This window comes from Pseudomonas sp. NPDC088444 (assembly GCF_044900175.1).
In the GTDB taxonomy this organism is placed as follows: Bacteria; Pseudomonadota; Gammaproteobacteria; order Pseudomonadales; family Pseudomonadaceae; genus Aquipseudomonas.
Window position 1 is genome coordinate 540338 of record NZ_JBJDNK010000001.1, and the last position, 115343, is coordinate 655680.

Genomic DNA, 115343 nt, shown 5'->3' on the forward strand with positions numbered 1-115343 from the left:
AAGATCACCGCGACCACCAGAAAGATGACGACCGGCATCGCGCCCTGCCCGATGGCCGTGTACGAATCATTGAGCATACTCACCGGCTGGCCGCCCGTGTAGTAACGCGCCAGGCCACGGGCCGACACCATCATGCCCAGCGTCGCGATGAAGGGAGGAATCCCGGTGATGGCGATGATGCTGCCGTTGATCGCCCCTGCGAGCAACCCGACGCCCAACCCCGCGATGACCGGTATCCACACCGGCAAATCGGTCAGCGAGGGGAACACCGCTCGGGTGTAATCCGACGACTGCGCGAGGCTGGCAGCAATCATGGCGGTCAGCGCCAGCACAGAACCCGAAGACAGGTCGATCCCCGTGGTGATGATCACTTGCGTCACACCGATGGCGATCAGACCGATGATCGACACCTGCAAAATCATCAGCACCAGACGCTGGGAGTTCAGCAGAAAGCTCTGGTCACGCACGACCCAGCCAAAAATCTCGAAGATCAGGCCGATACCGATCAGCACCAGAAAGATGCTCAGTTCCGTCGGCATCCGCCGTTTGTGCCGGGTCGATGCCGCAGCGGGTTTGTTGTTGTCCAGAATCGCGTTCATCTTCATACGTGCCTCTTATTCTTGTTCCGACCCTGCTTCCTGTCGGAAGGCCAGGCCGTTGGCAAGCGGATCATCAGTGAATCGAATTGCCCGACGCCAGGTGCATGACGCGTTCCTGCGTCGCGTCGGCCCGGTCGAGGGTGCCCATCATTTCGCCTTCGTGCATGACCATGACCCGGTCGCTCATGCCCAATACTTCTGGCAACTCCGACGAAATCATGATCACCGCCATGCCTTCGCTGGCCAGCAGAGAAATCAAGCGGTAAATCTCCGCCTTGGCGCCGACGTCAATACCCCGGGTCGGCTCGTCGAGAATCAGGATGCGCGGGTTGGTCATCAGCCAGCGGGCAATCAGGGCTTTCTGCTGATTACCGCCTGAGAGCGTGTCGATGCATTGCTCCAGCGACGGCGTCTTGACCCGCAGTTTCTTGCACATGTCCTCGCACAACGCGCGCAACGCTTTCTGATGCACGAAGCCTTTGCCGACGTAATGTGGCAGCACGGCCATTTCCATGTTTTCCAACACCGACAGACACGGAAACAGGCCCGTCAGCTTGCGGTCCTCAGTCAGCAGCGCGAAGCCTTTTTCGATGGCGAAGTGCGGATCGACCACGTTGATCGGTGCGCCGTCCAGACGAATCTCGCCCCGAGTGCACGGCGTAATCCCGAAAATGGTTTCGGCCACGTTGGTGCGGCCCGAGCCCATCAGCCCGGCGATGCCCAACACCTCCCCAGCGTGCAGATCGAACGACACGTCCTTGAAAACCCCGTCCAGCGTCAGGTCGCGTACCGACAGCAACAGATCGCCAATCGGCGAGGTGCGCTCCGGAAACAACTGGGTCAGCTCACGCCCCACCATCATCGAGATCAGGCTGTCGCCGTCCATGCTGTCGGCGCGTTGAAGGCCAATGTAGGACCCGTCGCGAAACACCGCCACTTCGTCGGCGATGGCGAACACTTCGTTCATTTTATGCGTGATGTAGATGATGCCCTTACCCTGCGCACGCAGGTCGGCGATGATCGAAAACAGGTGGGCCACTTCTTTCTCGGTAATGGCCGAGGTCGGTTCGTCCATGATCAGCACATCGGAGTCGTAGGACACCGCTTTGGCGATCTCGACCATCTGCCGTTCGGCAATGCTCAGATTGCCCACGTGCTCTTCGGGATCGAGGTCGATGCGCAGACGGTCCAGCAATTCCTGGGTGCAGCGATGCATGGCGCGGTGATCGACCATGTGCAGCCCGTTGAGCTGCTCGCGGCCGATCCAGATGTTCTCGGCGATGCTCATGTGCGGCATCAGGTTGAGTTCCTGGTGAATCATCGCGATGCCCGATTGCAGCGCCGACAGCGGGGTGTCGAACACCACCGGTTTGCCGCGCAGGCGAATCTCGCCGGTGTCAGGCTGGTAAATGCCCGCGATGATCTTCATCAAGGTGGACTTGCCCGCCCCGTTCTCGCCCATCAGCGCCAGCACGCTGCCAGGCCGTACGCGCAGTTCTACATTGTCCAGCGCGACCACGCCCGGAAAGCCTTTGCTGATGTTGGTAATTTCCAGCAGGTAGGGATTCTCGGCAGCGGTCGCAGCGCGATCAGGCGGGGTGTCAGATACGGTGGCGGTTGTCGCAGTAGCGGAAGCGAACATGGTCACAGGCTCCTCAAGTGACGCGGCGGCAGAGACGTGCTCTGCAACCGGTCAGTTGTCGTGATGTGAACGTTATTTGAAGGTGCTGACGTTGTCCGGCGTGATCAGCTTGAAAGGAATCACGATGGCCTGCTGAGGCAGCGCTTCCTTCTTGGCCATCTTCACAGCCGCATCGATGGAGCCTTCGCCCTGCCCTTTGGCGTCCTGGAATACTGAAACGGTCAGATCGCCCTTCTTCACTGCCGCCAGGCCATCCGGCGTGCCGTCGACACCCGCTACCAGCACGTCGCCCGACTTTTTGCCTGCCTGTTTCAACGCCATGGACGCGCCAATGGCCATTTCGTCGTTGTTGGACAGCACCGCGCTGAAGTCACGCCCCTGGGTCAGCCAGTTGTTGGTGATGTCCATGCCTTTCTGCCGACCCCAGGCGCCTTCCTGTTCTTCGGCGATTTTGATATCGGGGTATTTTTTCAGCACCTCTTTGACACCTTCGGTGCGGTCACGGGTGGAGTTGTTCGACAGCTCGCCCAGCAGAATCACCACACTGCCCTTGCCACCGAGTTTGTCGGCGATGTACTGCGCCTGAAGGCGTCCTGCTTCCTTGTCGTCGGAGGTCACCGAGGCAACGCCTGCGGGCAGTTTCGGATCATCCGGACGGCGGTTGACGTAGACCAGCGGAATGCCTGCAGCGGTGGCGGCTTTGGTGATGCGGGCCGTGGCAGCAGTGTCCACAGGGTTGACGATCAGGGCGTCGACTTTCTTGCCGATCAGCTCTTGAATCTGGTCGAGCTGTTTGTTGACGTCGTTGCGAGCATCGACGTACTGCAAGTCGACATCCCCCATGTCCTTGGCCTTCTTGCTCATGTCTTCGCGCATGTAGGTCAGGTAGGTGTCGTCGAATTGCGACATGGCCACACCGATTTTCAGGTCAGCGGCCAGTGTGGCGCCGCTGCCGAGCATCAGGGCCAGTGCCAGAGAGGTAAAACGGGCTTTGGTGTTCATGAACGGTCTTTCTCCAAATTCTTGTTGTTGTAGTGAATTGGCTAACGACTGCAAGTGTTCAAAGGCTGGTGTGTTGACTGGAAAACTGTGGGCTGGGGAAATGGGCCACCGACGCGCCCGCTGAACCGCAGACCATCACGCCACGGCTCTCGACGCACAGCACGCGGGCAGCGATTTCCAGGAAGCGATCAGGGGTCAGACGCGACAAGGCGCGGGTGGGAGCAAGCAGAGAACGTGATGCGGAACGGCAAACCTTGGCGGCTTTGTTGAAAATGTTCATCGACGGTACCTGTCTTTTTGGCTTTCTTGTTTTTTGTTTCGTTCGCCAGACTCGGTGTCGGAAAGGTCCGACAGCAGGTCTGGACGTCGAGCATCGGCAACCTGAAAACGACTCTATTGGAAAATAATTTCTACTTCAACAAATTTTAGAATTTATTTCTATTTTGATTGTTTCTCCGCGCATTGCCACTTATAAACAGACGGATCACAGTCCTGAGGTAGCGAATTCATTCGCTCCCACAATTTAAATCGCTGGTGTGCCTGCTAGATCTCGATCACCCGGCCCTCTAACGCGCTGGTTCGTGCCGCATCCAGCACTCTGGCCGAGGCCACCGCATCCCGCGCATCCACGGGATTTGGCCCCTGATTCATCACCGCGGCCTGCCACTGGCGATAGAACTGCGGCCAACAGCCACGCTCGGACGGTACACGCTCGCGATGCTCACCCTGTTCGAACCAGCCCCAACGCCGATGCTCCTCAACGCCCCAGCGCTCGCCTTCTGATTTGGGCGAGAGTCCGGCCAGCGCCTGGGCTTCCTGGCCATCGAGGCCTTCAACGGTATAGCAGCCCTTTGCACCATTGACCCGAAACCGTGGTCCTTGAGCGTTTTGCAGGCAATTGCCCCACAGGTGCGAGGTGACACCGCTGGCATGAATCAGCGACACAAAAAAGCCGTGATCGACCTTCTGTTCAGGCGTGGCAAATTCCAGTTCGGCGTACACCCGCTTCACCGGGCCGAACAGCAACAGCGCCTGATCCACCAGGTGGCTGCCCAGATCGAGAAGAATCCCGCCGCCGCTTTCCTTGCCCACCGACGAGGGCGAGTAGCGCTCGACCCGGGACTCGAACCGCGTGATGTCGCCCAGCACACCCTGCTCGATCAGTTTGCGCACGGTGAGGAAATCCGAGTCCCAGCGGCGGTTCTGGTACACGCCCAGCAGCACGCCTCTGCTTTCGGCGGCGTCCACCAGCGCTTGGGCGTCCTGGGCGCTGGGGGCGAAAGGTTTGTCGCTGACTACGGGCACGCCCAGTTCGATGGCTTCAAGGATCAGCGAGCGGCGGGAGGCCAGCGGCGTGGAGATCACCACCGCGTCGACGCCTGCGGCCACCATATCAGCCAGGGTGTCGAAGGCCGGGACTTTGGGGTAGTCCTGATGCAGTTGCTGGCGACGTTCGGTGGAGGCTGTCACCACCCCGGCAAACGTCGCGCCCGCAAGGCTGGCCAGCAACGGCGCATGAAAGAAGCGCCCGCCTTTGCCGTAGCCGATGAGTCCGATTTTCATAAACAGTCCTTTACCCATACGCGACTCCCACAACGAATCGCGTTTACCAATGCCGTTCGGTTTCATGCAGAAGTGCGCAAGTCAGTACTTGCGGGCCCTGGCCAACATCGCCACCTGCCGCTGATACGCCTCAGCCGTCTTCTCGCTGGTCGACACCTCGGCCACACCCACACGCCACCACGACAGGTAGCCGTGAATCATGGTTTTGGGCAGCACCTTGATGTCGATCAGCGTCGACACGGTTTGCTTGCGCGCATCGGCCAGCGCCGCTTCCAGCTCTTCGACGGTTTTCACCTTGTAGGTCTTGCAGCCATAGGCTGCCGCGCTCATGGCGAAATCCACCGGCACAAACTCGCCGTCCAGCAAGCCGGTTTCGGGATTGCGATAGCGAAACTCGGTGCCAAAGCTGCCCATGCCGTTGCCCATCTGCAGGTTGTTGATGCAACCAAACGCCATGTTGTCCAGCAGCACCACATTGATCTTGCGTCGCTCCTGAATCGAGGTGGCCAGCTCCGAGTGCAGCATCATGTAGGAGCCGTCGCCGACCAGCGCGTAGACCTCACGCTCAGGCGCGGCCATCTTCGCGCCCAGGGCAGCGTTCACTTCGTAACCCATGCACGAATAACCGTACTCGACGTGGTAGCTGTCCACACTGGTGCTGCGCCAGGCACGCTGCAAATCGCCGGGCAGGCTGCCCGCGGCGGCGACGATCACCGCGTCTTGCGGCAATTGCTGATTGAGCAAACCCAGCACGCGACTTTGGGTCAGGCACGAACCGGTCATCTCGATGAAGTCACGCAGCACTTGTGGGTCCAGATGACCGGGGACTTCAGGCTCGAAATCCTGAGTCTGATACTCGACGGCATACAGACGATCCACCTCGGCATCCAGCGCCGCACGAGCCTGGCGAGGCGCATCGCCCCATTGCGCGCGATAGTCACCCAACCCGTCCGCCAATTCCTGCAACGCCAATTGCGCATCGGCCAGCACTTGCACGCCATCGAGTTTCTGCACGTCGAACGCGCCGACGTTGAGGTTGAGGAATTGCACGTCCGGGTTCTGGAACAGTGATTTGGAACCGGTGGTGAAGTCGCTGTAGCGAGTGCCGACGCCGATGATCAAGTCGGCCTCGCGCGCCAGCGTATTGGCCGCCAGCGAGCCGGTTTCGCCGACCCCGCCCATGTTCAGCGGGTGGGCCGAGACAATGGCGCTCTTGCCCGCCTGGGTTTCGCTGAACGGGATGCCGAAGCGCTCTGCGAAGGCTTGCAGTTGCGCCGCCGCGCCGGAATAACGTACGCCGCCGCCACAGATCAGCAACGGTTTGCGTTTACCTTTGAGCAGGGTCAGCGCGTCGTTCAACATCGCTTTGGTCGGCGGGCGACGGTCGATGCGGTGCACGCGCTTTTGCAGGAACGAATCGGGGTAGTCGTAAGCCTCGCCTTGCACGTCTTGCGGCAAGGCCAGGGTGACCGCGCCGGTTTCGGCCGGGTCGGTGAGCACGCGCATGGCGTTCAGCGCGGCGCTCATCAATTGCTCGGGGCGGTTGACCCGGTCCCAGTATTTGCTCACCGCCTTGAAGGCATCGTTGGTGCTGATGCTCAGGTCGTGGGATTGTTCGATCTGTTGCAGCACCGGGTCCGGCTGGCGGGTCGCGTAGACATCACCCGGCAGCAGCAACAACGGGATGCGGTTGGCGGACGCCGTGGCTGCGGCAGTGATCATGTTCGCCGCGCCCGGTCCCACCGATGAGGTGCAGGCGTAAATCTTGCGCCGCAGGTGCTGCTTGGCGAAGCCCATGGCGGCGTGGCACATGCCCTGCTCGTTGCGGCCCTGATGCACGATCAGCTCGCCGCTGTCCTGTTCCAGCGCCTGGCCCAGCCCCAAAACGTTGCCGTGGCCAAAAATGGTGAACACTCCGGCGACGAATTTGCTCTGCACGCCGTCGACTTCGACGTACTGGTTATCGAGAAACTTCACCAAAGCCTGGGCCATGGTCAATCGTGTCGTGGTCATGCTTGCACCTTGTTGTTATTGGAGGTGTCCTGAATCGGTGAGGCTCATTGTGGGAGCCGGCCTGCTGGCGAATGATCGTTCCCACGCGGAGGGTGGGAACGATCATATTTCAACAGGGAGATCGCATTACTTCGCCGTCGGCATGCTGAACTCCGCACCTTTCGTGATGCTGTCCGGCCAGCGCTGCATCACACTCTTGTAGCGGCTGTAGAACCGCAGCCCTTCATCGCCATACGCATGGTGATCGCCAAACAACGAGCGCTTCCAGCCGCCGAACGAATGCCAGGCCATCGGCACCGGAATCGGCACGTTGATGCCAACCATGCCCACCTTGATGTTGCGCGCGAAGGCGCGGGCAATACCGCCGTCGCTGGTGAAGCAGGACACGCCATTGCCGAACTCATGGGCGTTGATCAGCGCCACAGCCGCAGCAAAATCTGACACGTGGACGATGCCCAGCACCGGGCCGAAAATCTCTTCTTTATAAATGGTCATGTCAGTGGTGACGTCATCGAACAGCGTCGCGCCAACAAAGAAACCACCCTCGGCGCCCGGTACTTTGAAGTTGCGACCATCGACGATCAGCTTCGCGCCCTCTTTGACGCCCTGATCGATATAACCCTCAACCTTGGCCTTGTGCACCGCCGTCACCAGCGGCCCCATGTCCGAGTCCTTGTTCATGCCGTTGCCGACTTTCAGCGAGTCGATGCGCGGTAGCAGTTTGTCGATGAGTTTCTGGCCCACATCGCCCACCACCACGGCGATGGAAATCGCCATGCAGCGCTCGCCTGCCGAACCGTAAGCCGCGCCGATCAAAGCGTCGGCGGCCTGATCCAGATCCGCATCCGGCATGACGATCATGTGGTTCTTCGCCCCGCCCAATGCCTGAACACGCTTACCGGCTGCGGTGCCTTGCTGGTAGATGTATTCGGCAATCGGCGTCGAACCAACGAAAGAAATCGCCTCGATGCCGGGGTGTTGCAGCAGTGCATCCACCGCCACTTTGTCGCCTTGTACGACGTTGAACACGCCGTCCGGGAGACCGGCCTGTTTCAGCAGACGGGCCATCAGCAATGACGCCGAAGGGTCGCGCTCGGACGGCTTGAGGATGAAGCAGTTACCGGTGACCAGCGCCATGGGAATCATCCACAGCGGCACCATGACCGGGAAGTTGAACGGCGTGACGCCTGCGCACACGCCTAATGGCTGACGCAGGTTCCAGTTGTCGATGCCGCCACCAATGTTGTCGCTGTAATCGCTTTTCAACAGGCTCGGGGCACCGCAAGCGAACTCGACGATTTCGATGCCACGCACCACTTCGCCCTTGGCGTCGGAAAACACCTTGCCGTGTTCGCGGCAGATGATTTCGGCCAGTTCATCATGGTGTTGGTCGAGCAGTTCCTTGAACTTGAACATCACCCGTGCGCGACGCAGCGACGATTGATCGGCCCACGCCGGAAAGGCGGCCTGCGCGGCGGCCACAGCCTCGTCGATGGTTTTCAGTTCGGCCAGCGCAACCCGGGCCTGCACGGCACCGGTCGCCGGGTTGAAAACATCGCTGAAACGCTCGGCGGCGTCCTGTACCTGGCCGTTGATGTAATGGCCGATGATCGGGGTGTAGCTCATGTTCAGTTCCTTCAAATGGGTTACGCCTCTGTGGGAGCCGGCTTGCTGGCGAATACGGAGTGTCAGCCAACTCATCTATGACTGACCCACCGCATTCGCCAGCAAACCGGCTCCCACAGGATTGAGCGCTGGATTCGGGTTTAGAGATCCAACAACCACTCATGCTGCGGGTCGTTGTGGAATTGCCAGACGCGTTTCGGCCCGGCCATGACATTCAGGTAATAGGACTCGTAGCCGTAGGGCACGCTGACCGGGTGGTACCCCTTGGGCACGGTCACCAGATCGTTGTTTTCCACCGCCATGGCCTGATCGATGCTGCGATCGTCCGTGTAGACCCGCTGAAAGATGAAGCCCTGCGGCGGGTTGATCTGGTGGTAATAGGTCTCTTCGAGAAAGCTCTCGTGCGGCAGGTCATCCTTGTCGTGTTTGTGCGGCGGGTAGCTGGACGAATGCCCGGACGGTGTGCGCACTTCCACCACCAGCAACGAATGAGCGGGCTCGGAGTCCGGCAGGATGTCGCAAACGTAACGGGTGTTCGCCGCCTTGCCGCGCACGCTGCGTTTCATGGTTTCGGGTTTGATCAGGCGTGCGGGCAAGTCTTTCGAGGCATCGCCTGGCGCTGCGCAGACTGCGATTTGCACCGCACTCAGCGCTGTGACCTGGGCCTGACTATTGGGCGGCAGGTACACCGCGAATGGTGATTTGTCTTCGAACACCGATTGCCGGTCGCCGATGTTTTCCCAGTTGAACGCGCCCTGCCCCGGCGCTTCGCCGCTGACACTGACGCGACCACTGAGCAACACCAGGCACAGCTCCTTGTCCCCCGCATTGACCGGCAGACGCTCGCCGACGGTCAACCGGTGGGCCGAAAAGCCCACGTATTCCAACACCCCTTCGTCCAACGCCACGACATCGCGGCCCTCGGCTTTGCTTTTGACCAGGAGGTTCATGTTCACAGGCTCCTTTGTGAAGGGTTCGCTTCTTGCGCGGCAGCCAGCAGATTGCGCAATGTGTCATAGCCCTTTTTGGCGTAAACATAGCTCGGCGCCACAGCCGGATCCTGCTCGGCCTCGACCACCAGCCAGCCTTCATAGCGCGCTTGCATCAACACGTCCAGCAACGCGGCGAAATCGATGTCGCCATCGCCCGGCACGGTGAAGGTGCCATTGACGATGCAATCCGGGAAGCTCCACAGGTTGTTGCGCGCCAGTTGCACCACCGGTTTGCGCACGTCTTTGAAATGCACGTGGCAGACGCGGTCGATGTGTTTGCGCAGCACTTGCAACGGGTCACCGCCGCCCATGTAACAGTGGCCCGAATCGAACAGCAGGCCCACTTCGCTGCCGGTCAGGGCCATCAGTTTGTCGATGTCGTCCGGGGCCTCGACGTAAGCGCCCATGTGGTGGTGGTAGGCCAGACGCACGCCTTGAGACAGAGTAAAGCGCGCCAGCTCCGTGAGCTTGTCGGCGTATTCCTGCCAGGCGCTGTCGCTGTGAAAACGCGGACGCTCGACCAAGCGAATGCGCTGGCCCTGAATCGAGTCGGCCACCTCGCCGTAGACCAGCACCTTGGCGCCGTTGTGTTTGAGCAGTTCGACATGGCTGGCAATGGCGTCAATCTCTTCGGCCACGGAACGTTGGGCCAGACGGCTGGAATACCAGCCCGAGACCAGTGCCAGATCGTAAGGTTTGAGCACATCGGCCACGCCTTTGGCGTCTTTGGGAAACTTGCCGTTGAGTTCGAAACCTTCGTAACCGATGTCCTTGCCTTCACTGAGCGCTGTGCTCAGCGGGGTTTCGCCGCCCAGCGCGGGCAGGTCGTCGTTGCTCCAGGAAATCGGGTTGATGCCAATTCGGATTGCGGAAGCGGGCATGGCTGCACCTTTCTTGTTCTTTTCTCTAAAGGGTCGTGACTAACGATAAACAGGCCTGATTCAAGCGCGGGCGTCACGCCAGGACTCGATCAGAAACTCAAACGTGCTTTTCACCCGACTGACTAATCCAGCATCGTCGATTTCGCCTTCCAGCCAGGCACGGCTCGGTTCATGGAAAATCGTGCGCCCGACCGCGAACCCACGGCAGGTCGTGCTTTTGCCTGCTTCGCGGAATCCCGCAGCCAAGGTCTCGGCCGGAGCGTTAAGGCCCAACAGCACCACGCCACGGCAGTACGGGTCACGATCCTGAATCAGCGCGTCGAGTTTTTCCCATACCTCGGCGGGCTGGGTTTCGATCTTCCACCACGCCGGGTAAATCCCGAGGTTGTACAGGCGTTTCAGCGAGCGGTAGATCACGTCCGGGTGAGTCGAGGGATGATCTTTCGGCGGAATGACTTCCAGCAGCAATTCATGGCCGCTGGCCTGAGACGCCTGATACAGCCCCATCAATTGCGCCTCCTGCTCCAGACGCAGCATCGGCTCGTCGTCCGGGTGGTATTGCACCAGGCACTTGATGATCTGTTCTTTCGGCCAGGCCACCAGATTGCTGCCAATGGAGCGGCCGTGCTCGAACGCCAACGGACGCGAACCCTGCACTTCCACAGGACGGGCGATCCACCAGTCCCGTCCGGTGGCTGCGTTGAGCGCGTCCTGACCAAAGCGCTGATCGGCCAGCAACCCCACGTCCGCCTCGATGCCACGTTTTGCCAGATCCGCTTCGACCCGCTCTACTGCCTGAATGAACAGTTGCTTGAGCTGAGGAATGCAGGCCAGATCGCGACCGGCCTTCTGCGCCAGCTCTACCAGCTGCCCGCGATGATCGAAGGCAAAAATGAACAACTGTTTCCAGTCCTTGCGCGACACGCTGACCTGATGCAGCCGTTGCAACGTCACGTCCTGATCGGGCCGGGTAATCGGCACCGGGCTGCTGAACAAGTAATCCAGCTCGGCCAGGGTCGGCATGGCCGGGGCGCACGCGTGACGCGACACCACCAGACCGCCGCAGGCATTGGCCAACTGGCAGCAGCGCTCGTCACTTTCGTCATTGAGCCAGCCTTTGAGAAATCCCGACATGAAGGCATCGCCCGCGCCCAGCACATTCAACACTTCGACCCGCACGCCGGGGTAGATCGCGCCGTCTTCGAGGCGTGCCGGAATGGCACCATGCATTACTGTGCAACCTTGCGGGCCGAGTTTGACCACCAGCGTCGCAGCGGTCAGCTCGCGGACCTTGCGCAAGGCGCTGAGCAGGTCGGTCGAACCGCCTGCGATGAGAAATTCTTCTTCGGTGCCGACGATCAGGTCGAAGCGCGGCAGGATGCGTTGCACGTGCTGGCTGACGCCCTGGTCAGCCACAAAACGGGTTTCTCCGTCGGCCTTGCCGGTGAGGCCCCAAAGCACTGGGCGGTAATCGATGTCCAGTACGCGTTTGACGTTGTGCTTCTCGGCATACTCCAGCGCCTGGCTGCTGGCCTTGAACACTTGATCGGTGGAGAAATGGGTGCCAGTGATCAGCAGCGCCTTGCTTGAGGCAATCTGCGCTTCGTCGATGTCTTCGGCGTTCAGCGCCATGTCGGCACAGTCTTCCCGGTAGAACACCAGCGGGAAGGTTTCGCGGTCCTTGATGCCCAGCAGCACCATGGCGGTCAGGCGCTCGGCATCGACCTTGATCCCGCTGACATCACAGCCTTCGCGAGCCAGGGACTCTGTGAGGAAACGGCCCATGTGGTCATTGCCGACGCGGGTCAGCATGGCCGACTTCACGCCCAGCCGGGCGGTGCCAAAAGCGATGTTGGCGGACGACCCGCCCAGGTATTTGGCGAAACTGCTGACATCTTCGAGCCGCGCCCCTACCTGCTGCGCATAAAGATCGACGCCCAGGCGTCCGAGACACACGACGTCCAAGGGACGTCCACTGGCAAAACGAGTCTGGCCCATGCTGGCTCCTCTTATTTTTATAAGCCTAGGCTTTCGAGAAGCCCTGTTCGTGGATGCAGACTAGAACGCTCCGCGCGCAGGATCAACGATTTTTTCTAATTTATTTTCATGTGGAACTTTTTTTCTATTTTTAGCAATTGGGGGCATATCGTGCTAAACAGAAGCGATCAAGGCACGATCCACGCTAAACTCTGCGCGCAGTTGAGCGCGGCCCCCAATTGTGGGAGCGAATTTTTCGCGAGACGACGTACCAACCGACACATAACTAGCGCCTGGGCAGGCCTTTCGCGAATGAATTCGCTCCCACAGGGACCCTGCTGAACCGGCCATCCGCGCTTCACTTGAACGAGTCAGAGGATTCACCTGCATGTCCAACACCGATCAGCCGTCTTTGCCCGACACCGACGACAGCACCGCGTCGCCCATCGCCGCGCCGGAAACGGCCGAAGCCCTGCTCAAGCTGATCACCACCGAATACGAAAGCCTGCCGCGCCAGCTCAAGCGCATCGCCAGCTACATGAGCCAGCAGAGCGACCGAATCATGGTCGACCGCATCAGCGACATCGCCCGCGAATGCGAAGTGCACCCATCGGCCATCGTGCGTTTTTCCCAGCGCTTCGGTTTCAGCGGCTTCAGCGAAATGCAGGCGCTATTCCGCGAGGCCTACACCCACAAAGCCACACCGGTACAAAACTACCAGCAGCGCATTCGCAGCATGATCGCCAACAAGTCGCAGAAAGCCAGTGGCGGCGATCTGGCGCGTGAATGCGTGAACGCCACGTTGTCGGGGCTTGAGCGGCTGGCACTGGAATTGGATGACGAGGCGTTCGAAAAGGCCGTCGACCTGGTCGTCAACGCGGACAACATCTATGTGGTGGGCGTGCGCCGCTCGTTCGCCGTCGCCGACTATCTGGTTTACAACCTGCAGCACACCAACAAGCGCATTCACCTGATTTCGGGGCTGGGCGGCAGTTATCGCGAGCAGATGCGCAGCGTGCGCGCCAATGATCTGGTGATCGCCATCAGCTTCACGCCCTACGGCAAGGAAACCCAGCACTGCCTGCGCATCGCCCAGCATCATCAGGCCAAGACGTTGATCATTACCGACAGCAACCTCTCCCCGCTGGCCAAGCGCGCCAATGCGGTGTTGTTGGTCAATGAGGGCAGCTCGTTCGCCTTCCGCTCGCTCAGCGCCACGCTGTGTCTGTGTCAAGCGCTGTTCATTGCCGTGGCGTACCGATTGGAACTGAAAGTGGATGAGATTGCGGAACAGGTGGGCTTCGAGGACTAGTCATACGGGGTTGAGAGGCTTTTTCTGAAAACCTTGTACAAAACCGACGAGCTGTACAACACAATGTGTAGCTTTTTGATATCACCTTTGTGATGATCTCTGCACTGCAGACGGAATCGCAGCCGGGCATCAAAATACTTGCCCTAGAGGCCATGGAACGGGATCCCTTTGTCGTTTCATTTGCCTGGGCCGCCATCATGTTTTTCGACTCGTCCAAGAACAAAGTCATTCAGGACCTGCAACTGACCGTCTCCCATCAGGCCAGCTTGCTGGAAGCCATCAGCCGTTCCATGGCGAGCATCGAGTTCGACCTCAATGGCGTCGTGCTCAGTGCCAACGACAATTTCTTCAAGACCATGCGCTATCGCCCCGAACAGGTGATCGGCAAGGAACATCGCACCTTCTGCACGCCTGAATACGCGCGCAGTAACGACTACACGCAACTCTGGTCACGCTTGCGCAACGGCGAATTCGTTTCCGCGACCTTTCAACGGGTCGCGGGCGACGGCAGCACCGTGTGGCTGGAAGCCAGCTACAACCCGGTACGCGACGCCAGCGGCAAGGTGGTGAAGGTCGTCAAATATGCCACCGACGTCACGGCCAAGTTGCAGGCAGAGAGCGAAACCCGCAACAAGTTGCAGGCCATCGACCGGGCCATGGCCGTCATCGAATTCGATCTGGACGGTCGCATCATTGCGGCCAACGACAATCTGTTGCGCCTGTTGGGTTACAGCCGTCAGGAATTGCTGGGCAAGCACCACAAGCTGCTTTGCCCTGCCGATTTGACCAGCGGCAGTGACTATCAGGATTTCTGGCGGCGCCTGAACAAAGGTGAATTTTTCAGCGGCCAGTTCAAGCGCGTGGGCAAGCACGGCCAGACCCTCTGGCTGGAGGCGTCCTATAACCCGGTGTACGACGCCTGCGGCAAACTGAGCAAAGTGGTGAAATTCGCCTCCGACGTCACCGCGCGCATCGAGAAGCACGAGCAGGATGCCCACAGCGCCGCGCAGGCGTATCACATCTCGGTGCAGACGCAGAAAGTCGCCGAACAAGGCACTCAGGTGATCCAGCAAGCGGCCAGCGAAATGCGTCAGATTTCACGCAATATCGACGATTCGTCACGAATCATCGGCCAACTGGGCGAGCGCTCGGAGCAGATAACCGCCATCGTCAACACCATCCACAGCATTGCCGACCAGACCAACCTGCTCGCGCTCAACGCCGCCATCGAAGCGGCCCGTGCCGGGGATCAGGGCCGGGGTTTCGCCGTGGTGGCCGATGAGGTGCGGCAACTGGCCGGACGCACCAGCCGCTCGACCCAGGAAATTTCCGAGATGATCCAGTTGATCCAGACCGAAACCCGCCAGGCCATCGTCAGCATGGACAACACCCGCACCAACGCGGTGAAAGGTGTGGATCTGGCGGATCAGGCGGGGTCGGCGATCGTTCAGATCAGCAACGGGACCAACGATGCAGTGGATGCGGTAAGGGTGTTTGCGGGACGGGATTGATCAGAAGCCTTCGGGCCGCACCACTATCTTTGTGGGAGCCGGCTTGCTGGCGAATGCAGTGCATCAGTGACGAATACGTTTATGACACACCGCTTTCGCCACCAAGGCGGCTCCCACATTGGTCCAGCGTGTAGGCAGCTCAGCCCGCCTTACGCGCCTCATTTTGCAGGCGCATCGCCTTGGCGCGTTTTTCCAGTACGAGATAAACGATCACGGCCAGCAGCAGCGGGATCAAAAAGTAAATCACCCGATACCCGATCAGCGCCGCCAGCAACTGACCCTTGCTGAACTGATGCTGCATCAAGGTGATGAACACCGTCTCCAGCACCCCCAGCCCCGCCGGGATGTGGGCGATGACGCCAGCGATGCTGCTGATCAGCAGGATGCCCAGCACTGCGGGATAAGATGCTTTTTCCGGCAACAGCACATAGATCAACAGTGCCATCAGCCCCCAGTTCAGGGCGCCCAACAAGGCCTGGCGCAACGCTTGATTCAACGACGGCAGCACCAGCTTCTGCTGACGAATGGTCCAGGTCCGGCGTGTTGAAAAACGGCAGGCGAGGAAATACCCAAAGCACACCACCAGCAGTACGACGCCGATCAGTTGCAGTGTGGTGTCGCCGATTTTCCAGCCCTCCGGCAGGTCGATGAACCCGCCCGCGAACACGAACCCCGCCAGCAGCATGTAGCCCAGCCAGTTGGTGATCAGACTCAAACTGAGAATCCGGGTGATGGTCGGCACGTCCAGCCCCAGTCGCGAATACAACCGATATCGCAGGGCAATGCCGCCGACCCAGGAACTCAGGTTGAGATTGAAGGCGTAGCAGACGAAGGTCACGGGCACGATCTGCTTCACCGACAGTTTGTGCGCAGTGTAACGCCGGGCCAGCACATCGAATCCGCAGTAGGTCAGGTAACTGCCCGTCGCCACCAGAAAACCCAGCGCAAGGGTGCTGGGCTTGTACGACTCCAGTGCATGCGTCACCTCGTTCCAATCCAGATTCTTCACCAGCATGAACAACAGCACCGGCACAGCAATGAAAAAGAACAAGGTAAACAGCCGTTTGGCCCAGGTCAGCCAGACCCTGCGCTGCGTGGGTGCTGACGCGGAGCGTTGATGAGAGGACACGTGAGACGCACTCATAGCGACTTCTCCTGATCCGCCGACAGTTGGCCTTTGAGCGCCTGTGCTTCGGGCAGCACCTCCGGGGGGCGCACCGGTTTCAGACGCGGCCCATGCACGGGAAACAGCCCGGCAATGGCCGGAAAGTGGCGCAGGAAGTGAAAACTGAGAAAGATCATCGGCGCCCGCCACCACTGCCCTTTCGCCAAGCCCTTGAGATTGACCTGCTTGCTGTGGGCCGCCGCCAACTCCTGCAAATGATCGTGCAATTGCTGATTCAGCGCGCGATCACGTATGAACAGGTTGGCTTCCAGATTCAGCGCCAGGCTCAGCGGATCAAGGTTGCTGGACCCCACCGTCGACCACTCCTGATCGATCAGCGCGACCTTGCCGTGCAGCGCGCGCTGCTTGTATTCGTGAATCACCACACCCTCGCGCAGCAGCCACGTGTAGGTCAGGCGCGAACACATGCGCACGAACGGCATGTCCGGCTGGCCCTGCAAAATCAGCGTGACCTTTACGCCCCTTCGCGCAGCATTGCGCAGTTCCCGCAGGAACCGATAGCTGGGAAAGAAATAGGCATTGGCGATGGTGATGCGCTGATGAGCGCTGCGCATGGCCAGCAAATACTGCTCTTCGATGTCAGTGGTGTGGCGTCGGTTGTCACGCTCGGCGAGCAGCATTCGAGCGCTCCCCGCGTGGCGCGTGATCACATCAAGGGGTTTGAACGAGGTCCGCAGCATCGGGCCGAGCATGTTCAGGGTCGAGCGGTAGATGTCCGCAACAATCGGTCCGCGCACCAGCACGGCGTAGTCTTGCTTGGCGGTGATGCCCGTGTCGGCCATGTGATCGACGCTGTAATTGATCCCGCCCATGAAAGCCAATTCCCCGTCGATGACCACCACTTTGCGGTGCAGGCGACGAAACAGGTTGGTGCGCATGCCCATGAATTTGGGGCGCGGGTCGAACAGCTGAATTTGCACCCCTGCCGAGATCATTTCCTGGACGAACGCGGTGCTCAAATCGCTGGTGCCGTAGTCGTCCACCGTGATCACCACGCGCACACCCCGGCTCGCTGCTTCGATCACCGCCCGTTGCAACCCCTCGCCCACCCGGTCTTCGAAAATGATGAACGTTTCAATCAACACCTCTTGCCGTGCCGCGCGGATACATTCGAATACCTTGCTGAAAAAGTCTTCGCCGTTGATCAGCAATTCCACCGAATTGCCGTCCTGCCAGACACCGCAGCGATCGCTGAAGGCCTTCATAACGTCACCTCCACCGCCAGCGGCGCATGATCGGACAGGTGCGACCAAGGTCGATTGGACAACACCTTGGGCGCCACGGCCCTGGCGTTGCGCACGTAAATTCGGTCCAGTCGCAGCAGGGGGAAGCGCGCCGGAAAACTCTTGGCCGGTGCGCCGAACGCGTCGACAAACACCTCGCGCAATCCGGTCGCCCCCAGCACATCGTCTGCTTTGAGGCGCCAGTCGTTGAAGTCCCCGGCGATGATCACAGGCGCGTCAGACGGCAGGGTCATGACCCGATCCGCCAGCAACGCCAATTGTTGCTGGCGATGCACCTCCTTGAGGCCAAGGTGCACGCAAATCACATGAACTTCGCCAAAACGTGGCACATCCAGCACACAATGCAGCAAACCGCGCTGTTCAGTGCCCAGAATCGAAATGTCGAGGTTTTCGTGGCGCACGATGGGGTATTTCGACAGCAGCGCATTGCCGTGATGGCCATGGGGATAGACAGCATTGCGCCCATAGGCAAAGTCGTTCCACATGCTGTCGGCGAGGAATTCATACTGCGAAATCGTGGGCCAGCCCTTCACGCGCCGGGCGTGGTTCTGATGCTCGCCGTGAACTTCCTGCAAAAACACCACGTCTGCGGAAACACTGCGAACCGCATCACGCAGTTCGGGCAGGATGAAACGGCGGTTGAGAAAACCGAAGCCCATGTGCATGTTCATGGTCAGCACATGCAGGGTGATCTCTGCCGACGCTGTCTGCCGTCGTCCCGCGACGTCGTTGGGGGTCAGAACCTGAGTCAATGCGTTGCTCCTCGCTGATCGCAGAGCGGCCGCGCCGTGGTGCCGTGCCGGAAATCGCTCATGAACAGCCTCTCTGTGCTCCCGTCATGGCCGATGCCATGACCGCTCGGGACAAGAGATATGAAGCTTGAGGTCCGGACAGGTTCCCGCTTTTTTGGGTTGGCGTGCTACACGTGCGACCGAGGGTGCACGAGCGTCAATTGAAACTGCCCGTTGAACGCCTGGCCTTTTCCCTTGCCCACAGACGTTCATCTGACACCAGCGCCGTCGTCCGTTTTTCGAGGTGTCGAGAAACAGCCAGTCACAATCCGGCGTCGCACAGGCCTTCAGGCGTAGCCGGTCAGGTGAGGTCAGAAGCGTTGCGGCCCTGAACGTTCATGGACACCTCCTTCTTGATTCAGCCCCCCGCTGCCGTGGCCTGATGAATGATGAAATCGGCACGCAGCGGGTCATAGACTCGTTTGAAATCGCCGTAGCTGCTGTCCACGACGAACCCGGCCAGCGCCAACTCTTCACGCAACACGCCCGGCAAAATGGGGAAAACACTCAAGGAGTGCCGAACACCGTCGGCAAAGGTGTAAACGAATTCGCACAGCGACGGGCTCAGTTCTCCCAACGTCACGCTGGCGGTCTTGCCACAGGAGTCATACCGCCCCGACGACGAGAAGTACCCGGCCAGAATCGCCTGAAAATTGCGCTGATCGATCAGCAGCATCCCGCCGGGTCGAAGCAACTGCCCAAACCGTTGGAGCACCTCGACACGTTCGCTTTGCTGAAACAGATGACAGAGTGAACTGCCCAGACAGAGCACTGCGTCGAAGGCGCCCAGCCGTTGCGGGTCCAGATCACGCCAGTCCTGGCAAATGATCGGGATGTCCAGCCCCCGACTGGCAAAGTTGGCCTTGGCCCGGCGCACCATGGTCGGGCTGCCGTCACAGGCGGTCACGTCGAATCCGGCACGACGCAATTGCACGGCGTGAAAGCCACTGCCGGTGGACGCATCGAACACCCGGCAAGCCCCCGTGCGCAATAACAGGTCCGTGAAAAATGCCCCCTCGCTCTCTGCGCGCTTGTTCCAGTCGATCAGTTCATCCCAGCGGCTGACAAAGTCCGCGCTGTATTGCCGGACGTAATCCTGATCGGGGCGCTCACCCGAAGCGACGATCAACGGCGTGCTGTCGGATAGCATGGTGGCTCACTCCCTGTTGGCGGATGGCATCGGCGAAGGCCTGGTATTTGCGCCCCAATTCAGAGGCACGGTCGGCGACCTCCTGTACTTTCATGGTGGCCATGGAGAACCCCATCAGTTGCTCCATGACGTCCATCTGCTGGCGCGCGAACACGACCGTGCCGTCCGCCAGAATGCTTTGAATACCGTCCTGACGCTGACCCGCCTCGTTGATGGCGATGGCCTCCTCGCGGCGCAATCCGTAAGGCAACCCCAAGAGCACCTGCCCCATACCCACCTTCACCGGGTAGCCACCGGGCAAGCCATGGGGGCCGGGCGCATGAACGTGGACTTCTTCGTTGGCGAACAGATTCTCCAATACCGAGACCGCGGACATCGCCGTCAGGTATTGACCATCGACGCCTCCCAGACGCCGGAAGTGATCGGCAACACTGCCAAAAATCTCGTCGGCATTGAACTCGTCGCTGCACTCCTGCCCGTCGATCCAGTACGACAGATCGAAGGGCACTTGAGGCGGCAGGCCGTAACGCGGCACAACGTGACTGAAATGATGCTGCCCGACCAGTTTCACGCACACCCGCAGCGGTTCACAGCGGGCCAGACGTGCAATCGCGCAACGGGTGGCCGGCACCAGATTGGCGATATTGCCAACCCCCACGTCCGGGGCCATGCCGACTTTGAACAGCACAGCATTCACGGCATCAGGGAACGCGGCATTGACTACCAGGGCTTTCGGGCAGGCCCGTTTGACTGCGCGCATCAGGGCATACGCGGGGGCCAGATGCATGGGCAGCCAAGGGCCGAGCTGAGCCTGATCAAGCGCGTCGAAGGCTTCCTTGGGCAGTTGCGTGATCACTCGCCAGGATTGCAGCGTCGCACAGTTGAGGATGATGTCGGGCTTGATCCGCGCCAGCGTCTCGGCGTTGCGTTCGATCCGGGATTCGACCAGGTCCATTTCCCAGCACTCGATCCGGGCGGGCACATTTTGTTGCAGCGCGCCCAGTCTGACCAGGTTGCACAGGCGCAAGGTGTGCTCCCGATGACGGCTGGCGACATGAAACTCGAACTGATTGCGAGGGACCAGGATTTGCAGAATCTGCAGGCACAGATTACCGCCGCCCACGATAAGCAGCTTTTTCCGTTGCATGACACTTCTCCGTGTTGTCGATGTGACGACCAATGCCGTTAACGGGGATAAGCACCGTTATCCACCGGGACGACTTTTCCGGTCAGATGCCGACTCTGGTCAGACAACAGGAACATGATCACGTCGGCCACGCCTTTGGGCTCTATGGGGTCATCGATAATCTCCTGCCGCTCATACGCTTTGCGGCGATGTTCGGGAGTTCGGTCGTGAATGAACGTGTCTCGTACCAATGTAGGGGACACCGCGTTGACGCGAACCCGCGGGGCGAAATTCCAGGCATTGGCCTTGGTCAGTCCAATCACTCCGGCCTTGGTTGCGCCGTACAGCGCGTCTATGCTGGGTGCTGCGTTCCGCTGCCCGATACCCGCTACGCCTGGCCTTCCATTGATCAGGGCATGCAGCTTCCCAGCGCATCGCTTGAGGCAAAAATTCCAGCTGCAAGTGATCACACAATTGGCGCACGGTTTCTTCCGGGCGACTGGCCAGATCATCGCCATTGACGACGCAGGGGGCTTTTCCGGTGAGTGGGGTGACCCGACAGAAGATTTCGTAAAACGCTTGGTGACCAACGGCCTCTGCGCAAACTCCGCGAAATCGCCCCGCTCGATAAAGCCCCGCTCAAACGCCGCCGAGCACGAACGGTCATGCATCCGCAACGCAACCATGCGATTCATGACCAGTGCCCCATGGACAGCGGGCTTTGAGCCCTGACGCTTGGCGCACGGCTACGCGAGCCACAGCTTTTGACGAAGGCGGACAAGCGCTCCAGCCCCTCGCGTGCATCATGCGCGGCCTGGACGAACGCCGGATGGCGAGCGAAATCGAACGGGGCCAGATCCCCTTCGAAGTACGCTTGGTTGAAGTACGGAATCGCCATCAGTCGATTCAATACGCGGCTGGGCAGTTGCACCCAATCGGACGCCGGGACCACGGGATGCCGCTGTTGGTGGCGGCGTACGATGAATTCGATGATCGAGGGCGTCAGGGTGTACAGGGTCGTGTCCGCCCCCGTGCGCTGAAGGTGCCAGCAATGCTCGCGCCCACGCACATCGATGTCGGTTTTCAAACTGCACAACAGCAGCCGAGCCGGCGTTTGCCAACGGCGCATCAGAGCCTGAATGGCCTGGTAGACCGCCAGCTCCGCCCAGCGTCGATCCGTTGCCGTCAGGCACAAGCGCCGTTGCTGCGCCTGACGCTCGAACTCGGCCTCATTGCCCAGCCTGCCGATCATGAAACTGATGACATAACGGGCACGGTCGGTGTCCACACCCAGCACCTGAGCACGCAATCGACCGTTGTGGATGGCTTTCAGACAAGCCGCCGCCTGGGAAACCGTGAAACAGAACGTGTTGTTCACCGAGCAGCCGTGCGCAACCAACGATTCAATGGCCTGGTAACCCTGCTCGCTGCCAGGCACCTTGACCATGACATTCGGCGCCAGACCTGCCAGATGCAAACCACGGGTGACAATGGCTTCGGTGCTCACTCGCTCCGTGCGATCCACCTGCGCTGACAGCCAGCCACGCGCGCCTTGAGAAGCTTCCCACAAGGGGTATAACAACCTGGCGCTTTCAACGATGACGCGGTCATGCACACAACGCACCGCTTCGTCATCCGACATATCCGCCGCAAGATGATTGATCACCTCCTGCGATGGTCGAGGATTTCTCAGCACTTCCTGAGCAATTGATCGCGGACTGGTGGTGGCACCGCTTATACCAAAACGACTTTCACTGAACGTGTCGGGTAACAGACTTTCAATACAATCGAAGGCATCCGGGTATTTGACAATCAGTGTTTGCTTGAATGATTCATAACTCAGGGGCGCTGCATCCCACCAGACTTCAGAGTCCACATTTTTATGTTTCAACAGGCGAGCGAATCCGGGGACATCCATGGGCAGAGTCCTTTGCGCAGTCATCGATGAAAACAAACGAAGGTTGTGGGCAAACCGGGCAAAAGGCCAGTCCAATCAGACTGATAGTCAGCAGCTCTGAACCATCGGGGGTAAAGATGGATCCGTACGGATAACCTGTCAAACGCGTTTTAATGGATTCCTCATCACCAATCCTCATAACGCTATGCACTTTAATAATTAAAAAAACAAATACCCTCAACGTCGGTTTTCATATTCATATGAGGCTCTTCGAATGAAGGAGCCCTAAAAAAACAACACACGGCCATGAATAAACTTCCTCGTTTAAGTGTTTAAACGTTTTTCATGCGCCGACGCGATCGTTCAAACAATGAATAGCGACAATTCATAATGATCGCCAGGTAATAGAAGAGGCGAGCCACCGGCGTAATACTGTTGGGCGGCACGTAAATTGAAGGGTTGAACGTGGGGGGTTATTGAGTTCCGTCGAAACCTGCGACGATCATCGTGTTCATAACGCAAAGCCCCGTCCGAACGGGGCATGAAAAATCAAAAACCAAGGAGCCTGACCGTGAGTACACCGTTGAATACCGAACGCTTCAGCTACAGAGCCCGATGGCTGCACTGGGTGATGGCCATTCTGATCGTGTTGGCGTATGGACTGATCCTCAGCCGAAGCCAGTTCGCTCGGGGCACTGATTTACGAACCTTTGTGGTGCAGAGTCACTTCTGGGTGGGAATCGTGGTGCTGGTCATGGCCTTTTTCCGTGTTGCAGAGCGGCGTCGGCATTCCCCACCCGCCATTACCCCACCGCTGCAAGGAGCGTTGCATCTGGCGGCGAATCTTTCGCACTACGCGCTGTATGCCTTCCTGTTCGCCCAACCGCTGCTGGGCCTGTTCACCGTACTGCTGGAGCGTGGCGCCCTGCCCGTTCCGCTGACTTCCCTGAGCATCCCCGCACCGTTCGCGATTTCCAAGGACACCGCCGAAACCCTGGAACACTTCCATGTGTTACTGGGTACGATCTTCTATTACGTCATCGGGCTGCATGTGGTGGCCGCGGTCTGGCATCACTTTGTGCGCAAGGACAATACCGTACGGCGCATGGTCTAGCCCTTGACTTGGCCGCCGGCTTTGGCTTCGTCGAGCAACTGCTTGATCACGTGTTCCTGGGTGTCGTAGTTGCCTTCGCCAAAGTGGGTGTAACGAATCTGGCCCTGCGCATCGATGAGGTAATGCGCAGGCCAGTATTGATTGCCGAACGCACGCCAGATCGCATAGTCGTTGTCGATGGCAATCGGGTAATTGAGCCCCAGCTTCTCCACATTCTTGCGCACGTTGTCGATGACCCGCTCATACGGGTATTCCGGGGTGTGCACACCGATCACCACCAGACCGTCTTTCTCGTACTTCTTCGCCCAGGCGTTAACGTAGGGAATGCTGTGCTGGCAGTTGATGCAGTCAAACGTCCAGAAGTCCACCAGCACGACCTTTCCCTTCAATGACGCGTTGCTCAGGGCCGGCGAGTTCAGCCACTCGACAGCGCCGGACAACGAAGGCATCTCGCCTTTGACGCTGACATCCGGGGCCGTCGCAGCCTTGACGCTGTCCACCAGATAGTCGATGACCTTCGGCACCCCGCTCAGCAGGCCTTGCTCTACCGCCGCAGCCCCTTGGGATGAGGTGCCCGCCAGCAGCGCACTCTGCGCCCCGCTGCCGATCAACACGGCGACACCCAGCGCTGCCCCCCCGGCGATTCTGCGCAACCAGGCGGTGACCGGCAGCGACAGTTTCATCCGGGCCACCAGCCCGCGCCCGGCAAAGATCAAGGCACCCAGTGACACGGCACTGCCCAGGCCGTAGGCCAACAACAGCAGGCTGGTCTGTGCGCTCGGCCCTTGCAACATGGCGCTGGTCAGGATGATCCCCAGAATGGGACCGGCGCATGGCGCCCACAGCAACCCCGTAGCGATACCGATCAGCAGCGAGCCCGACGGGCCGGACAGGCGACGGGTCGCCGGGTCCAGTCGGTTGCCCAGCGTCACCACTGGCCACATCAGCCACTGGCCGAGCCGTGCCGAGAGTAGCGACAGGGCAAACAGCACCAGCACCACCAGCGCGATGTCACGCCCTACGCCGTTGGCGGTGACGACCCAGTCGCTGCTGACCACTGCCAGGCTGGACACCAGTGCGAACGTCAGGACCAGGCCCGCCAGCGTCCACAGCACCGAAGCGACCGAACGATCAGCGCGGGCGAACAGAAACGGAACCACCGGAAGGATGCAGGGGCTTAAGATCGTGACGATCCCGCCCAGAAAAGCGATCAGAAACATGGTGCTACCTGCTGGTCGGAACGGGGCGGCATCGGTGTGCAGCACCCCGTGAAAAAGGAGGAATGAATCAGTTGTCGTGGCAGCCGCCAGAGAAGCTCTGGTAGTTGAGCACGCGGGTCTGGTCCATCGAATCCAGGTAGGTCAGTTGCGAGGTGACGACGCTGCACGCCGGGGTTGTGCCTTCTTTCGAGGACAGCACTTTTTTGATGTCCAGGTGCTGGCCGTACATGTAGGTTTGCGGCTGCGCCACCTCTTGGGCCTGGGCAGACAGGGCACCGACACTGAGAGCGGCAAACAGGGTGGCGAGGGTCAGGTTTTTCCAGTTCATGGCAATGCTCCGAGACGTTGAGTGAGTGTTCAAAGTGGCCGAGACGTTGTGTCTCGATGGAGCCTATTGAACGGTCTGGAGGTATCGCGGATGTGTCGGCGAGACGGGGCGCTTGACTCAGTACGTGTCTGGATCCGGGCTGGATACAGAAGGATACAAAGCCCGCCTGTTTTGCGTGCTCGTGCCGTTGCCGTTGCCGTTGCCGTTGCCGTTGATTTGATCTTGTTCTTCGAACGCGATGGTCCAGACAGCACCCAAGTCGCGTTCGGCGGCGTCTGAGCCATCGCGTAAGAAGAGCAAGTGCAAGTGGAGCGCGTTAGCGCTCTCGGTGAAAACCGAGCACTTCAGTGATGCTGTGTATCAACACTCCCATCCACCGGATCCGGCGGCACGGGGCCGTCCTGACTGGTGTCGATGCTCACTACCACCGACATCCCCGGACGCAAACGGTCGACATCATCCTGATCATCGTCCACCGTAATCCGCACCGGAATGCGCTGGGCGATTTTGACGAAGTTGCCGGTGGCATTATCGGCGGGCAGCAAGCTGAATTCCGACCCCGCCGCTGGCGAAATGCGCTGCACCCGCCCGCGCATCTTGCGGTTTTCCAGCGCATCGACCGTGAAACTGACCGGCTGCCCCAGCCGCACGTTGGCCATCTGGGTCTCTTTCATGTTGGCGATGATCCAGCGTGGGCGCGGCACCAGCGCCATCAACTGCGCACCGGAGTTCACATAGGCGCCCAGTCGCGTGCCAATCTGCCCCAACTGGCCATCGCGAGGGGCTGTGATGCGAGTATTGGTCAGGTCGATGCGGGCCAGTTCGATGGCCGCTTCGGCGTTCTTCACTGACGCCTCCAAAGAGCCACGATTGACGATCACGGTTTGCAAGTCCTGCCGGGCAATTTCCAGCGTGGCTTTGGCTTCGGCCAACGCGGCTTTCGCCTGAGCGTCGGCGGCACGAGTCACGTCCAGCTCGCTCTTCGAAACCGAGCCGTCAGTCACCAGTGCCGTGCTGCGTCGCAGATCTGCTGCAGCCTTTTCGCTCTGGGCCTGGGCGCTGGCCACAGCAGCCTGACGCTGGACGATGGTCGCTTCGGCGCTGCGCCGTTGTTGCAGGTTGTTCTCCAGCGCAGCCTTTTGAATCCCCAGTTGCGCCAGCCCCTGATCCAGATGCTGCTGATAGATGCGGTCATCGATGCGCACCAGCAGATCGCCCTGCTTGACCCACTGAAAATCCTGCACGGGCACTTCATAGACGTAGCCACTCAGCTGCGGTCCGATGATCGTGGTCTGCCCCCTCACCTGCGCGTTTTCGGTGCTCTCGATCGGGCTGCTGAATGGCGGCAATTGCCAGGCGTACAGCACGATCAACACCCCCGCCAGCGCGATGCTGCCAAAGATGATCGACGACACCAGCCGGATGCGCGCCGAACGGGGTTGCGTGGTGGCGGGCATGACCGCTGGAGCAGGCGCAGCAGCTTGTGGCGCAGAGGGGGTGTTAGGGTTACTGGCAGAAGGTTTACCGGGTTCAGTCATGAAGGTTGGGCGCCCGAAGGTTGAACGGAAGGGATCGTCGGTGTGAACGGTGCGACAGGCTCGGTGGTGATCCACAGCCAGGTCGCACGGCTGGTGATCCAGATCGCGGTCACGATCGCGATCAACGCGATGAGCATGAACACATCGTTGTACGCCAGCGTGTTCGCCTCGCGGGTGGCCGCCGTGGCCAACGCACGAATGCCTTGATTGGTGCGCGCAGACGGATCGGCAATCGCAGAAATGTATGAACCTGCCGAGCTTTGCAGACGGCTCTGCACTTGCGGGTCAAGCAGCGTGACGTGCTCGACGATGTGGGCCGAATGAAACTTCTCGCGCCACACCTGAAAGGTGCCCAGTAACGCCGAGCCGATCAGGCTGCCGACGTTCTGGCAGATCCCGAACATCACCGAAAAACTGACCATGTTGCGCGGGTTGCTGATCACCCCGCTCATGCCCAGCACCAGGGTCGGCCCCAGAAAGAACGTGCCGCCGAACGCCAGCAGAAACTGGCTGAAATACATCTGCGGGCCACGGGTGATGCTGGTGGAAAAACTGTCCATGATCGACCCCACCGCCATCAGCGCCAGCGAGATGATCAGCGGCTTGAACAGGTGCTGCGGATTGATTGTCATCGCGCTGACAGCCAGTCCCGTGACACTGCCCAACAGCATGAAGAAATACAGCGTGTGCAGTTGCTCGGTGCCTTGGTTCAATCCCTGCAAAAAGCCCACCGCACCAGTGGCCTGCTCGGACAGGACAATCCGCGTGAGCAATACACCGAGGGCAAAACGAATCATCCGCCCGCTGCCCAGCCAGCGGGTGATCAACAACGGCCGAGTGCGGTTATGTTCGATGCACAAGCCCGCCAGAATCGAGGCAATGGAATAGGCCAGCGCCAGGCCAATCCACGGTTCTTCCAGCCACCACTCGATCCGCCCCAACGACAGCGCCGCACACAACGCCGCGAAGCCCGTCGAGAGCAAGGCGAAGGTCAGGAAATCGAGCTTTTCGAACGCCTTGAAACGGTCACCCGGCGGCAGTTTCAGGATCAGCACACAGCCCAGCGACAACAGGCACATGCCCAACTCGAACAGGTACAGCCCGCGCCATTCGGCAATCTGCAACAGGTCTTCGGAGACCAGCCGCGCCAGTGGCGTCGCCAACTGTGCGGTGCCCAACCCAAGCACCAGCGCCTTCATCCGCCATTTCTGCGGGAAGGCCTGAATCATGTAATACAGCCCCAATGAACTGAGCGCTGCCCCCACCATACCGTGTGCCGCCCGCACCGCGATGGCCGACTCGATATCGTTGACGAACAGGTGGGCAAAGGTCACCAGCGCATACAACACCAAAAACACTTCGGTGAACGCCCGCAGGCCGAACTGCTGGCGAAACTTCACCAACAACAGGTTGATCGACACGTTCGTCATGACATACGCAGCAGGCAGCCAGGCGATTTCCGCCTGCGTCGCCCCCAACGCGCCTTGCAGGTATTGCAGATTGGCGACCACCAGCGCATTGCCCAACCCGCCAGTCAACGCCACGATCACCCCGACAATCGCGAATGCCAGACGCTTGGGCGTCGGGTGCAAGGGCGTGGATGGCGAGCCCGGAATCGTCGGTCGCTCATGGGGTGCCCAGTCATGGGGTGTGTATTTGTCGTTCATCGAGCTGACCTGAAGAATGCGAGGCTGAGACCATGACCGGAACAATATTACTCACAGGGTGAGCATGTCAGGGAGTTTAGTGAAAGGGCCAGAATTGTCGGCGCCAATCACCCGATGATTGCCAAACTGCCAATGATCGCGTTCGATGATACTTATCATCCCTATCGAATCCTCTCCCCGACTGTTGCGTCTACACTCCACTACCCCTCCCGGTGTCGGTCGTAATAACCGGGCATTCTTCTCGGATCAACAGGATTGATCGCCATGAAAATTCCAGGTCCCGATCACCCCATTTCCATCACGCCGGCCAAAGGCCGGGTCACAGTTCAGTTCAAAGGCGTGCGTGTTGCCCAGAGCGACAAGGCACTGGAGCTGAAGGAGGCGAACTATCCGCCAGTGATCTACGTGCCCCGTTCGGATATTTCGATGGAACATTACCAAAGTACCGACCATCGAACCCATTGCCCCTACAAGGGCGACGCGTCTTATTTCAGCCTGGTGGCCAACGGCGAATCCGCTGAAAATGCAGTGTGGACGTATGAAGAAGCCTACCCGTCGGTCAAGGCCATCGAGGGTCATGTCGCGTTCTACCCGGACAAGGTGACCCTGGAAGTGCACTGACCTCGGCACTGGACCGCTCGAAACGTTTTCGCAATACGAATCCGGAGAGAACCGATGCGTCATTCACGCCAGCTACGCGACACCCCCGCCACGGAACCGCTGTGCCAGCGCTATCAGAGCGTTCGTCGTCACACCGAGCAGCTTGTCGCGCCGCTCAGCCCGGAGGACATGGTCGTGCAGTCGATGCCTGACGCCAGTCCCGCCAAATGGCACATGGCGCACACCACCTGGTTTTTCGAAACCTTCCTCTTGTTGCCGAATCTGGCGGGCTACCAGGTGTTCGACCCGACGTTCGGCTACCTCTTCAACTCCTATTACGAAGCCGTAGGCCCCCGCCACCCTCGCCCGCAACGTGGGCTGGTGACGCGTCCGGGCGTTGATCAGGTCAGGGCCTACCGTCGCCATGTGGACGAGCACATGGCGACGCTGCTGATGGGTCCGTTGTCCGAGGACATATCGAGCCTGATCGAACTGGGGCTGGCCCATGAAGAACAGCACCAGGAACTGTTGTTGATGGACATCCTGCACCTGTTCAGCCTGTCGTCGCTCAAACCGGCTTACAGCGCCGACTGGCCCAAAGATGCCAGCGGGCGACGCGGCCAGTTCAAGCCGCTGAGCGGGGGGTTGACCCAGATCGGCCACAGCGGCCCTTCGTTTGCGTTTGACCATGAAGGCCCGCGCCACACCACGTATCTGCAATCGTTCGAAATCAGCGACCGTTTGGTAACCAATGGCGAATGGCTGAGTTTCATTGCCGACGGCGGCTATCACACCGCCGCACTGTGGCTGTCCGAAGGCTGGACGCTGATTCAGGAACAAGGCTGGAATGCGCCGCTGTACTGGCAACACGACGACAACGGCTGGAAACGCATGACCCTGCGCGGGCTGGAAGACATCGACCCGGCCGGGCCAGTGACCCACATCAGCTATTACGAGGCCGCCGCGTTCGCCACGTGGGCCGATGCGCGCCTGCCCACCGAAGCCGAGTGGGAAGCCGCCGCCCGCGCAGGCCTGCTGGAACAGGTGGACGATGTGGCCTGGCAGTGGACGCAAAGCGCCTACAGCGCCTACCCCGGCTTTAAACCGTCTGCCGGTGCGGTGGGCGAGTACAACGGCAAGTTCATGGTCAATCAGATGGTGCTGCGCGGCGGCGCCAGCGTGACCTCTCCCGATCACTGCCGCCTGACCTATCGCAATTTCTTCCAGACCGACAAACGCTGGATGGTCGCAGGCGTGCGCCTGGCCCGGGACAGTCGCCAGCCCGGCGTGGTCAACCCACACGACAGCGAATTCGCCCGGGATGTGATTGCCGGGTTGTCCGCTGAGCACAAGTCCCTGCCGCCCAAGTATTTCTACGATGCTACGGGGTCAGACCTGTTCGAGGCCATTTGCGAAACCGCCGAGTATTACCCCACTCGCGCGGAAACCGGCTTGCTCAAGGGCATCGCCAGGGACATTGCCGCGTTGATTCCCAAGGGCGCCGCGCTGGTGGAGTTTGGCAGCGGTGCCAGTGACAAGACCCGCCTGGTGCTGGATGCCGCACCGCACATTGCGGTGTATGTGCCGATCGACATCAGCGCGGCGGCGTTGAACAAGGCGGCCAAGTCCTTGCGTCAGAAATACCCGACACTGGTGGTTGCACCGCAGGTGGACGACTTCACGCATGTGGTGACGTTGCCCGAGGAAGCCGATGGCCACACCCGCGTCGGGTTCTTTCCGGGTTCGACCATCGGCAACTTCACCCACGACGAAGCGGTGGCGTTTCTGCACGCCGCCCATGAAGTGCTGGGCGAACAGGCGCACTTCATTGTGGGCGTGGACATGGTAAAGGACCCGAAAACACTGGTCGCGGCCTATGACGATGCCGAAGGTGTCACGGCGCGGTTCAACAAGAACCTGCTGGTGCGCATCAACCGGGAACTGGGCGCGGACTTCGACATTAGCGCGTTCCGGCATGAAGCGGTCTGGAATGCCGAACAGGCCCGTATGCAGATGCACCTCGTCAGCCAAACCGAGCAGGTGGTGAGGGTGGCGGGCCAGCGTTTCCATTTCGCGGCAGGTGAACGGTTGCACACCGAGAACTCGCACAAATTCACGGTCGAGTCGTTTACCGAACTGGCCGCCGAAGCGGGATGGACAGTAGAGCGACACTGGCTCAGCGATGCGCCACAGATGGCGTTGTTCAGTTTGCGGGCATGAAAACGTCTGCGCGCAGGTTTAGCCGTCCGGCCTGCCGAAGGTGGCATCCTCAAAATCGCCGCCGCAGGCAGGCCGAGCGGCGACAGAGTAATACCGCTTATTCATCGATCCAGGCACCACCCATGCAAACTTGCACACGGAAGGTGCACGATTCTTCATTGTCATTTGCAAAATTGCGCTGTTAGCATCCCGAGGGCATCTCACGGAGTGCGGCCCTTTTGCGGTCGCCTGAACGAGCAAAAAGAACAAAAGCCACAGGGAGGCAGCAATGACGGCACAGGTAGTATCGGCCACGTCCAAAGGTCAGGAACCGGCCTGCGACACCGTTCTGTCCGAGGTACGCAATCACATTGGCCACATCACCCTCAATCGCCCGCAAGGGCTGAACGCCATTGATCTGGAGATGGTTCGCCAGATTCAGCACCAACTGGATCTCTGGGCTCAGGATGACAAGGTGTATGCCGTCGTTCTGCGCGGGGCTGGGGAAAAAGCCTTCTGCGCCGGAGGTGATATCCGCGCGCTCTACGACAGTTTCAAGAACGGCCAAACCCACCATCAACAATTCTTCGTCGAAGAATACGCACTGGACCTGACCCTCCATCACTACCGCAAACCCGTCGTGGCCCTGATGGACGGCTTCGTGCTGGGCGGCGGCATGGGCCTGGCACAAGGCGTCGACCTGCGTGTGGTGACCGAACGCAGCCGTCTGGCCATGCCGGAGGTGGCCATCGGTTATTTCCCCGACGTCGGCGGCAGTTATTTTCTGCCCCGCGTACCGGGTGAACTGGGTATTTATCTGGGCGTGACCGGCGTGCAGATCCAGGCCGCCGATGCCCTCTATTGCGGCCTGGCCGATTGGTACCTGCAAAGCGCGCGACTGGCCGACCTGGATCGCCAGCTGGATCACTTGAAATGGACGCTGACCCCGCTCAAGGATCTGCAAGGCGTATTGGCGAAAGTCGGCGTGCAGCAATTGCCCGACGCGCCACTGGAAAAACTGCGCCCGGCCATCGACCACTTCTTTGCCCTGCCGGATATCCCGAGCATCATCGAACAGTTGCTTGAAGTGACGGTCATCGACACCCATCACTGGGCCGTCGACACCGCCAACCTGATGAAAACCCGTTCACCGCTGGCAATGGCCGTGACCCTGGAGCTGCTGCGCCGAGGCCGTCATCTGCCACTGGATACCTGTTTCGACCTGGAGCTGCATCTGGATCGTCAGTGGTTCGAACGGGGCGACCTGATCGAGGGCGTTCGTGCCCTGATCGTAGACAAAGACAAGAAACCGCACTGGAACCCGTCCACCGTTCAGGCACTGGATGCCGAGCACGTGGCGAGCTTCTTCAGCGGTCATGAGGCATGACCCATGCAAGACCTTGAACTGACCGAAGAACAGATCATGATCCGCGACATGGCGCGGGATTTCGCGCGCAACGAGATCGCGCCCCATGCCCGAATCTGGGAGCAGAATGGCTGGATCGATGACGCACTGATCGAAAAGCTGGGCGAGTTGGGCCTGTTGGGGATGATCGTCCCGGAGCAATGGGGCGGCACCTACATCGACTACGTGGCCTACGCGCTGGCGGTCGAGGAAATCTCGGCAGGCGACGCCGCCACCGGCACCTTGATGAGTGTGCACAGCTCGGTGGGTTGCGGCCCGATTCTCAATTACGGCACCGACGCACAAAAAAACCAGTGGCTGGAAAAACTGGCGACCGGTAAAGCCATCGGCTGCTTTTGCCTGACCGAACCCCAGGCGGGTTCCGAGGCCCATAACCTCAAGACCCGCGCCGAACTCAAGCAGGGCGAATGGGTGCTTAATGGCGCCAAGCAGTTCGTCAGCAACGGCAAGCGTGCGCAGTTGGCAATTGTCTTTGCCGTGACCGACCCGGAACTGGGCAAGAAAGGGATTTCCGCGTTTCTGGTGCCCACCGACAACCCCGGTTACACCGTCGACCGCATGGAACACAAAATGGGCATTCGCGCCTCGGACACCTGTGCGGTGACCTTGAGTGAATGCCGTATCCCCGAGGCCAATCTACTGGGCGAACGGGGCAAGGGCCTGGCCATTGCCCTGTCCAACCTCGAAGGTGGTCGGATCGGGATTGCGGCACAGGCATTGGGCATCGCCCGCGCCGCGTTCGAAGCGGCTCTGGTTTACGCCCGCGAGCGGGTGCAGTTCGACAAGCCGATCATCGAGCACCAGAGTGTTTCCAATCTGCTGGCCGACATGCACACCCGCATCAATGCTACCCGACTGATGGTCCTGCACGCCGCACGCTTGCGCACGGCGGGCAAGCCCTGCCTGTCAGAGGCCTCGCAGGCCAAACTGTTCGCGTCAGAGACGGCCGAATGGGTCTGCTCCAAGGCGGTCCAGATCCACGGCGGCTACGGCTATCTGGAAGATTATCCCGTGGAAAAATACTACCGGGACGCGCGAATCACCCAGATTTACGAAGGCTCCAGCGAAATCCAGCGCCTGCTGATCGCCCGTGAATTGCGCCACTACGACCTGTAATCCACTGCCACACCGGCTTCGTCATGGAGCCGGTACGGTGAAATTGCGACGGCCCAGTTTCAGTATCAGCAAGGTCAGCGAGTCGGCGTTGCTGAGCATGATCCGACTGCGCTTCTGAAGGTCCGTCAAAAACACATCCCGTGCATCATCCAGATTATTTCTGTCCGCCAGCCGCAGGATGACCTCATACCCTCGGCCATCAAGAGGTGTCAGATCCCGTCGGCGCCCGTTTTCGAACACCGTGAACAGACTGGCACGCGAGCTGCGATGAGACAGACGCCCTGTGTGGAAGCGATCTATCGTCAGTTTCAGATCAATATTATCGGGCGTATCTTCTGCCAGGAGATCAGCATAAGGCGCCATGGATTCCATATACGCGATGTCATGGGTATCGAGTATCAGGTGAGACAGTTCATGAATCAGATTTGCCGCTCGATAATGCACGTGCGCATCGAACCCCTCCGCCCTCGCCGCAGGCTTGAGCGCAAAATACGGCACGTTGAAGAAACGCTCGGTAAGAAAAATACGTTGCTTCGGGTCCTTTTTGATGATGAATGCCGTGACCGTTTGGTTGCCTGGACGGGTAGAACCCACCACATAGCGGGAAGAAGAAAACGGTGACAACGACGGATCCATCACCGCGCTGAACAGCGATTTCACCGCTTTCTCGACGTCTGCAACCAGTGCGCTGTTCGGGCTGGTGGTACCAAAAAAATCACCAATGATGTTCAAGACCCGAGGATCCAGTGGGGTCCGACGTTGATGCGCATGCAGGTTATCCAGCGAATTTTCCAGATACCGCTTGGCTTTAAGATGGGCCTGCCCGATGCGTCGGGCCCGGTCACGGTACAGCAGGCGGATCTGCTGCATCCCGCTGGCCTCGATGGTGATCGTGTTCTCGGCACTCTGGTCGACCCTGGCCAGCCGGTATCGCCCTGGAATCGAGCCCCCGCCGCGTAGCCGCAGACCCAACTCGAATTGCCAGTGCTGGGTGTCATCGAGCGTTAGCTTCGGGCCCGGTTCACCGTTTGCGCCAACGATCATCCAATCGCCGTCGTCGGGCATGAGTTGAACCCGATATACTTTGCCGCGGACGACCGCATAAGGGGTGCCGCTGTCGCTGGTTCTATAGAGGTTGAGCAGCTTGTCGTGAAGCATGCTCTCCAACGCAACGTCATTGGCCTCAAGGTGTTGCAATTGCAAACGCTGTTCAGCCGTCAACGAGCCACTGTGCCAACCGGAAACCGGCGTACTCGTTTTCGTCGCCTCATTTCCACTTTTTACCGCCGATTCAGACGCTTCCTCGGCGCTCGTATCTTCGAGCCTGCGCTCCTTGGCACCGACCATGACGCCTAACGCCGCAGAAAACTCAGAGAGTGCCTGGCCCCAATGCCGCTCTGACGCCGACGTGACAGACGCGCGGAACAAACCCTGGCTTTGCCAGAGCACGACCAGTGCTGACAACTTGCCTGGCAGTAACGTCAGCACTTGTTCAAAACCCAGCGTGGCCAAAAAAGACCGGCCGGCCTGGTCAACCTGTTCGTTGGTCACCGAATTGCTCACACCGGAATCCATCAGCAGGCGCATCGTGTCATCGAACAGATGCTGCAGCGCATTGCCTTTAATCTCGGAAAGGCTCACCGTCACAGGTCCCGGGGCACGCGGTGGAACGTCACCGAATCCTCCCGTGAAGAACGGCAAATGGGGCTCGATGAAGCCGCCGTTGGCATAGCGACGATGTATTTCCGGATCGAGGCGGCCCAGCAGCAACTGCTGCAGGTCTTCGTCCTTGCGGATATCCTCCAGCAGCGCTTTCTCGCTCGCGTATTCGCGAAATACGAACGCCGTGTGGTGAAGGGAGCACAGCACCATCGGCCCCTTGTTCTTCGCCGCCGTACAGATCAGATATACCCCTCTCACCGGATCTGGCGTCATGCCGGAATCAGCGACCAGTTGCAGCGGGCTGATGATGATCCGATCGTTCCCCACCGGCTCACGCGCCAGACCATCTGGCATGTCGAACACGCTGGTAATGAAATCGTAGGCCTGGGCGCTCAGCTTTCCTTTCAGCTTCTCCGGCATGGCGATGGCCAGCATCATGGGAGGCAACTGTTCGAAAAATAATCGTTTACGTGTTGCGTAATCGGCGTTCTCTGAGTTCATGGCCTTGTTCAGTAGCGCCTGATACCCTGCGCCAATGTCGATTTTTCTGACCAGTCCTCGCAGATAATCCAGCGTCAACAGCCTGACCGCCTCTGGCTGCTCGGTTGACTCCACGCTGATCGCGACCTCCTGATCAGTCACGAAACGATTGATGGCGTAATCAGTCAGTGACTCGCTGCGGCGCACCGTCGCTGCCGCTGTCGCCGACGGTAATTGCCCCGGAGGAGGAAAAGCGCTGACATAATGCCTGGCGATGACGTTTATCCGGTCAGGATCCAGAGCGTGAGCGGGGAAATCCTTCTTCAACTCTGCCAGTAACTGGCTACGTGCGTAGCTACGCAAGGAAGGAATGTCGAACAGAAAACTCTTCCCCCCGTCACTGGCGAGGTAGTAACGCTTGAAGATGTCGTAATACATACGCATGTCATTGAGCGACGCCGACTTCAGCCAGGGCGGCAACAATTCGTTGAACAGACTGTCGCGGATGCGTATCGACAGTTCGTCGAGCATCCCCGTCAACGAACCATCCAGCTCTGCCTCCAAAGCAAGCCGGGAAAACAACTGCCCTTCAAAACCGCAACGCGCTGCCCGCTGACACAATTGCCGCACGTCTTCTTGCTGGCGTGACAAGACGTGCTGTTGCAAGGCCTCAGCAACATGCCCATCGATTCTGTTCAAACGTAGCTGGACTTGATTATCTCGTTCTTTAAGCAGGTGCCTGCGCACTTGCGCACCATCAAAGTCACTCAACAACTCCAGCCAACGCTCGCGATGCCTGCCGTGAAAGTTTCTCAGCAACACGTCCTGCAGGCGCTTGAACGATGCAAACTGCGCCCAGCCCGATGTGCAGGACCAGATCAAGGCTGGCGCATCATCGCTGAGGGTCTGTCTGAGTATCAGGGTGTCACCCAGCGCCGAGGTCACGCTATCTCCATAACTCAGCGCTACGCTAAACACCTCCGTGACGGTCTCCCCCAACGAAAGACGCAGCGCACGCACAGGACGGTTCAGCATTTGCCAGGCCATGTCACTGGCGGCCTCGTCCAGCCAGTCCTGACGCCTGGCCAGTGTCAGATCAAGGCGCATGGCGTCTTCGCGCAGGAGTTGCGCCTCCCTGAAAGGCTGCACGCAACGGTCATCCTTGCGCATGAAGTCAATACGATCTTGCTTGAACCGCGCGACATAGCGCTCGGCGAAGTTCGCTGTAAGCTTACTCAGTGCGTGATTCAGCAAAGCGATTTCGACACCTGCCCAAGACGTCGAAGCCCCCAGAAACACCTGCGCACCGCTGGGCAGGCTGCCAGAGAGATGCCCGCTGACGCATTCGAGCAGGCAGGTCACCAGATCCTTTGAAACGACCTCTTGGGTTTCACTGACCGCAACTGTCGTGGCCTCGACATCACTCGTGTCGAAAGGCCGGGACTCCAGCCACCTGACCTGAACATCGGACGCCTTTATCGGTCCGCGCGTCAGTACACAGAGATACTGCTGCAGTGCCTGTTCTGCAAACTCCCGCAGTACGTTATCCAACTGTCTCAAGCGCTCACAGCGAGTGTCGAAATCCTGTGTCTGTTCGATCCATGACAACGGCTGCGTGCTCGTGGCGCCATCGGCATTTTGCGCGAAGGTGCTGACCGAGCCTTGCTCGCCTGTCTGAGCCGGAACGGAAGTCCCGCTCCATACGCTGCCAAATTCGAACGGAGCTGACTGACGCCAGCGTCCTGCGCTGAACTGCAATTGCCGGGGATCAATCAGTTGGCGGATATCCAGCGCGTCATCGATCATGACCGCGCGCGCTTCGGCCTCGCTGGACAAACCGGCAGCGTAAACAAGGTTGCGCCGTTGCAATTCAAGGATCGAATCGATGCGATCGGCAAACGGTGAGTCGCCCAAGTCATCCAGATCGACTTGCAGGGCTCCCTCACTCAGCAGAATGGGTTGATCCTGAAGTGTCAATGCGGGACGCAACTGCCGGCGTCCTGCCGTTGTCGTCAGGTGCATGACAAAAGCCGACGGATCCTTGAACGCGAGAAGCTGGTGCTGCGGCGAAAACCACAGCAGCGCAGTGTCAGCCTTCCCGGTTTGAATGACAAACGTACCCGCCAACGCCATTGACGTACTGCTACCGACCTTGAGGCTCAACCGCTGGCAGCGTAACGGGCTGCCATTCGGCAATGAGCCCGGCGCCAATTCCAATAGTGTCAGCGAAGCCCTCAAGTGTTCAGCGTCGAGCGAGCCGTCGTGCAGGCGTGCGTAAATCTCGACATGCAGGCTGTTCTTGAAACTCTCGATGGCCAGATCGCGACGGGTTCGCTGATCCCGCCATGGGGCTCTCCAGAACGCTTTGAGCAACTTACCGTACTGCTCGGCGGCACTCGCCACAGCGTTGGACAACGCTAGCGCACACAAGGCCTGATCCGTCGGGGTCGCCACACGCCCTTGCGCATCCAGAAACTGACGTAGACCACCCTCTTCAATTCCCAGACCGCAGAAGTCCTCGAATGCCGCCTGAGCCAGCGTCTGGGTAAACGGAATCAGGTCATCGCTCGCCGAAGAGGAGACGACCTGTAGGAGATGCTTCTGTGGGTCAATCTGCCATTGCGGCAGCGTCTCGCGCAATCGCAGGCCAAGGGACGCGTTCGTTGCATCCAGCAAGGTCGGGGTCAACCGCAATTCTGTGGTCAGGTGCGTCAGATGCTCGACCTGATGGTCAATGATCGCCAGCATCTGAGCCTTGAAAGCATCACCTTCAACTTTCTCGAACTCGAACTGCGCACGCTCACGTGTCGGCGCATAGCGACTGGCCAACGTGATCGATAGTGCTTCTCGAGTGTCGAACGTTTCAATGCCACCTGCCAACGTGTAGAGATAAACCTCGGTGACATCCATATCGGTATGGCTCAGTAACAAGGCCGCCGCGAGTTCGAAGGGGTTGGCGGCACCGTCATCCAGCAACAACCGGTCGACCCTGACCGGATCCGGATCAGTCGCCCCCCTGGGACTGGCGACACCCAATAACCAGGACTGCTCCTGGGCATCGATACGCTTTTCCTTCAATGCGTCATTCAATTCATCGGTGTAGCGCGTCCGCAGGGAAGCGCTGTGAAAGTAACTGGAAAGCGGATTGGACATACATGCTCCTTATTCGCGAAAAACCCAGCCCGGCGATCAACCGGGCATGGGTGACATGGCAAGGAGCGTATGGAGAAATATCAGGCCAACTGCGCTACATAATGCTGTACATGGCTGCTGAAATTTCAGATTGACTGGATCAGGTGCGCAGCACGTTCAGGTCGTGGGGCACGTCTGTTTTTTCGGGAATGTCCACCGCCAACGGGCGACCGCTCCAGTAGTGAACGGGCTCACGAAGACCTCAGCGCTAGCGACACATTTTCTGTGCCGGTTAAAAAAACTTCGTGAGCAAGCTCACCCCCCACAGGAGACCGTGTTTGCAGCCCGGCATCTGACCGACGGGAGATCTCCCACAGGATTCACAACCACGTTGCAACCGGGTGGCAGGTTTTACCCCGTCGCCAATTCGAAAAACGCCTTGATCAACCGCGACTCCCGGCGTCGCTCCAGAAGGTGCGACGGGTAATCGAGGTCGGCTCACGCAGCACCATGATCTGCTGATCCAGCACCAAGGCGGCTCCCACAAGTATCGCGCCGACCCCAAATCGCGTGTTCAACGCTGTAACTCTGGGAGCCGGCCTCGTGGAACGTCAGGCCTTGATGGTCCGCGCCACATGCGCCGCAAACGCATCAATGATGCTTTGCAAGAACGGCTTGGTCTTCTCGCTCAGCTTGCCCTGTTCATCGAAAAACGTCCCCGCATTGCCCAGATACGCCTCGGGCTGCTGCATGCACAGCACGTCGAGGAACACGAAACTCTGGCGCAGGTGCTGGTTGGCACCAAAACCACCGATCGCCCCCGGCGAGACGCTGATCACCGCCGCAGGCTTGGCCTTGCCCCAAGAGCTTTTGCCATAAGGGCGCGATCCCACGTCGATGGCGTTTTTCAACGCACCGGGCACCGAACGGTTGTATTCCGGGGTCACGAACAAGAAGCCGTCCGCACCTTGCAGGGCCTGACGGAAAGCGGTGTAAGCGGCGGGTGGCGAATCAAGATCGATGTCTTCGTTGTACAGCGGCAAATCGCCAATCTCGACGATGCTCAGTTTCAGGCTGGGAGGGGCCAGCTCGGCCAGTGCGTGGGCGACTTTGCGGTTGATGGAGTCTTTTCTCAAGCTGCCGACGATGACTGCGATTGAATGAACCTGGCTCATGAACCTGACCTTCTTGTGTGGGAGGAATACACAGTTATAGATGAAAGGCGCCGTTTGTTCAGCGCTGTTTTTTGTTGTCTTTGATCGAATCAACCGATCTACCAGGTCGTAATGGTTCATTTCTGACCACCACCCGTCGACACATTTTTTTACCTCAATCGCAAACTCCCCTCGAAAATCACGGTCTGAAGGCGTTGAGCGCGGGAGGCGCCTGAAAGGTCTGACAGAACGACCTTACGAACGGACAGGGATACACAGCTCGCGGTGATACGATGCGAGCGAAAACGAGCAGGTTTTTCAGAGGTTACAAAGCAGATGGCTTCACATGATCATGTCACCCAATTTCACGCACGCGATGCCGAGGGACGCATCTACCCCGTGCGGGAGTTTCATGATTTCAAGCCAGATGAAGCGGGCGAAATGAAGCAGGTCATTACCTACCGCCTGGTCATTGGCGACCGTGTGAACCATTTGGGCGGCGACGAATTCGAACTGGTCCAGTCCGGAATCAAGCTGACGCGCGTCAGTTGATCCGGGCGTGGCTCGTCAAAAATCGGCTTATTGGCGGTACGCGAGCTTTCTGTAGCAGTCGACCGGGCGGCTACAGAGGGTTTGGGTCATCAAAAAACAGATACCAGAAGATCGCCGACTCCTGCGTGCCCGGATCAATCGCCCTATAACGCAAATGATCCACCCCGCCCACCACGAACCCACAGCGCTCATACAACCGACACGCCGCAAGGTTGTTGTTCTGGGTTTCCAGCATGATGCCCGGCAGGTTGCGCTCACGGCTCCAGGCCTGCGCGACGTCGAGCAACTGCCGCGCCACGCCATTGCCTCGCGCAACCGTGTCCACCGCCAGCTCATCAATGTGGGCAAAACCGTTCCAGTGCTTGCTGATCACGATGTGCCCCACCGGGTCCTCGCCCGCCCACGCCACCAGCACGGTGCCCTCGCCGCTGTCACGGTCATTGCAAAACGCTTCTGAATCGATGTCGTAGTCCTTCAGATAAGGCTCGACCGTTTCGACGTGCCACTGCGCCACGGGCTGGCCAATCTGCACGCGAGCGAAACCTGTGACCGTGAAAGTGAATTCGCAATTGAGGAGGTAATCCTCGAAGCATTCGTCGGCGACACGAATGCTCAGTGTCGGACTCAGCGTTGCCACCCTGGTGCCTCCTGCGCCATTGATGAAAGGGCTGCCTCCAGTGAAGCAGCCAAAGCCAACTAGCCTTGCTGAGCGTGCGCTTGCGCCAACTGCGTCCAGAGTGCAGGAGCGCCCGCCGACTTGGCGATGATCGCCAGACGCGCTTCGTGCTCGGCGATTTCCGCCTCGGTGGCTGCGATAATCCGGCCCGGCGTACGGTTGAGGATACGGCGCACTTCCGAAGGCCGCTCCACGCCACCCTCACCATCACCGTTACCAGCCAGCGACAACATCGTCTGACCACCCGTCATCGCCAGATAGACGTCCGCCAGAATCTCCGAGTCGAGCAACGCGCCGTGCAGCTCACGACCGGAGTTGTCGACGTCGTAGCGTTTGCACAACGCATCAAGGCTGTTGCGCTGGCCCGGATGGCGTTCACGGGCCATCGCCAGGGTGTCGAGCACCGAGCAATAGCTCGCCAGATTGGCGCGATCCTGCTGACCGATCAGGGCGAATTCGTTATTGAGGAAGCCAACGTCGAAGGGCGCGTTGTGGATGATCAGTTGCGCGCCTTTGATGAATTCATAGAACTCATCGGCAACTTCGGCAAAACGAGGCTTGCCGACCAGGAACTGATCCGTGATGCCGTGAACGCCGATGGCGCCCTCGTCGCTCTCGCGATCCGGCTGCAGATAGACGTGAAAATGGCGCCCGGTCAATCGCCGACCGATCACTTCCACACAACCGATCTCGATCACGCGGTGGCCGTCGGTGACGGGCATACCGGTGGTTTCGGTGTCGAGCACGACCCGTCTTTCAGTGATGATGTTTTCTGCAGTCATAGCCTGGCGCCTCGGTTTCAGGCGCGGATATTAACATGGGCGGACAGAAATGGAGGACACCAAGCCTGTAGGAGTGAGCTTGCTCGCGATTACGGTTTTTCGGCTACATATCTGGCGTCTGACACACAGTTATCGCGAGCAAGCTCACTCCTACAGAAGGAATGCGTGCAAGCTGTTTAACCGTGTTTACCCTTACGCACCTCATCCACCCCACGATTGGCCAACTGATCCGCCCGTTCGTTGCCATGATGGCCTATATGTCCGCGTACCCATTTCCAAGTGACGTTGTGGCGGTTGACCTGCTCGTCCAGTTGCATCCACAGGTCGGCGTTCTTGACCGGCTCTTTCGCGGCGGTCTTCCAGCCGCGTTTCTTCCAGTTGGTCATCCACTCGGTGATGCCTTTCATCACATATTGCGAGTCGGTCACCAAGGTGACTTCACACGGGCGCTTGAGCTCTTCAAGGCCCCGAATCGCCGCCATCAGTTCCATGCGGTTGTTGGTGGTATTGGCCTCCCCACCCCAAAGTTCCTTTTCCACACCTTTGCACACCAACAGCGCGCCCCAGCCGCCGGGGCCGGGATTGCCCTTGCAGGCGCCATCGGAAAAGAGTTCTACGGTATCGCTCATTACGTTCGTTCCAGAAATAAAGAAGCCCGGCAATCAAGGCTCGGGGGGGTGCCGATTGACCTTGGCCATCGGCAATGGCAGCAGTTTGCCCATCGGCTCGCGACGGGGCATACGCAGCGGGCGAAGTCCCGACACGAGTTTGCGTGCCACTAATAAATAGAAGCCGCCCCCCGGACTCTGCCAGCCGTCGCCCAAACGCTCCAGGCCCGACAAGCGGCTCTGCCAGGCAGGCGACGCAAGCGGCGGACGATAGCACCCGAACCGGCGTTTCTCCAGCGCGAAGCCCAGCAGGTTGAGCCAGTCGCCAACCCGCGATGGCGAAATGCAGCGCGCCCGGCGCAACGCGTCATTGGCGAAATAATGCCGAATGCCCCAAGTGCTCCACGGGTTGATACCGACGATCACCAGATGACCGCCCGGGCGTACGGCGCTTGCCGCTTCGCGCAGCAAGCCGTGGGGCGACAGACAGAAGTCCAGGCCGTGCTGCATGACCACCACGTCGGCGGCGTGCTCGCTCAGGGGCCAGGCCTGTTCCTCACAGACAATCTCGACCCCTGGCAGCGGCGCGCCCAGACGCACGTTGCGCTGGACCTGCTTGGCGGCAGGCGGGGTCTGCGCTGACGGACCGTAATGCACCAGATAGCCACCAAAGAAACGTTCGAGTTCCTCTTCCAACACCTGGCGCTCTTCTTCCAGCAATAACTGCCCAACAGGCCCGGACAACCACTCACGGGCAGAGCTGATCAGCTCAAGCCATTCGGGGTCGGCCTGGGCGAACGCTTCATCGGTCATTTCCGGTCTCCATGAGAAGTCCCGCGAGAGGTGCTCGCCTGGAACCTGTTCAGACTCTAAGATTGCGCTTTGTTTCCAGACAAGTGAATCGCGCCATGATACAGATCGATGCCCTGCATGCTTTCACCGATAACTACATCTGGTTGTTACAAGACAATGCCAACAAGCGTTGCGCGGTCGTCGATCCGGGTGACGCGGCGCCGGTCCTGGCCTGGCTGAGCGCGAACCCCGGCTGGACGCTGACCGATATCCTGGTCACCCACCACCATGCCGATCATACCGGTGGCATCGCCGAACTGAAAAACGCCACCGACGCCCGGGTCTACGGCCCGGCCAACGAAAAGATTCCGGCCCGTGACGTGGGCCTCACCGACAACGAGCAGATCACGGTGCTCGGACTGGACTTCACCCTGTTCGCCGTGCCGGGCCACACCCTGGGCCACATCGCCTATTACCACGCCGACGCCCAGGCGCCGCTGCTGTTCTGTGGCGATACGCTGTTTGCGGCGGGATGCGGTCGCCTGTTCGAGGGCACGCCCGAGCAGATGCATCACTCGCTGAGCCGTCTGGGGGCCTTGCCGGACAACACATTGATCTATTGCACCCACGAATACACCCTGAGCAACCTGCGGTTTGCAGTCGCAGTGGAGCCAAACAACCCGGACGTCACCGAGCGTTTCGAACAAGTCACCCGCTGGCGCGAGGAGAACCGCATCAGCCTCCCATCCAGCCTGGCGTTGGAACACCGGACCAACCCGTTTTTGCGGGCCTCGCAACCCTGCGTCAAACAAAAGGCGGACGAACGGACAGGCACTGACAACGCAACGCCGGTGGCCGTTTTTGCCGCATTGCGAGCATGGAAAGATAAGTTCTAAACCGGTGGGGAATGCACACGAAAATTCTGAAAGGTTGACCGTTCTTGAGACGCTTTCTAGAATCGCCCGACATTTTCGACTGGATACCCCCACCAGCCAATGTCGTCATTTACACGCAAACCCTTTAATTCCGACGCATTGACTCGGTTGGCACAGGCAATCGCGGTGGTCGCGAGCGCAACGTTGGCAGGCTGCCAGACCACCGGCAGCCTGGACGCTGGCGCTTCGGCCAATGCCACGCAAACGCCGGCCAGTGTCAAACCCAAACCCGCATTCGTCGCCCGCAAACCGACCCCGCTCGCCCCGCCCCATGATGTCTGGGAGCGCATGCGTCAGGGCTTCCAGTTGCAGGACGGCAACGACCTCAACCCGCGTATCGAACAGCAGCGTCTGTGGTTCGCCAACAACCCGTCGTTCCTCGAAACGGCCGGTGAGCGTGGCAGCCTCTACATGCACTACATCGTCGAGCGCCTGGAAGAACGCAACATGCCGCTGGAGCTGGCCCTGCTGCCGGTGATCGAAAGCGCTTACAACCCGATGGCCCTGTCCCGCAGCGACGCCGCCGGGATCTGGCAGTTCATCCCGTCCACCGGGCGCTACTTCAACCTGCGTCAAACCAGTTTCTACGACGGCCGCCGTGACATCACCGCGTCCACCACTGCAGCCCTTGATTACCTGACCAAGCTGCACGACATGTTCAACGGTGACTGGTTGCTGGCCCTGGCGGCCTACAACGCCGGTGAGGGCACGGTCAGCCGCGCGATCGAACGCAACGAAAAGCTCAACCTGCCAACCGATTACTGGAACCTGCCACTGCCGCAGGAAACCCGCGATTACGTGCCCAAACTGCTGGCGTTGTCGCAAGTGGTCATGTCGCCTGAAGCCTATGGCGTCAACCTCAGCCCGATCGACAACAAACCATACTTTGAAGTCGTCGAGCTGAACCAGCGCATGGACCTGACCAAAGTCGCGCAGATGGCCAATATCGACGAAGACGAGTTGATGCAACTCAACCCGGCCTTCAAGAAGCGCCTGACCATCGACGGCCCTCAGCACCTGCTGGTGCCCACCTCCAAGTCACAATTGCTGACCGCCAGCCTGTCGAACATGAAGCCCGAAGAGTTGGTCGATTGGCAGCAATACCGCGTGCGTCCGGGCGATAGCCTGGCCAGCATCGCCAGCCGCTACAAAGTTTCGACCAGCACGCTCAAGGATTTGAACAAGCTGTCCAGCAACCACCTCAAACGCGGCCAGGCGCTGACCATTCCCGTTCAACCGGGCATGAAGACCGCCATGCCGGTGTTCGAAGAAGTGGCCGAGGTCGATGAAAAACCGGCGCGCATCCGCACCTATAAGGTGAAAAAAGGCGACAACCTGGGGCAGATCGCCCGCCTCAACAAGGTTGAAGTCAAGGATTTGCAGCACTGGAACAAGCTGTCCGGCTACAACCTGAAAGTCGGCCAGACTCTGGTCATGCAGGACAACAGCAAGCCTGCCGTCAAAGCCAGCTCCCGTGCCGTGGCCAAGGCCGACAGCAGCGCCAAAAACGCCGACGGCAAGCCGATGCAGTACAAAATCCAGAAAGGCGACTCGATGTATCTGGTTGCCAAACGTTTCAACGTCGAAATGCAACACCTCAAACGCTGGAACCCACGCAGCGGACAGGCGCTAAAGCCGGGGCAGACGTTGACGGTGTATTTGCCGCATTGATCGGCATTGAGCGGTTCATCTGATTGTCCCCACGCTCCGCATGGGAACACCACCGCTGACGCTCTGCGTCATTTAGCGGGTCGACGCGGAGCGTCGAGAGCGGTATTCCCACGCGGAGCGTGGGTACGATCATGCCTGCAGTAACACTGACAGCCCCTCTACCCCACCCTTTTTCCAGCCCATACAAGCTGTTACTGTGACCGACCGCTGCCTGGATCGAACACCGATTTGATACGCCCCTTGCTGCTGACCATCAGCCTGGCCTTGAGCACGACAGCCGCCGCGACCATCAGCGAAAGCCATGGTTACGCCCAGTTCGGCGTCCTCAAGTATCCGGCCAGCTTCACCCATTTCGACTGGGTCAATCCCGAGGCGCCGAAGGCTGGCACCTTGCGAATCATGGCCAACGGCACGTTCGACACCCTGAACCCCTACACCTTCAAGGGCAGCAGCCCGATTTCCACCCCCAACTTCGGCCAGTACGGCGTCAGCGAGCTGAATGAGCCATTGATGGCCGGCACCGGCCAATACGACCCATCCGGCGACGAACCCACGTCGAGCTACGGCCTGATCGCCAAAACGGTGGAGTACAGCGAGGACCGAAGCTGGGTGGTGTTCAACCTGCGCCCGGAAGCACGCTTTCACGACGGTAAGCCAATTACCGCCTATGACGTGGCGTTTTCCTACAGAACCCTGCTCAGGGACGGTCACCCGCAATACCGCACCGCGCTTCAGGAAGTGCAGCGCGTGGATATCCTCAATCGCCATCGCATCCGCTTCGTGTTCAAGCGGTCCGGCAATCCATTACTGATTCTGCGCCTCGGTGAACTGCCCGTGTTGCCGCAACATTACTGGAAGGGCCGCGATTTCAAGGCCACGACCTTCGAGGCGCCACTGGGCAGCGGGCCGTATCGCATCACGCAGGTAAGACCGGGGCGTAGCCTGGTGTTTGAGCGGGTCAAGGATTACTGGGGCAAGGACCTACCGGTCAATCGCGGCAAGTACAACTTCAACCGCGTGGAAGTCGAGTTCTATCGGGACGCCGACGTCGCCTTCGAAGCCTTCAAGGCAGGCGAGTTCGACATCTACATCGAGCATCAGGCGAAAAACTGGTCCACTGGCTACGACTACCCCGCCGTGAACGAAGGCAAGGTGATCAAGGCGCAGATCCCGCACCAGATCCCGACGCAGACCCAAGGCCTGTTCATGAACACCCGCCGCAACACCTTTGCGGACATTCGGGTGCGCGAGGCGCTGGGTTTGATGTTCAACTTCGAATGGACCAACCGCACGTTGTTCAACGACGCCTATCAGCGTTCGACCAGCTACTACCCCAACAGCGAATTCTCGGCAGCGAACATCCCGTCCGGTCGTGAATTCCTGGTGCTGTCGCCCTATCGCGATCAACTGCCCGCCCAGTTGTTCACCCAGCCATTCAGCGTGTCGAAGACCGACGGCGGCGGCGTGCCTCGCGACACGCTGCGCAAAGCCCTCGGACTGCTCGCTGAAGCGGGGTGGAAATTCACTGATCGCGGGCTGTTAAACAGTGCAGGTCAGCCGTTGCGTTTTGAAATACTGCTGGTCAACCCGAGTCTTGAACGAATCCTGCAACCCTACATCGAAGACCTCACGCGCATCGGCATCGACGCGCGTCTGCGCACCGTGGATCGCGCCCAGTACAAGCAGCGCCTGGACCAGTTCGATTTCGACATGATTCTGATGACCCTCAGCCAGACATTGAGTCCGGGCCTGGAGCAGTGGCAGTACTTCCACTCCAGCCAGGCCGGCATCAAGGGCAGCAAAAACTATGCGGGCGTGGCCAACCCCGTGGTGGACAACCTGTTGAGCCAGTTGCTTTCGGCGAAAACCCGGGACGATCAGGTCGCCATCACCAAAGCGCTGGACCGCGTCCTGCTCTGGCAGCACTACATGATTCCCAACTGGTACCTGAGCAACCATCGCCTGGCGTACCGCAATCGCTTCGCCTTCGTCACCACCCCGCCCTACACCCTGGGCCTGCGCGCGTGGTGGCTCAAGCCTTCGGAGAAAACCCCATGACTGCCCTCCGCTCCCTGACGCGGGCTGGCGGCCTGTTCCTGTTCGGCCTGGCCTGTTCAGTCCACGCCGCTCCGCAACACGCCATCACGCTGTACAACGAGCCACCGAAATACCCGGCCGACTTCAAACATTTCGATTACGTGAACCCGGACGCGCCCAAGGGTGGCATTCTGCGCAGCGCCGGTTTCGGCAGCTTCGACAGCCTCAACCCGTTCATCAGCAAGGGCGTGCCTGCCGATGACATCGGCCTGATCTACGACACCCTGATGCGTCAGGGCCTGGACGAGCCATTCACCGAATACGGCCTGATCGCGAGCAAGATCGAGAAAGCCCCGGACAACAGTTGGGTGCGTTTCTACCTGCGCCCCGAAGCGCGCTTCAACGACGGCCATCCAGTGCGCGCCGAAGACGTGGTATTCAGCTTCGACACGCTGATCAAGGACGGCTCGCCTCTGTACCGCAGTTACTACGCAGACGTCGACAAGGCCGTCGCCGAAGACCCGCTGACCGTGCTGTTCACCTTCAAGCACACCAACAACCGCGAGTTGCCGCTGATCATCGGCCAGTTACCGGTGCTGCCGAAACACTGGTGGGCCACCCGGGATTTCAACAAAGGCAACCTGGAAATCCCGCTGGGCAGCGGCCCCTACAAAGTCAGCGAAGTGAAGGCCGGGCGTTCGGTGCGCTACGAGCGGGTCAAGGATTACTGGGGCAAGGACCTGCCGGTCAACAAGGGTTTCTACAACTTCGACAAACTGTCCACCGACTACTACCGCGACAACACCGTCGCCCTTGAGGCCCTTAAGGCCGGCGCGTTCGACTACTGGCAGGAAATGACCGCGAAAAACTGGGCCACCGCCTACGACGTGCCCGCCGTACGCGAGGGCAAGCTGATCAAGGAAGAAATCCCCAACGGCAATCCGCAGGGCATGCAGGGCTTTATCTTCAACCTGCGCAAGCCGATGTTCCAGGACGTGCGCGTGCGACAGGCCCTGAGCCTGTTGCTGGACTTTGAATGGACCAACAAGCAGCTGTTCTTTGGCATGTACACGCGGACCAAAAGTTACTTCGACAACTCGGACATGGCTTCTCACGGCCTGCCGTCCGAGGCTGAGCTGAAAATCCTTGAGCCGCTGCGCGACAAACTGCCGCCTGCGCTGTTTACCGATGAGTTCAAACTGCCGGTCACCGATGGCAGCGGCATCATTCGTGAGCAACAACGCAAAGCCTTCGCACTGCTCAAAGAGGCGGGCTGGAAGATCGTCGGCGACAAAATGGTCGACGCCGAAGGCAAGCCAGTGACCATCGAATTCCTGCTGGCGCAGACCGAGTTCGAGCGCGTTTTGTTGCCGTTCAAACGCAACCTGGCCGACATCGGCATCAATCTGGAGATTCGCCGGGTCGACGTGTCGCAGTACATCACTCGCCGCCGTTCGCGGGATTACGACATGATCGTCGGCAGTTTTCCGCAGTCCAGTTCGCCGGGTAATGAACAACGCGAATACTGGGAATCGTCAGCAGCGGACAAACCGGGCAGCTACAACCTGATCGGATTGAAGGATCCGGCGGTCGATCAACTGGTCAGCGGACTGATCAACGCTGACTCACGCCAGAGCCTGATCGACCACACCCGCGCCCTCGACCGCGCACTGCTGTGGGGCTATTACGTGATCCCTAACTGGCACATCAAGACCTGGCGTCTGGCCTACTGGAATCATCTGGGCCATCCAAAAAAATCGCCGCTTTACGACATTGGCACCATGACCTGGTGGGTCAAGCCGGACACTACACCTGCGATTTCCGTGCAACCGGCGTCGGATACCGACGCGCCAGAAGCCGCACCTTCCAAGGATTCGGAGCAATAACATGCTGGCGTACATTCTGCGGCGCTTGCTGCTGATCGTGCCGACCCTGTTCGGCATCCTGCTCATCAACTTCGTGATCATCCAGGCCGCGCCCGGCGGCCCGGTGGAACAAATGATCGCCAAGCTGGAAGGCTTCGAAGGCGCCACCAGCCGCATTGCCGGGGGCGGCGCGGAAGTCTCCGTAGCGGGGTCGACCTACCGCGGCGCGCAGGGCCTGGACCCGGCGCTGATCAAGGAAATCGAGCACATGTACGGTTTCGACAAGTCGGCGCCGGAACGCTTGTGGATCATGGTCAAAAATTACGCGCGCCTGGATTTCGGCGACAGTTTCTTTCGCGACGCCAAGGTCATCGACCTGATCGTGGAGAAAATGCCGGTGTCGATCTCGCTGGGGCTGTGGAGCACCCTGATCATGTACCTGGTGTCGATCCCGCTGGGGATCGCCAAGGCCACACGCCACGGCAGCCACTTCGACGTCTGGACCAGTTCGGCGATCATCGTCGGCTATGCGATTCCGGCGTTCCTGTTCGCCATCCTGTTGATCGTAGTGTTCGCCGGGGGCAGCTATTTCGACTGGTTCCCGCTGCGAGGTCTGACCTCCAGCAACTTCGACGAACTGAGCTGGCTGGGCAAAGTGGGTGATTACTTCTGGCACCTGGTACTGCCGATCACGGCACTGGTGATCGGCAACTTCGCCACCATGACCCTGCTGACCAAGAACAGCTTCCTCGATGAAATCGGCAAGCAGTACGTCATTACCGCGAAAGCCAAGGGGCTGACACAGCGCCGCGTGCTCTACGGCCACGTGTTCCGCAACGCGATGCTGCTGGTGATCGCCGGTTTCCCATCCGCATTCATTGGCATCTTCTTCACCGGTTCGTTGCTGGTCGAAGTGATTTTCTCCCTCGACGGCCTGGGCCTGATGAGTTTCGAAGCGGCGATCAACCGCGACTATCCGGTGGTGTTCGGCACCCTGTTCATCTTCACCCTGCTGGGGCTGGTGGTGAAACTGATCGGCGACCTGACCTACACGCTGGTTGACCCACGTATCGACTTCGACCGCAGGGATCATTGATATGACGTTGTCCCCTCTCAATCGACGCCGTTTCGAACGTTTCAAAGCCAACAAGCGTGGCTGGTGGTCGTTGTGGCTGTTCCTGATCCTGTTCTGCCTGAGCCTGGGCGCCGAACTGATCGCCAACGACAAGCCACTGATCGTCAAATACGACGGCCACTGGTACTTCCCGGTCTTCGAGCGCTACCCGGAAACTACCTTCGGCGGCGAATTCCCGCTGGAAGCCAACTACAAGAGCCCGTACATCAAGGAACTGATCGCCGCCAAAAACGGCTGGACCCTGTGGGCGCCGATTCCGTTCAGCTACCAGAGCATCAACTACGACCTGAAAGTCCCGGCCCCTGCCCCGCCCTCCCGCGACAATCTGCTCGGCACCGATGATCAGGGCCGCGACGTGCTGGCGCGGGTCATTTATGGCTTCCGCATTTCCGTGCTGTTCGCCCTGACCCTGACCGTGCTCAGCTCAATCATCGGCGTCATCGCAGGTGCCTTGCAGGGTTTCTATGGCGGCTGGGTCGATCTGGTGGGTCAACGCTTCCTGGAAATCTGGTCGGGCCTTCCGGTGCTGTATCTGCTGATCATCCTCGCCAGCTTCGTGCAGCCCAATTTCTGGTGGCTGCTGGGCATCATGCTGCTGTTCTCGTGGATGAGTCTGGTGGACGTGGTCCGTGCTGAATTCCTGCGCGGCCGCAACCTGGAATACGTGCGCGCCGCCCGCGCACTGGGCATGCAGAATGGCGCGATCATGTTTCGCCACATCCTGCCCAACGCCATGGTCTCGACCATGACCTTCATGCCGTTCATCCTCACTGGCGCGATCGGCACCCTGACCGCGCTGGACTTTCTGGGCTTCGGCCTGCCCGCAGGTTCCCCTTCGCTGGGCGAACTGGTCGCACAGGGCAAATCCAACCTGCAAGCGCCGTGGCTGGGCATCAGCGCCTTCGCCGTGCTGGCGCTGATGTTGAGTTTGCTGGTGTTCATCGGCGAGTCCGCCCGTGACGCATTCGACCCGAGGAAATGAGATGAATCAGGACAATCTGATCGAAATCCGCAACCTGTCCGTCGAGTTCGTCACCGGCCAGAAGGTGCAGCGCGTGGTCGAAGGCATCAGCTTCGACATTCGCAAGGGCGAGACCCTGGCGCTGGTGGGCGAAAGCGGCTCGGGCAAGTCCGTCACCGCCCACTCGATTCTGCGACTTTTGCCCTACCCGCTGGCACGGCACCCCACCGGTACCATTCAATACGCCGGGAATGAACTGCTGACGGTCAGCGAGAAACGCATGCGCGCCATCCGTGGCAACCGCATCGCGATGATTTTCCAGGAGCCCATGACCTCGCTGAACCCACTGCAATCGGTGGAAAAGCAGATCAACGAAGTGCTCGGCCTGCACAAAGGCCTGACCGGCAAGGCCGCCACACGGCGTACGCTGGAACTGTTGGAACTGGTCGGCATCCCCGAGCCACTCAAGCGCCTCAAAGCCCTGCCACACGAGCTCTCAGGCGGCCAACGCCAGCGCGTGATGATCGCCATGGCGCTGGCCAACGAGCCTGAGCTGCTGATCGCCGACGAGCCGACCACGGCGCTGGACGTCACCGTACAGCTGAAAATCCTCAAACTGTTGAAGGAATTGCAGGCCCGACTGGGCATGGCGTTGCTGCTGATCAGCCATGATTTGAACGTGGTTCGACAAATTGCCAACCGAGTATGTGTCATGCAGCGCGGTTGCATCGTCGAACAGGCATCGTGCGAACAACTGTTCCGTGCGCCGCACCATCCGTACACCAAAGAATTGATCGCAGCCGAGCCAAAAGGCGGCCCGGCGAACAACGTTCCCGGCGCGCCGATGCTGGAAGTCAACAACCTCAAGGTCTGGTTTCCGATCAAGAAAGGCGTGTTCAAGCGCACCGTCGATCACGTCAAGGCCGTAGACGGCATCCACTTCAGTCTGCCCAAGGGCCAGACGCTGGGGATCGTCGGTGAAAGCGGCTCAGGCAAATCGACGTTGGGCCTGGCGATTCTGAGGTTGATTCGTAGCGAAGGCGAGATACGCTTTCAGGGCGATTCACTGGCCTGTCTCAAGCAGGACCAGGTGCGGCCGTTGCGGCGCCAGATGCAGGTGGTCTTCCAGGACCCGTTTGGCAGCCTGAGTCCGCGCATGTCGGTGTGTGACATCGTTGGCGAAGGCCTGCGGATTCACAAGATCGGTACACCGGTCGAGCAGGAAGCTGCGGTGGTGGAAGCGCTCAAGGAGGTGGGGCTGGACCCGGAAACCCGGCACCGCTATCCCCATGAGTTTTCCGGCGGACAGCGGCAAAGGATCGCCATCGCACGGGCATTAGTGTTAAAACCGGCGCTGATTTTGCTGGACGAGCCGACTTCGGCTCTCGACCGGACCGTCCAGCGCCAAGTGGTGGAGCTTTTACGCTCGCTGCAAGCCAAGTACAACCTGACGTATTTGTTTATCAGCCATGACCTGGCGGTAGTCAAAGCGCTGAGCCACCAGTTGATGGTGGTCAAGCAAGGCCAAGTGGTCGAACAGGGTGTGGCAGAAGACATCTTCGCCGCACCGCAACATCCTTATACACAGCAGTTGCTGGAGGCCGCGTTTCTGGCACCGGCAACTGTCGATTAACCTGAAGAGGAAAAAACCATGGGTTTTCTCGCCGGTAAGCGCGTCCTGATCGTCGGTGTCGCCAGTAAACTGTCCATCGCATCCGGTATCGCTGCCGCCATGCACCGTGAAGGCGCTGAACTTGCTTTCACCTACCAGAACGAAAAACTCAAGGGTCGCGTTGAAGAGTTCGCGGCAGGCTGGGGTTCGAGCGCCGAATTGTGCTTCCCGTGCGACGTGGCCAGCGATGAAGAAATCGCCAAGGTCTTCGAGGAGCTGAGCAAGAAGTGGGACGGCCTGGACTGCATCGTGCACTCCGTGGGCTTCGCCCCAGGCGACCAATTGGACGGCGACTTCACTGAAGCCACCACCCGTGACGGTTTCCGCATCGCCCACGACATCAGCGCCTACAGCTTCGTGGCCCTGGCCAAAGCCGGTCGCGAAATGATGAAAGGCCGCAATGGCAGCCTGCTGACCCTGTCGTATCTGGGCGCAGAGCGCACCATGCCGAACTACAACGTGATGGGCATGGCCAAGGCGAGCCTTGAAGCGGGTGTTCGTTACCTGGCGCGCAGCCTGGGCCCGGATGGCACTCGCGTCAACGCGGTATCGGCAGGCCCGATCCGTACGCTGGCCGCTTCCGGTATCAAGAACTTCCGCAAGATGCTGGACGCCAACGAAGCCCAGACCCCACTGCGTCGTAATGTGACCATCGAGGAAGTCGGCAACGCTGGCGCGTTCCTGTGCTCGGACCTGGCTTCGGGTGTGAGCGGTGAAATCATGTACGTCGACGGTGGTTTCAATACCACGGCGATGGGTGATCTGCAGGACTGACGACTTCGCTGGTCTGTGGACTGGCGTAGCCCCTTTAGGAGCCCCCCTATGCGAGACTCTAGGGTGGCTGGCCAGTCTTTTCGCCACCAAGGCGGCTCCCACACAGATTTGTGTCGGATCATGGATTTGTGGTCGACACAGAAACTGTGGGAGCCGGCTTGCTGGCGAAGGCGGTGGATCAGGCAGCCATGCGCTGAATGATTCACCGTTTTTTTGCGCTTGGGGTTTAGGTGTATATCCGGTGTCGCAACAACGGATATACACCCCTTCCCAATCCAACCCTGAAAAACCAAAAAGCCCCGATTCTCTCGAACCGGGGCTTTTTTGTGTTCAGCGTTTAATGCAGATCAATACTTCTCGATCTTCGCCGCGGACTGCAACTGCGCCTGATACGACTCGAAGTCCTGCCGACCCTCACGCGACGCCAGGAAGCGACGGTACTGGGTCTTCTCGGCATCGGTCGCCGGAGCGGCCTGATTCACACCGTTCAGACGAACAATCACGTAACTGCCATCGGCTGCGGTCAGGCTGGCATAGACCGGCTTGTCCTTGCCTTCAGGCTTCGGCATGCGGAACAGCGTCTGCAGCACTTGAGGGTCAACACCCTCCTGACCACGGGACGCTGCTTCCACCACCTTCCAGTTTTGACCTTCTTGCTTGGTGGCGGTGTACGGCACCTTGCCATCGCGCAGGCCCGCCAACAGCGTATCGCCCTTGGCCTTGATCGCGTCGGTGGCGTGGTTCTTCACCAGTTGCGCACGAATCGCGTCAGAAACCGCTTCCAGCGGCAGTTGCTCTGGCTGACGGTGCTCTTTCACGTGCACCACAACGGTGGTGTCCGGATCGAGTTCCAGCGCCGAGCTGTTGGAACCCTCTTCCATCACTTCAGTGCTGAATGCGGCCTGAACCACGGCACGGTTGGCAGCGATGCCCTCGCCACCTTCACGACCGAACGGCGCGGTGGTCTGGACTTTCAGGCCCAGGTCCGACGCAGGTTGCGTCAGGTCGGACGCTTCATACGCGGCGTCTTGCAATTTTTTGCTGGCATCGACGTACTTCTGCTCGACCAGTTGCGATTTCAGGTCGTGGGTCAGTTTGTCTTTCAGGCTGGCGAAGGTCGGTACCGACGGTGCTTCTACGCCCAGCAGCTTGATCAAGTGCCAGCCAAACTGGGTTTTGACCGGTGCCGAGACCTGATCCTTGTTCAACGCATACAACGCGTCTTCGAAGGCTTCGTCATAAACGCCCTTGCCGGCGTAACCCAGGTCACCGCCCTTGCTCGACGAGCCAGGATCCTGCGAGAACTCCTTGGCCAGCGCCGCGAAGTCTTCGCCCTTGGCCAGACGCTGCTGGATCTCTTCGATCTTCGCCTTGGCCTGTGCGTCGGTGGTCTTGTCGTTGACTTCGATCAGGATGTGAGCAGCGCGACGCTGCTCGGCCAGATTGGAAATCTCTTTCTGGTACGCGGCCTGAAGGTCTTCGTCCTTCACCGACACCTTGTCGAAGAACGCGGACTTCTTCAGTTCGATGTAGTCCAGCACCACTTGCTCAGGGCTGAGGAATTCCTTGGCGTGCTCGTCATAGTGCGCCTTGACTTCATCGTCGCTGACTTTGACGTTACTCGGGTCAGCCGGCAGCGAGAGCGTGGCGAAATCGCGGGTCTGCTTCTCCAGACGGGCGAAGGCATCAACCTGCGCATCGGTGACGAATGCACTACCACCAATGCCCGCACGAATCTGACCGATCAGCATTTCCTGACCCAGAATCTGGCGGAACTGCATGCGGGTGTAGCCCAACTGGCGAACGACCTGATCGAAACGGTCAGCGTTGAATTTGCCGTCCACCTGGAATTCAGGAGTCAGCAGAATCTGTTGGTCCAGTGCGGCTTCGGAGAAACCGAATTTGGAATCGGCGGCCCCTTGCAGCAGCAACTTGCGGTCAATCAGGCCCTTGAGTGCCGAATCGCGCAGCATTTTCTCGTTGAGCATTGCGGGATCGAAATCCTTGCCCAACTGTTGCATGAGCTGGCGGCGTTGCATTTCAACGGCCTGGCTCAAATCGTTTTGACTGATTTCGTCACCGTTGACCTTCGCCGCGTCCTGGCTATGGCTGGTGGCCCTGAAAATGGCATCGAAACCGGTCAGGGCCATCAGTGCGATGACAACGCCGATGATGGTCTTGGCAATCCAGCCTTGTGAATTGTCCCTGATATTCTGCAGCATGCGTCCCCCAGAGGGCTTTACTCAACTCACCAAGCTGCGACACACGGAGCGGAGCGTGGGTGTATTCCGGATAGAAGAAAGGCGCATCCGAGGATGCGCCTTCTCGTAACGTGCAAAGCGGACAGGGTTCGAGTGTGCGTCCCCTGAGGTGACAGGCCAGCGCTTGACCAACCGCACTTGCCGCTTTACGACCAGACCAGCGTTGACGCTGCCCTGGCGGTAGGCAAAGGTAACAAAGAAACTTAGTTGACCGCTTCTTTCAGAGCTTTACCGGCTTTGAAGCCTGGCTTCTTGGCCGCTGGAATTTCCAGAGTCTTACCGGTCTGTGGGTTACGGCCGGTACGGGCAGGACGGTCAGTGACAGAGAAAGTACCGAAGCCAACCAGTACAACGGAGTCGCCAGCCTTCAGAGCGCCAGTGACGGATTCGATTACTGCGTCCAGCGCACGGCCAGCAGCAGCTTTCGGGATGTCAGCGGATGCGGCGATAGCATCAATCAGTTCCGACTTGTTCACTCTAAGTCCCCTTATATCTATCTATATTGAGTATATTTTCTAAGTTTTCTGGTGAAGCCAAACAAACGCTGAATGGCCTGGCTGACGCTGGAAAGAGCCGCTTTATAACAAGGGCTCTAAAAAGCTGTCAAGGAAGGCCCCCCAGACTAATGCGTGCTAATTCTTTCCTTAGAGTCAGACTCGCGTTTTTCATCCTTTGCAACCATCTCCGGAGCCACATCCGGCAAGGGCTCCGGCGCGTATTGCAGCGCAATTTGCAGGACTTCGTCAATCCATTTAACAGGTTTGATTTGCAGATCGGCCTTGATATTGTCCGGGATTTCCTTCAAATCACGTACGTTTTCTTCCGGGATGATCACCGTTTTAATTCCACCGCGGTGAGCGGCCAGCAGTTTTTCCTTCAAACCGCCAATCGCCAGCACTTGTCCGCGCAGGGTAATTTCACCGGTCATGGCGACATCGGCACGCACCGGAATCTGCGTCAATGCTGAAACCAGTGCCGTGCACATGCCTACACCCGCGCTCGGGCCGTCTTTGGGCGTCGCCCCTTCCGGCATGTGGATGTGCGTGTCGCGCTTCTCATGGAAGTCCAGAGGGATGCCCAGGCTCTTGGCGCGGCTGCGGACTACCGTCTGTGCAGCGGTGATCGATTCGACCATCACGTCACCCAACGAACCGGTCTTGATCAGTTGCCCTTTACCTGGCACCACGGCTGCTTCGATGGTCAGTAACTCACCGCCCACTTGCGTCCACGCAAGACCTGTCACCTGACCGATCTGATCTTGTTGCTCAGCCAGACCGTAACGGAATTTGCGCACACCCAGGAAGCCTTCCAGCATCGTCGCCGTCACCTTGACGGTAAAATGCTTCTCGCCCGCATGCTCCTTGACCGCCTTGCGGCAGACCTTGGCGATCTGCCGTTCCAGGCTACGTACACCCGCTTCACGCGTGTAGTACCGGATAATGTCGCGAATGGCCTCTTCTTCGAACTCGATTTCGCCTTTTTTCAAGCCGTTGGCAGCGATCTGCTTGGGCGAGAGGTACTTGGTGGCGATGTTGATCTTCTCGTCTTCGGTGTAACCCGGCAGACGGATGACTTCCATACGGTCCAACAGGGCCGCGGGAATATTCATCGAGTTGGCAGTGCAAAGGAACATCACGTCCGACAGGTCGTAATCGACCTCCAGATAGTGATCGTTGAAGTTGTGGTTCTGCTCGGGGTCGAGCACTTCGAGCAACGCGGACGCAGGATCGCCACGCATGTCGCTGCCCATCTTGTCGATTTCGTCGAGCAGGAACAGCGGGTTGCGCACACCGACCTTGGTCATCTTCTGGATCAGGCGACCTGGCATCGAACCGATGTAGGTGCGGCGGTGACCACGGATTTCAGCCTCGTCACGCACGCCACCCAAGGCCATGCGCACGAACTTGCGGTTGGTCGCATGGGCAATCGACTCCGCCAGCGAGGTCTTACCCACACCAGGAGGACCGACCAGGCACAACACCGGGCCACGGATTTTCTTCACACGCTTCTGCACGGCGAGGTATTCAAGGATCCGCTCTTTGACTTCTTCCAGACCGTAGTGGTCGGCATCAAGAATGTCCTCGGCGCGGGCCAGATCCAGACGTACCTTGCTCTGGGCCTTCCACGGCACCTGAACCAGCCAGTCAATGTAGGAGCGCACGACAGTGGCTTCAGCCGACATCGGCGACATTTGCTTGAGTTTGTTCAGCTCGGCCGTGGCCTTAGTCATGGCGTCTTTCGGCAGGCCTGCAGCATCGATGCGCTTTTTCAGCTCTTCGATCTCGTTATGGCCTTCGTCGCTGTCCCCCAATTCCTTCTGAATGGCCTTCATCTGCTCATTCAGGTAGTACTCGCGCTGGCTGCGCTCCATTTGTTTCTTCACGCGGCCGCGAATGCGCTTCTCGACCTGCAACAGATCGATTTCGGCATCCAGCAGGGCCAACACGTGTTCGACACGGGCCCCCAGGTCAATGATTTCGAGGATTTCCTGCTTCTGCTCGATTTTCAGCGCCATGTGAGCCGCCATGGTGTCGACCAGACGACCTGGCTCATCGATGCTGTTGAGCGAAGACAGGACTTCAGCCGGGACTTTCTTGCCCAACTGGACGTATTGTTCGAACTGAGCCAACAGGCTGCGCACGAACACTTCGGATTCGCGATCAGGCGCGTCCGATTCATCGATCAGCGCAACTTCGGCGCGGCAGTGGTCATCCACTTCGATAAAGCGCTCGACGGAACCACGCTGCTCGCCCTCAACCAGCACCTTGACGGTGCCGTCCGGCAGTTTCAGCAGCTGCAATACGGTTGCAATCGTACCCACGCTATAAAGGGCGTCTTCGCCCGGATCATCGTCTGCGGGGTTACGCTGGGCAAGCAGCAAAATCTGCTTGTCACCGGTCATCGCGGACTCAAGGGCCTCGATGGATTTTTCGCGACCCACGAACAGTGGGATCACCATGTGCGGATACACCACGACATCGCGCAATGGCAAAAGAGGCAGTTCAATGGTCGTCTTCATGATTTCGCCTCTACGGCGGCCTTAAGGCCATGGACAGATAGAAATAAGCTGAAAACCAAGATGGGGGTAGCTTTGCAAAAAAACAAGCGTCGGTTTGAGTTAATGCGAAAGCGCCGCTGAAACGCAAAAAGGGCCCGAGGGCCCTTTTTGCTTTCCAGTCGCCCGGTGCGTATGCCGCGAGGCTTACGCGTCCGGAGCCGCCTTGGCAGGTGGCTCACTGTTTTCGTAAATCAACAGCGGCTTGGACGATCCTTCAATGACGCTCTCGTCGATCACCACTTTGCTTACGTCAGGCTCTGACGGGATTTCATACATGGTATCGAGCAGAATGCCTTCGAGAATGGACCGCAAACCACGAGCACCAGTCTTGCGCTCCAGCGCGCGACGAGCAACCGAGTTGAGTGCGTCGGCGCGGAATTCGAGGTCCACACCTTCCATTTCGAACAGCTTGGCGTACTGCTTGGTCAGGGCGTTCTTTGGCTCGGTCAGAATCTGCATCAGCGCAGCTTCGTCCAGCTCGTCCAGCGTAGCCAGAACAGGCAGACGGCCAACGAATTCCGGAATGAGACCAAACTTGACCAGATCGTCAGGCTCGACTTCACGCAGGGACTCGCCCACTTTCTTGCCTTCTTCCTTGCTGCGCACTTCGGCGTTGAAACCGATGCCGCCCTTGGTGGAGCGATTCTGGATGACCTTTTCCAGGCCAGAGAATGCACCGCCACAGATGAACAGGATATTGCGCGTGTCCACCTGCAGGAACTCCTGCTGTGGGTGCTTGCGGCCACCTTGAGGCGGAACGGAAGCCACGGTGCCCTCGATCAGCTTCAGCAAGGCCTGCTGCACACCCTCACCCGAGACGTCACGGGTGATCGAAGGGTTGTCGGACTTGCGGGAAATCTTGTCGATTTCGTCGATGTAGACGATACCCATCTGGGCCTTCTCGACATCGTAATCGCACTTCTGCAACAGCTTCTGGATGATGTTTTCCACGTCCTCACCCACATAACCGGCTTCGGTCAGGGTGGTGGCGTCGGCGATGGTGAACGGTACGTTGAGCAAACGGGCCAACGTTTCGGCCAGCAGGGTCTTGCCGGAACCCGTGGGGCCGATCAGCAGGATGTTGCTCTTGCCCAGTTCAACATCGTCATTTTTCTTGTCACGCTGGTTCAAGCGCTTGTAGTGGTTGTACACCGCTACAGCTAGAACCTTCTTGGCACGCTCCTGACCAATGACGTACTGGTCAAGGATGCCGCTGATTTCTTTCGGCGATGGCAGTTTATGCGCGCTGCTTTCTGCCTGTGCTTCCTGCACCTCCTCGCGGATGATGTCATTGCACAGGTCGACGCACTCGTCACAGATAAATACCGAGGGGCCGGCAATCAATTTGCGCACTTCATGCTGGCTTTTGCCGCAGAAGGAGCAATAAAGCAGTTTGCCGTTGTCCTCGCCGTTGCGGGTGTCAGTCATTCGATCGATCCAATCCGGTAGGCTTGCAACACAAGATGAAGGCAATTGCGGGCTTTTTCAAGTCCGCAGGTGGTACGGAAGTCCCGACCACCCGGGATTACTGCCTGTCAGGCAATCATTTGATCATCTGACGTTTGTCGAGCACCGAGTCCACCAGACCGTACTCAGCAGCGCGCTCGGCGCTCATGAAGTTGTCGCGGTTGGTGTCACGCTCAATGGCTTCCAGCGACTGGCCGGTGTGGTGAGCCAGCAGCTCGTTCAGCCGTTGGCGAATGTACAGGATTTCCTTGGCGTGAATGTCGATGTCCGACGCCTGCCCCTGGAAACCGCCCAGTGGCTGGTGAATCATCACGCGGGAATTGGGCAGGGCGAAACGTTTGCCCTTGGCACCGCCTGCCAGCAGGAACGCGCCCATGCTGCAAGCCTGGCCCATGACGGTGGTCGATACGTCAGGCTTGATGAACTGCATGGTATCGTAGATCGCCATGCCCGCAGTCACCGAACCGCCTGGGGAGTTGATGTAGAGATGGATGTCCTTGTCCGGGTTTTCCGCTTCAAGGAAGAGCAATTGCGCCGAGATCAGGTTGGCCATGTAGTCTTCAACCGGGCCGACCAGGAAAATGACGCGTTCCTTGAGCAGACGCGAGTAGATGTCATAGGCGCGTTCGCCACGGGCGGACTGCTCGATAACCATCGGGACCAAGCCGCCAGCGGCCTGGATGTCAGAGTGCTGCTGAATATAAGAATTGCGGGACATGTCTCGCATTCACTCCCAAATAGTCATGTCTTGAATACGCATAAGCCAGCACGAAGGCTGGCTTATGGTGTTTTCGAACGAGAGAAAGAAATCAGTCGGCTTTTGGAGCTTCTACCGGCTTGACGGCTTCTTCGTACGAGACCGCTTTATCGGTCACGCTCGCTTTCTGCAAAACAGTATCCACAACTTGCTCTTCCAGCACAACCGAACGGACTTCGTTCATTTGCTGTTCGTTCTTGTAGTACCAGGCCACAACCTGCTCTGGCTCCTGGTAAGCGGAAGCCATTTCCTGGATCAGCTCACGAACGCGGGCTTCATCAGGCTTCAGGTCGAACTGCTTGACCACTTCAGCAACGATCAGACCCAGCTCGACGCGGCGCTTGGCTTGCTCTTCGAACAGCTCGGCTGGCAGTTGGTCAGGCTTGATATTGCCACCGAACTGTTGAACGGCCTGAACACGCAGACGGTTCACTTCGTTTTCTAGCAGTGCTTTTGGCACTTCGATCGGGTTGGCCGCCAGCAGACCGTCCATGACCTGGTTCTTGACCTTGGACTTGATGGCCTGACGCAGTTCACGCTCCATGTTCTTGCGAACTTCGGTGCGGAAACCTTCCAGAGTCGCTTCCTTGATACCGAACTGATTGAAGAACGCCTCGTTCAGTTCTGGCAGGACCGGAGCCGACACCGAAGTCACGGTGACGGTGAACTCGGCGGCCTTGCCAGCCAGTTCCAGGTTCTGGTAGTCCTCAGGGAAAGTCAGGCTCAGAACGCGCTCTTCACCGGCTTTGGCGCCGACCAGACCGTCTTCGAAACCAGGGATCATGCGACCCGAACCCAGCACCAGCTGAGTACCAGTGGCCGAACCGCCAGCGAACGCTTCGCCGTCGATCTTGCCAACGAAATCGATGGTCAGTTGGTCTTCGTTGGCAGCAGCGCGGTCAGCGGCTTCGTAACGAACGTTCTGCTTGCGCAGGATTTCCAGCATGTTGTCCAGATCGGAGTCCGCGACGTCAGCCGACAGCCGCTCGACAGAAACAGACTCGAAACCGGCAACGGAGAATTCAGGGAACACTTCGAAAGTGGCGACGTATTCGAGGTCCTTGCCCTTTTCGAAGGATTTTGGCTCGACGGAAGGTGCGCCGGCCGGGTTCAGCTTTTGCTCTACGACGGCTTCGTAGAAAGTTGCCTGGATCAGGTCGCCCAGGGCTTCCTGACGGGCGCCGTCTTCATAACGCTGGCGGATCACGCTCATAGGCACTTTGCCTGGGCGGAAGCCCGGGATCTTGGCTTTACGTGCGGTCTGCTGCAGACGCTTGTTGACTTCGGTCTCGATGCGCTCAGCTGGCACGCCAATGGTCATGCGGCGCTCGAGAGCGGAAGTGTTTTCAACAGAAACTTGCATGGATATTCCTCGTTGCACAGACGTTAGCCGGCCGTTTCCGACCCCAGAATCAAGGGCAAGCATTCTAGTGGGTCAATCTCAAGAAGTCACCCTACTGAAGAAGGGTAAACACGATGGAATGCAACCAAAGGGAAAAGGACGAAGGTTCAAACCTTCGCAAGCGGTCTGGAACGGGCTTCGCACCCTTCTATATATAGGAAGCGAAGCACGACCGAATGTCGATCCAATCCCTGGAAACACTCCGGAAAAGCCCGCCAATGAAGACACGACAGGCTCGTTCCAGCGTGAAACCAATACGCTGAAACAAAAAAAGCCGCACTGGGCGGCTTTTTCGATCCCTGAAAAGCCAACCGGCATTGTTCAGGGGTTGTAACTGGTGCGGACGAAGAGACTCGAACTCTTACGCCTCGCGGCGCTGGAACCTAAATCCAGTGTGTCTACCAATTCCACCACGTCCGCGTTTTGAACCGCTTCTTAAAGCAAAGGCGCCAGATTATCAGTCTGGCGCCTTTTCGAATATGGGGTGGACGATGGGGATCGAACCCACGACAACAGGAGTCACAATCCTGTGCTCTACCAACTGAGCTACGCCCACCATATTGCGTTGTAACCTACTTGTGCCAAAGCTGCCTTTAGTGGCGCACCCGGCAGGACTCGAACCTGCGACCATCCGCTTAGAAGGCGGATGCTCTATCCAGCTGAGCTACGGGCGCTTGGTTAATCTGCAATCTTTCGACCTGCAAATTAAGAGCTTTCAATCACGCTGAGTCGATTTAAACTCCACCTGACTTTACCAACCTTTCGACTTGATTCACCGCTTCCGGCTTATCCTGTGTGGGGTTGTGCCCGACAAGTGCGACGAATCTTATAGACGACCTTGAGGGGCGTCAACACTTTTTTCTAAAAAATTCAGTTAATTAAAGGGCTTAGCTTATTAAGCAGACCAACCGCCTTTGCCCTTGGCCCATGTCATGCGAGAATGCGCGCTCTTTTTCCCTCCCTTCCGATGGTTAATCACGCGTAATGACTGCAAAACTAATAGACGGCAAAGCGATCGCAGCCCACCTGCGCCAGCAGATCGCCCAACGAGTCGCCGAACGTCGCGAGCAAGGGCTGCGCACGCCGGGCCTCGCGGTGATTCTGGTCGGCAGCGACCCCGCCTCTCAGGTTTACGTCTCGCACAAACGCAAAGACTGTGAAGAGGTCGGTTTCATTTCCCGGGCCTACGACCTGCCCGCTGCCACCACCCAGACCGAACTGACCGATCTGATCGACAGCCTCAATGAAGATCCGGCCATCGACGGCATCCTGCTGCAACTGCCGCTGCCGGAGCATCTGGATTCTTCGCCGTTGCTGGAGCGCATTCGTCCCGATAAGGACGTCGACGGCTTCCATCCTTATAACGTCGGCCGCCTGGCTCAGCGCATCCCGCTGCTGCGCCCGTGCACCCCAAAAGGCATCATGACCCTGCTGGAAAGCACCGGCGTGGACCTGTACGGCAAAGACGCCGTGGTGGTCGGCGCGTCCAACATCGTTGGCCGCCCGATGGCCATGGAACTGCTGCTGGCCGGTTGCACCGTGACCGTCACTCACCGCTTCACCCAGGATCTGGCGGGCCATGTTGGCCGTGCTGATCTGGTGGTGGTGGCGGCGGGCAAGCCGGGCCTGGTCAAAGGCGAATGGATCAAGGAAGGCGCCATCGTGATCGACGTTGGCATCAACCGTCAGGAAGACGGCAAGCTGGTTGGCGATGTGGTCTACGACACCGCCCTGCCCCGCGCCGGCTGGATCACTCCAGTCCCCGGTGGCGTTGGCCCGATGACCCGCGCGTGCCTGCTCGAGAATACGCTGTACGCGGCGGAAGAGCTGCACAACTGATCGGTACACCGCGCTCATGAAAACGGCACCCTGAGGTGCCGTTTTTTTATTGCCAAAGACCGACTGCTTCTGCCGAAGGCGTAGGGGCTTTGCTTGCAAGCGATCTGGCGCGGAGCGGCAGCGAAACCATTCAAACCGGTAGCATCAGACGCACCGCGTTATCCGGATTTACTGCCGCTCCCCGACAGATCGTCAGCAAGCCAGGCTCCTACGGCCTCCGGCCAGAAAGAATCAAGAGCCCTTACTTCTTCGCAGCCTCCCAGCTCTTCAACAGATCCGAATAGGCAATGGTCTCACCCTTCGGCTTCTCGTTGGCCAGCTTGCGTTGCGGTGCGAGGAATGCGCCGTTGCTCTTCTCGGCTTTGGTGTACCACTCTTCAGCCGAGGTTTCCGGGTTCATCTTCGGTGCACAACCACTGGCGTCCTGAACCTTGGAGCGTTCGATGCGGGTCATGATGGCGTCCTGATCCTTGGCCAGACCGTCCAGTGCCGCTTGCGCAGATTTCTCGCCAGTAACGGCCTCAGCCACGTGACTCCACCACAGTTGCGCCAGTTTCGGATAATCCGGGACGTTGGTGCCGGTCGGCGACCACTGAACGCGGGCCGGGCTGCGGTAGAACTCCACCAGACCACCCAGCTTCGGCGCCAGCGCGGTCATCTCTTTGGAGTTGATGTCCGACTCACGAATCGGCGTCAGGCCGACGATGGTTTTCTTCAGCGACACCGACTTCGAAGTCACGAACTGCGCATAGAGCCAGGCCGCAAGGCGCTTCTTCTCGTCAGCCGACTTCAGGAACGTCCACGACCCCACGTCCTGATAGCCCAGCTTCATGCCTTCCTTCCAGTACGGCCCTTTCGGCGACGGCGCCATCCGCCATTTCGGCGTGCCGTCGGCGTTCATCACCGGCAGACCTGGCTTGGTCATGTCAGCCGTAAACGCGGTGTACCAGAAGATTTGCTGCGCAACGTTACCCTGCGAAGGCACCGGCCCCGACTCGGAGAAGGTCATGCCCGCAGCCTCTGGCGGCGCGTAGGCTTTCAGCCAGTCGATGTATTTCTGGGTGGCATACACTGCGGCCGGACCGTTGGTGTCGCCGCCGCGGGTGATACTGGAACCAACCGGATGACAATCTTCGACGCGAATGCCCCACTCGTCCACCGGCAGGCCGTTCGGCAGGCCTTTGTCGCCACTGCCTGCCATGGAGAACCAGGCGTCAGTAAAGCGCCAGCCCAAGGACGGGTCTTTCTTGCCGTAGTCCATGTGGCCGTAGACTTTCTTGCCGTCGATTTCCTTCACGTCTTCGCTAAAGAATTTGGCGATGTCTTCATAGGCCGACCAGTTAACCGGCACGCCCAGCTCGTAGCCATATTTGGCCTTGAACTTCTCTTTCAGATCAGGACGCTCGAACCAGTCGGCGCGGAACCAGTACAGGTTCGCGAACTGCTGGTCAGGCAGTTGGTACAGCTTGGCCGGGGTGATGACTTTGCCCGACGCGTCCTTGACCTCTGGAGAGGTGGTAAACGAGGTACCGATGAAGTCCTTGATATCCAACGTAGGAGACGTGACTTTCGCGCCTTCGGGGCTTGCCATCAGGTCGGTCAGAGACAGCGCCTTGCCATAACGGAAATGGGTACCGATAAGGTCGGAGTCATTGACCCAGCCGTCATAAATACTCTTGTCCGACTGCATGGCCGTTTGCAGTTTCTCGATGACGTCGCCCTCTTGCAGCAGGTCGTGGGTCACCTTGATGCCAGTGATTTCGGTGAAGGCCTTGGCGAGGGTTTTGGACTCGTATTCATGGGTGGTCAGGGTCTCGGACACCACTTTGATGTCCATGCCACGGAACGGCTCGGCCGCTTTGATGAACCACTCCAATTCCTTGAGCTGGTCAGCGTCGGACAGGGTCGTAGGCTTGAACTCGCTGGCCGCCCACTTCTTCGCGGCGTCCTCGTACTGATCCGCCCACGCCGAAACGCTCAAGCCACTGAGCATCACCATCGTCGCTACCGTCACACTATGTCGCAGCTTGTTTTTCTTATTGAACATAGACACCTCCAGTGTTGATTCTTATGTATTCCCACATTTCAAACCTTCAACCCCACCGCATCACAACCAACAGCCAGACCAGGGACAGCCCGGAGGCGACCCAGATGCTCCAGTCGGTCGCGCCAATGACCAGCAAATGCAGGTAGGCGCTGCCGAGAAGACCGATGAACAGCCGGTCGCCACGGGTGGTGGCCATCGGCAGAAACCCGCGACGTTCGATGCTCGCCGAGCGCAGCTCCCAGACCGTCATTGCCACCAGCACGGCAGCGATCGATCCAAAAAACAGCGCAGTCGGCAGTGTCCAGGACATCCACTCCATTTTTTCGACTCCTCAGACACGACCAAGGGCAAAACCCTTGACCACATGGTTGCGAACGAACCAGATCACCAGCATGCCCGGCAGGATGGTCAACACCCCCGCTGCCGCCAGCACGCCCCAGTCGATACCCGAAGCCGACACCGTGCGGGTCATGACCGCCGCAATCGGTTTGGCGTTGACCGACGTCAGGGTCCGCGCCAACAGCAGCTCGACCCAGGAGAACATGAAGCAGAAGAACGCCGTCACGCCGATGCCCGAACCAATCAACGGGATGAAAATCTTCCCGAAGAACTTGGGAAAGCTATAACCATCAATGTAGGCGGTTTCGTCAATTTCCTTCGGAACGCCAGACATGAAGCCTTCCAGAATCCACACCGCCAGCGGTACGTTGAACAGGCAATGCGCCAGCGCAACGGCAATGTGGGTATCGAACAGGCCGATGGACGAATACAACTGGAAGAACGGCAGCAGAAATACGGCCGGCGGCGCCATGCGGTTGGTCAGCAGCCAGAAGAACAGGTGCTTGTCGCCGAGGAACCGATAGCGGGAAAACGCATACGCGGCAGGCAACGCCACGCTCAGCGAAATCACAGTGTTCAGGCACACGTAGTACAGCGAATTGATGTAGCCGCTGTACCAGCTCTCGTCGGTGAAGATCACCTTGTAGTTGGCCAGGGTGAAATCCTGCGGCCACAAAGTCAGTCCGCCGAGGATTTCAGTATTGGTTTTGAAGGACATGTTGATCAGCCAGTAGATAGGCACCAGCAAAAACAACAGGTAGACCCACAACGGCACGACTTTACGAAGATTCATGGCCGCTCCTCAGTTCTTTTCGCCGTGGGTCATGGCGGTGTAGAACACCCACGACACCAACAGAATGATCAGGAAATACACCAGCGAGAATGCCGCCGCAGGCCCCAGGTCAAACTGGCCGAGCGCCATGGTGGTCAGGGTCTGACTGAGGAAAGTGGTCGAGTTGCCCGGCCCGCCACCGGTCAATACGAAGGGTTCGGTGTAGATCATGAAGCTGTCCATGAAGCGCAGCATCACGGCGATCAGCAGCACGCTTTTCATCTTTGGCAACTGGATGTGTCGGAAAACGGCCCAATGAGAGGCCCGATCAATACGCGCCGCCTGATAGTACACGTCCGGAATCGCCCGCAGCCCCGAGTAGCACAGTAGCGCCACCAGCGAGGTCCAGTGCCAGACGTCGATGATCAGTACCGTCACCCATGCATCCGAAGCATTGGCGGCATAGTTGTAGTTGATGTGCAGCACATTGTTGAGAAACCAGCCCAGCAGGCCAATGTCACCACGGCCGAAGATCTGCCAGATGGTGCCGACCACGTTCCATGGGATCAGCAGCGGAAGGGTCATGACGATCAGGCATACCGACGACCAACGACCTTTGGTCGGCATGGTCAGGGCGATGGCGATGCCCAGCGGGATTTCAATCAGCAGCACGCAGCCCGAATAGATGAACTGGCGCAGCAGCGAATCGTGCAGGCGAGGGTCCTGCAACACTTGCTTGAACCAGTCAGCGCCGACGAAATAGCGGCTGGACTGATCGAAAATGTCCTGCACCGAATAGTTGACCACGGTCATCATCGGAATGATGGCGCTGAACGCCACCAGCAGAAACACCGGCAGCACCAGCCACCAGGCCTTGTTGTTCTGCACTTTACTCATGGGGCACCTCACGGGCCGGGGCGTGTTCCGTCGTAGCCTCCAGCAGAAATTCGTCGGCGTAGAGCATCAGCCATTGGGCCGGGAAGCTGATCCAGGCCTGGCCTTGCGGCACCGGCTTGTCTTCCTGCAAACGGACTTTCAAAGACTGGCCCGCCAGGTTCAGCGTGAGGATCTTGTAGGTCCCCAGGTCTTCGACGTAGGTCACGTCGGCGCACATGGCGTCATCGAACGGGCCGTCCCAGACGTGGACGAACTCCGGCCGAATGCCGACTTTGAGGTTGCTCCACTTCGTCGAGGCCAACGTCTGCTGCAAGGCCTCGGACAGTGGCATATGAATACCGCCAAAGCCCACACCCCCCGCCTCTGGCTTGACCTCAATCAGGTTCATGCCGGGGCTGCCAATGAAGTAGCCGACAAAGGTATGACGAGGTTTTTCGAACAGCTCACGCGGCGTGCCGAACTGCACGATCTGGCCGCCGTACATCACCGCGATCTTGTCGGCGAAGGTCGAGGCCTCCAATTGATCGTGGGTGACGTAGACCATGGTGATGTTGAACTGCTCGTGGATCTGCTTGAGCTTGCGCCGCAGCTTCCACTTCAGGTGTGGATCGATCACGGTGAGCGGCTCGTCGAACAGGATCGCCGACACGTCATCACGCACCAGCCCACGGCCCATGGAGACTTTCTGCTTCTCGTCAGCGGTCAGACCCTTGGCTTTCTTTTTCAGCAGCGGCTGCAAATCCAGCACCTCGGCGATTTCCTGCACCTTGGTCTGAATCTTCGCCTCGGCCATGCCCTGATTGCGCAGGGGGAAAGCGAGGTTGTCGTACACCGTCATGGTGTCGTAGACCACCGGAAACTGGAAAACCTGGGCGATGTTGCGCTGCTCCGGCGACAGGTCGTTGACCACGGTGCTGTCGAACATGACTTTGCCTTCCGAGGGGCTGAGCAGGCCGGAAATAATGTTGAGCAAGGTCGATTTGCCACACCCGGACGGCCCGAGCAAGGCGTACGCCCCGCCCTGCTCCCAGATGTGGGTCATCTCGCGAATGGCATAGTCTTCGGGGCTTGTCGGGTTGGCGTTGTAGCTGTGGGCCAGCTGTTGCAAACGGATCTCGGCCATCAGGCAACCCTCGCCATGCGCAGGCCCGGCGCTTGAATCAGGCCGCCCTGCTGATCGAACACGAATAATTTATGAGTGGGGATGTACACGCGAATCGGCGTATCGACGTCGTATTCGTGAACCCCCGGCAGGTGCAGCACCAGCGAGAAGTGTTCGTTGCGCACATGCAGAAAGGTTTCCGAGCCACTGATTTCCGCCAGCTCCACGGTCACTGCCAGTTCCAGGTCGTCGTCGTTGGACGGCACCAGGCTCAGGTGGCTGGGGCGCACGCCAAAGCGGTAGTCGCCGTCGCCGATCTTGCGCAGGTCGACGTTGAGCGGAAAGTGCACGAAGTTGGCAAAACTGACTTCATTGCCGTCGATGCGACCGGGCATCAGATTGATCGGCGGCTCGGAGAACAGCTCAGCCGCCAGCACGGTTTTCGGCTGGTGATAGACCTCGGGAGTCTTGCCGCTCTGGATCAGACGACCTTCGTGAAGAATGGTCGTGGTCCCGCCGAGGGCCAACGCCTCGTTTGGCTCAGTGGTGGCGTACACGGCGATGGTGTTACGGGTTTCGAACAACTGGCGCATTTCCTGGCGCAGTTCTTCGCGCAGCTTGTAGTCGAGGTTGACCAGCGGCTCGTCGAACAGGATCAGCTCGGCGTCCTTGACCAACGCCCGCGCCATCGCCGTGCGTTGCTGCTGGCCGCCGGAGAGTTCAAGGGGGTAGCGCGTAAGAAACTTCTCGATACGCAGCATTTTCGCGGTTTCCCGCACGCGGCTTTCGATTTCATCTTTCGACATTTTGGCCTGACGCAGCGGCGAGGCGATGTTGTCGAAGACGGTCATGCTCGGGTAGTTGATGAACTGCTGATAAACCATCGAAACGTTGCGATGGCGCACCGCGACCTGAGTGACATCTTTGCCATTCATCAGGACTCGGCCGCTGTCTGGCTTGTCCAGACCAGCCATCAAGCGCATCAGGCTGGTTTTGCCTGATAAGGTGCGCCCCAGCAATACGTTGAATGAGCCGGGTTCGAAGCTCAGCGAGGCGTCATCGATCCAGATCTGGCCGTCAACCGTGCGGCTGACGTGCTCAAGCGTGAGAGACATGGCGTGCCCTTTGTTATTTGTCTTGTTCGGGGTGAAACGTGTTCGGGTCGTGACATTCGTCGACCGTTTGTTGGATAGCGACAATCGTGCCAATTCACCTTCGCAAACGAACTAAGCGCCAAAACCATTGATTTAGAGCTGTCAGCTCAAAAACGCACTGAACACAGCATTCGTTGGTGAACATAAATGAACAGGAAAGACTGAACACCTGAACAAAATGAACATTGACTTTGAACACAGCTGAACAACAATGGCTGAACGTTTCGAGCACGGATGCTCCGCCAAAGCGTTACCCCAACAACAATAAAAGCATCAGGACGGAGCCAGCCTATGGCCGCCACAGCGCACGACACGATCATTCGCGATTCCTGGGCCCGCTGCCGCGAATTTGGCCTGGATCATCAATCCCGCCCCGCTTTCAACCGGCTACCGGAACGGCAGGTTTCGCAACTGCTGGAGCGCCATCACGCACTGGTGCAGACCACCCATCAGCAAGTCCTGCCCTTCTACGAAAACATCCTCAGCAACTCGAACTGCTTGATTCTGCTGGCCGATCAGCAAGGCCAGGTGCTGAACTCCTGGGGCACCAAGCGCTTCGTCGAGCCGGATCAGCAACGGGGTTTCGTCGCCGGGGCCAGTTGGCTGGAACAAGGGGTGGGCACCAACGCGATTGGCACCGCACTGGCCTGTGAACAGGCTGTTCACATTGAACACGATGAACACTTTCTCAAGGCCAATCGCTTCATGACCGGCTCTGCGGCGCCAATCTTCGATGCCTCGCGGCGTATGATCGCGGTGCTCGATGTGTCCAGCGACAGTTTCCTGCCGCCCTCGCACACCTTGGGGATGGTGAAGATGATGAGCCAGACCATCGAGAACCGGCTCATTCTCGATCAATTCCAGAACGGTTATTTTCAGCTGACCTTCAACACCGGTCTGAACAATCTGGACAGCCAATGGGCCGGGTTGCTGGTGTTCGATGAGAGTGGGCGGATCCTGTGTGCCAATCGCCGGGCCGACAGTTTGCTGGGAGTCAGCCTGCTGCATGCCAATATCCAGAACCTGTTCAAGGCGCCTGTCGCTCAGTTGCTCAATCAGCAGGAAGGCCAGCCCTTTGCGCTTCAGGCAGCGGGACATAACCGCTTTCATGGCCTGATCAAACGTCCCGGCGCGTCGGTATTGAAATTCCACAACGTGGCGACCCCCAGACCGCAGCCTCAAACACCCGCTATCGGGGATGAAAAAGTCGCCAAAGCCGCACGTCAGGCTCAGCGCTTGCTGGAGAAAAACGTGCCGCTGCTGATCCTTGGCGAGACCGGCGCAGGCAAAGAGGTGTTCGTCAAGAATCTGCATCAGGCAAGTTCCAGGGCCGATCAACCTTTCATTGCCGTGAACTGCGCTGCCATTCCTTCGGAGTTGGTGGAAGCGGAACTGTTTGGCTATGAAAAAGGCGCGTTCACCGGCGCTCACCACAAAGGCAGCATCGGGCTGATTCGAAAGGCTGACAAAGGCACGTTGTTTCTCGACGAGATTGGCGACATGCCGCTACCTGTTCAGGCGCGTCTTCTGCGGGTTTTGCAGGAACGTTGCGTGCAGCCGTTGGGCAGCAGTGAGTTGTTCCCCGTGGATATCAGGGTCATCTCCGCGACCCACTGCTCATTGCGTGAACAGGTGCAAAGCGGACGTTTCCGGCAGGATTTGTATTACCGCATCAGTGGGCTGAACCTTGAACTCCCACCTTTGCGAGAGCGCACCGACAAAGCCGAATTGGTGCAAGCCATCTGGGAGCAACATCGTGAGCCGCAGCAGACAGCAGGGTTTGAGTCGTCGGTGCTGGCACTGTTCGAACGGCACCCGTGGCCTGGGAATTTGCGTCAATTGAGCAACGTGATTCAGGTGGCGTTGGCGTTGGCGGATGATCAGAGGATCTCTACTGAGCATTTACCGGAGGACTTTTTTGCGGATTTGGAACTGGCCGATCTGGAAATGGAAAGCCAGGAGCCGGGGATCGTGTTCAACCGCAAGGCGGCGCTGGACACACCCGAGGAATTGAACGAATTGCTGCAGGCGGCCGGAGGGAATATTTCGCAGTTGGCCAAGCGGTTGGGGGTGAGTCGGAATACGCTATATAAGCGGCTGCGGGAGCAGGGGTTTTGATTAGATAATTGCAGTGTTTGACCTGACGCCATCGCCAGCAAGCCGGCTCCCACAATGACCGCGCCGAATCCAGATTATTTGTTCGACGCCGAACCCTGTGGGAGCCGGCTTGCTGGCGAACGCGGTGTATCAGTCACAGATGTGCTGGCCGACTCTCCGCATTCGCCAGGATGCTGGCTCTCACAAACGCGTTTATCACCGCCTGGATATCAATCCGCCAAACGCCAGGTCGTACCGCCCTTGCCATCTTCCAGCACCACGCCCATGGCGGTGATCTGGTCGCGGATGCGGTCCGATTCGGCCCAGTTCTTGTCGGCGCGGGCTTGCAGGCGAGCGGCAATCAACGCTTCCACTTCAGCCGCATCGACACGCCCTTCGGCACCGGCGCGCAGGAAGTCATCGGCTTCCAGCTGCAACACGCCCAGCACGCTGGCCAGTTGCTTCAAACGCGCCGCCAGACCGGCCGCTGCCGCGACATCGCTGTCACGCAGGCGGTTGATCTCACGCACCATCTCGAACAGCACGGCACAGGCTTCCGGTGTACCGAAGTCATCGTCCATCGCTACCGAGAAACGCTCAACGAACGCTTCTCCACCCGCTGGCTCCGCCGCTGGCAGGCCTTTGAGCGCGTGGTAGAAACGCTCCAGCGCACCTTTGGACTCTTTCAGGCTGTCTTCGGAGTAGTTGATCGCGCTGCGGTAGTGGCTCGACACCAGCAGGTAACGCACCACTTCCGGGTGGTATTTATCCAGCACGTCGCGAATGGTGAAGAAGTTGTTCAAGGACTTGGACATCTTCTCGCCATTGATGCGGATCATGCCGCAATGCATCCAGGCATTGGCGTAGGTCTTGCCGGTGGCCGCTTCGCTCTGGGCGATTTCGTTTTCGTGGTGCGGGAATTCCAGATCGGAGCCGCCGCCATGAATGTCGAAGGTCTCGCCCAGGCAGCAGGTGGACATCACCGAGCACTCGATGTGCCAGCCCGGGCGGCCCGGACCCCATGGCGACTCCCAGCTCGGCTCGCCCGGCTTGACGCCTTTCCACAGCACGAAGTCCAGCGGGTCGTCCTTGGATTCGTCGACCTCGATCCGCGCACCGATGCGCAGATCTTCGATCTTCTTGCGCGACAGCTTGCCGTAGCCCAGGAACTTGCCGACGCGGTAGTACACGTCGCCGTTGCCCGGTGCGTAGGCGTAGCCCTTGTCGATCAGGCGCTGGATCATGTCGTGCATGCCGCCGATGTAATCGGTGGCGCGCGGCTCCATGTCCGGCTTGAGGATGTTCAGGCGCGCTTCGTCCTCGTGCATCGCGTCGATCATGCGCGCGGTCAGGGCATCGAACGACTCACCGTTTTCACGGGCGCGATTGATGATCTTGTCGTCGATGTCGGTGATGTTGCGCACGTAGGTCAGGTCGTAGCCGCTGAAACGCAGCCAGCGAGTGACCAGATCGAACGCGACCATGCTGCGGCCATGGCCCAGGTGGCAGTAGTCGTACACGGTCATGCCGCAGACGTACATGCGCACCTTGTTGCCGTCCAGCGGCTTGAAGATTTCTTTGCTCTTGGTGAGCGTGTTGTAGATCGAAAGCACGTTGCCTACCTTACGTCCAGGAATCCCGCAGTGTCACTGTGCGGTTAAATACCGGCTTGCCCGGTTTCGAGTCCTTCAGATCCGCGCAGAAATAGCCTTCGCGTTCGAACTGGAAACGGTCTTCCGGCGCTGCTTCACCCAACGATGGTTCGGCACGACAACCGGTCAGCACCTGCAAGGAGCCTGGGTTGATGTTGTCCAGGAAGGTCTTGCCCTCTTCAGTCTTTTCCGGGTTGGCGGACAGGAACAGGCGGTCGTACAGACGCACTTCGCACTCAATGCTTTCAGCCGCAGGCACCCAGTGGATCACGCCTTTGACCTTGCGGCCTTCCGGGTTCTTGCCCAGAGTGTCCGGGTCGTACGAGCAACGCAGCTCGACGATGTTGCCGGCAGCGTCCTTGATCGCCTCGTCCGCGCGAATCACGTAGCTGCCACGCAGGCGCACTTCGCCGTTTGGCTCCAGACGCTTGTAGCCCTTCGGCGGCTCCTCCATGAAGTCATCGCGGTCGATGTAGATTTCACGGGAGAACGGCAGTTTGCGCACGCCCAGCTCTTCTTTCTGCGGATGACGCGGCAGTTCCAGATGATCGACCTTGTCTTCCGGGTAGTTGGTGATCACGACTTTCAACGGGCGCAGCACGCACATGGCGCGCGGGGCGTTGGCGTCCAGGTCCTGACGGATGCTGAATTCCAGCATGCCGAAATCGACCACACCATCAGAGCGGTTGGTGCCGATCATTTCGCAGAAGTTGCGGATCGACGCCGGGGTGTAGCCGCGACGCCGGAAGCCCGACAGGGTCGACATGCGCGGGTCGTCCCAGCCGTTGACGTGCTGTTCATCGACCAATTGCTTGAGCTTGCGCTTGCTGGTGATGGTGTAGTTCAGGTTCAGACGCGAGAACTCGTACTGGCGCGGCTTGCACGGCACCGGCAGGTTGTCGAGGAACCAGTCGTACAGCGGACGATGGCTTTCGAATTCCAGGGTGCAGATCGAGTGGGTGATGCCTTCGATGGCGTCCGACTGACCGTGAGTGAAATCGTAGATCGGGTAGATGCACCACTTGTCACCGGTCTGGTGGTGATGGGCGTGGCGAATACGGTACAGGATCGGGTCGCGCAGGTTCATGTTCGGCGAGGCCATGTCGATCTTGGCGCGCAGCACGCGAGCGCCGTCTTCGAACTCGCCGTCCTTCATGCGGGTGAACAGGTCCAGGTTTTCCTCGACCGAGCGGTCACGGAACGGGCTGTTCTTGCCCGGCTCGGTCAGGGTGCCACGGTATTCGCGAGCCTGTTCGGGGGTCAGGTCGTCAACATAGGCCTTGCCAGACTTGATCAGCTCGACCGCCCACAGGTAGAGCTGGTCGAAGTACTGGGAGGCGTAGCGCACTTCTCCGGACCATTCGAAGCCCAGCCATTTGACGTCGCGCTCGATGGCGTCGATGTATTCCTGGTCTTCCTTGGCCGGGTTGGTGTCGTCGAAACGCAGGTGCGTGACGCCGCCGAACTCCTGAGCCAGACCAAAGTTGACGCAGATCGACTTGGCATGACCGATGTGCAGGTAGCCGTTGGGCTCCGGCGGGAAGCGGGTCACGATCTTGGTGTGCTTGCCGGAATCCAGATCCGCCTGCACGATCGGGCGCAGGAAGTTGGTCGGAATGGCAGGGCCTGCCTTGGTGTTGGCAGCAGCGTCTTGAGTGGGCTTGCTCATAGGATCCTTGAAAACCTGACAGTCGCGGCCAGGGTAGGCCGAATAAATCAAAGCGCCTATCATAGCCGAACCTGTCAAGCCCCTGACAGCGTGGCGTGACAAAACTGCCCAGATGCGCCAAAGCCCTTGACTCAGCCCCGTGACACCGCTCGCAGCGCAGCGACCTCAATCGTGACTTTCGTTTGTAGGGCCGGCCTCTGTAAACTGCGCGCCTGGGTGAACCCATGGCCCCCGCAGCCAGCCACTACGCTGTGCTGTGTTGGGCTGTGCGATTGACACGTCCAACCACGCATTTCAATAGAGCGACCGAACAATGTCCAAAGTAAAGCTGACCACCAACCACGGTGACATCGTCCTGGAACTGAACGCTGAAAAAGCGCCTATCACTGTCGCCAACTTCATCGAATACGTAAAAGCCGGCCACTACAGCAACACCGTATTCCACCGCGTCATCGGCAACTTCATGATCCAGGGCGGCGGTTTCGAGCCAGGCATGAAAGAGAAGAAAGACAAGCGCCCAAGCATCCAGAACGAAGCCGACAACGGCCTGCCGAACAAGAAGTACTCGGTGGCCATGGCCCGTACCATGGAGCCGCATTCGGCCTCGGCGCAGTTCTTCATCAACGTCGCCGACAACAGCTTCCTGAACCACAGCGCCAAGACCGTTCAAGGCTGGGGCTACGCAGTGTTCGGCGAAGTGGTAGAAGGTTCGGACGTGGTCGACAAGATCAAAGGCGTCGCCACCACCTCCAAAGCGGGCCACCAGGACGTACCGGCTGACGACGTGATCATCGAGAAAGCCGAGATCGTTGAGTGATACTGCTGATCTCCGATCTGCATCTGGAAGAAGGACGCCCGGACATTACCCGGGCGTTTCTGGATCTGCTGAGTGACCGGGCGCGTGGCGCCGAGTCGCTGTATATCCTCGGGGATTTTTTCGAGGTCTGGATCGGCGATGACGCGATGTCGCCGTTCCAGCGCTCGATCTGCGAAGCCCTGCGCGCCTTGAGCGACAGCGGCACGCAGGTGTTCCTGATGCACGGCAATCGCGACTTTTTGATTGGCAAAGCCTTTTGCAAGGCGGCGGGCTGCACCCTGCTGCGCGACCCGAGTGTCGTGCACTTCAATGGTGAACCCGTGTTGTTGATGCACGGAGACAGCCTGTGCACCCGCGACGAAGCCTACATGCGTTTGCGCCGCTATCTGCGCAATCCACTGACGTTATGGGTTCTGCGCCACCTGCCCTTGAGCACCCGCCATAAACTGGCGCGCAAGTTGCGCAACGAAAGCCGCGCGCAGACCCGCATGAAAGCCAACGACATCGTTGATGTCACCCCTGAAGAAGTGCCACGGGTCATGTCCGAATTCGGGGTCAAAACCCTGATCCACGGCCACACCCACCGGCCCGCCATCCACAAGCTGCAAATCGGCGACGACACCGCGCAGCGCATCGTATTGGGAGATTGGGACCGCGAGGGCTGGGCGTTGCAGGTCGATGAACAGGGCTTTGAACTGACCTCGTTCGGGTTTGTGCCGGAGCAGCCGTTGGCGTTGCCGCACAGCCCTCAGACGCCTTGATTGTTCCCACGCGGAGCGTGGGAACAATCATCAACAATCTTAAGCCAACGGCGATCAATGCCCCGCCCCAGGCCCGGCCTTGGCCACGAACGGCGGTTTGGCCAGCCAGATGATCAGAATCAGCGCCATGAACAGCCAGCCCATCATGTAGAAATAATCCACAGTGGACATCATGTACGCCTGGCTGGTGACCATGCTATCGAGCTGGGCGTAGGTCTGATTGCTCGCGCCGCCTAACGTTTCGATGGCATGCCGCGTGGTCGAGTCATAGACGTTCACGTTTTCGCTGAGGTAGGCGTGGTGCATCTCGGCACGGCGAATCCAGATCCAGGTAGTGAGCGACGCGGCGAAGCTACCGCCCAGGTTACGCAAGAAGGTAGCCAGCCCTGAACCGTCGGCGATCTGCGACGGTGGCAAGTCCGAAAGCAGAATGCTCAACGTCGGCATGAAGAACAACGCAATCCCCGCCCCCATGAACAATTGCACCAGCGCGATGTGTTCGAAATCTACCTGGCTGGTGAAGTTCGAGCGCATGAAGCAGCTCATGCCAATGCCCAGAAACGCCAACCCGGCCAGCATGCGCAGGTCGAACTTGGGTGCGTATTTACCCACGAACGGTGACAGGATCACCGGCAGAATGCCAATCGGCGCCACCGCCAACCCCGCATACGTCGGCGTATAGCCCATTTGGGTCTGTAACCATTGCGGCAGAATCAGGTTGATGCCGAAGAAGCCTGCATAACCCAATACCAGACAAATCGTCCCGACCCGGAAATTGCGGAAGCTGAATAGCCTTAAGTTGACCACCGGATGCGCGTCAGTCATCTCCCAAATCACAAACGCCGCCAGCCCGATCACCGAAATCACCGTGCCGACGATGATGAAGTTCGACGAGAACCAGTCCAGATCGTTGCCCTTGTCGAGCACGATCTGCAAGGCGCCCACACCGATAACCAAGGTGATCAAGCCCATATAATCCATCGGCTGACGACTGGTGGTCACGGGACGTGCCGCCATCTGCGTGCGCACCACGAACGCGGCGAACAGGCCGATGGGCACGTTGATGAAGAAGATCCACGGCCAGGTGTAACTGTCGGTGATCCAGCCACCGAGAATCGGCCCGGCAATCGGCGCGACAACCGTCACCATCGCCAGCAGTGCCAGTGCCATCCCCCTTTTCGCCGGGGGGTAGACCGCGATCAACAGCGTCTGGGTCATCGGGTACAGCGGGCCGGCGACCACACCCTGCAGCACGCGAAAGCCCACCAACTCAGGCATCGACGTGGAAATACCGCACAGAAACGAGGCCATCACGAACAACAGCGTGGCCCATATAAAGAGCTTCACTTCACCAAACCGGCGGCTCAGCCAGCCAGTCAGCGGCAACGCGATGGCGTTACTCACCGCAAACGAGGTGATGACCCACGTACCTTGCTCGGAACTCACCCCCAGATTGCCGGAAATGGTCGGCAGCGCGACGTTGGCAATGGTGGTGTCGAGCACCTGCATGAAAGTCGCCAGCGACAGGCCGATGGTGGTCAGCAGCAGGCTGGGCGGCGTGAACGAAGCGGGAGCGTTCTGACTCATCGCGAATCCTTTGACACTCGAAGAACGCCCCGGCCCGCAGGCCGGAGCTTATCGTAGGGACTGACGAATCAGCGCTGGGCGGTCTTGCCCGAAGCCGACGCGCTGTTTTCGTGAATCAGACGGGCGATCAGCGTGTCCGCTTCCGCCAGTTGCTTAACGTAAACGTCGGTGGTGAACGAGGCCTGTTTGGGCGGCTGTTGCGCCAGCACCGGGCCGCTCTGGTCGTGCAGGTTCACATCGACCACAGTCGACAGGCCGATGCGCAGCGGGTTCTTCGCCAGTTCGTCCGGGTTGATGTGAATCCGCACCGGCACACGCTGGACGATCTTGATCCAGTTACCCGTGGCGTTCTGCGCAGGCAGCAGCGCGAACGCACTGCCGGTCCCGGCGCCGACGCTGTCGACGGTGCCGCTGTACTTCACATCGCTGCCGTAAAGATCCGCTTCGATGTCCACCGGCTGGCCGATGCGCATCTTGCCCAGTTGGGTTTCCTTGAAGTTGGCATCGATCCACAGTTGGTCCAGCGGAATCACCGCCATCAACGCAGTGCCCGGCTGCACGCGCTGGCCCAGTTGCACGGTACGCTTGGCGACGTAGCCTGTGACCGGCGCGATCAAGGTGCTGCGGGCGCTGTTCAGGTAGGCCTGACGCAATTGCGCGGCGGCAGCCTTCACGTCCGGATGCGACGAGACTTGGGTGTCGTCGATCAACGCTGTGCTGGTGGCCAGTTGCTGCTGAATGTTGTTCAGGGCGTTCTGAGCACTGGTCAGGTCGTCCTTGGCGTGGGACAGCTCTTCCTGAGAAATCGCCCCGCCTGCTGCGAGATTGCGACGACGGTTATAGTTGTCCTGCGCCTTTTGCACTTCAGCGCGCTGGGCAGCCAGTTGCGCCTTGATGCCGTCGACGCTGCTGTACAAGCCGCGCACCTGACGCACCACTTTGCCCAGATTGGCCTCGGCACTCTGCAACGCCACTTCGGCGTCGTTCGGGTCGAACTGCACCAGCACCTGGCCTTCACGGACCAGATCGCCATCATCGGCGCCAATGCTCACGACAGTGCCCGTGGTTTGCGGAGTGATCTCCACCACGTTGCCATTGACGTAGGCGTCGTCGGTGCTTTCCTTCCACTGACCGTAGACTTCATACCAGCCCCAGACCCCGATCCCGGCCAGGATCACGATAATCAACAAGCCGAACATCAACAGCTTGCGCTTGCGTGGGTTCTTTTGAGGCTGGCCGGGGGCGGCGCCCTTCTGATCTTTGGGCTCATTTGCAGCGGTGTTTTCAGGAGTAGTGGCAGTGGCCATGACGAGTACCTTAATGAGTCAGCGAAGCAGTTGACGGGACGGCCGGGGCGGCGTTTTTGCCGGATGGGCTTTCTTCGAAGCCTCCCCCGAGGGCCTGCATCAACTGGATCGAAAGATCGATGCGTTCTGTGTTGAGATCAGCCAGTTGGCGTTGCGACTGCAGCAATTGCTGTTCGATCGTCAGCACGTCGAGGTAATTGCCGATCCCCGACGAGTAACGCTGAACCACGGTGTTGTAGGACTTCTGAATGACATCGGTCGCCTGTTGGCGGGCGTCGATCTGGCCGCTGATCGAATGCAACTGGCCGATGTTGTCGCTGACATCGCCCAAGGCACGGACCAGGCTCTTGTTGTACTGCGCGACCGCGAGGTCGTAGTCGGCATCCCGCGCATCGAGATCGGCGCGACGACGACCGCCGTCGAAAATCGGCAGCGAAACGGTCGGCGCCACATTGAAGAAGCGGCTGGCCGAACCAAACATCGCATCGCCCAGCAACGACTCCACACCCGCCGACGCACTGAGATTCAGGTTCGGGTAGAAGGTAGTTTTGCTGGCCGCGATGTTCTTGCTCGCAGCCTCGACCCGCCAGCGCGCCGCTACCAGATCCGGACGGCGACCGAGCAATTCGGCAGGCACCACCGATGGCAGCGCGACTGCGGCGGGTTTGAGCACTTCAGGCCGCGCCAGCGCTTCGCCGCGATCCGGCCCTTTGCCCATCAATACGGCCAGCGCAATCTTCGCACTACGCAGGCGTTTGTCGGCGTCCACCAGCGACTCGCGGGAGCTGGCTTCCAGGCTCTCGGTTTGCTGATACTGGTATTCGCTGTCGATACCGGATTTGAAACGACGGGCGCCCAGTTCCAGCAATTGGCGTGTACGTTTCAGGTCTTCGGCGGCCAGATCGCGCACGATGTAGGCCTGACCGAGATCGCTGTAAGCGCGCGCCACGTCGGCGGCGAGGGTCAGTTGCGCCGCACGCTGGTCGACCTCGTACGCCCGAGCCTGACCCAGCGCCGCTTCCCAGGCAGCCCGCTGGCCGCCCCACAGGTCGAAGGTGTAATTGAAGCTGGCGCCCAGGCTGCGCAGAGTGCTGTAACGGTCGCCCTGCCCCAGTGGGTCCTGATCCTTGGCCAGCCGCGAACGGCTGACGCTGGCGTTGGCATCGACAGTCGGCATGCGCTCGGCGTCAGCCGCATAAGCGGCGGCACTGGCCTGATGGGTCCGCGCAGCGGCGATCTGCATGTCAGGACTGTCGTGCAGGGCTTCGGTGATCAGGCCGTTGAGTTGAGGATCGCCCAGGCTCGTCCACCAATCGCGCTTCGGCCAGGCCGCAGGCGAAAGGGTCACGCCGGTCAGGCTTTGCCCGGCTTGCAGGCTGTTGGCGTCAATACCGACCGCTTCAGTGTTAAGACCTTTGGAGTTGGCGCAACCGGCCATGACCAACGCGACGAACACCAGGCTCAATGACGTGCGCAAGGCAGTGCTGCGTTTGAGTGGAATGTTCATTTGGCTGCAATCCGCGCAAGGGTGATCGGATCGGCTGCCGCGACCAGCACTTTGGTCAGCAGCTTCTCCAGCGTGGCCAGTTCGCCGTCTTCCAGCACGCCGACCATTTCGTTCATGGCCTTGGCGCCGATTTGCGGCAACAGGTCGGAAAGCGCCTTGCCCGAATCGGTCAACACCAGCCGCACCTGACGACGGTCGGATTCGGACCGGGTGCGCACCAGCAGGTCCTTCTGCTCCAGCCGGTCAAGCATGCGGGTCATCGAACCGCTGTCCAGGCACAGCGAACGGCAGAGATCCGCCGGGGTTTCTGCACCATAAAGCGCCACGATCACCAGCACTTTGAACTGCTGAGCGGTCAGGTCATAGGGCACCAAGTGTTTGTCGAGAATGCGGTTTTTGAGCAAATCCGCGCGACCGATCAGCATGCCCAATAGGCTGTTCTGAAAGGTCTCAGGCGTGAAATGTGCCATTGATAGTCACCCATTATCTGCCTAGGCAGTGATTTGAGGGTGATACTACTGCCTAAGCAGCAAACACACAATGAAACAATTTTTAGGATGCAGAGTTCCGGTCGAACGTCTCCGTCGGATGGGTGGGCTCAGGAGGGCATCAGGGTTTTCCGTACTTTTACTTTCCAGACCCGGCGCCTATCATCAGTCAGCCATTCGCATTGGCTCTCCGGCGTGCCTTGCGCACGTCTGCACTCTCATCCGAAGCAGTCGAGACAGATGATTACTCTTCAGGACCTCAACGAATTCATCAGTAACCCGGAATTGAACGACAGCGTTGCACAGGTCTGGGACCTGATCGGCGCCCACTTCGAGCAAGCCCAGGCCACACTGCCTCCCGAGCGCGCAATGCCACGTCGCGAGCTGTCCTTTCACGATCACGTGCGCTTGCTGGGCTATCTCTCGCTCCTGATCGAAGGGGTTCCGGGGGATGTGGTGGAGATTGGCGTCTGGAAAGGCAAATCACTGGTGCTGATGAACGAAGTCTGCAACCGGGAACGCCGCGTCATCGGGATCGATCCGTTCGAATTGCCCAATCAGTTCGAAGAGTTCAGCCACTACAAGGATGCGATGCTGCCCAATGCGCATATTTTGCGGGGCTACTCGGAACTGTGTGCCGAGCGTTTCTACCACCTGAACCCCAAGGTGGCGCTGCTGCACATCGACGGCGGTCACGCCGGGCGCAATGTGCTGCTGGACTTCCTGCTGTATTCGCCAAGCGTGGTACCCGGCGGGTTCATCGTGTTCGACGACTATGCCGATTACCTGCACTCGCCGGAGGTCGGCCCCGCCGTCGACTTGCTACGGGCCACCGGCTATTTCAAGGACTTTCACGTGCAGGGCTGTGTGCGGGGTTTCGAAAACAGCTACGTGATTCAGCGCGTTCGCTGAACAGCGTTCCCGGATGTGCTACGCCCCGCCATCGGGCGTAGCACATCGGTGTCAGGCTGGCACACCGCTGTGAAAACGGAAGTCTTCATCGGGGCTTTCGATCAGTTCACGCTCGGCCAGACGAATTTCTTCGATCTTGGCGTCAACGTCGGCCTCCTCACCGTAGAGGTAGGCGAGTTTGAGGTAATCCTGAAAGTGCCGCGCTTCGGACTTGAGCAGGCTGGCGTAGAACTTCGACAAATCAGCGTCCAGATGCGGCACCAGCGCTGCAAAACGCTCGCAGGATCGGGCCTCGACGATTGCTCCGACGATCAGCGCATCGGTCAGGCGATAGGGGTTGTGATTGCGTACGAGTTTGCGCAGCGCCCCGGCATAGCGGGCCGAACTGATGTTGGCCATGGGAATGCCACGCTTCTTGATGATGCTGATCACTTGCTCGAAATGACGCAATTCTTCACGGGCCAGACGTGACATCTTGGCTTGCAGGTCGAACTTGTCGTTGTACTGGAACATGAACTGAAACGCCGCACCTGCGGCTTTCTTTTCATTGTTGGCGTGATCGATCAGCAGAATGTCCAGATTCTGCAGGGCAGCCTTGACCCAACTGTCGGGTGTGGGGCAAAGCAGGAAAGCGTCGACTTCTGGATACATCTGCATGAGGGGTCACAACTGGCTGATAGGCAAGGCGCAGCATTATACGGGCCTGTCGGCGCAGGGCCAGTCTCTCGACGCGTAAAACCGCTGACGCCGATCAACGCGACGTTCAACAGAGGCCATCTATAGTTAAACAGCGAACACTCAACAACCGTCGATGGTCGAAGCTTTCATGCCGCTTTGCAGGGAGATCCGCTCATGTCATCGATTCGCAGGATTCTGGTCGTCATCGAACCCAGTGCCGAAACCGATCAGGTGGAAAGCCTGGCCATGCGGCGGGCATGCCTGATCGCCAATGCCACCGGCGCGGCTCTGCATCTTCTGATCTGCGACCGTAAAGCGGATCATTCCGAGCTGCTGACCACCCTCAAACATGACTTGCAGGCGGAAGACTTCGCCGTCACTGCCGAACAGGACTGGCAAGACAGCACCCATCAAACCATCGTCAAGGTCCAACAGGCTCAGGGCGCCGATCTGGTCATCAAGCAGCATTTCCCCGACAGCGCCCTGAAAAAAGCCCTGCTGACACCCGCTGACTGGAAACTCCTGCGTTACTGCCCATGCCCTGTGTTAATGGTGAAAACCGACCGGCCCTGGAAAGGCGGCGCGATTCTGGCGGCCGTCGACGTCGGCAACCCGGATGGCGAACACACAGCCCTGCACTACAGCATCGTGAAGCATGGCTTCAACATTGCTGATGTGGCCAAAGGCGAGCTGCATGTCATCACCGCCCACCCCTCCCCCATGCTGTCGGCGGCGGATCCGGTGTACCAATTGTCGTCCACCATCGAAGGGAGATACCGCGAGCAGTGCAAGGCGTTTCAGACCGAGTTCAATATCGACGACACCCACCTGCACATCGCCGAAGGGCCAGCGGATGTGTTGATTCCGTTCACCGCCCACCATCTGCAAGCAGCCGTGACGGTTATTGGAACGGTGGGGAGAACCGGGATTTCGGGGGCATTGATCGGCAACACCGCCGAAGTGGTGCTCGACTCGCTGGAAAGTGATGTGCTGGTGCTGAAAAGCGAAGAGGCGCTGGCGCATCTGGAAGAGCATTTGGCACGGGCGTGAAGCACCGCACGCTGGCTTTTTTGTGGGAGCGAATTCATTCGCGATGCGGTGGTGAGGCTGCCGGAAATGCGTCGGATGTACCGGCCTCTCGTGAATAAGTTCGCTCCCACAGGGTTGTGTGTTTGCTGCACGACAGCGCGGTGCCGGTGCGGTGGGGCATCCCACAGGATTAATCGCGTTCTAGCTCAACCCATCGCGTCTTTCAGGAATCCCGGCGCGATGTAACGCTCGTAATGCGCCTCCGACAACAGGAAAAACTCCCGATCAATGGCATCGCGCAGGTCGGGGAGTGTCCAATCACGGAACTCCGGCAGCAGCACCATCCCGTAGGCCTCAACGTTATTGATCACCCGCGCCCCTCGGGCGATCAATTGATAGGCCCAGCAATATTGCGACTGCTGTGGCACGAAACGAATCTTGCGCTGCTCCAGTTGCTGGCGCAGCAGGGCCGGGTCGAATACCTCGACTTTCGCCGCCATCACCTGCACCAACAAATGCTCAAGACGCAACCAGACCGCGCGCTTTTCATCCTCGTTGTAACCGTTCCAGTGGATCACTTCATGGTGAAAACGCTTGCAGCCACGGCACACGAGGTCCCCGTAAACGGTGGAGCACAGGCCCACGCAGGGCGTCTTGATCACTTGATTGGGCATGGCGCAAAGACACGGCAACAGACAAAACAGGCCTGCATGTTAGCCCTTTGTCTAACGGGGTACACCCCTGAAGATGTAGGGGCTAACTTACCTTTCGCCATTTTTTGCCGTAGAATCACCGGGCCTTTTAAGGCGCCAATGTCCGTTGGAAGCTGTTTTCAAAGCGTCACGAGCACAGTAGGTCTACCCGGCAGTACGGTTCTACGACGCAGGTTCGCCCTGCGTCCCCCCCTCAAGAACCGCTCATGCAGGCGTAAAACTTTGAAAACAGCTTCTGTTGGAGATCGTCAGCGTGCTGCCCAAAGACCCAAGAAGTCTTTAAGGGGCACGGATGCGGACTTTCTCTGGATGAGCGTCCCGGACACCCATATTGGGACCACTGATGAGGGTAATACTGTGCTTGAAGCCTACCGTAAACACATCGAAGAGCGTGCCGCCCAGGGTATCGTGCCCCAGCCGCTTAACGCCGAACAAACCGCAGGCCTGGTCGAGCTGCTGAAAAACCCACCGGCTGGCGAAGAAGCTGTCCTGCTTGACCTGATCACCAATCGCGTTCCGCCAGGCGTTGACGAAGCTGCCTACGTCAAGGCCGGTTTCCTGTCCGCTCTGGCCAAGGGCGAAGTCTCCTCCCCACTGCTGGACAAAAAACGCGCGGTAGAACTGCTCGGCACCATGCAGGGCGGCTACAACATCGTGACCATGGTTGACCTGCTGGACGACGCCGAGCTGGCCCCGGTAGCCGCAGAACAACTGAAGCACACCCTGCTGATGTTCGATGCCTTCCACGACGTCGCTGAAAAAGCCAAAAACGGCAATGCACATGCCAAAGGCGTGCTGCAATCCTGGGCTGACGGCGAGTGGTTCCAGAAGCGTCCGACCCTGGCCGACAAGATCAGCCTCCGCGTCTTCAAGGTGACCGGCGAAACCAACACCGACGACCTGTCGCCTGCGCCTGACGCCTGGTCCCGTCCGGACATCCCGCTGCACGCCCTGGCCATGCTGAAAATGGCCCGTGACGGCATCGTCCCTGACGTACAAGGCTCCATCGGCCCGATGAAGCAAATCGAAGAAATGCGCGGCCAGGGCTTCCCTATCGCCTACGTCGGTGACGTGGTCGGTACCGGTTCCTCGCGTAAATCCGCCACCAACTCGGTGCTGTGGTTCTTCGGTGACGACATCCCTTACGTGCCGAACAAGCGCGGCGGCGGCTTCTGCTTCGGCAGCAAGATCGCTCCGATCTTCTACAACACCATGGAAGACGCCGGCGCTCTGCCCATCGAATTCGATGTTTCGAACATCAACATGGGCGACGTCATCGACGTTTACCCGTACGAAGGCAAAGTGTGCAAACACGACAGCGACGAAGTGATCACCACTTTCGAACTGAAAACCCCGGTTCTGCTGGATGAAGTCCGCGCTGGCGGCCGTATCCCGCTGATCGTGGGCCGTGGTCTGACCGGCAAGGCGCGCGCCGAGCTGGGCCTGCCGCCTTCGACCCTGTTCAAGACCCCTGAAGCGCCAGCCGCCAGCACCAAGGGCTTCACTCTGGCGCAGAAGATGGTCGGCAAGGCCTGTGGCACCGACGGCATCCGTCCGGGCACCTACTGCGAACCGAAGATGACCACCGTCGGTTCTCAGGACACCACCGGTCCAATGACCCGTGACGAACTGAAAGACCTGGCGTGCCTGGGCTTCTCCGCCGATCTGGTGATGCAGTCCTTCTGCCATACCGCCGCTTATCCAAAGCCGATCGACGTCAAGACTCACCACACCCTGCCTGACTTCATCATGACCCGTGGCGGCGTTTCGCTGCGTCCGGGCGACGGCATCATCCACAGTTGGCTGAACCGCATGCTGCTGCCGGACACCGTCGGCACCGGTGGTGACTCCCACACCCGTTTCCCGATCGGCATCTCGTTCCCGGCCGGTTCCGGTCTGGTCGCGTTCGCAGCAGCCACTGGCGTCATGCCGCTGGACATGCCGGAATCGATCTTGGTCCGTTTCAAAGGCAAGCTGCAACCGGGCGTCACCCTGCGTGACCTGGTTCATGCCATCCCTTACTACGCGATCCAGAAAGGCCTGCTGACCGTCGAGAAGAAAGGCAAGAAAAACGCCTTCTCCGGCCGCATCCTGGAAATCGAAGGTCTGGAAACCCTGACCGTCGAACAAGCCTTCGAACTGTCCGACGCCTCGGCAGAACGCTCGGCGGCCGGTTGCACCATCAAGCTGTCGAAAGAGTCGATCGCCGAATACCTGAACTCCAACATCACCCTGCTGCGCTGGATGATCGCGGAAGGCTACGGCGACCCACGCACCCTGGAGCGTCGCGCCAAGGCGATGGAAGCCTGGATTGCCAATCCAGAGCTGCTGGAAGCCGACAAGGACGCCGAGTACGCCGAAGTCATCGAAATCGACCTGGCCGACGTCAAAGAGCCTGTGCTCTGCGCGCCGAACGACCCGGACGACGCCCGTCTGCTGTCCAGCGTCGCTGGCGAGAAGATCGACGAAGTGTTCATCGGTTCGTGCATGACCAACATCGGTCACTTCCGCGCTGCCGGTAAGTTGCTGGATCAGGTCAAAGGTCAACTGCCAACCCGTCTGTGGCTGTCGCCGCCGACCAAAATGGACGCTCACCAACTGACCGAAGAAGGCTACTACGGCATCTACGGCAAGGCTGGCGCACGCATGGAAATGCCGGGCTGCTCGCTGTGCATGGGTAACCAGGCACGTGTGAACCCGAACGCGACCGTGGTTTCGACCTCGACCCGTAACTTCCCGAACCGTCTGGGCGACGGCGCGAACGTCTACCTGGCCTCGGCTGAGCTGGCGTCCGTTGCATCGATCCTGGGTCGCCTGCCGACCGTCGAGGAGTACATGGAGTACGCAGGCAAGATCGACAGCATGTCGGCCGATGTCTACCGCTACCTGAGCTTCGACCAGATCGCTGAATTCCGTGAATCGGCGGCTAACGCCAAGATTCCGGTGGTTCAGGCGTAAGGTTTTGATGCTTTGAAAGAACCCCGCTTCGGCGGGGTTTTTTATTGAAGAATTAAAACCACTTTAAGTTTCCAGCCCCATGGCCGTTTTAGACTCGGCTCACCACGGTTTAACTTGGTCAATCGATCCGATTCTCTGGTATAAAGTCCCTTCAACTGCCGCAGTTTCCTTCATCTTTTCACGCATCGCAAAATCAAACGATACGATTGTCTGCCCCGTGTAAGGGATCAATGAATAATAGATAAAAAAAGAACACATTTCTTCCAGTAAAACGGCTAAAAAATCAGTCGGAAATAGACGCTCGCCTGAGACCATCAAAATGGCAGGAATTGGCCCATTACCACTGTCCTCCAGTTCCCCTTTGTACCTTAACCTCAGTGCTCTTCGTTTCTGCTCTCTTTTGTAAGCTGCCAGTTCTTGACTCGTCTTTCTCACATAGGGTTGATCCTTAAGAAGATAAAGGCCTCGCCCAACCGGCACATCTACATCTATAAATTCTTGGCGATCAGACTGCCAATATACGAGTGCTGGAAACGTTTGCTTCAGCCAGACACTCGCTTTTTTCGTATCGAAGCCATATGGTCCATACCCAAAATTATCAACCCCATGTTGATAACATATACAGTAGCCCTCTCTAGCCACTGCCGCACCGTTGAACATATCCTCGTACGCTATTGGAAACTCTATTATCTGCTCCATCACGCCTCCCTACCACGTAAACACAATCTTCTCACCCTTAGCATTGACCGCATGTATGTGCCCTGACTCATGATGCTTCGGAACTCCGGGCATACCCGCGTCAGGGTGTCCATCCGGGTGTTCGAAATACTGCTCCCTGCCCTCCTTACGTTCTCTGCCTAGCGATTGTGCTCCGCTCTTCTTCATTTCCGTTCAGTTCTGTCCCCTGCTCGACGAATTCAGCCTCTCAATTTCAATGTTTTGCCCACCTCTGGAAAGCCTGGGTACTTGTGCGTGCTCTTTTGCCAATGAGTAAGCGTGTCGACGTGTGCGCGCTTTGACGACGGTGCAACTCCACCCCCAAGGATCCACCCACCCAATCGGATTCGGCGCGTACTGATATAAATTCAGCCCACCCGCCAGCCCAATCGGATCCGGGGTGATGAAGCGGCCTATGTCGGGGTCGTAGTACCTGAAGGTGTTGTAGTGCAGTCCCGTCTCGCGATCAAGGTATTGGCCTTGGAAGCGCAGGTTTTGGTTCTCGACGACATGGAACTCGTGGATACAGTATCACTCTAAGCGCCTCACTAATCTAAAACGCTTATTCAAAATACCGTGCAGACCACGACAACAAAACCGTAAAACTAATTGATATAGGTACTTCCCGATTGAAAAGCCAAACCAAAACACGATATCTCGAACACTTGTTCCTCGGTCTGGCAACTCAAAAACAATCTATTCCCTCTCACCCAACATTTTAGTGGAGCAGGAACAAAGCCATTCCAATTATCAATCTTTATGTCTGACACCCCAGCGCCCAACAGCTTAATCACTATCGCATCGTAATTAACTCCCCAAACACCCCACTTTGCAACTTCTTTAAAAGGTTTTTTGAAAACATGAATATTCAGTGAAAACTGCCCCTGATCCAGTCCAAACTGACCAACTAATACATCGCCAACCCCTGAGGGAAAAATTGATTTTAGAAAGATGTTATTGTCAACACAATCTACAAACTCCATTTCTTTAACCTCAGTGGTTATAGTGCCCATAAGTACCCTCAACTGATCCATTTTGTGGCTTATCAATCGGTCTAACATTAAAATGCGGCTCTGCCCCGTGCTTAGGCATCGCTTTAACATGACCATAGCTATGATCTTGGATTATCAATTTCTTTCCATCGTTAGTCATGAAATGATAACTGCGAGTCTGAATCTTTTTGTAATCCTTATAGACATACCCACCATATCCATCTTCCAGATAGGGTTTTGAAACCGCGTAAGGCTGTTGACTCAAAGGGACGCCTGCATCCAGACGCGCCTGCCTAAACGCATCTCTCCGACTAGCCCCCTGGTACGAACTTTTCTTGTTGGGAGTACAACTCCACCCCCAAGGATCCACCCACCCAATCGGATTCGGCGCGTACTGATATAAATTCAGCCCACCCGCTAGCCCAATCGGATCCGGGGTGGTGAAGCGGCCTATGTCGGGGTCGTAGTACCTGAAGGTGTTGTAGTGCAGTCCCGTCTCGCGATCAAGGTATTGGCCTTGGAAGCGCAGGTTCTGGTTTTCGACGAAGTAGCGCTCGCGGTCTTCTCCAACGGTGTTGCCCCAGACTTCATACCGGGTTTGCCAGATGAGGTAACCGTCGGCTTCGGTGAGCTGTTCGGGCACGCCGCTGGAGTCGTTGTGGTAGTAGCGGATTCTCTGCTGGTCGTCTCGGCCGTCGATTCGGGCCAGAGGCTCGTAGCCGTGATCGGCGTAGAGGTAGAGGGTCGGGAAGCCGTTTTGTTCTTCCCGCAGCAGGCGCAAGCCATCCCAGGCGAATGTGGTGTCGCAGAGGATATGGCCGTCGGGGTGGTAGAGGGTTTTGCCAACTCGGCGTCCGAGCGGGTCGTAGGTCATGCGTATGACATGACCTTCAGGGTTCCGGACTTCGATCAGGCGGCTTTCGGCATCGTAGGCGAAGCGCTGTCGCCCTCGTCGATCACTGCGTTTTTCGCTCAAGCGGCCGAAGCTGTCGTAACGGTAGTGTTTGTCTTGAAAATTCAGCAGTTTGTTATGAACGACGTGACGCCCTGGGGTTTGCGGGCCACTCAGGAGGTTGGCAGCCGGGTCATAGGCGAAACGCTCCACCAGCCCGTTCATGTTGCTTTGGGCCAACGTGACTCGATGGGTGGAGTCGTAACCCAACTGGGTGCGGTGTTCTCCCGGGGAAAGCGAGTGGACGCGGGCGATGAGGTTGTCGGTCAGGTCGTATTCGTAGGTTCTGACGCTGCGTACCGGCAGTTCGGCAAATGCGCGGCGCCCCATGCGCTCCCGGGCGCTCAAGCGCCGATGACGATCGTACTCGCTGCGGGTTTCGTGCTGCCCTTGTGTGCGCAAAACCTCACGATGCAGACGGTCACGCTCAAAGTCGCTGATAACGTGGCCATCAAGGTTGATCTGGTGCAGGTGGCCGCTGCCGTAGTACAGCCGATTCAGCCAACGACCGTCCGGCAGTTGCGTCTGGGTCAGGTTGCCGAGTTCGTCGTAGCGGTGATTGAGCGTACCGGATGACGTCGTTTCGCTGATCATCTGGCCGAGGGCATCGTAGGTAAAACTAACGACCTGTCGTTCACCGCCCAGCCCGGTGAAGGTGATGCCGATCAGGTTGTCGAGCAGGTCGTAGTCGTAAACGGTGCGGCCGTCGTCGGTCACCTTGGCGATCAGGCGCCCGACGGCATCGCGCTCGAACCGATGGACAATCGCTTCGTTACCCGCCAACTGGTCGGCATAGATCGCGTTACCCAGCGCATCGTACTGATAACGCCACTGACTGCCGTCCAGGTTCTGCTGCACCGACAGTCGGTCTGCAGCATCCCAGCCAAATCGATAAGACTCCCCGTTTTCGTTGGTCAGCGTTTGCAGGCGGTCGTAAGGGTCGTAGCTGGCCTCGACCTTTCGGTGGTGCGGGTCGGTGCGTTGACACAGTCGACCGCGCGGGTCATAGGCGTAACGGGTAATTTCCTCGGCAGCGCTGACGTAGCCAACGAGCAGACCGCTGTCATCATGCAGAAAGCGCTCCACACGCTTTTCAGGGCCTTCACGTTGCGATAGCCGCCCCAAGGCGTCGTGTTGGTAATCGACTTGCTCCCCCTTGGCATCGAAGGAGCGTTGCAGAAATCCTCGTCGATCATAAGTGAAACGGGCTGAATAGCCCGAGCAGTCCGTATCGGTCGTGAGTTGGCCGAACGCGTCCCAACTGAGCGTTCTACCGTTGCCAGTGGCATCGATGACTTCGACGACCCGCCCCCGTTCGTCAAATCGATAGCGTGTGACATGGCCCAGCGGATCGACTTCATGGGTACGGTTGCCCCGCGCGTCATAGCGGTACTGCCAGCCATTACCTGCCGCATCGGTTTCCACCTTCGGCAGCGACCAATGCTCCAGCCACAATGTGGAGTCGATACGGCCAAGCGGGTCTTCAGTCGAACAGAGATTTCCCGCTTCGTCGTAAGCGAATGTCCAGGTTCCGCCATCAGGGTCAATCGCGCCGCACAACTGGCGCTCGTCGTTCCACGAGAATTGCCAGAGATGACCAAGGTTGTCGGTGTATTCAGTGATCTGGTGCTGAGCATTCCAACACCGGGTGCTGCGGCGATTCAATCCATCGACGACGGTCGTGATACCTGCGGTGAGATCGTATTCGAAGCGATATTCGCTGCCGTCATCGGTCCAGTGTCGGACCACTCGCCATTCGCGTTCGTCGATCAGCGTCCACTCGTAGAAGCAGCGCAGCCCCGTGGGGAGCCGGTGTTCGGCCATCCGCAGTGAGAGGTGGTAAGCGAACTGACGCTGAAGCTTGCCGAGGGCATCGTATACCTCGGTCAGTTGGCCTGAATCGTCATAGGTATAACGCGCCATCGTCTCAGCAGTGTCATCGTCAAACAGACGCTCGATCCGTTCGACCCGACGCGGCCAGAGTGCTGAGTACACTAACGCCACACGCACGACATCCAGCGTATCGTGCAACCGGCACAGGCGACCTTCAGCGTCGTAGATCAGATGAATGCGGTTGTCGTTGCGATCGCCCAGTTGCGAGAGTCGCAGACAGGGCGCGCCCAATAGCGTCGGCTCAAACAGCCGGTACGTGCCCTCTTCACTCTCGATCAGCACTCGCCCGTCAGTGTGCCGTTTGACAGTCAGCCCTTCACCCGCACTGAACACCGCGCTGCCCGGCGCAATTGATCCCATATCGATGTGTCGGGCCTGTTCGTCGATATAGATCAACCGCTCGCCACCCTCGGCAAGCCTGTCGATGCGCACGCACACCTCAAACGGCACGCTCCAGCCCACGCCAAACAGACCGTCCGGGCGCTCATCCCGACTGCTGTAGAAACGCTGCCATTCGATCGGCAGTACGCCCGGAAGGACAAAGTCCAGATCCTCATCACCGCCCAACACTTTCGCGCCCGTCGCGGCATGCACCGGATTCGGCGAGCCGGAAACCGCCCGCGCCAACGCGCCACCGACAGCACCAGCAACGTAAGCGCTCGCGCCGCCTAACAGCAGACACGGCAGGTTGCTGACAAACTTCGCCGGACCGCCACGCAGCATCAGCAACGCCGATATGGCCAGCCCGACGCCCGGTGTCTTGCCGCTGCGAATGGTCCTGACGACCGCTTTGCCGCCACCGATTCGCACATTCGGAGAAATACTTCCCGAGGCCACCACGACGGCATCGCAAGCACTGCGATCACCGCTACGCACGGCGGGCTGGCCATTGATGAAGACCGTGCTCGAACCCTCAGCCAGGTATTGCCCAGGCATGCCGGGGTGCTTGTCGCACAGAATCCGATCCAGCGGTTGCGGCATGGCGCGTGGGTCTGGCGTCGCCACCGTGGGCCGCCACAGCTCAGAGAAGAAGCCCTTGGCGATGTCGAGAAAAGTGCCCTCTGGGGCTTCGTCATCCGGCAACTCGACCGGCGACTGAGCGATCGACCCCGCCGCGCGTGCAGCGGGCAAACCATTGATGAACACGTCGGGTGAGCCGCTGGTGATGTACGCACACACCGTGGGCGGAAAGAGGTCGCCAGCCAGGTCGTGACAGAACGTGCTCAAGGCATCGTCGGCGCCAGTGAGTTCCATGCCGACCGTCACCGCTGCGCCAACGACCGCGCCCAACACACAAGCGCCGAGGCCACCGGTAGCCACCGTGACACCAGCCGCCGCGACGACCGCTGCCGTCACCGCAGCACCCGCGGCCACGGTGGCAACCACCTCAAGGGCGCCACCGAACACATCGGCCATGACCGAGCTATGAGCAAGGGCATCACCCTGACGGGCGGCCCAATGGGCGTCAGGCATTCCGTGATCCGCGCTGAGAAAAGCGCGGAATTTAGGGGGTTAATGCGCGGTTGTCTGAGCGCTGAAACACAAAAAGAGAGGGGTACGGGATTTTCGGAAAGGGACTACAGGGGCTTGGTTTTGAGTCTTACTTCGGAGGGGAATGTGGATGACGTGAGAACGCTACGTGGATGCCCTGTCGGGTCTTTGGTGTTGAGCCAACCCCACAAAAAAGCCCCGGTTCTCCTAGAAGACCGGGGCTTTTTCTTACCGCTTAACACTCATGGCTAGAAGCTCAAACCACCACAGTCTGCCCACTCATGGCCAGATCCAGCAATTCACGGTTGGCCACCGCGTACATCGCGTAGTCATGACCACTTGCCGCACGCAACTCGACCAGCATGGCGCGCCAGCGCTCGACCATTGGCATGTGCTGCTCCAGCCACAGGTTCAGGCGCTCTTCGACGTCCGCAGGACCGTTCGGCATTTGCAGAACGGACACTGTGATCGCCCGTTGCTGCCAGTCGATGTCGTCGCGGAACGCTTCGCGAGCCAGAGCCTGCCAGTTGTTTTCCACCGGCAAGGCGCTGATCTGTTGCAGGTACCAGGTCACGTCCAGCGAGCTGCCGACGGCGAAGTAGACCTTGGCCACGTCAGCCGCGTTCTGGCCAGTGACGTCGGACGCTTCGATGATCGGCAACAGCGTGTACAGGTGCGCGGTACCCGCGACCATGCGTGCCAGCAATTCAGGCACACCAGCGGCAACGTATTCCTGATAGCGCGCCTGCCAGGCTTCACGCGGCGGGCCTTCCAGCAGTTCGTCCAGTTTCAGACCCAATGCCGCCAGGTGCGGACCGAAGTGGGCGACGTCACGTGCCGCGTCCAGTTCGTTGCGACGGCTGCGCAGGAACCAGCGGGTGGCACGGCGCCCCAGACGCATCAGTTCGTCCATCAAGGCCAACTGGATTTCGGCCGGGACCTTGTAGTCCAGCGCCTCGATCTGACGGAACCAGTGCGGCAGGTGGAAGATGTCCCGCACGATCACGTAGGCACCGGCCACGTTGGCTGCGCTCATGCCGGTTGACTCTTTGAGCCGCTGCACGAAGGTGATGCCCATGTGGTTGACCAGGTCATTGGCGATCTGGGTGCTGACGATTTCACGCTTCAAACGGTGGCGACGCATGGAGTCGGAGAACTTCGACGCCAGCGATGGCGGGAACGCGGTTTCCATGTCGCGAGCCAGGTAGTCGTCATCCGGCACGCGGGATTCGAGCAGCGCTTCCTTGAGGTCGATCTTGCTGTAGGAGATCAGCACCGACAGCTCGGCGCGGGTCAGGCCTTTCTCCTCGGCGATGCGTTCGGCCAGTTGATCTTCGGCAGGCAGGAATTCGATGGCGCGGTCCAGCTTGCCACGGGATTCCAGGTCGTTCATCAGGCGCTTGTATTCAGCAATGCGCTCGTAAGCGCGACGGGCCGCCAGCGACAGGGCCTGGGTCTGCTTGTAGTTGTTGCCGAGGACCAGATTGCCCACGTCGTCGGTCATGCTTTCGAGCAACAGATTGCGCTGCTTCTCGGTCATGTCACCGGCCTGCACCACTTCGTTGAGCAGGATCTTGATGTTCACTTCGTGGTCGGAGCAGTCCACACCACCGGCGTTGTCGATGAAGTCGGTGTTGGTCGCGCCACCCAGCAGGCCGAATTCAACGCGGCCCAGTTGGGTCATACCCAGGTTACCGCCCTCGCCCACCACTTTGCAGCGCAACTGGTTGCCGTTGACGCGCAGGGCGTCGTTGGCCTTGTCGCCCACGTCAGCGTGGCTCTCGGAGCTGGCCTTGACGTAGGTGCCGATGCCGCCGTTCCACAGCAGGTCCACCGGCGCCTTGAGCAGCGCGTGCATCAGCTCGGTCGGGGTCAGCTTGTCGGCGGTGATGTCAAAGCGCGCCTTCATCTGCGGGGTGATGGTGATGCTCTTCAGGCTGCGCGGGAAGATGCCGCCGCCTTCGGACATGAGGCTGGTGTCGTAGTCGGTCCAGGCCGAACGCGGCAGGTCGAACAGACGCTTGCGTTCGGCGAAGCTGGTGGCCGGATCCGGATTCGGGTCGATGAAGATGTGCAGGTGGTTGAACGCCGCCACCAATTGCAGCTTGTCGGACATCAGCAAACCGTTACCGAACACGTCACCGGCCATGTCGCCGACGCCGATCACGGTGACGCTGTCTTGCTGAACGTTGATGCCGCGCTCGCGGAAGTGGCGCTGTACGCCGACCCACGCGCCTTTGGCGGTGATGCCCATTTTCTTGTGGTCGTAACCGGCCGAACCACCGGAAGCGAAGGCGTCACCCAACCAGAAGCCGTAATCAATGGCGATGCCGTTGGCGATGTCGGAGAAGGTCGCAGTGCCCTTGTCCGCCGCGACGACCAGGTACGGGTCATCGTCGTCGTGACGCACGACGTTGGCCGGTGGCACCAGAGCGCCTTCTTTCAGGTTGTCGGTAATGTCCAGCAGGCCCGAAATGAAGATGCGGTAGCAGGCGATCGCTTCGGCCTGAATCTCGTCGCGGGTGCCGGTGGTCGGCAGGCGACGCGGCAGGAAGCCGCCCTTCGCACCGACCGGCACGATGACCGAGTTCTTCACCTGCTGGGCTTTCACCAGCCCCAGCACTTCGGTACGGAAGTCTTCTTCGCGGTCCGACCAGCGCAGGCCGCCGCGCGCGACGTTGCCGAAACGCAGGTGAACGCCTTCGACGCGCGGCGAGTAGACAAAGATTTCGAACTTCGGCACCGGCTTTGGCAGTTCAGGGATCAGACGCGGGTTGAACTTAAAGCTGAAGTAGCTCTTGTTCTGGCCGTTGGCGTCGGTCTGGTAGAAGTTGGTGCGCATGGTCGCCTTGATCAGGTCAAGGTAGCGACGCAGGATGCGGTCTTCGTTGAGCACCTGAACGTCGTCCAGCGCCGAGAGAATCGCCTGTTCCAGACGCTGTTGCATGTCGTCCAGATCACCACCGGAGAGCTTGCGCGCCAAGTAGAAACGGGTCTTGAACAGACGGGTCAGTTCGCGAGCGATATCGGCGTGGTTGTTCAGGGTACTGGCGATGTAGCCCAGATCGAAGCCCAGACGAATCTGTTTCAGGTAACGGGCGTAGGCGCGCAGCAGCGCCACATCACGCCATGGCAGGCCAGCGGTGAGCACCAGACGGTTGAATGCGTCGTTCTCGGCCTCGCCACGCACAATGTGGACAAAGGCGTCCTGCAGCGTGTCATTGAGCTGTTGCAGGTCCAGATTCAGACCTTCGGCATAGGTGAAGGCGAAGTCGTGTATCCAGAACTCGCGGCCATTGGTGTGACGCAGGCGGTACGGGAATTCACCCAGCACGCGAAGGCCGAGGTTTTCCAGAATTGGCAGCACGTCCGACAGTGCCAGCGGGGTGTCGGCGTGGTACAGCTTGCAGTGCAACTGCGCCTTGTCCCCCGACAACGGCTGGTAGAAGCTCATGACCAGCGGCTTGGCGTCGGTCAGGTTCAGCAGGTGCTGCATGTCGACCACGGCCGAGTGCGCGGCAAAGCGCTCGCGGTAACCGGCGGGGAAGCCTTTAGGGAAGTCCGCCAGGACGTTGGTGCCCTGGGCTTCGCCAAAGCTTTCGACGACCAGACTGGCGTAATCGTCCTTCCACGAACGGCAGGCCTGGATGACTTCGTTTTCCAGTTGCTGAGGGTCGATGTCGAGGGTGACTTTCGGGTCCACGCGCAGGATCAACTGCACACGGGCCAGCACCGACTCGGAGAAGAAGGTCCAGAATTCGCAGTCGCTGGCCTTCAGACGCTCCATCAGCACTTGCTGGATTTTCTGCCGGGTTTCGGTGGAATAGACGTCACGCGGCACGTAGGCCAGGCAGTAGCAGAAACGGCCATAGGGGTCTTTGCGCAGGAACACGCGGATCTTGTTGCGTTCCTGAATCTGCACGATGGACATGACGGTGCTGAACAGCTCGTCCACCGGGGTCTGGAACAGGTCATCGCGGGGCAGCACTTCGACCACCTGCGCCAGTTCCTTGCCCAGATGGGCCTTGGAATCGAAGCCCGAACGGCGCTCAACTTCGGCAACCTTGCGACGAATGTAAGGGATATTGCGCACGCTCTCGCCATACACCGACGAGGTGTACAGGCCCATGAAGCGGCATTCCTTGATGACCTTGCCGCTGGCATCGATCTGGCGGATCGACACGTAATCCGGGTACGCCGGGCGATGCACGCGGCTAGGCGCGGCAGCCTTGGCGAACGACAACAGGGTCGGCTCATGCAGATAATTCACCGCATAGCCTTCGATGTGCAGGTCTTCCGGGGTCAGGCCTGCGCGCAGCAGTTTGGTCAGGCCCAGGAACGACGACGGATCGTAGGTCAACTGGCCGCCTTCGCTGCCGCCGTCGACGGTAAATTCTTCGTAGCCAAGGAAGGTAAAGTGGTTGTTCACCAGCCACTCCAGGAACACCTTCACTTCAGCCTTTTCGTCCGGGTCCACGGCGTATTCGATGGCATCGATACCGGCCAGCAGCTCGTGCAGCTTGGCTTTCATCGGTTCGAAGTCTTCCACCGCAACGCGCACTTCGCCCAGCACCTGCTCCAGCTCACGGGCCAGCACGTTCAGCTCGGCGGCGTTGGCAGTGCGGTCGATCTCCAGATACATCAGCGATTCTTGCAGCACACCCTCGCCCGTCGTGCCTTTGGGCAGCAGTTCGACGAGGTTGCCCTTTTCATCACGGCGCACACTCAACACGGTGGTTTGCAGCGTGTGGATGCTGTAGCCGCGGCGGTTCAGCTCGGTGCGGACCGAGTCCACCAGAAACGGCAAATCGTGGTGCAACACCTCAACGGCCGTATGGGTGGATTGCCAGCCATGACGCTCGTAATCAGGGTTGTAGACGCGGACTTGCGGGGCGCCATGTTCGAAACGTTCGAGCAGACGCCAGGCTGACAAGGTGCAACCGGCAAGGTCGGACAGCCTGCGCTGGGTCAGTTCATCGAGGGAAATGATGCCGAAGAATTGATCGGCGAACAGCGCCACTTGTGGCAGTGCCTGTTCGCTGATGTGCTGGGCCAGTGCCGATCGCAGTTGGTGCTGGAAGTCGGGCTTGCTGGCTGCGGTGAAGAACGCCATCTGTGGTACTCCGCTTGGCTTGGCTTTTATATAGGAGAGATGCGTGTTTCGGGGTCGTGCCTGCATGTGTGAGGGGTGTCTGCCAGGTGTGCGCCTGTTCGATGATAGTCGGCAGATCGTGACAAGGCGCAGTACGTGACCACATGCGTTAGTACTAACGCTCGTCGTGTGTGCGTCGTCACATCATTCGAGCCGAATGACGAGCGAGGGGCTTGCGCCCAAACCGGCTTCGTTCATCTGCCGGAAAGCTTAACGAGAGCAAGCCCGGCGCTGCTTGCAGGCCTGCGACATATTCGGACATCGCCATGCGAACCGGCATAGCCCATGCCGAACAGGAATAATCATTTTGATGCCCTTCGGGGCTATCGCGGACATCAAAACAAGAGCCCCGAACCAACCAAGGCAGGCAAATCCCCCCAAACACTGGCAAAATTTGGCCTTGTCCCGAACCGAACCACAGGAATGCCGCCATGCACATGACCACCGACAGCTTCATCTACAACCCCTGCGACGAGGAAGAAGATGACATGGCGCTGGCCTGTTGCCATGCCATCAACGGCGACCTGTTCCTGCTGGGGCGCTTTCCGGACGAAGATGAAGTCGACATCACCTTTCGCGACGACACCATTCACGTCGATGCCAACCTGAAAGTGACCCTCACACCGGTGCAATTGATCGTCGAAATCGATGCCGTCGACGCCAAGCCCTTCGGCGGCGAGCACACCTTTGAAATCACCCACAGCACGCCCGCCGAGGAACTGACCGAGCTTGACGCCACCTTGAAGATCCTGCTCAAAGACGTGGGGACGTACACCAGCGAACTGAGCTGATCACTCGTCACGCTGCAGCAGCACGGCTTGCCGGCAGTGGCGGCATTGAAACCGCTACCGCCGGCAAGCCGTGCAGCTACGGGATGACAGTCCTCAGACGACAGGATTTCTCGCAACCTGTCAGACACTTCTCGTTTTTACCCCGCAAACATCGACAAACCCTGAAAAAACCCCTTCCTCCGTTAGTCGCCACCCCCTCGGATGGATTAAAGTAACGCCCCCAGCTTCGAAGCCGTTTTGGCGCCGCTGCCTACCCTGTCAGGAACCGTCACCGATGGAACATCGTGAAGCGTTGATCGCGCTGCGAACCTTTCTCTCCACTCAGATTCTGGGGCAGGAGAAGCTGGTCGAGCGCCTGTTGATCGCGCTGCTCGCCGACGGCCACATGCTGGTCGAAGGCGCTCCCGGTCTGGCCAAGACCAAAGCGATCAAGGAGCTGGCCGAAGGCATCGAAGCACAGTTCCACCGCATCCAGTTCACCCCCGACCTGCTGCCCGCCGACATCACCGGTACCGAGATCTATCGTCCGGAAACCGGCAGCTTCGTCTTCCAGCAGGGGCCGATCTTCCACAACCTGGTGCTGGCGGACGAAATCAACCGGGCGCCTGCCAAGGTGCAATCGGCGTTACTGGAAGCCATGGCCGAACGACAGGTCAGCGTCGGCCGCAGCACCTACGACCTGTCGCCGCTGTTTCTGGTGATGGCGACCCAGAACCCTATCGAACAGGAAGGCACCTACCCGCTGCCCGAAGCCCAGCTTGACCGTTTCCTGATGCACGTGAAGATCGGCTTCCCGGACGCCACGGTCGAACGCAAGATTCTGCAACAGGCCCGTGGTGAAGCACTGCACGGCGAAGCCAAGCCGGACCGTCGCGTCAGCCAGCAAGCCATTTTCGCCGCGCGCAAGGAAATCCTCGGGCTGTACATGGCCGATGCGGTGGAGGAATACCTCGTGCAACTGGTCATGGCCACCCGCACCCCGGCCAAGTTCGACGCCGAGCTGGCCGAGTGGATCGGCTACGGCGCCAGCCCTCGCGGCTCGATTTCCCTGGACCGCTGCGCCCGCGCCCATGCGTGGCTGGCCGGTCGTGACTTCGTCAGCCCCGAAGACATTCAGGCGATGGTCTTCGACGTGCTGCGCCACCGCATCATTCTGTCGTTCGAGGCAGAGGCGGCGGGCATCGATCAGGACCGCGTCATCCAGCGCATTCTTGACGTCGTCGCCGTCGCCTGACCCCATGCAGCCCTATCAGATTTCCCAACCGGGCATCCGCATCAGCCTCGCCGAGCTGATCGAGATGCGTCATCGCGTGCGGGAAGTCCAGTTGTTCTCATCCCCCGGTCGACGCAGTCCGCTGATCGGCCTGCACCACTCCAAACTGCGGGGTCGAGGTGTCGACTTCGATCAGGTGCGGGTGTATCAGGCGGGCGACGACGTACGCACCATCGACTGGCGCGTGACCGCCCGCACGCAAGAGCCGCACACCAAACTGTTCCATGAAGAACGCGAGCGGCCGATCTTCATCATGGTCGAGCAGAGCCGTCGGCTGTTCTTCGGCTCGGGGCTGATGTTCAAGTCAGTGCTGGCGGCGCAGGCGGCGGCGTTGATCGGCTGGGCAGCGCTGGGCCATAACGACCGAGTGGGTGGCCTGGTGTTCGGTGACAACCAGCATTACGAAATCAAGCCTCGGCGCAGCAAGCAAAGCCTGTTGCAGCTGCTCAACCGGCTGGTGCGAGCCAATCAGTCTCTGCACACCGAAGCCGTGGCCGACCGCGACACCTTCGGCGTGGCGCTGCGTCGGGCGCGTGAAGTGCTACGACCGGGCAGCCTGGTGTTCATCCTGTGTGACGAGCGCACGCTGTCCGATTCCGCCGAGCAACAACTGGCGCTGCTTTCACGCCATTGCGACCTGCTGCTGTTGCCTCTGTCCGACCCACTGGATCACGCGCTGCCCGCTGCCGGGCTGCTGCGTTTCAATGATCGCGGCGCGCGGCTGGAACTCGACACCCTCAACTCGGACCTCCGTCAGACCTACCGTGCTCAAGGCGAAGCCCGTCAGGCGCGCTGGGAATTGCTGGCACAGAAACTGCGGGTGCTGATGATCCCCCTGAACACCCAGCAGGAAATGGTCGAGCAACTGCGCGATTACCTCAACGCGAACCAGCCGGTGAAACAGAAATGAGCCAGTTGGACCAGTTGCAACCGATGATCCTGCCGCCCCCCGTGAGTGCCTGGCCCCCTGCGTCCGGTTGGTGGATGTTACTGATCCTGATTCCGCTGCTCGGCTACGGCGTGTGGCGCGCGCGGGTGTGGCTGCCGAAGAAAGCCGCAAAGGAAGTGGCCGAGCAGCCACTGGACCCGCGCCGTCAGGCCGCGCTTCAGGAACTGGCGCAGATGCCCAAACCCTATGACGGCGCACCGGCAGGCGCCTGGCTGCAACAGATCAACGGCCTGCTCAAACGCCTGTGCCGCAACGATTACCCTCATGCCCAGAGTCACACCCTGAACGGCCGCAAGTGGCTGGCATTCCTTGACAACCGCTGCCCGGCGGCGGGCCTCACGCGCTGGATGGTGCTCGTCGAAGGCGCCTACAAACCCGAATGCAAACTCGACGACAAGGCCATTAACGGCCTGACCCAGTCGGTCGAAACCTGGATTCGCAAACATGTTTGAGTTCGCCTGGTCGTGGGTGTTTGCCTTGCTGCCATTGCCGTGGCTGCTGCGCTTCGTGCTGCCAGTGGCCGACAGTGGCGAAGCCGCGCTCAAGGTCAGTTTTATCGATGAACTGGAAGGTCTGGCGGGTCGCCGTGCCCGCGCTCATCTGCCCGGCTGGCGTCGGCAGTTGCCATTCGTGATCCTGTGGCTGTTGCTGCTCGTGGCCGCCGCCCGCCCGCAATGGCTGGGCGATCCGTTGCCCGTCGCGGCCAGCGGGCGCGATCTGCTGGTAGCGGTGGATGTCTCAGGCTCGATGGACTACCCGGATATGGTCTGGCAAAGCGACGAAGTCAGTCGTCTGACGCTGGTCAAGCAATTGCTGGGGGACTTCCTCGAACACCGACAAGGCGACCGCGTGGGCCTGATCCTGTTCGGCAGTCAGGCCTATCTGCAGGCGCCACTGACCTTCGACCGCAAGACCGTACGCACCTGGCTGGACGAAGCACGCATCGGCATCGCGGGCAAGAACACCGCTATCGGCGACGCCATCGGCCTGGCCCTCAAGCGCCTGCGTTTGCGTCCGGCGCAAAGTCGCGTGTTGATTCTGGTCACCGACGGTGCCAACAACGCCGGGCAAATCGACCCTGCCACCGCCGCTCGCCTGGCGGCGGGCGAAGGCGTGAAAATTTACCCGATCGGCATCGGCGCCGACCCCGACAAGGGCGCAACGAGCATTCTGGGGCTGAACGCGAGCCTGGATCTGGATGAACCTGCGCTGCGGGAAATCGCCGAAATCACCGGCGGGCAATATTTCCGCGCTCGGGACGGCGCGCAACTGGCGCAGATCGGCAAGACCCTCGACGCCCTCGAACCGGTGACTCAACAACCGACCCAAGCCCGTCCTGCCCTGGCGCTGTATCACTGGCCACTGGCGATCGCCTTGCTGCTGAGCATTGTGTTGGTCATTCACGAGCGCTGGCCGCACAACCCCGTGTACCGTTTCCTCGCCCGCCAGCCGGTGCTGCATCAAGGCCCGCAATGGCGTCAACGCTTCAAGCGGCTGCGGAGGCGTCGATGATAAGTTCGTGGTTTGCCGCCTGGCCACACTGGCTGCGCCCCGGCTGGCTGTTGATTCTGCCCTTGCTGGGTTGGTTGATCTGGCGCCTGTGGCATCGGCAAAAGCGGGTCGGTCGCTGGCAAATGATTCTACCGAGCGCCTTTCATTCAGTGCTGCTCAGTGGCGGTAACGGGCGAGAAAGCAAATTGCCGTGGATCGCGCTGGCGCTGGGCTGGTTGCTGGCGTTGCTCGCCCTGCTCGGGCCGAGCTGGCAACGGGTGGAACAAACCAGTCAACGCCCCGTGGACCCCGTGGTGGTGCTGCTGGAACTGACACCGGAAATGCTCGCCGCCGACAGCCCACCGTCACGCCTGGAGCAGGCTCGGCGCAAGTTGCTGGATCTGTTGCAAGCCCGCAGCGATTCGCAAACGGCGATCATCGTCTACGCGGGCAGCGCCCACACACTGGTGCCGCTATCAGACGATCTGGGCACCAGCAAAAACCTGCTGGACGCGATCCGTCCGTCGATCATGCCCGAAGCCGGTCAGCGTGCAGATCTGGGGGTGACCAAGGCACTGGACCTGCTCAAACAGGGCGATCTGGGGCTGGGCCGCATTCTGTGGATCGGCTCGTCGCTGAGCGAAACCGAGCGGCAAGGCATCCGCCAGGCCATGACCGGCCATGCACCTCAACTGCTGATGCTGGGGGTCGGCACAGCAGAAGGCGCGCCGGTCACTCAGGAAAAAGGCGGCTTCCTCAAGGACGCTCAGGGCGGGATCATCGTGCCGCGTCTGGACAGCGCCAGCCTCAAAGACTTCGCCGAGTCCGAAGGCGGTCGTTACACGTCGCTGCGTCTGGACGACGAAGACCTGCGCGAACTGGGCCTGCTCGACGGCCCGAAAGACCTTCGCAGTCAGGGTCAGACGCTGCAACTCGACAGTTGGGCCGATCAGGGCTACTGGCTGTTGTTGCCGTTATTGCTGCTGGCGGCCTGCGCGGGTCGTCGCGGCTGGATCCTGTGCCTGCCGCTGTTGATGTTTTTGCCCCAGCCCAGCTACGCCTTCGAGTTTCAGGATTTATGGCGACGCCCCGACCAACAAGGCCAACGCCTGCTGCAACGTCATCGCCCTGCCGAAGCAGCGCAGCGTTTCGAGGACATCCAGTGGCAAGGCATCGCGCTCTATGAAGCGGGTGACTACGCGGCTGCCGCTCAGCGTTTTGCCCAGGGCAATACCGCCGCCGACCATTACAATCGGGGCAACGCGCTGGCCAAAAGTGGTGAGCTGGACGCGGCCATCGACGCCTACGAACAGGCACTCGAACGCCAGCCGGATTTCCCGGCTGCCGCGGCGAACAAGGCCCTGATCGAAGAAATGAAGCAACAGAACGAACAGGCCGCCGCCGAGGATGCCAGCAAAGGCAAGAACGAAACCGACGAGAACGCCGACAAGCCGAACCCGGACAACGCCGAGCAAACGTCGTCCAGTCAACAGGCCCCGGTGCAAAACGACGAAGACGACAACGCCAACAGCTCGCAGGCGATGTCTGCCGCCAACGGCGCCAGCGATGCCGCAGACACATCGCCGGATGCAGACGAACCGACCCGCGCACCGACGCGCCCCGCCGACAGTCACATCAGCGGCGAACAACGTCAGGCGCTTGAACAGTGGTTGCGGCAGATCCCGGATGAGCCCGGCGAACTGTTGCGGCGCAAATTCTGGTATGAACAACAGCAACATCAGGAAAAAACCCGATGAATCGTGTGCACTCTGTGGTTTTCGCCGGGCTGTTGTGCCTGCTCGCCCTTGTGGCGCGCGCCGACACGCCTGCCGACACGCTGCAGGCCAGCGTTGATCGCACGCGGGTCAACACCGGGGAAACCGTCGAACTGACCCTGGAATCCGACGACGCGACCCTGTTCGGCAAACCTGACATGAGCGCGCTGGACGCCGACTTCGAAGTCCGCGACACCCGACAGCTCAACAGCCTTACCACGCTGGAGGGCAATGTTCACGCCACCACGCGCTGGCTGATCACCCTGATGCCGCGTCACAGCGGCTCCATCGAGATTCCCCCGCTCAAACTCGGCGAACTGGTCAGCCAACCGATCACCCTGCAAGTGGTGGAGGTCGAAGCGTCCGGGCAGGCGCAGGAACAGAAGCTGGCGCCAGTGTTCATGGAAGCGAGTCTGGATCAGGACACCGTCTACGTGCAGGCGCAGGCGGTGTTGACGGTGCGCGTCTATCACTCGGTCTCGTTGTTCGATGACAGCAACCTCAGCCCGCTGCAAGTGCCGGATGTACGCATCGAAAAACTCGGCGACACGCGCACCTATGAAAAACAGATCAACGGCATTCGCCATGGCGTGATCGAAATGCGTTACGCGCTGTACCCACAGCAAAGCGGCGATCTGACCATCCCGCCGCAAGCCTTCAGCGCCACCATGGTGCAGGACATCCCTGAAGTCAGTCAGGCGGCCGCCACCAGTCAGCCTGCCGTGGCGACCAGTCCCAAACCCGGCAAACTGATGCGCGTCACTTCCGATCCACTGACGTTGAAGGTCAAGCCGCAACCCGCGCACTACCCGGCCAACACGCCCTGGCTGCCCGCGCGCAGCATCAGCCTGAGCGAAAGCTGGAGCCCGGACCCGGCGCATACCCAGATTGGCGACTCCCTGACCCGCACGTTGGTAGTCACTGCCGAAGGGCTGTCCAGCGCGCAACTGCCGCCGCTGCCCGCCACCGACGTCAGCGCCCTGCGCCGTTACCCTGATCAGCCGCAATTGAGCAATCAGGCGAACGAACGGGGGCTGGTGGGCAGTCGCGAAGAACGCGAGGCGTTGGTGCCCAATCGTCCGGGCGCCATCGACATTCCGGCGGTGGACGTGGTCTGGTGGAACACGCTGGAAGATCATCTGGAACACAGCTCGTTGCCTGCGCGAACTCTGCAAGTCAGCACCAATCCGGCGTTGGCCGTGGACATGCCGGTCAGCGACAATGCGGGTGTCACGGTCATTGGCCCGCCCGTGTGGCCGTGGCAGTTGAGCACCGTGCTGCTGGCGTTCACTACCTTGCTGGGCTTCGGCCTCTGGTGGCGGGCGCGCTGGCAACCGGCGCTGACCCGCACCACGCAGCCCGGCCCCAGCCCGCGCACGGTGCTGGATGACCTCAAACGCGCCAGCGCGGCCAACGACCCGCAAGCCACCCGTCAGGCCCTCGACGCCTGGGCGCGTCAACAACCGGAAACCCTGGCCGACATGGCGGCGCGTTTCGTGCCGCTGTCCGATGCGCTGGACGGCTTGAACGGCGCGCTCTACAGCGAAACCGGCAAACTGTGGCTGGGCGACGAATTATGGAAAGCGGTCAAGGCACTGCCTGCCGTGGAAAAACCCGTGGATGCCAACGGCGCGGACAGTTTGCCGCCGTTGTACCCGAAGTGAATGAACAACTGGCCGCAGAGCGGCCGACACGGCATTCCCACGCGGAGCGTGGGAACGATCTGAACATCTGATCGACGCATGCTCTTTGTAAGAGCGCGCTTGCCCGCGATTGCGGTCTGTCTGTGACATCAATACGACCTGACACGGCCCTGTCGCGGGCAAGCGCGCTCCTACAACATCGCGACGACCGCTTTATACAAGGTAATTCAATGCGTCTGTTCCACACCTCCGACTGGCACTTGGGCCAGAACCTCCATGGCCAGGAGCGTGACTTCGAACACGAAAGTTTTCTGAAATGGCTGCTGGCCCGCCTGCTCGAACGCAGCCCCGATGTGCTGCTGATCGCAGGCGACATCTTCGATACCGTCAACCCACCGGTCAAAGCTCAGGAGCGGCTGTACGACTTCATCGTCAGCGCCCACGAACAGAACCCGCAACTGACCATCGTGATGATCGCGGGCAACCACGATTCCGGCTCGCGCATCGAACTGCCCGCCCCGCTGATGCGCCGCTTGCGCACCCACGCGCTGGGCCGTGTGCTGTGGCTGGACGACGGCGTGCTCGACGTTGACCGGTTGCTGCTGCCGTTGACCAACCTCAAGGGCAAAGTGCTGGGCTGGTGCCTGGCGCTGCCGTTTCTGCGCCCTGCGGAAGTCACCGGTCCGACGCTGGGTGACAACTACCTGCGAGGCATCGCGCAGGTGCATGAAAAGCTCATCGCCGCTGCCCTGGAAAAACGCAAGAAAGGCCAGCCTCTGATCGCCATCAGCCATGCCCACATGGCAGGAGGCTCGGTCTCGGAGGATTCCGAACGCAGCCTGATCATCGGCAACGCCGAAGCCCTGCCCGCCAGCCTGTTCGACAAAAGCGTCACCTACGTCGCTCTTGGCCATCTGCACAAGCCGCAGAAGGTCAACGGCGAAAACCGGATTCGCTACAGCGGTTCGCCGATTCCCTTGTCGTTTTCGGAAATCGGCTACCAGCACCAGATCCTCGAAATCGAGACCGAGGGCGACAAGCTGACCAGCGTCACTCCGATGCGGATCCCGCGTGCAGTCAACCTGCAACGCATCGGCCCGGCGCCACTGGCTGATCTGTTGCTGCAACTCAAGGCGTTGCCGGACATCGACCTGCTCGCCGACGTTGATCGTCAGCCGTGGCTTGAGGTCCGGGTGAAACTGGACGAGCCACAACCTGACCTGCGCAACCAGATCGAATCCGCACTGGAGAACAAGGCCGTACGGCTGGTGCGCATCGGCGCCGAGTACGCCGGTAAAGGCGCGCGCAACGATGAGGATGAGCGCGACCTGATCGAGCTGGATCAGCTCAGCCCGCAAGAACTGTTCAGTCGCGCCTGGCTCGACAGCTACGGCAGCGAAGTGGACGAACAGACCCTGCAGGACTTCGCTACCCTGCTGCATGAGGTGCAACTGGCAGACGGACAACCGGAGGGCGAACAGCCATGAAAATCCTCGCCATTCGCCTGAAAAATCTGGCCTCGCTGGCAGGGCCGTTCGTACTGGATTTCACCGCCGAACCACTGGCCAGTGCGGGCCTGTTCGCCATCACCGGCCCTACGGGCGCGGGCAAGAGCACCTTGCTCGACGCCTTGTGTCTTGCGCTGTTCGGCGCGATCCCGCGATTGAACAATGTCGGCCAGTCCCGGGTGCCGGAAATCGACGGCGACATCAGCACTGCGGACCCGCGTAATCTGCTGCGTCGCGGCACGGGGAGCGGTTATGCCGAAGTGGATTTCGTCGGCATCGACAAACGTCGCTATCGCGCGCGCTGGGAAACCAACCGCGCCCGCGACAACGCCACGAAAAAGCTGCAACTGAGTCGCCAGACCCTCACCGATCTGGACAGCGACCAAATCCTCAGCAGCCAGAACAAGACCGAATACAAAACCCTGCTCGAAGCCCGATTGGGCCTGAACTTCGAGCAGTTCACCCGTGCGGTGATGCTGGCACAGAGCGAATTCAGCGCCTTTCTCAAGGCCGATGACCGCGAGCGCAGCGAACTGCTTGAAAAGCTTACCGACACCGCGATCTACAGCCAGTTGGGCCGTCGCGCCTACAGCAAAAGCAAGGAAGCCGAAGAGGCGCTGAAAATGCTCAATGCGCAGGCGGGCAACCTGACACCGCTGGACGCTGAACAGCGCGCGGAACTGGAGCAGCGTTTCGCCGGTGCGCAACAGCAACTGAAGCTGGCGCAAGCGCAACTGCGTCAATTGGAGTTGAAACAGCAATGGCTGAGCGAATTGAATCGCCTGCGTGACAGCCATCAGGCCGCCAACGAGCAGCTCGTCGGCGCGCAGCAGACCTGGGATCAACAAAGCGCCGAACGGCGGCAGTTGGCCCACCTGGAACGGCTCGCGCCGCAGCGTCACCTGTTCGGTCAGCGGCAGAAACTCGACAATCAGCGCTCACCGCTGGCTGTGCAGATTCAAACGCACATTCAGGAACAATCCAGCACGCAGGCAAATCTTTCGGCATTGGAAACCAGAGTCGCTGCCGATCAAGACGCATTGCAACAGGCTCAGGAGCAGCAACAGGCCGCCAGACCGACGCTGAGCGAGGCGTTTGAGCAGCAGGTTCAGCTCAATCACCTGAACAACGAGCTGCAACAGCTCAATGAGCAGGCCCGTGTCGCCGGGCAAGCGAGTCAGGACGGTCAACTCGCGCTCGATCAACTGACCGAAAAACAGCACCAAGTCGAAGCACGCCTGCAAGCCATCGCCGAGCAACTGCAAAAGAGCAGAGAGCTTGATGAGCTGAGTAAATCCTGGAGCGCATACGCCCCTCGCCTGCAACAAATCGTGCGTGTCAGTTCCCGCCTGAACAAAGGCCGCGAAGAACTGCCTGCCCTGGAACAGGCCTCGACCCGTGCCGAACAGGCCTTGAGTGAACGCCGCACGGCCTTGCAGGCGCTGTATGACGATGCCGAAGTCAAGGCCGACGCGGTGAGCCAGGAAATCGAACGGCTCGGGCAACTGTTGCAAGACAGCCGCCAGCAGCACAGCGCCAGTGACGCGCTGGAGCGCCTGTGGCAACGGCATCAGGACATCGCCATCCGGTTGCAAGACGTGCAGACGCAGCAGCAACAGGCCACCGAGCGCCGCGCCCAAGGCATCGCCAAAGGGCTTCAACTCAAAAGCGAACATGAAGCTGCCGAACAGGCGCTCAAGGTAACGCTCGAGCTGTTGCAACGTCAGCGGCTGGCCCGCAGCGCCAGCGTCGAGCAATTGCGCGAGCAACTGGTGGATCAGCAGCCCTGCCCGGTTTGCGGCAGTGAAGAGCATCCGTATCACCAGTCCGATGCGTTGCTGCAAGCGTTGTCGGGTCACGACGACAGCGAAGAAACCGCAGCGCGCCAGAGGGTCAGCCAGCTCAGCGAACAACTCGCCGAATTGCGGGCCGAGGTGAGTGAACTGAACAATCAGCTCAAACAATCCAAACCGCAGCTCGATCAACTCGCCGAGCAGTTGCAGAAGCTGACCCCGGACCTGCAAGCCCATGCGCTGTACCCTCGCCTGCTCGAACAACCCGAGCACCAACGCAGCGACTGGCTGAGCGAGCGTCTGCATCAACTGGCGCAAGACGTGCTCACCGCCGAACAACGCCAGGCCCGACTGTTGAAAGTGCAGCGTGACGCCGAAGCCCTGCAACAGCAGGTCCAGGACGCCCGTGAAGCCAGTCAGCAAGCGATGAAACTGCTGGATGATCAACAGCGCAGCATTTCGCTGGATAACCAGACCTTCGAAACGGCGCTTCAAGAGTTTGAACCCTTGTTGCCGAGCGAGAGCCTGGCGGCATGGCGCGAGTCGGCCACCGAAAGTTTCATTCAACTGGACAACGACATTGCCCAGCGCATTCGGCAGCTCGACCAACAGAAGGACGAGCAACAGGAACATGCGGAGCGAGCGCAGACAATCGAGCGCGAGCAGTTCGCGCAGCAAGGCCGTCAGCAGCACACCCAAGACCTGCAACAACGGGTCGACAGCCGCCAACAGCAACAGCACGCGGTGCAGCAGCGCCTGCGAGAAATCCTGGGCGAACACGCCAGCGCCGAGCAGTGGCAGCAGCATCTGGAACAGGCGGTCGAACAGGCGCGTCAGGCTCAGACCGCCACTGCCGAGGCCTTGCAGCAGGCTCGTAGCGGCTTGATCAAATTGACGGCTGAACTGGAAGGCGAACAACAGCGTCTGCGCTCGCTGGAACAGGAAATCGCCGATCTTGACGGTCAGATCACAGCGTGGCGCGCTCAGCACAGCGAGCTGGATGACGCCGCGCTCGACGCCCTGTTGACCCTGAGCGATGACGACGTCACGCAGTTGCGCCAGCGTCTGCAACAGAGCGAAAAGGCACTGGAGCAAGCGAAGACACTGGTGCAGGAACGCGAAGCGCAGGTGCAACAGCATCAGGCCCAACACAGCGACTTCAGCGATGCCGAGCAACTGCTGACGGCGCTGGACGAGGCTCAGTCGCTCACAGCAACCCATGACCAATCCTGCGCCGACCTGCGCGCGCACATCAGCGAGGATGATCGTCGCCGCAACGCCAGCAGCGAGTTGCAGGAACGCATCGCCGCCGCTTCATCCGAATATCAGCGTTGGGGCCGCATCAGTGCACTGGTGGGTTCGGCCAACGGCGACACCTTCCGCAAGATCGCCCAAACCTACAACCTCGATTTGCTGGTGCATCACGCCAACGCCCAGCTCAAGCAACTGGTGCGCCGCTACCGCCTCAAGCGCGGCGGCAGCTTGCTAGGCCTGCTGGTCATGGACACCGAAATGGGCGACGAACTGCGCTCGGTCCATTCGCTGTCCGGTGGTGAAACCTTCCTGGTGTCGCTGGCATTGGCGTTGGGTCTGGCATCCATGGCGTCGAGCACCTTGCGCATCGAATCGCTGTTCATAGACGAAGGCTTCGGCAGCCTCGATCCCGAGTCGCTACAACTGGCGATGGATGCACTGGACGGCTTGCAGGCCCAAGGCCGTAAGGTCGGAGTCATTTCCCACGTTCAGGAAATGCATGAACGGATTCCGGTGCAGATTCAGGTGCGTCGTCAGGGCAATGGGTTGAGTACGCTGGAGGTGACTTGATTCTGCTCGTAGGGCGTAGGAGCGGCGCTTGCCCGCGATCTGCCGGGAATCGGCAGCAAAATCAGCTACACCGCAGCGTCAGGCAAATTGAGCCGCCGGGTTTTACGACTGCTGCGCAGCCGATCGCGGACAAGTCGCGCTCCTACGGCCTTCGGCCAGAAGCGGTCCTGGGTGAACAACTAAACCACCGACCACTGGAACATCGGCGAGAACAGTTCGCCATGCTTCGGTGGCGGGTTGCCCGCGGTCAGCCGCTGTGCGCGCAACATTTCTATGTCCTGCGCTACTTCGGTTTTGAACTCCATGCTCCGCGCCACCCCACCCACCGATCCCTCGCCATGCCCCAATAACGAGCAGCCATTGTTGATCAGGGCAAAAAACACAATCACCCAGAAATTGATGCCTTTCACGACGCCCGTCCTTTCGCCTGATCCGCTGCACGCTCCAGCGCAACGACCGACGAAGGCTCGGACACCGATGAAGGCTCGCCCAAGTGTGGATTCAGACTGACGACAGTCACCACTGCGATGAAAACGACATACAACGCGATGGCGGTATAAGCGCCTTGTTTAAGTGAATGAAGAATGGCAGTGGCCATGGTAAGTGCTCCGGGATGTTTCTTTAATGGCGGCCAGAATGCCCGGAGTGACTATTAATTAAAAACGATGTGGAGCGATTCAAAACATTAGGCGCGTTGATTATTTAGCACTTCAATTAGCCCGATAGATTGATGCCCATAGGGAACGCTGCGCATAAAAAAATCCCCGTCGCTTATTCAGCAGACGGGGATCAAAGGGAGGGAATTCAACGCTTTCGCGAGCAAGCTCGCCGACATTTGATGCATGGCCTGACACGCAGTGGTCAGTGGGTCGCATCAACCTGTAGAAGGCGAATTTGCTCGCGAAAGCGTTCTTTCAACATCGAGCAAGATGAAACATGCAGCGATTGAAACTTCCGTTCTCTTAAATCCATTCCCCAGTGCCGTGTACGTCGTGGCTGGGGAATGGATTCATCGGTTCAGAGTGATTCATTGCGAAGTCTTATGATCCAGAGCCGCGTAGAAGTTGGCACTTTGTTGCAGGTATTTCGGGGTGTAGCTCTGGGTCGATGCAACTTTCTTTTCTGCAACTTCAACGCTGGCACTGGCAGGCAATGCAACCGAAGCGGAGATGGCAGACGCGGCGATGATGGAGAAGAGATTGAAGTTCATGATGCGTACCT

General features: G+C 59.5%; 89 protein-coding genes, 3 tRNA genes and 3 pseudogenes (1 of these 95 cut by a window edge). 35 read left to right on the forward strand and 60 right to left on the reverse strand.

Annotated elements, in window-relative coordinates:
- The 10 genes from ACI2KB_RS02740 to iolC form a co-directional block, all read right to left on the reverse strand.
- Nucleotides 1-599, reverse strand: partial view of an ABC transporter permease gene (locus ACI2KB_RS02740; RefSeq protein WP_404631725.1) — the 5' portion only. Its footprint begins 427 nt before the window's first position; only the first 599 of its 1026 coding nucleotides appear in the window; it begins with the start codon at nt 597-599; its stop codon lies off the left edge, out of view.
- A 73-nt stretch (nt 600-672) separates the two neighbouring features.
- A complete protein-coding gene (locus ACI2KB_RS02745; RefSeq protein ID WP_404631133.1) occupies nt 673-2241 on the reverse strand; it encodes a sugar ABC transporter ATP-binding protein in 1569 nt (522 codons plus the stop codon).
- Nucleotides 2242-2313: 72 nt separating this feature from the next.
- The gene (locus ACI2KB_RS02750; RefSeq protein WP_404631135.1) at nt 2314-3243 is read right to left on the reverse strand and encodes a sugar ABC transporter substrate-binding protein; all 930 of its coding nucleotides are present in this window, start codon (nt 3241-3243) and stop codon (nt 2314-2316) included.
- A 58-nt stretch (nt 3244-3301) separates the two neighbouring features.
- Nucleotides 3302-3523, reverse strand: a complete 222-nt coding sequence (locus tag ACI2KB_RS02755) for a hypothetical protein (RefSeq protein ID WP_404631137.1) — start codon at nt 3521-3523, stop codon at nt 3302-3304.
- 263 nt (nt 3524-3786) lie between these two features.
- Entirely contained in the window at nt 3787-4806 is a 1020-nt protein-coding gene (locus ACI2KB_RS02760; protein WP_404631139.1) for a Gfo/Idh/MocA family protein, read from the reverse strand.
- 81 nt (nt 4807-4887) lie between these two features.
- On the reverse strand, nt 4888-6819 hold the full coding sequence (gene iolD / locus ACI2KB_RS02765; protein WP_404631141.1) for a 3D-(3,5/4)-trihydroxycyclohexane-1,2-dione acylhydrolase (decyclizing): 1932 nt from the start codon (nt 6817-6819) through the stop codon (nt 4888-4890).
- A gap of 126 nt (nt 6820-6945) precedes the next feature.
- Nucleotides 6946-8445: a CoA-acylating methylmalonate-semialdehyde dehydrogenase gene (locus ACI2KB_RS02770; RefSeq protein WP_404631143.1), complete on the reverse strand. Its 1500-nt coding sequence runs from the start codon at nt 8443-8445 to the stop codon at nt 6946-6948.
- 140 nt (nt 8446-8585) lie between these two features.
- Complete coding sequence (gene iolB, locus ACI2KB_RS02775; protein ID WP_404631145.1) at nt 8586-9395, reverse strand: 5-deoxy-glucuronate isomerase; 810 nt, start codon at nt 9393-9395, stop codon at nt 8586-8588.
- 2 nt (nt 9396-9397) lie between these two features.
- Entirely contained in the window at nt 9398-10318 is a 921-nt protein-coding gene (iolE, locus tag ACI2KB_RS02780) for a myo-inosose-2 dehydratase (RefSeq protein ID WP_404631147.1), read from the reverse strand.
- Nucleotides 10319-10378: 60 nt separating this feature from the next.
- Nucleotides 10379-12316 (reverse strand): 5-dehydro-2-deoxygluconokinase, encoded by a 1938-nt coding sequence (gene iolC / locus ACI2KB_RS02785; protein ID WP_404631149.1) that lies wholly within the window; start codon nt 12314-12316, stop codon nt 10379-10381.
- 367 nt (nt 12317-12683) lie between these two features.
- Between iolC and ACI2KB_RS02790 the strand changes: the two genes are divergently transcribed.
- The 3 genes and pseudogenes from ACI2KB_RS02790 to ACI2KB_RS02800 all read left to right on the forward strand — a co-directional run.
- On the forward strand, nt 12684-13607 hold the full coding sequence (locus ACI2KB_RS02790) for a MurR/RpiR family transcriptional regulator (RefSeq protein ID WP_404631151.1): 924 nt from the start codon (nt 12684-12686) through the stop codon (nt 13605-13607).
- Nucleotides 13608-13897: 290 nt separating this feature from the next.
- Nucleotides 13898-14581 (forward strand): annotated as a pseudogene (locus ACI2KB_RS02795) (PAS domain-containing protein); the annotation flags it as partial.
- A 105-nt stretch (nt 14582-14686) separates the two neighbouring features.
- Nucleotides 14687-15118, forward strand: a pseudogene (locus tag ACI2KB_RS02800) (methyl-accepting chemotaxis protein); the annotation flags it as partial.
- Between the two features lie 139 nt (nt 15119-15257).
- Here ACI2KB_RS02800 and ACI2KB_RS02805 read toward each other — a convergent pair.
- The 8 genes from ACI2KB_RS02805 to ACI2KB_RS02840 all read right to left on the reverse strand — a co-directional run bounded on the left by ACI2KB_RS02805 (nt 15258) and on the right by ACI2KB_RS02840 (nt 22557).
- Nucleotides 15258-16262 (reverse strand): lysylphosphatidylglycerol synthase domain-containing protein, encoded by a 1005-nt coding sequence (locus ACI2KB_RS02805; protein ID WP_404631153.1) that lies wholly within the window; start codon nt 16260-16262, stop codon nt 15258-15260.
- The gene (clsB, locus tag ACI2KB_RS02810; RefSeq protein ID WP_404631155.1) at nt 16259-17509 is read right to left on the reverse strand and encodes a cardiolipin synthase ClsB; all 1251 of its coding nucleotides are present in this window, start codon (nt 17507-17509) and stop codon (nt 16259-16261) included. The genes ACI2KB_RS02805 and clsB overlap by 4 nt, the downstream gene beginning before the upstream one ends.
- Nucleotides 17506-18219, reverse strand: a complete 714-nt coding sequence (locus ACI2KB_RS02815) for an endonuclease/exonuclease/phosphatase family protein (RefSeq protein ID WP_404631727.1) — start codon at nt 18217-18219, stop codon at nt 17506-17508. Before ACI2KB_RS02815 ends, clsB begins: the two co-directional genes overlap by 4 nt.
- 165 nt (nt 18220-18384) lie before the next feature.
- Entirely contained in the window at nt 18385-18654 is a 270-nt protein-coding gene (locus tag ACI2KB_RS02820; protein WP_404631729.1) for a CGNR zinc finger domain-containing protein, read from the reverse strand.
- A 43-nt stretch (nt 18655-18697) separates the two neighbouring features.
- Entirely contained in the window at nt 18698-19489 is a 792-nt protein-coding gene (locus tag ACI2KB_RS02825) for a class I SAM-dependent methyltransferase (RefSeq protein ID WP_404631157.1), read from the reverse strand.
- A complete protein-coding gene (locus tag ACI2KB_RS02830; RefSeq protein WP_404631159.1) occupies nt 19449-20636 on the reverse strand; it encodes a hypothetical protein in 1188 nt (395 codons plus the stop codon). The genes ACI2KB_RS02825 and ACI2KB_RS02830 overlap by 41 nt, the downstream gene beginning before the upstream one ends.
- Nucleotides 20637-20674: 38 nt before the next feature.
- Complete coding sequence (locus tag ACI2KB_RS02835; RefSeq protein ID WP_404631161.1) at nt 20675-21310, reverse strand: SDR family oxidoreductase; 636 nt, start codon at nt 21308-21310, stop codon at nt 20675-20677.
- Entirely contained in the window at nt 21307-22557 is a 1251-nt protein-coding gene (locus ACI2KB_RS02840; protein ID WP_404631163.1) for a transaldolase family protein, read from the reverse strand. The genes ACI2KB_RS02835 and ACI2KB_RS02840 overlap by 4 nt, the downstream gene beginning before the upstream one ends.
- A gap of 496 nt (nt 22558-23053) precedes the next feature.
- On the opposite strand from ACI2KB_RS02840, the gene ACI2KB_RS02845 reads away from it, so the two are divergent.
- On the forward strand, nt 23054-23626 hold the full coding sequence (locus ACI2KB_RS02845; protein WP_404631165.1) for a cytochrome b: 573 nt from the start codon (nt 23054-23056) through the stop codon (nt 23624-23626).
- Here the strand turns inward: ACI2KB_RS02845 and ACI2KB_RS02850 are convergent.
- From ACI2KB_RS02850 to ACI2KB_RS02865, 4 genes are all read right to left on the reverse strand, one after another.
- Nucleotides 23623-24846 carry a cytochrome c biogenesis protein DipZ gene (locus ACI2KB_RS02850; protein WP_404631167.1) on the reverse strand — a complete coding sequence of 408 codons (1224 nt, stop codon included), beginning with the start codon at nt 24844-24846 and terminating at the stop codon, nt 23623-23625. The genes ACI2KB_RS02845 and ACI2KB_RS02850 overlap by 4 nt on opposite strands.
- Before the next feature lie 67 nt (nt 24847-24913).
- Entirely contained in the window at nt 24914-25174 is a 261-nt protein-coding gene (locus tag ACI2KB_RS02855) for a DUF2790 domain-containing protein (RefSeq protein ID WP_404631169.1), read from the reverse strand.
- A 344-nt stretch (nt 25175-25518) separates the two neighbouring features.
- A complete protein-coding gene (locus ACI2KB_RS02860; RefSeq protein ID WP_404631731.1) occupies nt 25519-26631 on the reverse strand; it encodes an HlyD family secretion protein in 1113 nt (370 codons plus the stop codon).
- A 77-nt stretch (nt 26632-26708) separates the two neighbouring features.
- A complete protein-coding gene (locus ACI2KB_RS02865) occupies nt 26709-28379 on the reverse strand; it encodes an MFS transporter (RefSeq protein ID WP_404631171.1) in 1671 nt (556 codons plus the stop codon).
- Between the two features lie 264 nt (nt 28380-28643).
- Here ACI2KB_RS02865 and ACI2KB_RS02870 point away from each other — a divergent pair, with 264 nt between their 5' ends.
- The 4 genes from ACI2KB_RS02870 to ACI2KB_RS02885 all read left to right on the forward strand — a co-directional run bounded on the left by ACI2KB_RS02870 (nt 28644) and on the right by ACI2KB_RS02885 (nt 33720).
- On the forward strand, nt 28644-29000 hold the full coding sequence (locus tag ACI2KB_RS02870) for a DUF427 domain-containing protein (RefSeq protein ID WP_404631173.1): 357 nt from the start codon (nt 28644-28646) through the stop codon (nt 28998-29000).
- Between the two features lie 54 nt (nt 29001-29054).
- Entirely contained in the window at nt 29055-31199 is a 2145-nt protein-coding gene (gene egtB, locus ACI2KB_RS02875; protein WP_404631175.1) for an ergothioneine biosynthesis protein EgtB, read from the forward strand.
- 268 nt (nt 31200-31467) lie between these two features.
- Nucleotides 31468-32565 carry an enoyl-CoA hydratase/isomerase family protein gene (locus ACI2KB_RS02880; protein ID WP_404631177.1) on the forward strand — a complete coding sequence of 366 codons (1098 nt, stop codon included), beginning with the start codon at nt 31468-31470 and terminating at the stop codon, nt 32563-32565.
- 3 nt (nt 32566-32568) lie between these two features.
- The gene (locus tag ACI2KB_RS02885) at nt 32569-33720 is read left to right on the forward strand and encodes an acyl-CoA dehydrogenase family protein (protein WP_404631179.1); all 1152 of its coding nucleotides are present in this window, start codon (nt 32569-32571) and stop codon (nt 33718-33720) included.
- A 21-nt stretch (nt 33721-33741) separates the two neighbouring features.
- Here ACI2KB_RS02885 and ACI2KB_RS02890 read toward each other — a convergent pair whose 3' ends face one another.
- Nucleotides 33742-38556 (reverse strand): dermonecrotic toxin domain-containing protein, encoded by a 4815-nt coding sequence (locus ACI2KB_RS02890; protein WP_404631733.1) that lies wholly within the window; start codon nt 38554-38556, stop codon nt 33742-33744.
- Here ACI2KB_RS02890 and ACI2KB_RS02895 point away from each other — a divergent pair.
- Complete coding sequence (locus tag ACI2KB_RS02895; protein WP_404631753.1) at nt 38458-38703, forward strand: hypothetical protein; 246 nt, start codon at nt 38458-38460, stop codon at nt 38701-38703. The genes ACI2KB_RS02890 and ACI2KB_RS02895 overlap by 99 nt on opposite strands.
- Before the next feature lie 902 nt (nt 38704-39605).
- On the opposite strand, the gene ACI2KB_RS02900 is transcribed toward ACI2KB_RS02895, so the two are convergent.
- Complete coding sequence (locus ACI2KB_RS02900; protein WP_404631181.1) at nt 39606-40169, reverse strand: NADPH-dependent FMN reductase; 564 nt, start codon at nt 40167-40169, stop codon at nt 39606-39608.
- A gap of 315 nt (nt 40170-40484) precedes the next feature.
- On the opposite strand from ACI2KB_RS02900, the gene ACI2KB_RS02905 reads away from it, so the two are divergent.
- On the forward strand, nt 40485-40700 hold the full coding sequence (locus ACI2KB_RS02905) for a hypothetical protein (RefSeq protein ID WP_404631183.1): 216 nt from the start codon (nt 40485-40487) through the stop codon (nt 40698-40700).
- 70 nt (nt 40701-40770) lie between these two features.
- Here the strand turns inward: ACI2KB_RS02905 and ACI2KB_RS02910 are convergent, their stop codons facing one another.
- From ACI2KB_RS02910 to ACI2KB_RS02925, 4 genes are all read right to left on the reverse strand, one after another.
- On the reverse strand, nt 40771-41337 hold the full coding sequence (locus ACI2KB_RS02910) for a GNAT family N-acetyltransferase (protein ID WP_404631185.1): 567 nt from the start codon (nt 41335-41337) through the stop codon (nt 40771-40773).
- A gap of 59 nt (nt 41338-41396) precedes the next feature.
- On the reverse strand, nt 41397-42158 hold the full coding sequence (dnaQ, locus tag ACI2KB_RS02915; protein ID WP_404631187.1) for a DNA polymerase III subunit epsilon: 762 nt from the start codon (nt 42156-42158) through the stop codon (nt 41397-41399).
- A 176-nt stretch (nt 42159-42334) separates the two neighbouring features.
- Nucleotides 42335-42787: a ribonuclease HI gene (gene rnhA / locus ACI2KB_RS02920; protein ID WP_404631189.1), complete on the reverse strand. Its 453-nt coding sequence runs from the start codon at nt 42785-42787 to the stop codon at nt 42335-42337.
- Between the two features lie 33 nt (nt 42788-42820).
- Nucleotides 42821-43579 (reverse strand): class I SAM-dependent methyltransferase, encoded by a 759-nt coding sequence (locus tag ACI2KB_RS02925; RefSeq protein WP_404631191.1) that lies wholly within the window; start codon nt 43577-43579, stop codon nt 42821-42823.
- A gap of 95 nt (nt 43580-43674) precedes the next feature.
- On the opposite strand from ACI2KB_RS02925, the gene gloB reads away from it, so the two are divergent.
- From gloB to fabI, 8 genes are all read left to right on the forward strand, one after another.
- Complete coding sequence (gloB, locus tag ACI2KB_RS02930) at nt 43675-44454, forward strand: hydroxyacylglutathione hydrolase (protein WP_404631193.1); 780 nt, start codon at nt 43675-43677, stop codon at nt 44452-44454.
- Nucleotides 44455-44553: 99 nt separating this feature from the next.
- On the forward strand, nt 44554-46164 hold the full coding sequence (locus ACI2KB_RS02935; protein WP_404631195.1) for a LysM peptidoglycan-binding domain-containing protein: 1611 nt from the start codon (nt 44554-44556) through the stop codon (nt 46162-46164).
- A 228-nt stretch (nt 46165-46392) separates the two neighbouring features.
- Nucleotides 46393-48222 (forward strand): extracellular solute-binding protein, encoded by a 1830-nt coding sequence (locus ACI2KB_RS02940; RefSeq protein ID WP_404631197.1) that lies wholly within the window; start codon nt 46393-46395, stop codon nt 48220-48222.
- Entirely contained in the window at nt 48219-50087 is a 1869-nt protein-coding gene (locus ACI2KB_RS02945; protein ID WP_404631199.1) for an extracellular solute-binding protein, read from the forward strand. Before ACI2KB_RS02940 ends, ACI2KB_RS02945 begins: the two co-directional genes overlap by 4 nt.
- Before the next feature lies 1 nt (nt 50088).
- Entirely contained in the window at nt 50089-51162 is a 1074-nt protein-coding gene (locus ACI2KB_RS02950; RefSeq protein WP_093460355.1) for a microcin C ABC transporter permease YejB, read from the forward strand.
- Nucleotide 51163: 1 nt separating this feature from the next.
- Entirely contained in the window at nt 51164-52183 is a 1020-nt protein-coding gene (locus ACI2KB_RS02955; protein ID WP_404631201.1) for an ABC transporter permease, read from the forward strand.
- Between the two features lies 1 nt (nt 52184).
- Nucleotides 52185-53795, forward strand: coding sequence for an ABC transporter ATP-binding protein (locus ACI2KB_RS02960; RefSeq protein ID WP_404631203.1), 1611 nt, complete (start codon nt 52185-52187; stop codon nt 53793-53795).
- Between the two features lie 18 nt (nt 53796-53813).
- Nucleotides 53814-54608, forward strand: coding sequence for an enoyl-ACP reductase FabI (gene fabI, locus ACI2KB_RS02965; protein WP_404631205.1), 795 nt, complete (start codon nt 53814-53816; stop codon nt 54606-54608).
- A gap of 347 nt (nt 54609-54955) precedes the next feature.
- Here the strand turns inward: fabI and ACI2KB_RS02970 are convergent, their stop codons facing one another.
- The 6 genes from ACI2KB_RS02970 to tig form a co-directional block, all read right to left on the reverse strand.
- Entirely contained in the window at nt 54956-56830 is a 1875-nt protein-coding gene (locus tag ACI2KB_RS02970) for a SurA N-terminal domain-containing protein (RefSeq protein ID WP_404631207.1), read from the reverse strand.
- A gap of 242 nt (nt 56831-57072) precedes the next feature.
- Nucleotides 57073-57345: an HU family DNA-binding protein gene (locus tag ACI2KB_RS02975; protein ID WP_003183171.1), complete on the reverse strand. Its 273-nt coding sequence runs from the start codon at nt 57343-57345 to the stop codon at nt 57073-57075.
- 146 nt (nt 57346-57491) lie between these two features.
- On the reverse strand, nt 57492-59888 hold the full coding sequence (lon, locus tag ACI2KB_RS02980; protein WP_404631209.1) for an endopeptidase La: 2397 nt from the start codon (nt 59886-59888) through the stop codon (nt 57492-57494).
- A gap of 183 nt (nt 59889-60071) precedes the next feature.
- A complete protein-coding gene (gene clpX, locus ACI2KB_RS02985) occupies nt 60072-61355 on the reverse strand; it encodes an ATP-dependent Clp protease ATP-binding subunit ClpX (RefSeq protein ID WP_404631211.1) in 1284 nt (427 codons plus the stop codon).
- A 115-nt stretch (nt 61356-61470) separates the two neighbouring features.
- Nucleotides 61471-62112, reverse strand: coding sequence for an ATP-dependent Clp endopeptidase proteolytic subunit ClpP (gene clpP, locus ACI2KB_RS02990; protein ID WP_404631213.1), 642 nt, complete (start codon nt 62110-62112; stop codon nt 61471-61473).
- A 91-nt stretch (nt 62113-62203) separates the two neighbouring features.
- Nucleotides 62204-63514 (reverse strand): trigger factor, encoded by a 1311-nt coding sequence (gene tig, locus ACI2KB_RS02995; protein ID WP_404631215.1) that lies wholly within the window; start codon nt 63512-63514, stop codon nt 62204-62206.
- Between tig and ACI2KB_RS03000 the strand changes: the two genes are divergently transcribed.
- Nucleotides 63513-63887 (forward strand): hypothetical protein, encoded by a 375-nt coding sequence (locus ACI2KB_RS03000; RefSeq protein WP_404631217.1) that lies wholly within the window; start codon nt 63513-63515, stop codon nt 63885-63887. The two genes, tig and ACI2KB_RS03000, sit on opposite strands and share 2 nt — an antisense overlap.
- Nucleotide 63888: 1 nt before the next feature.
- Here ACI2KB_RS03000 and ACI2KB_RS03005 read toward each other — a convergent pair.
- The 3 genes from ACI2KB_RS03005 to ACI2KB_RS03015 form a co-directional block, all read right to left on the reverse strand.
- Nucleotides 63889-63973, reverse strand: a tRNA-Leu gene (locus tag ACI2KB_RS03005).
- Between the two features lie 60 nt (nt 63974-64033).
- Nucleotides 64034-64109 (reverse strand) — tRNA-His (locus ACI2KB_RS03010).
- A 41-nt stretch (nt 64110-64150) separates the two neighbouring features.
- Nucleotides 64151-64227 (reverse strand) — tRNA-Arg (locus tag ACI2KB_RS03015).
- Between the two features lie 310 nt (nt 64228-64537).
- Between ACI2KB_RS03015 and folD the strand changes: the two genes are divergently transcribed.
- Nucleotides 64538-65392 (forward strand): bifunctional methylenetetrahydrofolate dehydrogenase/methenyltetrahydrofolate cyclohydrolase FolD, encoded by an 855-nt coding sequence (gene folD / locus ACI2KB_RS03020; RefSeq protein ID WP_404631219.1) that lies wholly within the window; start codon nt 64538-64540, stop codon nt 65390-65392.
- Nucleotides 65393-65633: 241 nt separating this feature from the next.
- On the opposite strand, the gene ACI2KB_RS03025 is transcribed toward folD, so the two are convergent.
- From ACI2KB_RS03025 to ACI2KB_RS03050, 6 genes are read right to left on the reverse strand one after another with little or no spacing between them, the layout of a single operon-like run.
- On the reverse strand, nt 65634-67439 hold the full coding sequence (locus tag ACI2KB_RS03025) for an ABC transporter substrate-binding protein (protein WP_404631221.1): 1806 nt from the start codon (nt 67437-67439) through the stop codon (nt 65634-65636).
- A 46-nt stretch (nt 67440-67485) separates the two neighbouring features.
- Nucleotides 67486-67758, reverse strand: a complete 273-nt coding sequence (locus ACI2KB_RS03030) for a DUF2160 domain-containing protein (protein ID WP_404631223.1) — start codon at nt 67756-67758, stop codon at nt 67486-67488.
- A 12-nt stretch (nt 67759-67770) separates the two neighbouring features.
- Nucleotides 67771-68571 carry a carbohydrate ABC transporter permease gene (locus ACI2KB_RS03035; protein ID WP_404631225.1) on the reverse strand — a complete coding sequence of 267 codons (801 nt, stop codon included), beginning with the start codon at nt 68569-68571 and terminating at the stop codon, nt 67771-67773.
- Between the two features lie 9 nt (nt 68572-68580).
- Nucleotides 68581-69447, reverse strand: a complete 867-nt coding sequence (locus tag ACI2KB_RS03040) for a carbohydrate ABC transporter permease (protein ID WP_404631227.1) — start codon at nt 69445-69447, stop codon at nt 68581-68583.
- On the reverse strand, nt 69440-70570 hold the full coding sequence (locus ACI2KB_RS03045; RefSeq protein ID WP_404631229.1) for an ABC transporter ATP-binding protein: 1131 nt from the start codon (nt 70568-70570) through the stop codon (nt 69440-69442). Before ACI2KB_RS03045 ends, ACI2KB_RS03040 begins: the two co-directional genes overlap by 8 nt.
- The gene (locus ACI2KB_RS03050) at nt 70570-71664 is read right to left on the reverse strand and encodes an ABC transporter ATP-binding protein (protein ID WP_404631231.1); all 1095 of its coding nucleotides are present in this window, start codon (nt 71662-71664) and stop codon (nt 70570-70572) included. The genes ACI2KB_RS03045 and ACI2KB_RS03050 overlap by 1 nt, the downstream gene beginning before the upstream one ends.
- A 330-nt stretch (nt 71665-71994) precedes the next feature.
- Here ACI2KB_RS03050 and ACI2KB_RS03055 point away from each other — a divergent pair, with 330 nt between their 5' ends.
- Entirely contained in the window at nt 71995-73821 is a 1827-nt protein-coding gene (locus tag ACI2KB_RS03055) for a sigma-54-dependent Fis family transcriptional regulator (RefSeq protein WP_404631233.1), read from the forward strand.
- 209 nt (nt 73822-74030) lie between these two features.
- On the opposite strand, the gene cysS is transcribed toward ACI2KB_RS03055, so the two are convergent.
- Entirely contained in the window at nt 74031-75413 is a 1383-nt protein-coding gene (gene cysS, locus ACI2KB_RS03060; RefSeq protein ID WP_404631235.1) for a cysteine--tRNA ligase, read from the reverse strand.
- A 10-nt stretch (nt 75414-75423) separates the two neighbouring features.
- Nucleotides 75424-77121: a glutamine--tRNA ligase/YqeY domain fusion protein gene (locus tag ACI2KB_RS03065; RefSeq protein ID WP_404631237.1), complete on the reverse strand. Its 1698-nt coding sequence runs from the start codon at nt 77119-77121 to the stop codon at nt 75424-75426.
- A gap of 313 nt (nt 77122-77434) precedes the next feature.
- On the opposite strand from ACI2KB_RS03065, the gene ACI2KB_RS03070 reads away from it, so the two are divergent.
- Complete coding sequence (locus ACI2KB_RS03070; protein ID WP_404631239.1) at nt 77435-77938, forward strand: peptidylprolyl isomerase; 504 nt, start codon at nt 77435-77437, stop codon at nt 77936-77938.
- Nucleotides 77935-78699, forward strand: coding sequence for a UDP-2,3-diacylglucosamine diphosphatase (gene lpxH, locus ACI2KB_RS03075; RefSeq protein ID WP_404631241.1), 765 nt, complete (start codon nt 77935-77937; stop codon nt 78697-78699). Before ACI2KB_RS03070 ends, lpxH begins: the two co-directional genes overlap by 4 nt.
- 54 nt (nt 78700-78753) lie before the next feature.
- On the opposite strand, the gene ACI2KB_RS03080 is transcribed toward lpxH, so the two are convergent.
- The 4 genes from ACI2KB_RS03080 to ACI2KB_RS03095 all read right to left on the reverse strand — a co-directional run bounded on the left by ACI2KB_RS03080 (nt 78754) and on the right by ACI2KB_RS03095 (nt 83570).
- Nucleotides 78754-80286 carry a DHA2 family efflux MFS transporter permease subunit gene (locus ACI2KB_RS03080; protein ID WP_404631243.1) on the reverse strand — a complete coding sequence of 511 codons (1533 nt, stop codon included), beginning with the start codon at nt 80284-80286 and terminating at the stop codon, nt 78754-78756.
- 68 nt (nt 80287-80354) lie between these two features.
- Entirely contained in the window at nt 80355-81593 is a 1239-nt protein-coding gene (locus ACI2KB_RS03085) for an HlyD family efflux transporter periplasmic adaptor subunit (RefSeq protein ID WP_404631245.1), read from the reverse strand.
- A gap of 10 nt (nt 81594-81603) precedes the next feature.
- Entirely contained in the window at nt 81604-83100 is a 1497-nt protein-coding gene (locus ACI2KB_RS03090) for an efflux transporter outer membrane subunit (RefSeq protein ID WP_404631247.1), read from the reverse strand.
- A complete protein-coding gene (locus ACI2KB_RS03095) occupies nt 83097-83570 on the reverse strand; it encodes a MarR family winged helix-turn-helix transcriptional regulator (protein ID WP_404631249.1) in 474 nt (157 codons plus the stop codon). Before ACI2KB_RS03095 ends, ACI2KB_RS03090 begins: the two co-directional genes overlap by 4 nt.
- Before the next feature lie 258 nt (nt 83571-83828).
- Between ACI2KB_RS03095 and ACI2KB_RS03100 the strand changes: the two genes are divergently transcribed.
- Complete coding sequence (locus ACI2KB_RS03100; protein ID WP_404631251.1) at nt 83829-84500, forward strand: class I SAM-dependent methyltransferase; 672 nt, start codon at nt 83829-83831, stop codon at nt 84498-84500.
- Nucleotides 84501-84551: 51 nt separating this feature from the next.
- Here ACI2KB_RS03100 and ACI2KB_RS03105 read toward each other — a convergent pair whose 3' ends face one another.
- Entirely contained in the window at nt 84552-85151 is a 600-nt protein-coding gene (locus ACI2KB_RS03105; RefSeq protein ID WP_404631735.1) for a tRNA-(ms[2]io[6]A)-hydroxylase, read from the reverse strand.
- Between the two features lie 201 nt (nt 85152-85352).
- On the opposite strand from ACI2KB_RS03105, the gene ACI2KB_RS03110 reads away from it, so the two are divergent.
- Nucleotides 85353-86228 carry a universal stress protein gene (locus ACI2KB_RS03110; protein WP_404631253.1) on the forward strand — a complete coding sequence of 292 codons (876 nt, stop codon included), beginning with the start codon at nt 85353-85355 and terminating at the stop codon, nt 86226-86228.
- A 185-nt stretch (nt 86229-86413) separates the two neighbouring features.
- Here ACI2KB_RS03110 and ACI2KB_RS03115 read toward each other — a convergent pair whose 3' ends face one another.
- Nucleotides 86414-86881 (reverse strand): DUF1289 domain-containing protein, encoded by a 468-nt coding sequence (locus ACI2KB_RS03115; protein ID WP_404631255.1) that lies wholly within the window; start codon nt 86879-86881, stop codon nt 86414-86416.
- A 396-nt stretch (nt 86882-87277) separates the two neighbouring features.
- On the opposite strand from ACI2KB_RS03115, the gene acnB reads away from it, so the two are divergent.
- Nucleotides 87278-89878, forward strand: a complete 2601-nt coding sequence (acnB, locus tag ACI2KB_RS03120) for a bifunctional aconitate hydratase 2/2-methylisocitrate dehydratase (RefSeq protein ID WP_404631257.1) — start codon at nt 87278-87280, stop codon at nt 89876-89878.
- A gap of 99 nt (nt 89879-89977) precedes the next feature.
- Here the strand turns inward: acnB and ACI2KB_RS03125 are convergent, their stop codons facing one another.
- The 6 genes and pseudogenes from ACI2KB_RS03125 to ACI2KB_RS03150 form a co-directional block, all read right to left on the reverse strand.
- Nucleotides 89978-90577, reverse strand: a complete 600-nt coding sequence (locus tag ACI2KB_RS03125; protein ID WP_404631259.1) for a hypothetical protein — start codon at nt 90575-90577, stop codon at nt 89978-89980.
- A 327-nt stretch (nt 90578-90904) separates the two neighbouring features.
- A pseudogene (locus ACI2KB_RS03130) lies at nt 90905-91099 on the reverse strand (RHS repeat-associated core domain-containing protein); the annotation flags it as partial.
- 101 nt (nt 91100-91200) lie between these two features.
- The gene (locus ACI2KB_RS03135) at nt 91201-91608 is read right to left on the reverse strand and encodes a hypothetical protein (RefSeq protein WP_404631261.1); all 408 of its coding nucleotides are present in this window, start codon (nt 91606-91608) and stop codon (nt 91201-91203) included.
- Entirely contained in the window at nt 91589-95905 is a 4317-nt protein-coding gene (locus ACI2KB_RS03140) for an RHS repeat-associated core domain-containing protein (RefSeq protein ID WP_404631263.1), read from the reverse strand. The genes ACI2KB_RS03135 and ACI2KB_RS03140 overlap by 20 nt, the downstream gene beginning before the upstream one ends.
- 274 nt (nt 95906-96179) lie before the next feature.
- The gene (locus ACI2KB_RS03145; RefSeq protein WP_404631265.1) at nt 96180-101036 is read right to left on the reverse strand and encodes an NAD-glutamate dehydrogenase; all 4857 of its coding nucleotides are present in this window, start codon (nt 101034-101036) and stop codon (nt 96180-96182) included.
- A gap of 178 nt (nt 101037-101214) precedes the next feature.
- On the reverse strand, nt 101215-101532 hold the full coding sequence (locus ACI2KB_RS03150; RefSeq protein WP_404631267.1) for a hypothetical protein: 318 nt from the start codon (nt 101530-101532) through the stop codon (nt 101215-101217).
- On the opposite strand from ACI2KB_RS03150, the gene ACI2KB_RS03155 reads away from it, so the two are divergent.
- From ACI2KB_RS03155 to ACI2KB_RS03195, 9 genes are all read left to right on the forward strand, one after another.
- The gene (locus ACI2KB_RS03155; protein ID WP_404631269.1) at nt 101507-101866 is read left to right on the forward strand and encodes a hypothetical protein; all 360 of its coding nucleotides are present in this window, start codon (nt 101507-101509) and stop codon (nt 101864-101866) included. The genes ACI2KB_RS03150 and ACI2KB_RS03155 overlap by 26 nt on opposite strands.
- A 274-nt stretch (nt 101867-102140) precedes the next feature.
- Nucleotides 102141-103100 (forward strand): AAA family ATPase, encoded by a 960-nt coding sequence (locus ACI2KB_RS03160; protein ID WP_404631271.1) that lies wholly within the window; start codon nt 102141-102143, stop codon nt 103098-103100.
- A 4-nt stretch (nt 103101-103104) separates the two neighbouring features.
- Nucleotides 103105-104049: a DUF58 domain-containing protein gene (locus tag ACI2KB_RS03165; protein ID WP_404631273.1), complete on the forward strand. Its 945-nt coding sequence runs from the start codon at nt 103105-103107 to the stop codon at nt 104047-104049.
- Complete coding sequence (locus ACI2KB_RS03170) at nt 104046-104540, forward strand: DUF4381 domain-containing protein (protein ID WP_404631275.1); 495 nt, start codon at nt 104046-104048, stop codon at nt 104538-104540. The genes ACI2KB_RS03165 and ACI2KB_RS03170 overlap by 4 nt, the downstream gene beginning before the upstream one ends.
- On the forward strand, nt 104533-105600 hold the full coding sequence (locus tag ACI2KB_RS03175) for a vWA domain-containing protein (protein ID WP_404631277.1): 1068 nt from the start codon (nt 104533-104535) through the stop codon (nt 105598-105600). Before ACI2KB_RS03170 ends, ACI2KB_RS03175 begins: the two co-directional genes overlap by 8 nt.
- Nucleotides 105597-107336 carry a VWA domain-containing protein gene (locus ACI2KB_RS03180; protein ID WP_404631279.1) on the forward strand — a complete coding sequence of 580 codons (1740 nt, stop codon included), beginning with the start codon at nt 105597-105599 and terminating at the stop codon, nt 107334-107336. Before ACI2KB_RS03175 ends, ACI2KB_RS03180 begins: the two co-directional genes overlap by 4 nt.
- Nucleotides 107333-109018, forward strand: a complete 1686-nt coding sequence (locus ACI2KB_RS03185; protein WP_404631281.1) for a BatD family protein — start codon at nt 107333-107335, stop codon at nt 109016-109018. The genes ACI2KB_RS03180 and ACI2KB_RS03185 overlap by 4 nt, the downstream gene beginning before the upstream one ends.
- A 209-nt stretch (nt 109019-109227) precedes the next feature.
- Complete coding sequence (locus ACI2KB_RS03190) at nt 109228-110484, forward strand: exonuclease SbcCD subunit D C-terminal domain-containing protein (protein WP_404631283.1); 1257 nt, start codon at nt 109228-109230, stop codon at nt 110482-110484.
- Nucleotides 110481-114122: an AAA family ATPase gene (locus tag ACI2KB_RS03195; protein WP_404631285.1), complete on the forward strand. Its 3642-nt coding sequence runs from the start codon at nt 110481-110483 to the stop codon at nt 114120-114122. Before ACI2KB_RS03190 ends, ACI2KB_RS03195 begins: the two co-directional genes overlap by 4 nt.
- A gap of 179 nt (nt 114123-114301) precedes the next feature.
- Here the strand turns inward: ACI2KB_RS03195 and ACI2KB_RS03200 are convergent, their stop codons facing one another.
- The 3 genes from ACI2KB_RS03200 to ACI2KB_RS03210 form a co-directional block, all read right to left on the reverse strand.
- A complete protein-coding gene (locus ACI2KB_RS03200; RefSeq protein ID WP_404631287.1) occupies nt 114302-114532 on the reverse strand; it encodes a hypothetical protein in 231 nt (76 codons plus the stop codon).
- On the reverse strand, nt 114529-114720 hold the full coding sequence (locus tag ACI2KB_RS03205) for a hypothetical protein (RefSeq protein WP_404631289.1): 192 nt from the start codon (nt 114718-114720) through the stop codon (nt 114529-114531). The genes ACI2KB_RS03200 and ACI2KB_RS03205 overlap by 4 nt, the downstream gene beginning before the upstream one ends.
- A 429-nt stretch (nt 114721-115149) precedes the next feature.
- Complete coding sequence (locus tag ACI2KB_RS03210) at nt 115150-115332, reverse strand: hypothetical protein (protein ID WP_404631291.1); 183 nt, start codon at nt 115330-115332, stop codon at nt 115150-115152.
- Nucleotides 115333-115343: the final 11 nt, after the last annotated feature.

What these genes read in the sequence shown, in the direction of transcription:
- ACI2KB_RS02745 (WP_404631133.1), bottom strand. Translation starts at nt 2,241, where the DNA reads ATGTTCGCTTCCGCTACTGCGACAACCGCCACCGTATCTGACACCCCG.
- ACI2KB_RS02750 (WP_404631135.1), bottom strand. Translation starts at nt 3,243, where the DNA reads ATGAACACCAAAGCCCGTTTTACCTCTCTGGCACTGGCCCTGATGCTC.
- ACI2KB_RS02755 (WP_404631137.1), bottom strand. Translation starts at nt 3,523, where the DNA reads ATGAACATTTTCAACAAAGCCGCCAAGGTTTGCCGTTCCGCATCACGT.
- ACI2KB_RS02760 (WP_404631139.1), bottom strand. Translation starts at nt 4,806, where the DNA reads ATGAAAATCGGACTCATCGGCTACGGCAAAGGCGGGCGCTTCTTTCAT.
- iolD (WP_404631141.1), bottom strand. Translation starts at nt 6,819, where the DNA reads ATGACCACGACACGATTGACCATGGCCCAGGCTTTGGTGAAGTTTCTC.
- ACI2KB_RS02770 (WP_404631143.1), bottom strand. Translation starts at nt 8,445, where the DNA reads ATGAGCTACACCCCGATCATCGGCCATTACATCAACGGCCAGGTACAG.
- iolB (WP_404631145.1), bottom strand. Translation starts at nt 9,395, where the DNA reads ATGAACCTCCTGGTCAAAAGCAAAGCCGAGGGCCGCGATGTCGTGGCG.
- iolE (WP_404631147.1), bottom strand. Translation starts at nt 10,318, where the DNA reads ATGCCCGCTTCCGCAATCCGAATTGGCATCAACCCGATTTCCTGGAGC.
- iolC (WP_404631149.1), bottom strand. Translation starts at nt 12,316, where the DNA reads ATGGGCCAGACTCGTTTTGCCAGTGGACGTCCCTTGGACGTCGTGTGT.
- ACI2KB_RS02790 (WP_404631151.1), top strand. Translation starts at nt 12,684, where the DNA reads ATGTCCAACACCGATCAGCCGTCTTTGCCCGACACCGACGACAGCACC.
- ACI2KB_RS02805 (WP_404631153.1), bottom strand. Translation starts at nt 16,262, where the DNA reads ATGAGTGCGTCTCACGTGTCCTCTCATCAACGCTCCGCGTCAGCACCC.
- clsB (WP_404631155.1), bottom strand. Translation starts at nt 17,509, where the DNA reads ATGAAGGCCTTCAGCGATCGCTGCGGTGTCTGGCAGGACGGCAATTCG.
- ACI2KB_RS02815 (WP_404631727.1), bottom strand. Translation starts at nt 18,219, where the DNA reads ATGAACATGCACATGGGCTTCGGTTTTCTCAACCGCCGTTTCATCCTG.
- ACI2KB_RS02825 (WP_404631157.1), bottom strand. Translation starts at nt 19,489, where the DNA reads ATGCTATCCGACAGCACGCCGTTGATCGTCGCTTCGGGTGAGCGCCCC.
- ACI2KB_RS02830 (WP_404631159.1), bottom strand. Translation starts at nt 20,636, where the DNA reads ATGCAACGGAAAAAGCTGCTTATCGTGGGCGGCGGTAATCTGTGCCTG.
- ACI2KB_RS02835 (WP_404631161.1), bottom strand. Translation starts at nt 21,310, where the DNA reads ATGAATCGCATGGTTGCGTTGCGGATGCATGACCGTTCGTGCTCGGCG.
- ACI2KB_RS02840 (WP_404631163.1), bottom strand. Translation starts at nt 22,557, where the DNA reads ATGACTGCGCAAAGGACTCTGCCCATGGATGTCCCCGGATTCGCTCGC.
- ACI2KB_RS02845 (WP_404631165.1), top strand. Translation starts at nt 23,054, where the DNA reads ATGAAAAATCAAAAACCAAGGAGCCTGACCGTGAGTACACCGTTGAAT.
- ACI2KB_RS02850 (WP_404631167.1), bottom strand. Translation starts at nt 24,846, where the DNA reads ATGTTTCTGATCGCTTTTCTGGGCGGGATCGTCACGATCTTAAGCCCC.
- ACI2KB_RS02855 (WP_404631169.1), bottom strand. Translation starts at nt 25,174, where the DNA reads ATGAACTGGAAAAACCTGACCCTCGCCACCCTGTTTGCCGCTCTCAGT.
- ACI2KB_RS02860 (WP_404631731.1), bottom strand. Translation starts at nt 26,631, where the DNA reads ATGCCCGCCACCACGCAACCCCGTTCGGCGCGCATCCGGCTGGTGTCG.
- ACI2KB_RS02865 (WP_404631171.1), bottom strand. Translation starts at nt 28,379, where the DNA reads ATGAACGACAAATACACACCCCATGACTGGGCACCCCATGAGCGACCG.
- ACI2KB_RS02870 (WP_404631173.1), top strand. Translation starts at nt 28,644, where the DNA reads ATGAAAATTCCAGGTCCCGATCACCCCATTTCCATCACGCCGGCCAAA.
- egtB (WP_404631175.1), top strand. Translation starts at nt 29,055, where the DNA reads ATGCGTCATTCACGCCAGCTACGCGACACCCCCGCCACGGAACCGCTG.
- ACI2KB_RS02880 (WP_404631177.1), top strand. Translation starts at nt 31,468, where the DNA reads ATGACGGCACAGGTAGTATCGGCCACGTCCAAAGGTCAGGAACCGGCC.
- ACI2KB_RS02885 (WP_404631179.1), top strand. Translation starts at nt 32,569, where the DNA reads ATGCAAGACCTTGAACTGACCGAAGAACAGATCATGATCCGCGACATG.
- ACI2KB_RS02895 (WP_404631753.1), top strand. Translation starts at nt 38,458, where the DNA reads ATGCTTCTGTGGGTCAATCTGCCATTGCGGCAGCGTCTCGCGCAATCG.
- ACI2KB_RS02900 (WP_404631181.1), bottom strand. Translation starts at nt 40,169, where the DNA reads ATGAGCCAGGTTCATTCAATCGCAGTCATCGTCGGCAGCTTGAGAAAA.
- ACI2KB_RS02905 (WP_404631183.1), top strand. Translation starts at nt 40,485, where the DNA reads ATGGCTTCACATGATCATGTCACCCAATTTCACGCACGCGATGCCGAG.
- dnaQ (WP_404631187.1), bottom strand. Translation starts at nt 42,158, where the DNA reads ATGACTGCAGAAAACATCATCACTGAAAGACGGGTCGTGCTCGACACC.
- rnhA (WP_404631189.1), bottom strand. Translation starts at nt 42,787, where the DNA reads ATGAGCGATACCGTAGAACTCTTTTCCGATGGCGCCTGCAAGGGCAAT.
- ACI2KB_RS02925 (WP_404631191.1), bottom strand. Translation starts at nt 43,579, where the DNA reads ATGACCGATGAAGCGTTCGCCCAGGCCGACCCCGAATGGCTTGAGCTG.
- gloB (WP_404631193.1), top strand. Translation starts at nt 43,675, where the DNA reads ATGATACAGATCGATGCCCTGCATGCTTTCACCGATAACTACATCTGG.
- ACI2KB_RS02935 (WP_404631195.1), top strand. Translation starts at nt 44,554, where the DNA reads ATGTCGTCATTTACACGCAAACCCTTTAATTCCGACGCATTGACTCGG.
- ACI2KB_RS02945 (WP_404631199.1), top strand. Translation starts at nt 48,219, where the DNA reads ATGACTGCCCTCCGCTCCCTGACGCGGGCTGGCGGCCTGTTCCTGTTC.
- ACI2KB_RS02950 (WP_093460355.1), top strand. Translation starts at nt 50,089, where the DNA reads ATGCTGGCGTACATTCTGCGGCGCTTGCTGCTGATCGTGCCGACCCTG.
- ACI2KB_RS02955 (WP_404631201.1), top strand. Translation starts at nt 51,164, where the DNA reads ATGACGTTGTCCCCTCTCAATCGACGCCGTTTCGAACGTTTCAAAGCC.
- ACI2KB_RS02960 (WP_404631203.1), top strand. Translation starts at nt 52,185, where the DNA reads ATGAATCAGGACAATCTGATCGAAATCCGCAACCTGTCCGTCGAGTTC.
- fabI (WP_404631205.1), top strand. Translation starts at nt 53,814, where the DNA reads ATGGGTTTTCTCGCCGGTAAGCGCGTCCTGATCGTCGGTGTCGCCAGT.
- ACI2KB_RS02970 (WP_404631207.1), bottom strand. Translation starts at nt 56,830, where the DNA reads ATGCTGCAGAATATCAGGGACAATTCACAAGGCTGGATTGCCAAGACC.
- lon (WP_404631209.1), bottom strand. Translation starts at nt 59,888, where the DNA reads ATGAAGACGACCATTGAACTGCCTCTTTTGCCATTGCGCGATGTCGTG.
- clpX (WP_404631211.1), bottom strand. Translation starts at nt 61,355, where the DNA reads ATGACTGACACCCGCAACGGCGAGGACAACGGCAAACTGCTTTATTGC.
- clpP (WP_404631213.1), bottom strand. Translation starts at nt 62,112, where the DNA reads ATGTCCCGCAATTCTTATATTCAGCAGCACTCTGACATCCAGGCCGCT.
- ACI2KB_RS03000 (WP_404631217.1), top strand. Translation starts at nt 63,513, where the DNA reads ATGGATATTCCTCGTTGCACAGACGTTAGCCGGCCGTTTCCGACCCCA.
- tig (WP_404631215.1), bottom strand. Translation starts at nt 63,514, where the DNA reads ATGCAAGTTTCTGTTGAAAACACTTCCGCTCTCGAGCGCCGCATGACC.
- folD (WP_404631219.1), top strand. Translation starts at nt 64,538, where the DNA reads ATGACTGCAAAACTAATAGACGGCAAAGCGATCGCAGCCCACCTGCGC.
- ACI2KB_RS03025 (WP_404631221.1), bottom strand. Translation starts at nt 67,439, where the DNA reads ATGTTCAATAAGAAAAACAAGCTGCGACATAGTGTGACGGTAGCGACG.
- ACI2KB_RS03030 (WP_404631223.1), bottom strand. Translation starts at nt 67,758, where the DNA reads ATGGAGTGGATGTCCTGGACACTGCCGACTGCGCTGTTTTTTGGATCG.
- ACI2KB_RS03035 (WP_404631225.1), bottom strand. Translation starts at nt 68,571, where the DNA reads ATGAATCTTCGTAAAGTCGTGCCGTTGTGGGTCTACCTGTTGTTTTTG.
- ACI2KB_RS03040 (WP_404631227.1), bottom strand. Translation starts at nt 69,447, where the DNA reads ATGAGTAAAGTGCAGAACAACAAGGCCTGGTGGCTGGTGCTGCCGGTG.
- ACI2KB_RS03045 (WP_404631229.1), bottom strand. Translation starts at nt 70,570, where the DNA reads ATGGCCGAGATCCGTTTGCAACAGCTGGCCCACAGCTACAACGCCAAC.
- ACI2KB_RS03050 (WP_404631231.1), bottom strand. Translation starts at nt 71,664, where the DNA reads ATGTCTCTCACGCTTGAGCACGTCAGCCGCACGGTTGACGGCCAGATC.
- ACI2KB_RS03055 (WP_404631233.1), top strand. Translation starts at nt 71,995, where the DNA reads ATGGCCGCCACAGCGCACGACACGATCATTCGCGATTCCTGGGCCCGC.
- ACI2KB_RS03065 (WP_404631237.1), bottom strand. Translation starts at nt 77,121, where the DNA reads ATGAGCAAGCCCACTCAAGACGCTGCTGCCAACACCAAGGCAGGCCCT.
- ACI2KB_RS03070 (WP_404631239.1), top strand. Translation starts at nt 77,435, where the DNA reads ATGTCCAAAGTAAAGCTGACCACCAACCACGGTGACATCGTCCTGGAA.
- ACI2KB_RS03080 (WP_404631243.1), bottom strand. Translation starts at nt 80,286, where the DNA reads ATGAGTCAGAACGCTCCCGCTTCGTTCACGCCGCCCAGCCTGCTGCTG.
- ACI2KB_RS03085 (WP_404631245.1), bottom strand. Translation starts at nt 81,593, where the DNA reads ATGGCCACTGCCACTACTCCTGAAAACACCGCTGCAAATGAGCCCAAA.
- ACI2KB_RS03090 (WP_404631247.1), bottom strand. Translation starts at nt 83,100, where the DNA reads ATGAACATTCCACTCAAACGCAGCACTGCCTTGCGCACGTCATTGAGC.
- ACI2KB_RS03095 (WP_404631249.1), bottom strand. Translation starts at nt 83,570, where the DNA reads ATGGCACATTTCACGCCTGAGACCTTTCAGAACAGCCTATTGGGCATG.
- ACI2KB_RS03100 (WP_404631251.1), top strand. Translation starts at nt 83,829, where the DNA reads ATGATTACTCTTCAGGACCTCAACGAATTCATCAGTAACCCGGAATTG.
- ACI2KB_RS03105 (WP_404631735.1), bottom strand. Translation starts at nt 85,151, where the DNA reads ATGTATCCAGAAGTCGACGCTTTCCTGCTTTGCCCCACACCCGACAGT.
- ACI2KB_RS03110 (WP_404631253.1), top strand. Translation starts at nt 85,353, where the DNA reads ATGTCATCGATTCGCAGGATTCTGGTCGTCATCGAACCCAGTGCCGAA.
- ACI2KB_RS03115 (WP_404631255.1), bottom strand. Translation starts at nt 86,881, where the DNA reads ATGCCCAATCAAGTGATCAAGACGCCCTGCGTGGGCCTGTGCTCCACC.
- ACI2KB_RS03125 (WP_404631259.1), bottom strand. Translation starts at nt 90,577, where the DNA reads ATGGAGCAGATAATAGAGTTTCCAATAGCGTACGAGGATATGTTCAAC.
- ACI2KB_RS03135 (WP_404631261.1), bottom strand. Translation starts at nt 91,608, where the DNA reads ATGGGCACTATAACCACTGAGGTTAAAGAAATGGAGTTTGTAGATTGT.
- ACI2KB_RS03140 (WP_404631263.1), bottom strand. Translation starts at nt 95,905, where the DNA reads ATGCCTGACGCCCATTGGGCCGCCCGTCAGGGTGATGCCCTTGCTCAT.
- ACI2KB_RS03145 (WP_404631265.1), bottom strand. Translation starts at nt 101,036, where the DNA reads ATGGCGTTCTTCACCGCAGCCAGCAAGCCCGACTTCCAGCACCAACTG.
- ACI2KB_RS03155 (WP_404631269.1), top strand. Translation starts at nt 101,507, where the DNA reads ATGCACATGACCACCGACAGCTTCATCTACAACCCCTGCGACGAGGAA.
- ACI2KB_RS03150 (WP_404631267.1), bottom strand. Translation starts at nt 101,532, where the DNA reads ATGAAGCTGTCGGTGGTCATGTGCATGGCGGCATTCCTGTGGTTCGGT.
- ACI2KB_RS03160 (WP_404631271.1), top strand. Translation starts at nt 102,141, where the DNA reads ATGGAACATCGTGAAGCGTTGATCGCGCTGCGAACCTTTCTCTCCACT.
- ACI2KB_RS03165 (WP_404631273.1), top strand. Translation starts at nt 103,105, where the DNA reads ATGCAGCCCTATCAGATTTCCCAACCGGGCATCCGCATCAGCCTCGCC.
- ACI2KB_RS03170 (WP_404631275.1), top strand. Translation starts at nt 104,046, where the DNA reads ATGAGCCAGTTGGACCAGTTGCAACCGATGATCCTGCCGCCCCCCGTG.
- ACI2KB_RS03175 (WP_404631277.1), top strand. Translation starts at nt 104,533, where the DNA reads ATGTTTGAGTTCGCCTGGTCGTGGGTGTTTGCCTTGCTGCCATTGCCG.
- ACI2KB_RS03180 (WP_404631279.1), top strand. Translation starts at nt 105,597, where the DNA reads ATGATAAGTTCGTGGTTTGCCGCCTGGCCACACTGGCTGCGCCCCGGC.
- ACI2KB_RS03185 (WP_404631281.1), top strand. Translation starts at nt 107,333, where the DNA reads ATGAATCGTGTGCACTCTGTGGTTTTCGCCGGGCTGTTGTGCCTGCTC.
- ACI2KB_RS03190 (WP_404631283.1), top strand. Translation starts at nt 109,228, where the DNA reads ATGCGTCTGTTCCACACCTCCGACTGGCACTTGGGCCAGAACCTCCAT.
- ACI2KB_RS03195 (WP_404631285.1), top strand. Translation starts at nt 110,481, where the DNA reads ATGAAAATCCTCGCCATTCGCCTGAAAAATCTGGCCTCGCTGGCAGGG.
- ACI2KB_RS03205 (WP_404631289.1), bottom strand. Translation starts at nt 114,720, where the DNA reads ATGGCCACTGCCATTCTTCATTCACTTAAACAAGGCGCTTATACCGCC.
- ACI2KB_RS03210 (WP_404631291.1), bottom strand. Translation starts at nt 115,332, where the DNA reads ATGAACTTCAATCTCTTCTCCATCATCGCCGCGTCTGCCATCTCCGCT.